Source organism: Pseudoalteromonas sp. SR45-1 (assembly GCF_014163655.1).
Classification (GTDB): domain Bacteria; phylum Pseudomonadota; class Gammaproteobacteria; order Enterobacterales; family Alteromonadaceae; genus Pseudoalteromonas; species Pseudoalteromonas distincta.
This window is the reverse complement of the sequence record NZ_JACJDR010000008.1, coordinates 26,753-142,095: the sequence shown is the minus strand read 5'-3', so window position 1 is coordinate 142,095 and position 115,343 is coordinate 26,753. Positions and strand designations below refer to the sequence as shown.

The 115,343-nt window shown below is 38.1% G+C and carries 93 protein-coding genes, 1 tRNA gene and 1 pseudogene (1 of these 95 cut by a window edge); 78 read left to right on the top strand and 17 right to left on the bottom strand.

What is annotated here, in order from left to right; translation table 11 throughout:
• Window positions 1–513: the 3' end of a bifunctional aspartate kinase/homoserine dehydrogenase II gene (gene metL, locus H5089_RS10185; RefSeq protein ID WP_182712151.1), read on the top strand. 1,833 nt of this gene lie to the left of the window's left edge; 513 of the gene's 2,346 nt are visible here — the last part of the coding sequence; its start codon lies beyond the left edge, outside the window; it ends in the stop codon at window positions 511–513.
• Between the two features lie 63 nt (window positions 514–576).
• Here metL and H5089_RS10180 read toward each other — a convergent pair whose 3' ends face one another.
• The gene (locus H5089_RS10180) at window positions 577–3,069 is read right to left on the bottom strand and encodes a penicillin-binding protein 1A (RefSeq protein WP_182712150.1); all 2,493 of its coding nucleotides are present in this window, start codon (window positions 3,067–3,069) and stop codon (window positions 577–579) included.
• Between the two features lie 130 nt (window positions 3,070–3,199).
• Here H5089_RS10180 and H5089_RS10175 point away from each other — a divergent pair, with 130 nt between their 5' ends.
• The 9 genes from H5089_RS10175 to H5089_RS10135 all read left to right on the top strand — a co-directional run bounded on the left by H5089_RS10175 (window position 3,200) and on the right by H5089_RS10135 (window position 12,127).
• Entirely contained in the window at window positions 3,200–4,279 is a 1,080-nt protein-coding gene (locus tag H5089_RS10175) for a pilus assembly protein PilM (RefSeq protein WP_024596029.1), read from the top strand.
• Entirely contained in the window at window positions 4,267–4,839 is a 573-nt protein-coding gene (locus H5089_RS10170) for a PilN domain-containing protein (protein ID WP_002958376.1), read from the top strand. The genes H5089_RS10175 and H5089_RS10170 overlap by 13 nt, the downstream gene beginning before the upstream one ends.
• Window positions 4,829–5,434, top strand: coding sequence for a type 4a pilus biogenesis protein PilO (locus tag H5089_RS10165; protein WP_024596028.1), 606 nt, complete (start codon window positions 4,829–4,831; stop codon window positions 5,432–5,434). The genes H5089_RS10170 and H5089_RS10165 overlap by 11 nt, the downstream gene beginning before the upstream one ends.
• A complete protein-coding gene (locus tag H5089_RS10160; protein ID WP_002958378.1) occupies window positions 5,431–5,970 on the top strand; it encodes a pilus assembly protein PilP in 540 nt (179 codons plus the stop codon). The genes H5089_RS10165 and H5089_RS10160 overlap by 4 nt, the downstream gene beginning before the upstream one ends.
• Window positions 5,957–8,062, top strand: coding sequence for a type IV pilus secretin PilQ (locus H5089_RS10155; RefSeq protein ID WP_024596027.1), 2,106 nt, complete (start codon window positions 5,957–5,959; stop codon window positions 8,060–8,062). The genes H5089_RS10160 and H5089_RS10155 overlap by 14 nt, the downstream gene beginning before the upstream one ends.
• Before the next feature lie 184 nt (window positions 8,063–8,246).
• Entirely contained in the window at window positions 8,247–8,765 is a 519-nt protein-coding gene (gene aroK / locus H5089_RS10150) for a shikimate kinase AroK (protein ID WP_004589350.1), read from the top strand.
• A 27-nt stretch (window positions 8,766–8,792) separates the two neighbouring features.
• Window positions 8,793–9,863 carry a 3-dehydroquinate synthase gene (aroB, locus tag H5089_RS10145; protein WP_182696189.1) on the top strand — a complete coding sequence of 357 codons (1,071 nt, stop codon included), beginning with the start codon at window positions 8,793–8,795 and terminating at the stop codon, window positions 9,861–9,863.
• Window positions 9,864–11,216 (top strand): SPOR domain-containing protein, encoded by a 1,353-nt coding sequence (locus H5089_RS10140; RefSeq protein ID WP_182712149.1) that lies wholly within the window; start codon window positions 9,864–9,866, stop codon window positions 11,214–11,216. It begins immediately after the preceding gene.
• A gap of 53 nt (window positions 11,217–11,269) precedes the next feature.
• Entirely contained in the window at window positions 11,270–12,127 is an 858-nt protein-coding gene (locus H5089_RS10135) for a Dam family site-specific DNA-(adenine-N6)-methyltransferase (protein ID WP_002958383.1), read from the top strand.
• On the opposite strand, the gene H5089_RS10130 is transcribed toward H5089_RS10135, so the two are convergent.
• Window positions 12,084–12,269, bottom strand: a complete 186-nt coding sequence (locus tag H5089_RS10130) for a DUF2970 domain-containing protein (RefSeq protein WP_002958384.1) — start codon at window positions 12,267–12,269, stop codon at window positions 12,084–12,086. The genes H5089_RS10135 and H5089_RS10130 overlap by 44 nt on opposite strands.
• 3 nt (window positions 12,270–12,272) lie before the next feature.
• Entirely contained in the window at window positions 12,273–12,569 is a 297-nt protein-coding gene (locus H5089_RS10125; RefSeq protein WP_024596024.1) for a hypothetical protein, read from the bottom strand.
• Between the two features lie 161 nt (window positions 12,570–12,730).
• On the opposite strand from H5089_RS10125, the gene rpe reads away from it, so the two are divergent.
• From rpe to trpS, 3 genes are read left to right on the top strand one after another with little or no spacing between them, the layout of a single operon-like run.
• Window positions 12,731–13,414, top strand: coding sequence for a ribulose-phosphate 3-epimerase (gene rpe / locus H5089_RS10120; protein WP_002958386.1), 684 nt, complete (start codon window positions 12,731–12,733; stop codon window positions 13,412–13,414).
• Window positions 13,414–14,079, top strand: coding sequence for a phosphoglycolate phosphatase (locus H5089_RS10115; RefSeq protein WP_182712148.1), 666 nt, complete (start codon window positions 13,414–13,416; stop codon window positions 14,077–14,079). The genes rpe and H5089_RS10115 overlap by 1 nt, the downstream gene beginning before the upstream one ends.
• 32 nt (window positions 14,080–14,111) lie before the next feature.
• On the top strand, window positions 14,112–15,116 hold the full coding sequence (gene trpS, locus H5089_RS10110) for a tryptophan--tRNA ligase (RefSeq protein ID WP_182712147.1): 1,005 nt from the start codon (window positions 14,112–14,114) through the stop codon (window positions 15,114–15,116).
• A 114-nt stretch (window positions 15,117–15,230) separates the two neighbouring features.
• Here trpS and H5089_RS10105 read toward each other — a convergent pair whose 3' ends face one another.
• Window positions 15,231–16,151, bottom strand: a complete 921-nt coding sequence (locus H5089_RS10105) for a TraB/GumN family protein (RefSeq protein ID WP_182712146.1) — start codon at window positions 16,149–16,151, stop codon at window positions 15,231–15,233.
• A 36-nt stretch (window positions 16,152–16,187) separates the two neighbouring features.
• Entirely contained in the window at window positions 16,188–16,553 is a 366-nt protein-coding gene (locus tag H5089_RS10100) for a hypothetical protein (protein ID WP_182692805.1), read from the bottom strand.
• 282 nt (window positions 16,554–16,835) lie between these two features.
• On the opposite strand from H5089_RS10100, the gene H5089_RS10095 reads away from it, so the two are divergent.
• Window positions 16,836–18,977 (top strand): winged helix-turn-helix domain-containing protein, encoded by a 2,142-nt coding sequence (locus H5089_RS10095; RefSeq protein ID WP_182712145.1) that lies wholly within the window; start codon window positions 16,836–16,838, stop codon window positions 18,975–18,977.
• A gap of 195 nt (window positions 18,978–19,172) precedes the next feature.
• Here the strand turns inward: H5089_RS10095 and uvrA are convergent, their stop codons facing one another.
• Window positions 19,173–21,998, bottom strand: coding sequence for an excinuclease ABC subunit UvrA (gene uvrA, locus H5089_RS10090; protein ID WP_182712144.1), 2,826 nt, complete (start codon window positions 21,996–21,998; stop codon window positions 19,173–19,175).
• A gap of 162 nt (window positions 21,999–22,160) precedes the next feature.
• Between uvrA and H5089_RS10085 the strand changes: the two genes are divergently transcribed.
• The 6 genes and pseudogenes from H5089_RS10085 to H5089_RS10060 all read left to right on the top strand — a co-directional run bounded on the left by H5089_RS10085 (window position 22,161) and on the right by H5089_RS10060 (window position 31,095).
• Window positions 22,161–23,528, top strand: coding sequence for an MFS transporter (locus H5089_RS10085; protein WP_182712143.1), 1,368 nt, complete (start codon window positions 22,161–22,163; stop codon window positions 23,526–23,528).
• A 20-nt stretch (window positions 23,529–23,548) separates the two neighbouring features.
• Window positions 23,549–24,262 carry a single-stranded DNA-binding protein gene (gene ssb, locus H5089_RS10080; protein ID WP_182712142.1) on the top strand — a complete coding sequence of 238 codons (714 nt, stop codon included), beginning with the start codon at window positions 23,549–23,551 and terminating at the stop codon, window positions 24,260–24,262.
• Window positions 24,263–24,524: 262 nt separating this feature from the next.
• Window positions 24,525–27,254, top strand: coding sequence for a response regulator (locus H5089_RS10075; protein WP_182712141.1), 2,730 nt, complete (start codon window positions 24,525–24,527; stop codon window positions 27,252–27,254).
• Window positions 27,255–27,438: 184 nt separating this feature from the next.
• Window positions 27,439–28,155, top strand: a complete 717-nt coding sequence (arsH, locus tag H5089_RS10070) for an arsenical resistance protein ArsH (protein WP_182712140.1) — start codon at window positions 27,439–27,441, stop codon at window positions 28,153–28,155.
• A 9-nt stretch (window positions 28,156–28,164) separates the two neighbouring features.
• A pseudogene (gene arsB / locus H5089_RS10065) lies at window positions 28,165–29,180 on the top strand (ACR3 family arsenite efflux transporter).
• A 226-nt stretch (window positions 29,181–29,406) separates the two neighbouring features.
• Window positions 29,407–31,095: an EAL domain-containing protein gene (locus H5089_RS10060; protein WP_182712139.1), complete on the top strand. Its 1,689-nt coding sequence runs from the start codon at window positions 29,407–29,409 to the stop codon at window positions 31,093–31,095.
• Window positions 31,096–31,098: 3 nt separating this feature from the next.
• Here the strand turns inward: H5089_RS10060 and H5089_RS10055 are convergent, their stop codons facing one another.
• Entirely contained in the window at window positions 31,099–32,007 is a 909-nt protein-coding gene (locus H5089_RS10055) for a 1-aminocyclopropane-1-carboxylate deaminase/D-cysteine desulfhydrase (RefSeq protein WP_182712138.1), read from the bottom strand.
• A 76-nt stretch (window positions 32,008–32,083) separates the two neighbouring features.
• Between H5089_RS10055 and H5089_RS10050 the strand changes: the two genes are divergently transcribed.
• The 25 genes from H5089_RS10050 (at window position 32,084) to tldD (ending at window position 61,268) form a co-directional block, all read left to right on the top strand.
• Window positions 32,084–33,007, top strand: coding sequence for a hypothetical protein (locus H5089_RS10050; RefSeq protein WP_024598058.1), 924 nt, complete (start codon window positions 32,084–32,086; stop codon window positions 33,005–33,007).
• A complete protein-coding gene (locus H5089_RS10045) occupies window positions 33,004–33,603 on the top strand; it encodes a PilN domain-containing protein (protein WP_024594795.1) in 600 nt (199 codons plus the stop codon). Before H5089_RS10050 ends, H5089_RS10045 begins: the two co-directional genes overlap by 4 nt.
• Entirely contained in the window at window positions 33,600–34,277 is a 678-nt protein-coding gene (locus H5089_RS10040; protein WP_024598056.1) for a hypothetical protein, read from the top strand. The genes H5089_RS10045 and H5089_RS10040 overlap by 4 nt, the downstream gene beginning before the upstream one ends.
• Window positions 34,255–34,581 carry an agglutinin biogenesis protein MshK gene (locus H5089_RS10035; protein ID WP_024594540.1) on the top strand — a complete coding sequence of 109 codons (327 nt, stop codon included), beginning with the start codon at window positions 34,255–34,257 and terminating at the stop codon, window positions 34,579–34,581. Before H5089_RS10040 ends, H5089_RS10035 begins: the two co-directional genes overlap by 23 nt.
• The gene (gene mshL, locus H5089_RS10030; protein WP_182712176.1) at window positions 34,565–36,223 is read left to right on the top strand and encodes a pilus (MSHA type) biogenesis protein MshL; all 1,659 of its coding nucleotides are present in this window, start codon (window positions 34,565–34,567) and stop codon (window positions 36,221–36,223) included. The genes H5089_RS10035 and mshL overlap by 17 nt, the downstream gene beginning before the upstream one ends.
• Before the next feature lie 2 nt (window positions 36,224–36,225).
• A complete protein-coding gene (locus H5089_RS10025) occupies window positions 36,226–37,128 on the top strand; it encodes an ExeA family protein (RefSeq protein ID WP_024598054.1) in 903 nt (300 codons plus the stop codon).
• Window positions 37,125–38,267, top strand: coding sequence for a tetratricopeptide repeat protein (locus H5089_RS10020; RefSeq protein WP_182712137.1), 1,143 nt, complete (start codon window positions 37,125–37,127; stop codon window positions 38,265–38,267). Before H5089_RS10025 ends, H5089_RS10020 begins: the two co-directional genes overlap by 4 nt.
• Window positions 38,264–39,991 carry a GspE/PulE family protein gene (locus H5089_RS10015; RefSeq protein WP_182712136.1) on the top strand — a complete coding sequence of 576 codons (1,728 nt, stop codon included), beginning with the start codon at window positions 38,264–38,266 and terminating at the stop codon, window positions 39,989–39,991. The genes H5089_RS10020 and H5089_RS10015 overlap by 4 nt, the downstream gene beginning before the upstream one ends.
• Window positions 39,978–41,198, top strand: coding sequence for a type II secretion system F family protein (locus H5089_RS10010; RefSeq protein WP_024594535.1), 1,221 nt, complete (start codon window positions 39,978–39,980; stop codon window positions 41,196–41,198). Before H5089_RS10015 ends, H5089_RS10010 begins: the two co-directional genes overlap by 14 nt.
• Before the next feature lie 4 nt (window positions 41,199–41,202).
• A complete protein-coding gene (locus tag H5089_RS10005; protein WP_182712135.1) occupies window positions 41,203–41,787 on the top strand; it encodes a prepilin-type N-terminal cleavage/methylation domain-containing protein in 585 nt (194 codons plus the stop codon).
• Between the two features lie 22 nt (window positions 41,788–41,809).
• Entirely contained in the window at window positions 41,810–42,352 is a 543-nt protein-coding gene (locus tag H5089_RS10000; RefSeq protein WP_024594534.1) for a prepilin-type N-terminal cleavage/methylation domain-containing protein, read from the top strand.
• A gap of 8 nt (window positions 42,353–42,360) precedes the next feature.
• The gene (locus tag H5089_RS09995; RefSeq protein ID WP_182712134.1) at window positions 42,361–42,852 is read left to right on the top strand and encodes a type II secretion system protein; all 492 of its coding nucleotides are present in this window, start codon (window positions 42,361–42,363) and stop codon (window positions 42,850–42,852) included.
• The gene (locus tag H5089_RS09990) at window positions 42,839–43,378 is read left to right on the top strand and encodes a prepilin-type N-terminal cleavage/methylation domain-containing protein (RefSeq protein ID WP_182712133.1); all 540 of its coding nucleotides are present in this window, start codon (window positions 42,839–42,841) and stop codon (window positions 43,376–43,378) included. The genes H5089_RS09995 and H5089_RS09990 overlap by 14 nt, the downstream gene beginning before the upstream one ends.
• The gene (locus tag H5089_RS09985) at window positions 43,378–44,217 is read left to right on the top strand and encodes a type II secretion system protein J (RefSeq protein WP_182712132.1); all 840 of its coding nucleotides are present in this window, start codon (window positions 43,378–43,380) and stop codon (window positions 44,215–44,217) included. Before H5089_RS09990 ends, H5089_RS09985 begins: the two co-directional genes overlap by 1 nt.
• Complete coding sequence (locus H5089_RS09980) at window positions 44,207–44,698, top strand: agglutinin biogenesis protein MshP (protein ID WP_182712131.1); 492 nt, start codon at window positions 44,207–44,209, stop codon at window positions 44,696–44,698. Before H5089_RS09985 ends, H5089_RS09980 begins: the two co-directional genes overlap by 11 nt.
• Complete coding sequence (locus H5089_RS09975) at window positions 44,695–48,435, top strand: H-type lectin domain-containing protein (protein WP_182712130.1); 3,741 nt, start codon at window positions 44,695–44,697, stop codon at window positions 48,433–48,435. Before H5089_RS09980 ends, H5089_RS09975 begins: the two co-directional genes overlap by 4 nt.
• 121 nt (window positions 48,436–48,556) lie before the next feature.
• Window positions 48,557–50,605, top strand: a complete 2,049-nt coding sequence (locus tag H5089_RS09970; protein ID WP_182671030.1) for a formylglycine-generating enzyme family protein — start codon at window positions 48,557–48,559, stop codon at window positions 50,603–50,605.
• A gap of 133 nt (window positions 50,606–50,738) precedes the next feature.
• Window positions 50,739–51,782 carry a rod shape-determining protein gene (locus tag H5089_RS09965; RefSeq protein ID WP_002958401.1) on the top strand — a complete coding sequence of 348 codons (1,044 nt, stop codon included), beginning with the start codon at window positions 50,739–50,741 and terminating at the stop codon, window positions 51,780–51,782.
• Window positions 51,782–52,624: a rod shape-determining protein MreC gene (gene mreC, locus H5089_RS09960; RefSeq protein ID WP_173400216.1), complete on the top strand. Its 843-nt coding sequence runs from the start codon at window positions 51,782–51,784 to the stop codon at window positions 52,622–52,624. Before H5089_RS09965 ends, mreC begins: the two co-directional genes overlap by 1 nt.
• Entirely contained in the window at window positions 52,617–53,096 is a 480-nt protein-coding gene (mreD, locus tag H5089_RS09955) for a rod shape-determining protein MreD (RefSeq protein ID WP_002958403.1), read from the top strand. Before mreC ends, mreD begins: the two co-directional genes overlap by 8 nt.
• Complete coding sequence (locus H5089_RS09950) at window positions 53,096–53,665, top strand: nucleoside triphosphate pyrophosphatase (RefSeq protein WP_182712129.1); 570 nt, start codon at window positions 53,096–53,098, stop codon at window positions 53,663–53,665. The genes mreD and H5089_RS09950 overlap by 1 nt, the downstream gene beginning before the upstream one ends.
• A gap of 1 nt (window position 53,666) precedes the next feature.
• Window positions 53,667–55,139, top strand: coding sequence for a ribonuclease G (rng, locus tag H5089_RS09945; protein WP_002958405.1), 1,473 nt, complete (start codon window positions 53,667–53,669; stop codon window positions 55,137–55,139).
• Window positions 55,139–58,996 (top strand): YhdP family protein, encoded by a 3,858-nt coding sequence (locus H5089_RS09940; RefSeq protein WP_182712128.1) that lies wholly within the window; start codon window positions 55,139–55,141, stop codon window positions 58,994–58,996. The genes rng and H5089_RS09940 overlap by 1 nt, the downstream gene beginning before the upstream one ends.
• The gene (locus H5089_RS09935; RefSeq protein WP_165723728.1) at window positions 58,993–59,832 is read left to right on the top strand and encodes a carbon-nitrogen hydrolase family protein; all 840 of its coding nucleotides are present in this window, start codon (window positions 58,993–58,995) and stop codon (window positions 59,830–59,832) included. The genes H5089_RS09940 and H5089_RS09935 overlap by 4 nt, the downstream gene beginning before the upstream one ends.
• Window positions 59,829–61,268, top strand: coding sequence for a metalloprotease TldD (gene tldD, locus H5089_RS09930; RefSeq protein ID WP_039485728.1), 1,440 nt, complete (start codon window positions 59,829–59,831; stop codon window positions 61,266–61,268). Before H5089_RS09935 ends, tldD begins: the two co-directional genes overlap by 4 nt.
• Before the next feature lie 153 nt (window positions 61,269–61,421).
• Here tldD and H5089_RS09925 read toward each other — a convergent pair whose 3' ends face one another.
• The 3 genes from H5089_RS09925 to gorA form a co-directional block, all read right to left on the bottom strand.
• Entirely contained in the window at window positions 61,422–62,258 is an 837-nt protein-coding gene (locus H5089_RS09925; protein ID WP_182712127.1) for a mechanosensitive ion channel family protein, read from the bottom strand.
• A 108-nt stretch (window positions 62,259–62,366) separates the two neighbouring features.
• Complete coding sequence (locus H5089_RS09920; protein ID WP_182712126.1) at window positions 62,367–62,999, bottom strand: hypothetical protein; 633 nt, start codon at window positions 62,997–62,999, stop codon at window positions 62,367–62,369.
• Window positions 63,000–63,263: 264 nt separating this feature from the next.
• Window positions 63,264–64,625, bottom strand: a complete 1,362-nt coding sequence (gene gorA / locus H5089_RS09915) for a glutathione-disulfide reductase (RefSeq protein WP_182712125.1) — start codon at window positions 64,623–64,625, stop codon at window positions 63,264–63,266.
• A 78-nt stretch (window positions 64,626–64,703) separates the two neighbouring features.
• On the opposite strand from gorA, the gene H5089_RS09910 reads away from it, so the two are divergent.
• From H5089_RS09910 to H5089_RS09850, 13 genes are all read left to right on the top strand, one after another.
• Window positions 64,704–65,378: a DUF2461 domain-containing protein gene (locus tag H5089_RS09910; protein WP_138488457.1), complete on the top strand. Its 675-nt coding sequence runs from the start codon at window positions 64,704–64,706 to the stop codon at window positions 65,376–65,378.
• 86 nt (window positions 65,379–65,464) lie between these two features.
• On the top strand, window positions 65,465–67,504 hold the full coding sequence (prlC, locus tag H5089_RS09905; protein ID WP_149602058.1) for an oligopeptidase A: 2,040 nt from the start codon (window positions 65,465–65,467) through the stop codon (window positions 67,502–67,504).
• 139 nt (window positions 67,505–67,643) lie between these two features.
• The gene (locus tag H5089_RS09900; protein WP_002958415.1) at window positions 67,644–68,822 is read left to right on the top strand and encodes a response regulator transcription factor; all 1,179 of its coding nucleotides are present in this window, start codon (window positions 67,644–67,646) and stop codon (window positions 68,820–68,822) included.
• A gap of 57 nt (window positions 68,823–68,879) precedes the next feature.
• The gene (locus H5089_RS09895) at window positions 68,880–69,635 is read left to right on the top strand and encodes a class I SAM-dependent methyltransferase (RefSeq protein ID WP_182694804.1); all 756 of its coding nucleotides are present in this window, start codon (window positions 68,880–68,882) and stop codon (window positions 69,633–69,635) included.
• Between the two features lie 157 nt (window positions 69,636–69,792).
• Window positions 69,793–70,518 (top strand): tRNA (cytosine(32)/uridine(32)-2'-O)-methyltransferase TrmJ, encoded by a 726-nt coding sequence (gene trmJ, locus H5089_RS09890; protein ID WP_002958423.1) that lies wholly within the window; start codon window positions 69,793–69,795, stop codon window positions 70,516–70,518.
• 237 nt (window positions 70,519–70,755) lie between these two features.
• Window positions 70,756–71,247 (top strand): Fe-S cluster assembly transcriptional regulator IscR, encoded by a 492-nt coding sequence (gene iscR / locus H5089_RS09885; RefSeq protein WP_002958424.1) that lies wholly within the window; start codon window positions 70,756–70,758, stop codon window positions 71,245–71,247.
• A 24-nt stretch (window positions 71,248–71,271) separates the two neighbouring features.
• On the top strand, window positions 71,272–72,489 hold the full coding sequence (locus H5089_RS09880; RefSeq protein ID WP_002958425.1) for an IscS subfamily cysteine desulfurase: 1,218 nt from the start codon (window positions 71,272–71,274) through the stop codon (window positions 72,487–72,489).
• A gap of 41 nt (window positions 72,490–72,530) precedes the next feature.
• Window positions 72,531–72,914 (top strand): Fe-S cluster assembly scaffold IscU, encoded by a 384-nt coding sequence (gene iscU / locus H5089_RS09875; RefSeq protein ID WP_002958426.1) that lies wholly within the window; start codon window positions 72,531–72,533, stop codon window positions 72,912–72,914.
• Between the two features lie 12 nt (window positions 72,915–72,926).
• Entirely contained in the window at window positions 72,927–73,250 is a 324-nt protein-coding gene (gene iscA, locus H5089_RS09870) for an iron-sulfur cluster assembly protein IscA (protein ID WP_002958427.1), read from the top strand.
• An 82-nt stretch (window positions 73,251–73,332) separates the two neighbouring features.
• Window positions 73,333–73,860, top strand: a complete 528-nt coding sequence (gene hscB / locus H5089_RS09865; RefSeq protein ID WP_002958428.1) for a co-chaperone HscB — start codon at window positions 73,333–73,335, stop codon at window positions 73,858–73,860.
• Window positions 73,861–73,901: 41 nt separating this feature from the next.
• Window positions 73,902–75,764: a Fe-S protein assembly chaperone HscA gene (gene hscA / locus H5089_RS09860; RefSeq protein WP_182712124.1), complete on the top strand. Its 1,863-nt coding sequence runs from the start codon at window positions 73,902–73,904 to the stop codon at window positions 75,762–75,764.
• Between the two features lie 11 nt (window positions 75,765–75,775).
• Window positions 75,776–76,114: an ISC system 2Fe-2S type ferredoxin gene (gene fdx / locus H5089_RS09855; RefSeq protein WP_002958430.1), complete on the top strand. Its 339-nt coding sequence runs from the start codon at window positions 75,776–75,778 to the stop codon at window positions 76,112–76,114.
• Window positions 76,115–76,368: 254 nt separating this feature from the next.
• Complete coding sequence (locus tag H5089_RS09850; protein ID WP_182712123.1) at window positions 76,369–77,796, top strand: NAD-dependent succinate-semialdehyde dehydrogenase; 1,428 nt, start codon at window positions 76,369–76,371, stop codon at window positions 77,794–77,796.
• A 288-nt stretch (window positions 77,797–78,084) separates the two neighbouring features.
• Here the strand turns inward: H5089_RS09850 and H5089_RS09845 are convergent, their stop codons facing one another.
• The 7 genes from H5089_RS09845 to H5089_RS09815 all read right to left on the bottom strand — a co-directional run bounded on the left by H5089_RS09845 (window position 78,085) and on the right by H5089_RS09815 (window position 92,073).
• Window positions 78,085–79,746: an HD family phosphohydrolase gene (locus tag H5089_RS09845; RefSeq protein ID WP_182692623.1), complete on the bottom strand. Its 1,662-nt coding sequence runs from the start codon at window positions 79,744–79,746 to the stop codon at window positions 78,085–78,087.
• On the bottom strand, window positions 79,718–81,937 hold the full coding sequence (locus tag H5089_RS20435; RefSeq protein WP_310735806.1) for an adenylate/guanylate cyclase domain-containing protein: 2,220 nt from the start codon (window positions 81,935–81,937) through the stop codon (window positions 79,718–79,720). Before H5089_RS20435 ends, H5089_RS09845 begins: the two co-directional genes overlap by 29 nt.
• Before the next feature lie 20 nt (window positions 81,938–81,957).
• The gene (locus H5089_RS09835) at window positions 81,958–82,791 is read right to left on the bottom strand and encodes an MBL fold metallo-hydrolase (protein ID WP_182692622.1); all 834 of its coding nucleotides are present in this window, start codon (window positions 82,789–82,791) and stop codon (window positions 81,958–81,960) included.
• 9 nt (window positions 82,792–82,800) lie between these two features.
• Entirely contained in the window at window positions 82,801–88,929 is a 6,129-nt protein-coding gene (locus H5089_RS09830; RefSeq protein WP_182712122.1) for an Ig-like domain-containing protein, read from the bottom strand.
• A gap of 39 nt (window positions 88,930–88,968) precedes the next feature.
• Window positions 88,969–90,090, bottom strand: coding sequence for a FecR domain-containing protein (locus tag H5089_RS09825; protein ID WP_182712121.1), 1,122 nt, complete (start codon window positions 90,088–90,090; stop codon window positions 88,969–88,971).
• A gap of 12 nt (window positions 90,091–90,102) precedes the next feature.
• Window positions 90,103–91,428, bottom strand: coding sequence for a surface lipoprotein assembly modifier (locus H5089_RS09820; RefSeq protein ID WP_182712120.1), 1,326 nt, complete (start codon window positions 91,426–91,428; stop codon window positions 90,103–90,105).
• 569 nt (window positions 91,429–91,997) lie between these two features.
• Window positions 91,998–92,073 (bottom strand) — tRNA-His (locus H5089_RS09815).
• Window positions 92,074–92,357: 284 nt separating this feature from the next.
• On the opposite strand from H5089_RS09815, the gene H5089_RS09810 reads away from it, so the two are divergent.
• The 20 genes from H5089_RS09810 (at window position 92,358) to H5089_RS09715 (ending at window position 115,196) form a co-directional block, all read left to right on the top strand.
• Window positions 92,358–93,176, top strand: a complete 819-nt coding sequence (locus H5089_RS09810; protein ID WP_002958438.1) for a mechanosensitive ion channel family protein — start codon at window positions 92,358–92,360, stop codon at window positions 93,174–93,176.
• A gap of 186 nt (window positions 93,177–93,362) precedes the next feature.
• The gene (locus tag H5089_RS09805) at window positions 93,363–94,145 is read left to right on the top strand and encodes a YdiY family protein (RefSeq protein ID WP_024596589.1); all 783 of its coding nucleotides are present in this window, start codon (window positions 93,363–93,365) and stop codon (window positions 94,143–94,145) included.
• A 122-nt stretch (window positions 94,146–94,267) separates the two neighbouring features.
• Window positions 94,268–96,946 carry an SLBB domain-containing protein gene (locus H5089_RS09800; protein ID WP_182712119.1) on the top strand — a complete coding sequence of 893 codons (2,679 nt, stop codon included), beginning with the start codon at window positions 94,268–94,270 and terminating at the stop codon, window positions 96,944–96,946.
• A gap of 82 nt (window positions 96,947–97,028) precedes the next feature.
• On the top strand, window positions 97,029–97,985 hold the full coding sequence (locus tag H5089_RS09795; RefSeq protein WP_182694792.1) for a Wzz/FepE/Etk N-terminal domain-containing protein: 957 nt from the start codon (window positions 97,029–97,031) through the stop codon (window positions 97,983–97,985).
• Between the two features lie 147 nt (window positions 97,986–98,132).
• On the top strand, window positions 98,133–99,323 hold the full coding sequence (locus H5089_RS09790; protein WP_182712118.1) for a UDP-N-acetylglucosamine 4,6-dehydratase: 1,191 nt from the start codon (window positions 98,133–98,135) through the stop codon (window positions 99,321–99,323).
• 15 nt (window positions 99,324–99,338) lie between these two features.
• The gene (locus tag H5089_RS09785) at window positions 99,339–100,493 is read left to right on the top strand and encodes a LegC family aminotransferase (RefSeq protein ID WP_182694790.1); all 1,155 of its coding nucleotides are present in this window, start codon (window positions 99,339–99,341) and stop codon (window positions 100,491–100,493) included.
• On the top strand, window positions 100,493–101,647 hold the full coding sequence (gene neuC / locus H5089_RS09780; protein WP_182712117.1) for a UDP-N-acetylglucosamine 2-epimerase: 1,155 nt from the start codon (window positions 100,493–100,495) through the stop codon (window positions 101,645–101,647). Before H5089_RS09785 ends, neuC begins: the two co-directional genes overlap by 1 nt.
• An 8-nt stretch (window positions 101,648–101,655) precedes the next feature.
• Window positions 101,656–102,729, top strand: a complete 1,074-nt coding sequence (gene neuB / locus H5089_RS09775; RefSeq protein ID WP_182694788.1) for an N-acetylneuraminate synthase — start codon at window positions 101,656–101,658, stop codon at window positions 102,727–102,729.
• Window positions 102,719–103,378, top strand: coding sequence for a NeuD/PglB/VioB family sugar acetyltransferase (locus H5089_RS09770; protein ID WP_182694787.1), 660 nt, complete (start codon window positions 102,719–102,721; stop codon window positions 103,376–103,378). The genes neuB and H5089_RS09770 overlap by 11 nt, the downstream gene beginning before the upstream one ends.
• Window positions 103,368–104,429, top strand: coding sequence for a nucleotidyltransferase family protein (locus H5089_RS09765; RefSeq protein WP_182712116.1), 1,062 nt, complete (start codon window positions 103,368–103,370; stop codon window positions 104,427–104,429). The genes H5089_RS09770 and H5089_RS09765 overlap by 11 nt, the downstream gene beginning before the upstream one ends.
• Window positions 104,422–105,126: a cytidylyltransferase domain-containing protein gene (locus H5089_RS09760; protein ID WP_182712115.1), complete on the top strand. Its 705-nt coding sequence runs from the start codon at window positions 104,422–104,424 to the stop codon at window positions 105,124–105,126. The genes H5089_RS09765 and H5089_RS09760 overlap by 8 nt, the downstream gene beginning before the upstream one ends.
• A 102-nt stretch (window positions 105,127–105,228) precedes the next feature.
• Entirely contained in the window at window positions 105,229–106,500 is a 1,272-nt protein-coding gene (locus H5089_RS09755) for a lipopolysaccharide biosynthesis protein (protein ID WP_182712114.1), read from the top strand.
• Between the two features lie 28 nt (window positions 106,501–106,528).
• Window positions 106,529–107,512 (top strand): glycosyltransferase family 52, encoded by a 984-nt coding sequence (locus H5089_RS09750; protein WP_182694783.1) that lies wholly within the window; start codon window positions 106,529–106,531, stop codon window positions 107,510–107,512.
• A gap of 16 nt (window positions 107,513–107,528) precedes the next feature.
• Window positions 107,529–108,569, top strand: a complete 1,041-nt coding sequence (locus H5089_RS09745; protein ID WP_182712113.1) for a hypothetical protein — start codon at window positions 107,529–107,531, stop codon at window positions 108,567–108,569.
• Between the two features lies 1 nt (window position 108,570).
• The gene (locus H5089_RS09740; RefSeq protein WP_182712112.1) at window positions 108,571–109,410 is read left to right on the top strand and encodes a hypothetical protein; all 840 of its coding nucleotides are present in this window, start codon (window positions 108,571–108,573) and stop codon (window positions 109,408–109,410) included.
• Between the two features lie 25 nt (window positions 109,411–109,435).
• Window positions 109,436–110,662: a glycosyltransferase family 4 protein gene (locus H5089_RS09735; RefSeq protein WP_182712111.1), complete on the top strand. Its 1,227-nt coding sequence runs from the start codon at window positions 109,436–109,438 to the stop codon at window positions 110,660–110,662.
• The gene (locus tag H5089_RS09730; protein ID WP_310735805.1) at window positions 110,655–111,254 is read left to right on the top strand and encodes a sugar transferase; all 600 of its coding nucleotides are present in this window, start codon (window positions 110,655–110,657) and stop codon (window positions 111,252–111,254) included. The genes H5089_RS09735 and H5089_RS09730 overlap by 8 nt, the downstream gene beginning before the upstream one ends.
• Window positions 111,247–111,888: an acetyltransferase gene (locus H5089_RS09725; RefSeq protein WP_182712109.1), complete on the top strand. Its 642-nt coding sequence runs from the start codon at window positions 111,247–111,249 to the stop codon at window positions 111,886–111,888. Before H5089_RS09730 ends, H5089_RS09725 begins: the two co-directional genes overlap by 8 nt.
• Before the next feature lie 24 nt (window positions 111,889–111,912).
• On the top strand, window positions 111,913–113,091 hold the full coding sequence (locus H5089_RS09720) for a DegT/DnrJ/EryC1/StrS aminotransferase family protein (RefSeq protein WP_024596605.1): 1,179 nt from the start codon (window positions 111,913–111,915) through the stop codon (window positions 113,089–113,091).
• A gap of 170 nt (window positions 113,092–113,261) precedes the next feature.
• Window positions 113,262–115,196, top strand: a complete 1,935-nt coding sequence (locus H5089_RS09715) for a nucleoside-diphosphate sugar epimerase/dehydratase (protein WP_182712108.1) — start codon at window positions 113,262–113,264, stop codon at window positions 115,194–115,196.
• The last annotated feature ends 147 nt before the right edge of the window (window positions 115,197–115,343 follow it).

The following is a 115,343-nucleotide window of genomic DNA, read 5'->3' as shown; positions in this document are numbered from 1 at the left end:
ACTGCTTTTTCTGAGTTGGTATTAGAAGCTCAGAAAATGGGGTTCACAGAGCCTGACCCTCGCGAGGATTTATCTGGACGAGATATGCAGCGTAAGTTACTTATTTTAGCCCGAGAGTTAGGTATAGAGCTTGAGCTTGATGATATTAGCTTATCGGCATTAATGCCCGGCGATCTTGTGCTAGGAAGCTGGGAAGACTTTCTAAACAATAAAGCCCAGCTAGATGCGTTCATTGAAGAGCATGCTGATACAGCAAAAGCTAATAACTCAGTACTGAGATACACAGGCCTATTAGATATAACAAAAACTGAAGTTATCGCTAAAGTAGGAGTTACGTATGTGCCCAATGGGAATGCGTTAGCAAACCTTACACCTGGCGATAATATTTTTGTAATTAATAGCAAATGGTATAGTGATAACGCGCTTGTGATTCAGGGGCCTGGGGCTGGGAAAGAAGTAACCGCTGCGGGTGTACACTCTGACTTATATTGGCTTGTTCAAAACTTAAAATAAGCGATTATTTAAATTAAAACGGCAGCTTAAATAAGCTGCCGTTTTTGTATTACAGAGATATTATTAAAATAGCTCTTCTTCGGTTTTTGTGTCTTCTTCAAATATATCGTTTGGCTGAGATAGCACATACTTTGTCGGTGCAGTGCCTTTTTCGAAGTATTCAAAGCGGCTGGTGTAGTCATTTTTGTGGCTTAGCAAACCAGTGGCTAAATCAATACGAATCGAAACAAGCCCCTCAGGTGGCTCAATTGGCGCTTCAGGTGTTCCCTCAAGTGCGGCTTTCATAAATTCAATCCATGCAGGCTGCGCTGTTTTAGCCCCCGATTCAGCACCAGATATTTGGCTGCTATCTAAGTTGTTATTGTACGTAGAACGACCAAGAGCGTTACCTGGGTTATCAAAGCCCACCCACACAGAAGTCATTACTTTACTGTTAAAACCACTAAACCAGGTGTCTACAGAATCGTTAGTTGTGCCTGTTTTACCCGAAAGATCACGACGTTCTAAAGCTTGTGCGCGCCAACCTGTACCACTCCAACCCGTTTTATGGGCCCAACTACCGCCGCCCCAAATACCACTGTGCATTGCATCAGCAATTAAAAAAGCATTCTGCTTAGAAATAATTCTCGGTGCACATTTTTTTGTTGGCTCCACTTCATCACTACTATTATGAAGTGAGAATTCATTATGTGTTGGTAAAGACTCTTCGTCACAGGCAAGGGCAGGGTTTGCTTTGAACAATACATTACCGTAAGCATCTTGAATTTCTGAAATAAAGTAAGGTTCAATTAAGTGGCCACCATTGGCAAATGCACTCATGCCACGGGCAAGTTCAAGTGGAGTAATGGAAGCACTACCCAGTGCTAGTGATTCACTGCGATTAATGTCTGAATCTTTAAAGCCAAACTTTAATAAATGATCAGCTGTACGTTGTAATCCAACGCCGCGTAGTAAGCGCACCGAAATAACGTTTTTAGACTGTGCTAAGGCACGGCGAATTCTTATCGGACCATTATATACAGCAGGGCTGTTTTTAGGACGCCATGCTACGCCTTGGCTTTTATCCCATTGGTTTATAGGAGCATCGTTTAATATAGACGCAAGCGTGTAACCTTTTTCAAGTGCTGCTGAATATATAAAAGGTTTTATATTAGAACCTACTTGACGCTTTGCTTGTACCGCTCGGTTATATTGACTTTGTTCAAAGCTGTAACCACCTACAATAGCTTTAATTCTTCCATCTTGTGGGTCGAGTGACACAATAGCACTTGATGCTTCTGGTATTTGGCTTAGTAAGTAGCTGTCATCTTCATTTTTACGCACCCATATTTGCATTCCTGGCGTTAAAATATCTGTAGCTGCTTTTGGAGCAAAACTTTGGCGGTAACGAGTAATATATTTACGCGCCCATTTTAAGTTATCCCAAGTAAGAGTTGTGCGCTCGCCACTTTTAAGTAATACCGACGCTGTTTTATCATTAACACTAAGCACGGCTGCTGCTTTCAAAGTACCCAACTCATTTACGCTTTGTAATTTATTGAGTATTTGTTGCTCAGTTAAAGCAGGTTGTGTTTCAGGGTCCCATAAAACATCTGTTGGTCCTCTAAAACCATGGCGCATATCGTAATTATGTAAGTTATTTACAAGTGCGTTTTGCGCTGCTTTTTGAACTTTAGACTCTACCGAGGTGAAAATTTTAAAACCTGAGTTGTAAGCTTTATCTATTCCATAACGCGAGACCATTTCAGCGCGCACCATTTCAGAAATATACGGGGCGTATAAATTTATTTCAGCACCATGAAAATAAGCGGTGATAGGTTGGCTCGTTGCTTCGTTATATTCTTCTTGAGTAATATAATTTTCAGTTAATAAACGCCCTAAAACAACATTTCGGCGTGCTTTTGCACGCGTTGGGTTACGAATTGGGTTTAAAGCTGAAGGGGCCTTCGGTAAACCTGCAATCATCGCCATTTGTGCAAGTGTTAAATCTTTTAACTCCTTACCGTAATAAACTTGTGCTGCAGCACCAATACCAAAAGCGCGATTACCTAATTCTATTTTATTAAGGTAAAGCTCTAAAATTTCGTCTTTTGTTAATACACCTTCAATATGTAGCGCTATAAATATTTCTTTAACTTTACGAATATATGCTTTTTCGCGAGTTAAAAAGAAATTACGAGCAAGCTGCATAGTAATAGTACTTGCGCCTTGTTTTTTCTCGCCGGTAGATATAAGAACAATAGCCGAACGCACAATACCTATAGGATCTATGCCTATATGATCGTAAAATCGATTATCTTCTGTCGCTAAAAATGCATTAATGAGTGTTTGAGGAATTTCATCAATAGTCACTGGAATACGACGCTTTTCACCAAATTGATTGATTAAAAGCCCATCTTTTGTGAATACTTGCATAGGAGTTTGTAATTGCACGTCTTTTAAAACTTGCACACTGGGGATATCAGGTTTAACGTAGTAATAAAGACTGACCAAAGTGATCAGACCAATTAACACACAAATGATAAAAAATTGTAAAGTTCGTTTTAATAAAATCACTTATATTTCCCTAAATGGACTCCCAATTGCGAGTTTTGACTGCTAGTATATATTGATTAAAAAATGAATAATATTTTTTCAGATAAAAATTATAACTTGTTTATTATTAAAACAAAGGCCAAGTTGAAACATGCTAAGTCAACTATTTCAAAAACCGTCCCCGATGATGGTAGGAATTGATATTGGATCGCACTCTATCAAAGCGGTGCTTTTACGTGAAATTGAAACTGGATTTCGACTAGAAGCACTTGCAATTGAGCCGATGCCAAAAGGTGCGATGAGTGAGCGCACAATCCAAGATATTGAAGCGATTGGTAACGTTATTACAAAATTAAGAAAAAAATTACCGAAGTCGTTAAAATCTGCTGCAGTGGCTGTTTCTGGCCAAACAGTTATTACAAAAGTGATCTTCATGGATGTATCGTTAACAGATGCTGAACTTGAATCGCAAATTGAAATTGAAGCTGATAGTTTAATCCCTTACCCACTTGATGAAGTGAGCCTCGATTTTGAGAAGCTTTCGACGAATGAGGCCGATCCTAGCAAAATGAATGTTTTGCTTTCGGCTGCTCGTACTGAGAGTGTTGAAGCACGGGTGGGCGCTTTAGAAGCCGCAAATTTAGAGGCCAAAATAGTAGATGTAGAAAGCTACGCATTGAGCCGTGCTATGGACGTTTACTATCAACAATTACCTAGCGATGCATTTAATAAGTGTGTGGCTGTGGTCGATATTGGCGCAGTTTTAATGCTTGTGAGTGTTGTGCAAGCTGGGGAAACCATTTATACCCGTGACCAAGTTTTTGGTGGCGATCAATATACAAATAGTATTGTTGCTTATTATAATAAAGGCTTTGATGAAGCCGAAATAGGCAAAACATCAGGTGATTTACCGCCAAACTATACCTTTGAAGTATTAGCCCCTTTTCAAACTTCGTTACTTCAACAAGTTCGCAGAGCTGTGCAAATGTTTTTAACAACCAGCGGTAAAGAGCAAATAGATTATATTGTATTAACGGGCGGTACATCGATGATAAAAGGTATCGACCGATTGCTTATTGAAGAACTCGGTATCCACTCAGTTGTTGCAGAGCCTTTTGTAAATATGGAAATTTCCCCAAAGGTAGACCGTAATATAATGCAGCGTCACAAAACGCAGTTTGCAATTGCAACAGGGTTGGCATTAAGGAGTTTTTCAACATGCCACATATAAATCTACTGCCTTGGCGTGAATCACAACGCGAAGAATCGAAAAAGAAATTTGTAACTATACTTGTTGGTGTCGTTATACTTTGTTTTGCAAGTATGTATTTATTAAGCTCTTTTTATAGTGCCTTAAAAGACGGTCAAAACTTAAAGAATAATTATTTAAGCTCAGAAATTAGCATGCTAGATAAAAAAATAAGTGAAATACGAAGCTTAGATAAAAGAAAGGAAAATTTACAACAGCGTATGAGGCTCATTGAAGAATTGCAAAGCAGCCGTAACTTGGGTACGCAAATAATGGATGAAGTTGCCAAAATAGTGCCAGGTGGTGTTTATTTAACAAAACTGGAGCGCAAAGGCAGCCAAATACATGTTTTAGGACGTAGTGAATCTAATAATCGTCTATCAACAATGCTCCGCCAAGTACAAAGCTCATATTTACTAGAGAATCCTTCAATGCAGGGCATTGTTGCAGGCGATCAATCTTCGCGTTTACTTAGTGATTTTAATATGGAATTTTATGTAAAACCATTTGATAAAATTGGTGAGGTTAGCGATGAACCTTGATTTTAAAGCACTGAGTGAAATTGATTGGAATGAAATAGAGCTTGATAACATTGGTGATTGGCCAATTGCTGTTAAAGCAATTTGCTGCACATTTGTTGCGGGCCTTGTATTGTTTTTTAGTTATAGCCTATTAGTTTCTGATGAAATTGACAGCTACCATAGTGCCGTGGCAAAAGAAGTTGAACTACGAACAACTTATCGAACTAAGTATGCAGTAGCGAGCAAGCTTGAAATATATCGTCAACAAATGATTGAAATGGAAGATAAGTTTTCTCAGCTATTAAAGCGTCTACCCACTTCGAATGAAACTCCTGGTTTACTTGATGATTTATCATATGTTGGGACAACGAGTGGTCTGACTTTTTTAAAAATAGGTTGGCTGCCAGAAGTTGAAAAAGAATTTTATACCGAGCTGCCTATTAAAATCGAAGTAATAGGTAGCTACCATGAGTTTGGTGAGTTTGTAGGTAAAGTGGCCCAGTTACCCCGAATTGTAAGCTTACATGACTTTTCTATTTTATCATCGGGCGATAAACAGTTAACATTCAGTGTTGTTGCAAAAACATATCGTTATGAAGAAGGGGTTAAAAAATGAAACTCCTTCGCGTAGTACCTTTAGCTATAGCATTTGTTTTAGCTGGTTGTAATGATGACACTTCTGAGCAAAAAGAATTTATTGATCAGGTAAAAGCAAGCACCACACCAAAGGTTGAGACGATTCCTGAACTGACAAAGTTTGAAATATTTGAGTACAGTGCTGGTCAGCTACGTAGCCCGTTTGTAGCGCCTCAGCCTGAGATTATTCAAAATAAACTAACGCAGGTAAAAAACTGTTTGCACCCAGATCAAGAGCGTCGCCGCGAACCGTTAGAGAAATACCCGCTAGATAATTTAGCAATGAAAGGCACAATTGGCTCTAGTGGACAAATATGGGCATTAATTACAGCAACAGATGACACTTTGCACCGCGTAACGGTAGGGAATTATCTTGGAAGTTATGATGGCAAAGTAAAAAGAGTAAGCAACGACTATATAGAATTAGTGGAATTAATCCCTGATGGGTCTGGCTGTTGGAAAGAGCGCCTGACGAAATTAGAAATGTTAGAGGCGGCAACAGATGGCGCAAATTAATAATAAAAAAGGTAAAAATAGGATGCATAAGGATGTACTTTGGCTTCATCGTATTTCACGGACATTACTGGCTGCTGTTGCTTTAGTCACTGTAAACTCAGCCATAGCTGGGCCATTGCTTTATGATGTTCGTTATAATCCATTACTTAAAGGCGAAACTGAATTACAGCTTGTTTTTGATGAAGAGTTAACCTTTGAACCAAAAGTTCAAGTGTTTAATAGCCCAGCCCGAATCGAAATGTTTTTTGATTCTGCAGAGTTAGAAGTTGGTTTAAATGATGTTGAAGTTAATCAAGCTGGAATTAGCAGTGTTACTAATGTTTTAACTAACAGTGGTTTAAAGGTAACGGTAAACTTAGATAGATTAAAAATTTATGAGACTGAAGTTCATAACAATTTAGTATCGATACGTGTCTCTGATAACCCTCTTACAGAACCTGAAAATGAAGATGTAGTGATGGACTCAGGTGATGAAAGTGGAAATTACATTAACCGTATCCAGTCAATTGATTTTAGACGTGGTGAGAAGGGTGAAGCAAAAGTACTTGTATTTTTACAAGACACTCAAGCTGCAATTGAAGTCCATGAAAGTGGCGGGAAAATTTACGCTGACTTTCATCACACCGATATTTTAGACGATCTACTTTATGAATTAGATGTATTAGATTTTGGAACTGTTGTAAGTAATATCGAGACTTTTAAAGAAGATGGTTTAAGTCGTGTTGTTATCGAACCTAATGCTCAGTTCACGTTTACGTATCAGCAAATAGATAATATTTTAACGTTGACAGTAGAAAAAGATGAAACGCAAAATGCGTACTTAGATGGTGGTGTTGAGTATCAAGGTCGCCCTATGACCTTAAATTTTCAAGATATCTCTGTGCGTGCAGCACTGCAAATTATCGCGGGTTACAACGACTTTAACTTAGTAACCAGTGATTCAGTAACGGGCAATATAACGCTGCGCCTAGATGGTGTACCGTGGGATCAAGCGCTTGACGTAGTACTACGTATTAAAGGGCTAGATAAGCGCATGGATGGCTCTATATTAATGGTAGCGCCTGCAGAAGAACTTGCAGCACGTGAAGCCAAAGATTTAAAAGCTAAGCAGCAAGTTGAAGACTTAGAGCCTCTATATAGTGAATACATCCGATTAAACTATGCTAAAGCCGAAAATTTTGCTGATCTATTAAAAACAGATACAAACAGTATTATAACTGCCCGTGGTAGTGTATCTGTTGATCAACGTACAAATACTTTGTTAGTAAAAGATACTGTTAAGAGTATAGAAAACATTCGCCGCATGATTGAAACGCTTGATATTCCAGTGCAGCAGGTTGTAATAGAATCTCGAATGGTAACTGTGCGCGATAACGTTACTGAAGACTTAGGCGTACGTTGGGGCTTTAGTGACCAAGGCAGTAGTGTTGGTATTTCAGGCTCTCTTGAAGGCGCAGAAGGTATTTATAATGCGACATCTACTTCAGATGCACCAAGTATTTCAGACCGATTAAATGTAAATTTACCTATCACTAACCCTGCGGCTAGCATTGGCTTACACATAGCAAAACTGGCTAACGGCACGCTGATTGATTTAGAGCTAAGTGCGCTTGAGGAAGAGAATAAAGGCGAGATTATTGCTAGTCCACGTATAATAGCGGCTAATCAGCAAAAAGCCCGAATAGAGCAAGGTACTGAAATTCCTTATACTGAGTCAGCTTCAAGCGGTGCTACTACCGTAAGCTTTAAAAAAGCGGTACTGAGCTTAGAAGTTACACCTCATATCACACCTGATAATAAAGTAATTCTAGATTTAATTATTACTCAAGATACACGTGGTGATACTGTACAAACAGGTACTGGTGAAGCGGTGTCTATTGATACTCAAGAAATTCAAACACAAGTGTTAGTCGAGAATGGCCAAACCGTAGTACTCGGTGGTATTTTCCAACAGCAAATCATTAATACTACGAGTAAAGTGCCAATTTTAGGTGACATTCCTTACGTAGGAAGACTATTTAAAACCACAAGTGAGTTTAATGAAAAGCGTGAATTACTTATTTTCGTGACACCGAAAATACAAATTGATTAAAATACAGTGGTTTTATGTTAACCAACGGGTGATTATTTAGATTAATTGCTCGTTATATGGCTTTTTATTCTAATTGACTTGAAATACCCCTGCAATTACTGAGATAATCCCCTCCTTAATTTTGGGGCCAGGTCGTTAGGCGGGGTTTTATTTCAAATTTTAGAGTTTGTTTGTACTAAAAGATATGGCTGAGAAACGTAATATATTTCTAGTTGGCCCCATGGGGGCTGGCAAAAGCACGATTGGTCGTCACATCGCTGACCAATTACACCTTGAATTTGTTGATTCTGATCAAGAAATCGAACGCCGCACAGGTGCAGATATTGCATGGGTATTCGATCTTGAAGGTGAAGAAGGCTTTAGACTTCGAGAAGAGTCTGTTATTGGCGATTTAACCGAGATGCAAGGTATTGTACTTGCTACCGGTGGTGGTTCAGTAATGAGCAAAGAAGTTCGAAACAAGCTTTCGGCTCGAGGTATAGTTGTATACCTAGAGACACCTATAGAAAAGCAAGTTGCACGCACGCAACGCGACAAGCGTCGCCCATTACTGCAAACTGAAGAAGCACCTCGTAACGTACTAGAGCGCTTAGCAGAAGAACGCGAGCCCCTATACAAAGAAGTTGCCGATTTTGTTGTACGTACCGATGAGCAAAGCGCTAAAGTTGTTGCTAACCAAATCATCGAGAAATTAGATTTTTAAAAACCAATAATAAGGAAATAACTAAGCATGCTTAAATTAACAGTTAATTTGGACGAGCGAAGTTATCCTATTTATATTGGGCAATCTGCACTTCAAGATAATGGCCGCCTGGTTCACCACATTGGTGATTGTCGGCCTATCATCATTACTAATGACACAATAGCGCCTTTATATTTACAAGCGTTACTTGACTCATTAGCAGATCAAAATCCGCTATCTTTTATTATTCCTGACGGTGAACAATATAAATCACTTGAATGGTTTGAAAAAATATCAGCATTTTTACTACAAAATAACTGTGGCCGAGATACGTGTTTAATCGCGTTAGGTGGCGGTGTTATAGGTGATCTAACTGGTTTTGTAGCAGCGTGTTATCAGCGCGGCGTACCGTTTATTCAAATACCAACGACAGTGCTTTCACAGGTTGATTCATCGGTAGGTGGTAAAACGGCAGTAAATCATCCTTTAGGTAAAAATATGATAGGGGCATTTTATCAGCCTCAAGCGGTTTTTATTGATACACAAACATTACACACCCTACCAGCAAGAGAGTTTGCAGCAGGTATGGCTGAAGTAATTAAGTATGGTCTGATTTACGATACCGAATTATTTGTATACTTAGAGCGAAACGTAGCTAATTTGCAGCAACTAGATGAAACGTGCTTACAGCATATTATTTTTAGATGTTGTGAAATAAAAGCGCTTATAGTTGCGCAAGATGAAAAAGAGCATGGTTTACGTGCTTTATTAAACTTAGGTCATACATTTGCCCATGCAATTGAGGCAGAAATGGGCTACGGCGTTTGGTTACATGGCGAAGCTGTTGCAACAGGCATGGTATTAGCAGCTAAACTTGCCAAGACACGCCAAGATTTAAGCGCAAGTGAAGTTGATCGAATTATTAAGCTGCTTGAACTATATAATTTACCAACAGAAATTCCAAAGCAAATGACTAGCGAGCAGTTCCTAACGCATATGCGTAAAGACAAAAAGAATAAAAGAGGCACTATACGCTTTATTCTACCTACCCAATTTGGCCAGTGTGCATTAGTTGATGATGTCTCTGATGACCAAGTTAGAGACTTAATCGAGCAGTAAATGCAGTCACAAATTTTACCAAGCCGTGCGGCTTTGGTGGATAGAATCGCACTGCAATTTGAGTACGGACAAAATTTAATAGTTTTACTTGGCACATCGGGGCTAGGTAAAAGTTATATGCTCGAAACCTTCATTACAGATAAATACAATGACTTTAATAAAGCGTTTGTGCAAGTAAGTGCACAAATGACTGACGCTCAGCTAATGAGCGATTTATTAGAGCAAAGCTTTAATTCCCCTTTAGTTGATCATAATTTAAGTTTACCTGAAAACTATTACCAGCTGCTTGAGCAACAGCAGTGCGGACCTTGTTTATGGGTGCTTGATGGCGGTAGGCAATTATCTGAAGAGATACTAATTGAGCTTGAGCTGCTTTCTAAAAATAGCCCTAATACGTTGTATATCATAATTGCATCACAGTCTAAAATTGCTTTAAATGACGCTGTCGAAATTTACTTGGAGCCACTGACGCTTCGAGAAAGCAAGATGTTATTGCAGTGGTACTTTACTGATTTACCTTATGATGAAGACCCTGTTTTTAGTACTTTTTTAGCCGAGGCTCATGGTAACCCCAGTTTATTGCTTGCTTGGCAACCTAGTGAGCACATAGCCGATATTATCGTTAAAGATAAAGTATCTTGGCGATTGCACTTATTGATTTTGATGTTGTTAATTATGCTTTTAATTATTGGTCTGCTTTATAAGTCTGATATGACGCAGTGGTGGCAACAATATTATCAGCAGGAAGAAGCGCAAGTCCTAAATACAGCAATATCTGTAGAGCAAGTAAGTGAGCCGGTTATAAAGCAAAATGAGTCAGTAGTTACTTTAAATGACCCTGAAGTAGTTGAGCCAGATATTGAGCCAGAGAGCGTACACATTAATGATGTGCCTGCTATCATGCAAAGTCTTACCGAACCTGCAAATACCGTCAAGGTATTAGACAATGCTATTGATAATAGCGTTAAAAACAAAAGCAGTGAAGCAGGTGAAGTTGTATCTAAAGCTCTAAAAGTAGAGAAAGTAAATACAGCAGAGCAAACTCAGATCAGCCAAGATAATATTTGGTACATGCAGCAAGCAGATACAAATAGTGTTATTCAATTATTAGCGGTAACTCAGCAGGAAGTTCGCGATAATTTCATTGCTCAATTCAATCTACAGCAGCAAGCACATTCTTACCAAACGAAGCGAAATAATCAAATATGGTGGGTTGTTACATTTGGCAGCTTTGAGAGTATAAACGAGGCAAAATCAGCAATGGATACTTTACCCCCTGGGGTTAGAAAAAATAAACCTTTCTATAAAAAAATTAGTAAAATAAAGCAAGAAATAGCAGTCGTTGATCAGTAAAACACACTGCTTTAGTGTAAAATCGCGCAACACCAGATTGAAGTAAAGAGCCAATGCAGCAAAAAAGTAGAGCCTTCCTTAAATGGGCCGGCGGAAAATACAGCCTAGTTGAAAACATTAATGCGCGATTAAACCAAGCTAGCAAGCATGCTGATACTTTGGTTGAACCTTTTGTTGGTGCAGGCTCTGTGTTTTTAAATAGTGACTTTAAGCACTATATCCTCAATGATATCAATGCAGACTTAATTAACTTATATAAAGAGCTTAAAAGCTCTCCAGATGAGCTTATTAGTGACGCTAAAAAGCTATTTGTTGATTTGAATAATCACGCAGATGCGTATTACGAATATCGTGTGCAGTTTAATCAAAGCCGTGATGTATACGAACGTTCAATCTTGTTTTTATACATGAACCGCCATGGTTACAACGGACTGTGTAGGTATAATTTAAAAGGCATTTTTAATGTGCCTTTTGGTAAGTATAAAAAGCCTTACTTTCCTGAAAAAGAAATGTATTTTTTTGCTGAAAAAGCACAAAAAGCAACGTTCACTTGTTTAGATTACGATGACGTTTTTAAGTTAGTGCCTAACAATGCTGTTATTTATTGCGACCCACCTTATGTACCATTAAGTAAAACGGCTTCTTTTACGTCTTACGCAAAAGGGGGGTTTAATTTAGATGATCAGGCTAACTTAGCTAATTTGGCAGAACAAGCCGCATTTGAAAATAACACACCTGTGCTTATTTCAAACCACGATACCGTGTGGACGCGTAAAATTTATAGCCAAGCATCGCTTGAACAAATTCAAGTAAAGCGCACTATTAGCCCCAAAGGTGGCTCTAGAAATAAAGTTGACGAGTTGATGGCTATGTATTTAGCACCCAAGCAACCACTGCGTAAATTGCGATAACAAAAGCAACAAATAGTACAATCGCAATTAAAATGATGGATAAAGGGGAATGTTGTTTAAAATCGACTTGGCGTTTATTTTCAGACTGAACACCAAAAAATGCAGCTAGCACACTTTGCAACGCGCTAAAAAATTGTAGCATTATTTAAAATAAAGGTTTTAAAGAAGGAGTGTTTTTAGAATCTTCAGAACTAGTAAGTAGTTCCAGTAAATCAAGGTAATGAAACTGAGCACTACGGCTATCGCCAGTTAACCACGAAAACCATGATGACTCTTCTTCAGCTTTAATACACGCAGTTAAAGTGTTTTGAGCACTTACCACTTGTGTATTATGACAATTACTCACTGAGCTTAATTCTTGCTCAGAGCTTGAACCAAAGCTAAACGCCCCGATAAGCAGTAATGCCGACGCAATTAATATCCCAATTTTAAAAGCACGCATGATGAAATCCAATAATTTGTTACTTTTTTAATCATAGCAAATACTGGTTAAATATCAAACTTAAAGTTACCTAAAATGGGGGCTATTACGCCATATTACTTGGGTAACATCTTCAATTAAGTTACATTAACGCAATACACTATTTATTGATGGAGTTAATCATGTTTAACCCAGAGCAAAAATATTTAATAGCCCCTTCTATTTTGTCTGCTGATTTTGCAAAGCTAGGCGAAGATGTTGATAAAGTTCTCGAAGCGGGTGCTGATGTGGTTCACTTTGATGTAATGGATAATCACTATGTACCTAATCTCACAATTGGTCCTATGGTGTGTAAAGCACTAAGAGATTACGGTATTACAGCACCTATCGACGTACATTTAATGGTTAAGCCTGTAGATAGCATAATACCTTTATTTGCTGAGGCTGGTGCTTCTATTATTACTTTTCATCCTGAAGCCAGTGAGCACGTCGATCGTACAATACAGTTAATTAAAGATCACGGCTGTAAAGCAGGCTTAGTGTTTAACCCAGCAACAAGCCTAAGTTATTTAGATCATGTTATTGATAAGCTAGATACCATTTTACTAATGTCGGTAAATCCTGGGTTTGGCGGGCAAAGCTTTATCCCTCATACGCTTGAAAAATTACGCCAAGCCAAACAGCGTATTATTGAATCAGGCCGAGATATTCGCTTAGAGGTTGATGGTGGTATTAAGGTCGATAATATTGCAGCAGCGGCTCGAGCGGGTGCTGATATGTTTGTTGCAGGCTCAGCTATTTTTAATCAACCTGATTACAAAGTGGTGATTGATCAAATGCGTGAGCAGCTTGGAAGTGTTAAGTAATGAAGTACGATGTCGCCTTATTTGATTTAGATGGTACTTTGGTTGATAGCGTTTACGACTTGTATATCGCTATTAATTTAACCTTGAGCGATTTTGCTTTTCCTATTGTTACTCAACGCTTGGTTGAAAGTTGGATTGGTAATGGGGTTGAAGTCCTTGTTAAACGCGCTTTGAGTGGCGATATGCAAGTGAGTGAAAATCTAGATGAGTCACTTAGTGGCAAAGCAATATTACAGTTCTATAAGTATTATGAACAGCAAGTTGGTGAGTATAGTGTTTTGTACCAACATGTAGAAACAGGGCTTGCAGCACTTCGCGGTATGCCTAAAGCATTGATCACTAATAAGTCTCGAATTTTTACAGAGAAACTACTCGAAAAATTGGCACTAACGAGTCATTTTGATGTGGTTGTATGCGGTGACGACATGGCAAAAAAACCATCGCCAGAACCATTGCTATTTGCCTGCAAAAAACTAAATGCGGAGCCTAATAAAGCAATAATGATAGGTGATTCTAAAAGCGATATACTTGCAGCTAAAGCCGCTAATATAGACGTAATTGCACTTAGTTATGGCTATAACCAAGGTGAAAATCTTGAGGATTATAATCCGCAGTACCTATGCGATAACTTCTTAGATATAATACCTGTTCTAACGCAGCGTTAAATATTATTCATTAAGCAAAATAAAGGAAAATCATGAGTAAACCAGTAGTTTTAAGCGGCATTCAGCCAACCGGTGGTATGACAATAGGCAACTATGTTGGCGCTATTAACCAGTGGCTAAAGTTACAGGAAGACCACGAAAGTTTCTTTATGTTAGTAGACTTACACGCTATTACGGTTCGCCAAGAGCCTGAATTACTGCGCTCTCGAGTGTTAGATGGTATTGCTCTTTACGCGGCATGTGGCATTGATCCTGAAAAATCTGCGTTATTTGTACAATCGCAAGTACCTGAGCATGCACAATTAGCGTGGGTATTAAATTGTTACGCGCAAATGGGTGAGCTTAATCGAATGACTCAGTTTAAAGACAAGTCATCTAAGCATGCAAATAACGTAAACGTGGGCTTATTTTCATATCCAGTATTGCAAGCTGCGGATATTTTATTATACCAAGCTGATCAAGTACCAGTAGGGGATGATCAAAAGCAACACTTAGAGCTGACTCGCGATATAGCCACACGCTTTAATAATTTATATGGCGACGTATTTAAATTACCAGAGCCGTACATCCCTGAGTTTGGTGCACGCGTAATGAGCTTGCAAGATCCACTTAAAAAAATGTCTAAGTCTGACGAAAACCCAAATGGTTACATCATGTTATTAGATGAGCCTAAGCAAATTGTGAAAAAGCTTAAAAAAGCAGTAACTGATTCAGATGAACAAGCACGTATATATTTTGATCGCACAGAAAAGCCTGGCGTATCAAACTTGCTTACTTTATTGAGTGTTGCAACTAAGCGCTCAATTGAAGACCTAGTTCCTGAGTATGAAGATAAAATGTATGGCCATTTAAAGAAAGATACAGCAGATGCAGTTGTAAATATGATTGAGCCAATTCAAGCACGCTTTAAAGAGATCAGAGAAGAGCAAAACCTACTTGATGGCATAATGAAGTCAGGTGCTGAAAAAGCAAGTGTACGTGCTGAGAAAACATTGAAATCGGTATACGATGCGCTTGGTTTTATTCCTCGCGGGTAAGTTTATTAAAATAAAAAATGCCGCTTGTTAGCGGCATTTTTTATATAGCACATATCAACATGATGGACCCAAATAGAAACAGTAGCGATATAGCTAGTTTGTCTGTTTTATCCATTATTCAGCCCCTCTTACTGTTATATCTGCCGTGCTATCAATATCAACTAGAGAAACTTTATAGCCCTTATTTTCAAGTAAGGTAAGTAAACTATCTTGTCCTGCAAGATGGGCAACTCCAACAAGTACAAACTCATTTTTATCGTTGTTAAACATGGCTTCTACTTTTGGTAACCAATCATTATTTCTATCTGTAATGAGTTGTTTATAACTATTCGGATCATTTTTCTGCATATCTTCAAGTGCCACTTTATTCAGTGTGTCTGTATCACCTTTGCGCCAGGCAGCTAAAAGTCCTTTAAACATATCGCCATAGTTGTGCAGCTCGGCTAAGTTATGTTTAATGAAGTCGTTTTCGTTGCCTTGACCCATTTTTTTAAAAAGCTCTAACTGAAATTCCATTGTTTCTAAGTAATTTTTTGTTTTGTTATCTTCAGTCGCTTTTTTAGTAAAATAAGCATCAACACCTTCACCCATTAAATTTTGCTTTTGAAGCTCCATCGACATTAAAACAATACCAACCATAGCAGGGCGAAAGCCATCTAACTTAGCGAGATTAGCGCCAAACTCGTTAAGCTTATTTTCAAGTGATGCCTTAATCTCGGGTTCTAGTTTTTGACTTAACGTTTCGTTATTTGTATACGATAGTGCGCCTAACATTTGCATTTGCGCATTAGTGTCGGCTGGGTCAGTTATCGGTGCTTCTAAAATAATTGTATCCGCTTGTTCATAAGCATGGTTAAACTCAGCGGGTAGTGGCATTTCAGCTTTAGGTAGTATGTGAACTGTACCGCCAATAAATAGTGAGTCATTACCATTGCTTACTTGCCATACAGAGCTTTGGGCCTGTGCTGTATTTGCTAAAAGACTACAGCTAAGTAATACGCTGGCAGATACTAATTTTTTTGTGAATTTTTTCATGATAATTCCTTTATGTAACTTTTAATTTTATTGTTTTTAGTTCGATAACACAGTGCTGAAATATGCAGTGATTGAGGATGTTAACTTTGAAAGGTTTTTATCAATTTGCGAGTTTATTTTGCTCATTGAAGAGTCAAGCTCAGCTGATATTTTTTCATCTATCGAAGAAAGTAACGTTTGTGTATCAACATTACTTTTTAAAGACTCAGTGGCGTCTATGTTGTTTGTTTCTTGCTGCTTTTTATTAACTGGGTTAATCGCCTCTACGCTTTCACCAATTATGCATTGATTAAAATTACTTTGAACGGTGTGTTGTTTAGCGTCAGCTGCAATAACTGAAGTTGTATTAAAAGCAGTTGCTAGTAGTAAAGCCGGTAGTACTTTTTTCATTGTGCTATTCATAATTAAACCTTTTATATTTTTAATTGCAGCCAATTTAGAATCACAAATGATTTTTTACTAAGCTGCTTGTTGATGACGGTTTAAAGAATATCGCTGAATTTATTGAGAGTCGCTTATCTAGTTATGAGCAATTAATAGATAAGGTTTTTAAATTAAATAATTGTTTTAATTTAGAGGGTTAGCCTTAAACCTTATAATGCTAATATAAGGTTTAAAATGCTTTTTCTATAAAAGAAAGTGTAGATGTGATACGGTTTATAAAAATAAAAATACGTAAAAACTATGAATTATCAAATCGGACCTTGGCAATTTATTAGTAATCGCTGTGTGATTACTTCAAACCATTTAGAAAGGGAATTAGATCCACTTTTAGTAAAGCTATTACTTCACTTTATAGACAAGCCTCAACAAATTGTTTCCCGCCAAGAGCTTATTGAGAGTGTGTGGCAACAGAGCTTTGTTGATGATAATGCGATTAACCGTGCAATCTCAGAGTTAAGAAAGCAGCTTGCCCACCCAATTGAAAAAGCGCCGCTTTTAAAAACGCATTACCGTAAAGGATATAGCCTAACAGTAATACCTGAGCGTTTAACGCAAGCAAACGTTTTGAAAGAGCCTGTAAACATTTTGCCTGACTCACCAGGTATTTCTGCCAAAAATGAAGAGATAGCTACTGCAACTACTTCTCAACCAGTTCAAAAAAAGAATAGTAAAAATTTTTTGATTTATTCTTTACTCGTCATTATTTGCCTGTGCTCTTTAGTATGGTTTGGGTTGTTTTTTATTAATGCACCTTCTAGCGAAAAGATTAAACAGATCACGGTTAATAAGGTAGCAAGCACATGGAATATAGGCAGTGAGGTTCACCCTGAGATGTCCTCAGATAAACAATATTTAGCTTATACAAATGTTGAACCTGAAAATGACGTAATGCATGCATTTGTAAAGCGACTATCTGATCAAAGGGAGGTTGAAATTACCTATCCTGGCTTTCAAGTATCTATTTTATCGTGGCAGTTAAATCAGCACGCAGTGCTTATACAAGCTACAAACTTAAAACAACAGCAGTGCGAAATGGTACTGGTTGATTTAAGCCAGTTTCCTATTGTTGGTGAGGCTACATTAATTAAAAAGTGTGACCTTAGATACACCGGCTACGCACAAGTAGACGAAAATAGTGAATATATTTATTACACTGAATATAAAAATGAGCAAGATGGCTCAGGTTTATATAAATTTGATTTAGAGTTACAAAAAGAGTCCATTGTTATTCCACCACCAGGTGTAATGTATGGCGTAATAATGCCGCGCTTATCTTCTTCAGGTAATAAAATAGCATATATACTTAGTCAAAAGGGTAAGCCTTTTTCTGTATTTAGCTATAACTTTGAGACCCATGAAACCAAGCGATTATTTAAAGCAAAGAAAAGCATAATTAGCTTCGCGTTTGACTGGCTTGCAGACGATAAAGGCGTGATTGTTTTTGAAGACTCTGACCTTTCAACCATTGTGTTTGATGAAAATAATATTATTAAACGCACACTAACGGTTACCCCAGCAATTTCACCTTATTATATTGCAGTTCAATCTGCTAATAGCCTCTTTTACTCAGCAAATAAAACACAAACCTTTTCGTTAATTAAAGCGACTAGTCTTTTTAACGATGTTCCTGAGTATGAAGCACTCTACAAAAGTGATGAAGACGACTACCATATTGTAGAAGTCATTAATGAGAAAGGGCTAGCGCATATTTTTGTATCCGAGCGCTCTGGCAGCAGTCAGTTGTGGTTATCTCAAAATGGACTTACAAAGCAACTTAGTAACTTTACTTATGAAGGGAAATCTACCTTTGCTATTGGCGGGCTAAGAGTATCGAGGAAGCAAGATCGTGTTTTATTAAGAGTTAATAGCGATATTGCATTTTTTGACATTATGTCGAACAAACTCTATACCATAGCTGAGTTTAAAGGGCGAAAAATACTAAACTATGTATGGTCTAAAGATAATGAAAGTATAATTTATTTAGAGCGAAGTGGTTCAGAAAACCTATTTGCTCAGTTTAATTTATTAACGCGAGACACAACTATATTAGAGGATATTAAAGCCAACAAATTAATTTCAGGCGCTGACGGTACTAATTATGCAATTACTAATAATCAGTTAATTAAACTATCAAATAAACAGAGTTGGGAATTACCCAAAGACGCGCGACAAGCACAACTTTTTGCTATTAATGGTAATTACCTTTACTACTCTGATACGATTTCAAGAGTTGCTCGGCTTAATTTAGAAGATAAAACAGTCAAAGATGTGCACGTGGATTTTAAACCCATCGCATTTTTTATTAGTGATAACAATCAAATTTTCTTTACAGAATCAAAATATAAAGACATGCAAATAATACAGATAAGTTGGAATAACTAGGGTCTGTTGATCTTTCAAGGTTAAATTTGCAGCAGTGTGTTGCTTTTCTTTAATAACATTTTCGATTGTTATGTTGATAAAAGAAAAATTAGAGCCAAAAAATAGCGAGAAGTGAATCTTCTCGCCATTTTTAATTAAGTGTAATCTCGACAGTTAAATAACCTCAAAGCCGATTAATTTGTCACAACTGAACCTCTATTTATTTAATAGAGGTTTTAAGTAATGCCCAGTATGTGAACGCTCACATTCGGCCACTTCTTCTGGTGTACCTGCAATGAGTATTTCACCGCCGCCAGCTCCGCCTTCAGGTCCTAAATCAATAACCCAATCTGCTGTTTTAATAACATCGAGGTTGTGCTCAATAACCACAATGGTGTTACCGTGATCGCGCAGGCGATGTAATACAACAAGCAGCTGTTCAATATCAGCAAAGTGTAAGCCTGTTGTAGGCTCATCTAATATGTAGAGTGTTTTACCAGTATCACGCTTTGATAGCTCGCGTGCTAGTTTTACACGTTGCGCCTCACCACCTGAAAGCGTGGTAGCGGCTTGACCTAAGCGGACATACGATAAACCAACGTCCATTAAGGTTTTAAGCTTGCGGGCAATAGCCGGTATTTTGTCAAAATACTCATGCGCGTCTTCAACAGTCATCTCAAGTACTTGGTGTATGTTTTTACCTTTGTATTGGACTTCGAGCGTTTCGCGGTTATAGCGTTTGCTCTTACATACATCACACGGTACATACACATCAGGTAAAAAGTGCATTTCAACTTTAATTAAGCCGTCACCTTGGCACGCTTCACAGCGTCCGCCTTTAACGTTAAAGCTAAAGCGACCTACTTTGTAGCCACGTGAGCGCGCTTCTTGTGTGCCTGCAAATAACTCACGAATACCGGTAAATATACCTGTGTAGGTTGCCGGATTTGAACGAGGAGTACGACCAATTGGGCTTTGATCAATATCGATCACTTTATCAAAATGATCTAAACCGCTAATTGATTTATACGGTGCCGCTTCGGCAGTGGTTGCGCCATTTAGCTCTGTATGAGCAAGTTTAAATAAAGTATCGTTTATTAGCGTTGATTTACCTGAGCCCGATACACCTGTCACACAGGTCATTAAACCAAATGGGATTTTTAAATCCACATTTTTAAGGTTATTACCCGTTGCGCCAAATAGCTCTAGCCATTTGTCGTTCGTTGGGTGACGCTCTTTTGGTATTTCTATTTTACGTACGCCTGATAAAAATTGGCCCGTAACAGACTCTTTGCTTGCTAAAATATCGTCGCGCGTACCTTGAGCAATAATATGCCCACCATGAACACCCGCACCTGGGCCAATATCAATAATATGATCTGCAGCACGAATAGCATCTTCATCGTGCTCTACCACAATAACGGTGTTACCTAAGTCGCGCAAATGGACCAATGTTTGTAATAAACGGTCGTTATCGCGTTGATGTAATCCAATAGATGGCTCATCTAGTACGTACATTACACCTACAAGACCGGCACCAATTTGACTGGCTAAGCGGATACGTTGAGCCTCACCACCTGATAATGTATCGGCGCTACGTTCAAGTGATAAATAATTTAGGCCAACGTTAATTAAAAACGATAAGCGGTCGCGAATTTCTTTTAATATTTTTTCAGCTATTTGGCCTTTTTGTCCGGTTAACTCTAAACCTTCAAAAAATTCCATGGCTTCACCAATACTCATGCATGTGATTGCAGGTAAGTTGGTTTGTCCAATAAATACATTTCGAGATTCTTCGCGTAAGCGCGAGCCATGACAGCTAGGACACGCTTGGCTTGTTTGGTATTTAGCAAGTTCTTCGCGTACAGAGTTTGACTCGGTCTCGCGGTAGCGGCGATTCATGTTGTTTAAAACGCCTTCAAACTCATGGTTACGCGTAATTAAATCGCCACGGTCGTTACGGTAATTAAACGCAATCTTAGTGCTACCAGAGCCATCTAAAATAATTTTTTTCGAGTCGCTGTCTAAATCTTGATAAGGCACGTCTAAATCAAAATTGTAATGATCTGCAACCGCTTGCAGCATTTGATAGTAATAAAAGCTGCGTTTATCCCAGCCTTTAATTGCACCGCCAGCAAGGCTTAACTCTGGGTTATGCACTACGCGATTAGGATCAAAATATTGGCGTATACCTAAGCCATCACAGGTTTGACAAGCACCAGCTGGGTTATTAAACGAAAACAAACGCGGCTCAAGTTCAGTCATTGCATAGCCACAAGTAGGGCAGGCAAAATTTGCTGAAAATAGAATCTCTTCAGCGCTGCTATCGTCCATGTATGCTACATGTGCAACACCATTAGACATTTCAAGTGCAGTTTCGAACGATTCTGCTAAGCGTTGTTGTAAGCCATTTTTTACTTTAAATCTGTCTACAACAACTTCTATTGTATGTTTTTTATGAAGCTCAAGCGTTGGTGGATCAGACAAGTCACATACTTCACCGTCTATACGGGCGCGAATGTAACCTTGGCTAGATAGCTGTTCTAATAACTTAACATGCTCACCTTTACGCTCTTTTACTATTGGCGCAAGCAGCATTAATTTACTGCCCTCAGGTAGAGCCAAAACAGTATCTACCATTTGGCTAACGGTTTGCGCAGCAAGTGGTAAATCATGTGTAGGACATCGTGGTTCGCCGACGCGGGCAAACATAAGTCGTAAATAATCGTAAATTTCGGTAATAGTACCTACGGTTGAACGCGGGTTATGAGACGTTGACTTTTGCTCAATAGAAATGGCAGGAGAGAGGCCTTCGATGTGATCCACATCAGGCTTTTCCATGAGCGATAAAAATTGTCTTGCGTACGCAGAGAGTGATTCAACATATCGGCGTTGTCCTTCTGCATAAAGCGTATCAAATGCAAGTGATGACTTCCCCGAACCAGATAGACCCGTAATAACTATTAATTTATCACGTGGGATGGTTAGGCTGATGTCTTTTAAATTGTGCGTTCGGGCGCCTCGGACTTCAATGTTTTCCATGCTATCTCGTTTGTTACCAAAATTATTTACTCAGTATCGCATAATACGAAGCAATATTAATCCTTGATCAATGAAAAATCCTTACTTATAGGCGATTAATTATTGCCAAGCTTATGGTAGAATCCCAACCTCAATTTTTCATAGAGTAAGATCACGCAGATAATGACCGCATCTTCACTTAATTCACGAGAAAAACGCGCCGCTGTATCACTGGCGAGTGTGTTTGCATTTAGAATGCTCGGCTTGTTTATGCTGATGCCTGTATTGGCTATTTATGGACAATCGCTTGAAGGTTTTTCGCCTATTTGGATTGGTTTTGCCATTGGTGCGTATGGTTTAACGCAAGCTGTACTACAAATACCTATGGGTCGATTATCCGATAAGATTGGTCGTAAAAAGGTTATTGTTGGTGGCTTAGTTGTATTTGCTATTGGCTCTGTAGTTGCTGCATTAGCTGACTCTATCCAAATGGTTACCGTAGGCCGTGCTTTACAAGGTATGGGCGCAATAGCCAGTGCGCTACTCGCGTTTGCTTCAGATTTAAGCCGCGATGAGCAACGACCAAAAGTAATGGCCGTTATTGGTATGAGCATAGGAATGAGCTTTGCCTTTGCTATGTTACTTGGGCCAATTGTCGCCGCTTCGTGGGGTATTGCTGGTGTATTTTGGTTGACTGCTATTTTAGCAGTCTTAGGTATATTTATAGTGACCATGCTAGTGCCAAAGGCGGTAAATAAAGCGCCCAAAGGCGATACATTAGCAAGCTTCAGCGACATTAAAAAATTAATTAAACACCCTCAGTTAGCACGATTAAATGCAGGTGTATTGTTATTGCATTTAACGCTAACCACAATTTTTGTGGTACTGCCGAGTCAATTAATTAAAGATGGTTTGGTTGCTGACCATCACTGGTATTTATATATTCCAGTGCTATTTTTAGCATTTTTATTAATGGTACCAATAATGATTGTGGCCATTAAAAAAGAGAAAGAAAAACAAGCATTTATTGGTTCAGTAGCCTTGTTAACTATTAGTATGTTAGCAATGTCGGTATGGGTTAATAGTGTAGTAGGCATTGCTGTGTGTATGCTGCTTTATTTTGTGGCGTTTAACTTTTTAGAAGCCACTATGCCTGCGCTCGTATCGCGAATAGCACCTGCAAGCCAAAAAGGTTCAGCAATGGGTGGCTACTCATCTAGTCAGTTTTTAGGGGCCTTTTTAGGCGGTATGTTAGGTGGCTATGTAGCACAAACTACAACGACGCAAGCTGTGTTTGCGGCAGCGGCACTTGTTGGGTTAATATGGCTTATTATTGCGTGGAAAATGCAAGTCCCACCCAAAAGTAAAGTTATTAGTTTAATGACCAAATTAGATTCTGAAGAGCATGCTCAAGTACTTGCTTCTCAGTTAGTTGCTTTACCAGGTGTAATAGAAGCAACTGTAGTTCGCGATGAAAGTCGCAGCTATTTAAAGATTAATGATAAAGAATTTGACCTAGACCAAGCGCGTAAAGTCGCTGGTTTAATCTAACATTTATAGGAGATGGTTCCATGGCACGCGGTGTGAACAAAGTAATTTTGGTTGGTAATTTAGGGCAAGATCCTGAAGTTCGTTATATGCCTAACGGCAACGGTGTAGCAAATATTACCCTAGCAACTTCGGATAGCTATAAAGATAAGAACACTGGCCAAATGGTTGATAAAACTGAGTGGCACCGTGTTGTATTTTTTGGCAAGTTAGCTGAAATTGTTGGTGAATATTGTCGTAAAGGTTCACAAATTTATGTTGAAGGTAAACTTCAAACACGTAAGTGGACCGATCAACAAGGCCAAGAAAAGTACACTACAGAAATAGTTGTAGATGGCTTTACTGGTCAAATGCAAATGTTAGGCGCACGTGGTGGCGATCAACAAAGTGGTGGTTACCAAGGTAATCAATCACAAGGTGGAGGTTACCAAGGTAATCAAGCGCAAAGTGCTCAACAAAGCGGTGGTTACGGTCAAAATAATCAAGGCCAAAATAACCAGCAACAAGGTGGTTATGCTCCACAACAGCAAGCAGCACCTGCAGCGCAGCCAAAACCGGCTCCAGCACCACAGCAGCAAAGTAATCAATACCAGCCGCAAGGCGGCTTTGCACCACAACAAAATAGTGCACCGCAGCAGCAAGGTGGTTTCGCTCCTAAACCACAAAGTGCTCCGCAAGGTGGTGCATCAAACCCAATGGAACCAACCATTGATTTTGATGACGATATCCCGTTCTAAATGATATAAAGTTATTAGTGTAAAGATAATTAGATTCTTTACACTTTTTACTCTAAACCCAGTATTCGTACTGGGTTTTTTATGCGTATTGCGCTGTGATGATAATCCAAAAACTATCAATATAAGACCTCATTAGGCTGTAAAGTGAAATAGTATTGTTGGTAATGTTAAATTACAGTAAATTTTATCTTGTATTTAATTGATATATATATCGTTAACACTTACCATTAAACTACTTTCCTCTGATTACACAATGAGAAACATGAAAACTAATATCTTATTTTTATTTCTTGTTTTTCAATTCTTGAGCCCTAGTTCACACGCTCAAACTCCTTCAAATGTTACTCATATTTTATTTATAAATTCAACAAATCAAGATATGCCTTGGTATAAAAGTGTTGAGCTTGGACTGCGTACAGAGCTTACAAAACGTTCTTTTAGTTATGAACTATTTGTCGAAAATATGGATGTAAATCGCTTTGATGAAGTTAATCAAAAACAGTTAATGAAAGACTACCTCAAACAAAAATATAAAAATAAGCACATCGATATCATCGTTACTCAGTCGCCTTCTGCAGCGACGTTACTATCTCAATTAGATGATTTTTTTATAAATGCTCCACGAATATACTTAGAGCCAGGCGCCCAGTTTAATCTACCAAAAAAGACCAGCGGAGCTGTGATCCAAGCTAAATTAGATTATGCGCAAGCAACAGCAAATGCTGTTAATTTAATGAAGCCTAAAAAATTGATCGTGATTTTAGATACAAAAAACGATATTGGTATGAGCTTTCATCGAGGACTATTTTCGGTTATTAACCGTGATTTTTCGTATTTAAGTGTAGAAAAGTGGTTTGATCTTCCATTACCAGAATTACTCACCAAAGTAAGAAATGCCCCAGCAGATTCAATTATTTTATTTACCCCCATTTTTAGGCGTTACGATAATAAATCACTTAGCCCTTATCAGCTAGTAGAGCGATTAACTGAAGAAAGTCCGGCGCCAGTGTTTAGCTATTGGGAAGTACTATTAGGCTCAGGTGTTGTTGGTGGGTATGTATTGTCGGGTGAAAAAATAGGTAAACGTATTGCCGATTCAATAGTTTTTTATAATGAAAATAAAGCGTTAAATGAAATTAGTGGTGAAGGGCTTAGTACATACTCATATGATTGGCGACAATTAAGTAAGTTTAATATTGCTCCGCAGAGCTTGCCAGAAGAGTCAATTATCTCTTATTACGAGCCAACTTACTTTGAGAAAAATAAAATATTAATTTACAGCGCTACTGTAATTATTTTTATTCTTAGCAGTTTTTTAGTTTTTGTTTTGTTTTTAAACCAACGCCGCATTCAACTTTTAAAAGAGCTTGATGAAGAAAAGCAAAGATTAGAGTCGCGCGTTGAAGAGCGCACTGAAGAGCTTTTGCACGCCAAGGAAGAAGCAGAGCATCTGACATCCGCTAAGTCTGAGTTTTTAGCAAATATGAGTCATGAAATTAGAACCCCTATGAGTGGGATTATTGGTTTGACTAATATTTTGCTCGAAAAAGGTTTACCTGGTGAGTATGAGTATTATTTAGATAAAATTAAATACTCCTCAGATCAACTCCTGGTGGTTATTAACGATATTTTAGACTTTTCAAAAATTGAGTCTGGAAACATTAACCTTGAGGAATTTCCTTTTTCTGTAAATTCGATTGTTGATTATATCAAAGCAACCTTCAATGAATTGGCCCAAAGTAAAGGGGTCACATTTGATATTGTCATTGATGAGGCAGTTAAACTGGACTTAATCGGCGATGTAGTGCGAATAAATCAGGTGCTGTTAAATTTATGCTCTAACGCAATTAAATTCACCCCTCACGGCACTGTATCGGTTTTAATTGAGTCAAGAAAGTTATTAGACGATCCGCAAAGTGTTTGCTTAAATTTTACAGTTAAAGACTCAGGTATTGGCATCGCTGAGGATAATCTTAGTAATTTATTTGAATCATTTACTCAGGCAGATAGTTCTACAACTAGGAAGTTTGGTGGTACAGGGTTAGGTTTAACAATTAGTAAGAGTTTATGCCAATTGATGGGTGGTGATATAACAGTACACAGCACTCAAGGTGTGGGTAGTGAGTTTGTAGCTTCGGTGGAAGTTAAATTGAACAACCAAGCGTTGATTGATGATACGCCTAACCTAATCTTTACTGATCCGTTTGATGTATTAATTATAGATGATAATGAAGAGGACCTTAAAGTAATTGAAAATCAGTTTACAGCTATGGGTTTAGCATGTACTGCGTGCTCGTCTGCTAAGCAAGCTATTGATATTATTGAACAGAATAAAGAAAAATTTAAAGTCATTATTGTCGATTGGATAATGTCAGCGATGAGTAGTGAAACATTTTTAACGCGTATTTATAATATTAATCCCCAGCTTTGCAGTAATATAATTGTACTTACAAGGGATCATGAGGTTTTACTTAATGATGTGGCTAACAAAATAAATATAAACACAATTTTGCAAAAACCTGTTTATTCGAGTGTCTTGTATAAGGAGGTGAGCAGTAGAGTGTTAGGTTTTTTTAATGAAGTGCCTAAAGTAAATACTGTGAGTGAACAGTCGCTGGCGGGTATTAAAGTATTAGTTGTGGAAGATAATTCAATCAATCGACTCATAGTTACCAACATACTAGAAAATAGCGGCGCTCAGGTTTACTTAGTTGATAATGGATTAGAGTGCATCCAAACAGTAAAATTAGAGCCGTTTGATATAATTTTAATGGATATTCATATGCCTATCATGGACGGTGTTGAGGCGACTCAAATTATTCGTAATGATAGTGATGAAACTATCGCAAATATTCCAATAATTGCCTTAACAGCTAATGTTATGAAAGATGATATTACACGATACTTATCTATTGGCATGAATGCTCATGTTGCAAAACCCATTAAAACACAAAAACTACGTGAAACTATAATTCGCTGTTTAAATAAATAGTTGCGCTATATAAGTAACTTAATATTTTTATCAAATACCTTCCGCAATCCCTTCCATTGGCTTGAGCCGATTTTTTAATAACTTAAAAAAATTTATAAAATAGAATTTGACTCACGCGTGTTTGTATGTGAAATTCCATATATTCGATTTTTCGTATGTTCACTTGGTAAAGGTTGAGTTATAAATGTCAGAAGTTAATGGGTTACCAAATACAAATAAAATACACAGCGTTGTTCCACATACTAAAAATTTTAATGTTAGTTTTTCTGAGCACAAACCTAAAATTTTATTGTTATATGGATCATTAAGAGCGCGTTCTTATAGTAAGTTGGTAATAGAGGAGAGTGCACGTTTATTAACGTATTTTGGTGCTGAGGTTAAAATTTTTAATCCTGAAGGTTTACCTCAAACCGATAGTGAAGATGAATCACACCCTAAAGTACAAGAGTTACGAGATTTAATGCTTTGGTCAGAAGGGCAAGTATGGTGCTCTCCAGAACGTCATGGGTCAATGACGAGCATATTCAAAAACCAAATTGATTGGATACCACTCAATTTAGGTGGTGTAAGGCCAACGCAAGGTAAAACACTCGCAGTGCTGCAAGTTTGTGGTGGATCGCAATCATTTAATGTAGTGAATCAACTACGAGTATTAGGGCGTTGGATGCGTATGGTAACAATACCAAATCAGTCCTCAGTGCCACAAGCTCATTTAGAATTTGAAGAAAATGGGCGCATGAAACCCTCTCCACTTTATAATCGGGTTGTTGATGTTATGGAGGAGTTGATAAAATTTACTTTGTTATTACGAGATCAAAAAGATTACTTTGTAGATCGTTATTCTGAACGTGTGGAATCTGCAGAAGAACTTAGCCAACGCGTTAATCAAAGCTCTATTTAGGACAGAACAATGGGATTATTTGAACGTTATCTTTCTGTGTGGGTAGCCTTAGCTATTACTTTTGGTATTGTAGCTGGTTCTATAATGCCAAGTGCATTTAGCTTAATTGCTGGTTTTGAATATGCCCATGTAAATATTGTAATCGCAGTACTTATTTGGTTGATGATTTACCCAATGATGGTGCAAATTGATTTTTCATCAATTAAAGATGTAGGTAAAAAACCAAAAGGGTTAGTGCTCACTATCGTTATTAATTGGCTTATAAAGCCCTTTACTATGGCGCTACTAGGCTGGTTATTTTTTAAGGGTATTTTTGCCGATTTTGTTGACCCACAAACAGCTACAGAATATATAGCTGGTATGATTTTGTTGGGTGTTGCGCCTTGTACCGCTATGGTGTTTGTGTGGAGTCAATTGACAAAAGGCGATGCTAATTACACCTTAGTGCAGGTATCAATAAATGACATAATTATGATTTTTGCCTTCGCACCTATTGCAGGGCTATTACTTGGTGTGACTGATATTACTGTACCTTGGGATACACTGCTATTATCGGTGGTATTGTATGTACTTATCCCGCTGGTGGCCGGTGCTGTTACCCGTAAAAAGCTTGATAAAGAAGATGACCATACGTGTTTAAATAACTTTTTAAAGGTAATGAAACCTTATTCTATTATTGGCTTACTCGCGACAGTAGCGCTATTGTTTGGTTTCCAATCGCAGATATTAATAGAAAAACCAGAGGCAATAGTTCTTATTGCAATCCCGCTTTTAATTCAAACTTACGGTATTTTTGCGATTGCTTATATTGCAGCTAAAAAATGGGGCTTGCACATAACATAGCGGCGCCTGCATGTATGATTGCCACTTCAAACTTTTTTGAGCTAGCTGTTGCGGTTGCTATTTCATTATTTGGTTTACATTCTGGGGCTGCACTTGCCACTGTGGTGGGGGTGTTGGTAGAAGTCCCCGTAATGCTAAGCTTGGTATACTTTGCAAATAAAACACGCCATTGGTTTAATTAAGGCGGTATGCAGCATAATCTCTGCTGGCATACTTTTTAAAATGATCTGTCGATGGCTTTCATCTATTTACAGAATAAAGGGCATAGCTGTTTATTTTTGTAAGTTCTCGTTTATCTGAGTGTTTTTTGTTTAGTACTATTAATAAACGTTTAAACTTAGTTTGCAGCCTTGTGCTTCTATAGATATTGAACAACACTTTAGTTATCAATATAACGAGTGGCAGGCTATGCAAAAGAGTAAACTCTGGCTTTTAAAGTACTTCAAAGGTATCTCTTTTGTTTTGTTTTTGATGATACTTATTAGTTTTAATTTCATTTTAAATGATGCATTACATCAAAAAGCACATGTTTCTGGGCAGCAGTTTGTTAAACGCGTTTATGAATTAAATTTATCTCCCTCTATAAATAATGAAGTGTTGGTCGCATTAGCTAAAAATGAAGGCTTTAAGTTAGAGCTGCAAAATTCTTCTGATCACTTTAGGAACTTAGTAAATTTAGAACGCGAAGTTTTTACTTTTAAAACGTTAAGTTTGAGCCTTTATCACTATCCAGTGTGGGTAACACAAAGCTACTTATTTATATTTTTGAATCTGATTATATTAGGCGCTGCTAATTGGTCTTATCGCTGGTGGAGCCTGTTAAAAGTAAACCGTAAAGTAATGCTTAAAAATACAGTTATACAGACGACTAAAATTATTCAACAAAGGTATAAAAATACTCAACTAATCGAACAGGCAAAAAAATGTGATTTAAGTTCTTTGTATGGAGTTAATACTGCATCACATAACTTATTTTTACTTATTGAGTGTGATTGTAGCTATGATAAAAAAACGGATATAGAAGCCAATTTTAAAGTCTTAATTACTAAAAAATTAGCCGAACTTAAAGGTGTGTCGGTAAAAATACTAAACTCTAATTACTTAGCGGTTACCTTACCAAACATTTCTATTAGCGAGTTGAATAGCTACGTTGAAAAGCTTCATAAAAATGTGTTTTTAATATGTCAAAATCATCAAAAAAATATTACTCATAAAAATATTAAAATAGGTGCGTGTGATTATCAATTAGGCGCTGATCAAGTGGCGGTTTATAAGCTAGCAAAATCAGCACTCGCGCTTTCACAAAGCAGCCTATTGCAGCATTGCCACCGTTTAACGTTAAATCACTGCCAAGAAAAACACCTCTCTAGCAAACAGGTTATAGAAAACATTAAAAAGAATAAATTTATATTATTCTTTCAGCCTGTATTTGAACTCTCTAGTGGAGATATCCTGCAGCATGAAGCTCTTATTCGGGTTAGGCATAGCCAACTTGGTTTACTGGCCGCTCGTTATTTTATTAAGCAGGTTTATAGTGATCAAGACGCTTTAATATTAGATAAAGCTGTAATAACACAAGTCAAAAAGCTAATGCTCAGTGAGTCTTCGGCTTTAACAGTTAGTGTAAATCTACACCCTAAAAATTGGTTTAATACTGTATTTTGGGAGTGGTTAGCCAATCAAATGGCAGAGCTTAAGTTAAATACTAAATTACAATTTGAAATAAGTGAGGCAGAATTTTTTACTCATAGAGAGTCGATAACTAATGCACTCAATGTTATTAAAAAAGGGCATTCACATATTGTGATTGATAATGTAAAAAGCAGTGAGAAAGTAGCCATGCTAGTTGATTATAACCAAGTATGTGGGCTTAAGTTATCTTACGAACTGGTTCATTTATTAGATGAAAAAACTCAAAGTCAAAAGAAAATAAAAAGGATAGTCGAAGCCGCTAGTCTTTTAAATCTACCCGTATACGCGGTGGGCGTAGAGACTCAAAAAGAGCTACTTACGCTTACCAAATTGGGAGTGGTAGGAGCTCAAGGTTTTTACTTTTCAGAGCCACTTCAAGAGTTTACGCAAGCGGTATTTAATTAAGGTCTAGATTAACCCTCTATATTTAAGCCCATTTAAGCCTTGAAGCCCGCCAGTATGAACAGCAATAATTTTACTCCCAGATGGGAAATAATCTTGCTCAATAAGCTGCCACAATGCATACATCATTTTTCCGCTATAAATAGGCTCAAGCGGTAGGTTGTGTGTGCGGCCTATATCTTGGCAAAACTGCCATAACTCAGGTGAAAACTTACCATAGCCACCATCATGAAACTCTGTGAGTAACTGCCAGTTAGTTTGATTATTAGCTTTAGCGCTCAGCTTTTTTATTTCTTCATTTAAATAATCAGCTTGTTTTAATACCGCTATACCAATAACTTGTGTTGTTGAAGCACTGCCTTCTATTAGTCCAGCAAGTGTGCCACCACTACCTGTAGGACAAACTAAGTAGCTATGTTCGGGTAAGCTTTGTACTAATTCTTTACACCCTAATAAAGCATGTTCATTTGTACCACCTTCAGGGATGATATAAGCGTTTGGAAAGCGCTCTTGCAAAGCATTAAGGTAATCGATGTTGTGGCGTTTTCGATACTCTATACGATTAACAACATGTAGGTTCATACCACAATGTTTTGCAAACTGAATTGTCGGACTGTTGTTATCAAGTTCTGGTCCGCGGATAATCGCGTGAGTTTTTATATTAAATTCTTTTCCCGCAGCTGCGCAGGCGTGAATATGGTTTGAAAATGCACCACCAAAAGTCAGAAGCTCTGTTTTATTTATCTTTTGCATATACGCTAAATTGTATTTTAATTTACGCCATTTATTGCCACTTATTAGCGGATGGAGTAAATCATCACGTTTTATACCTAAACAAATATTTCTCTTTTTTAGAAACGAGCTATCTAATTGTTGAATATAGTTATTTTCATCTATTTTGAATTTTTCACGCATTTTATTGGTTTTCAATTTGGCAAAGTAGTTAAAATGTACGACACTTATTTCATACTCAATTAACAATAGTAGCTATATGAAAGAAAAGCTGTTTTCATGGTTAAATCGTAGTTTAGATCCAAATACAGCTATTGGTGTTGCAACTTACGCAGATACTGTTAACGCGGTATGTTTAAAAAAACAACGCGACCAATGGATGGTTCACAGTTCTCACAGTGTAAATGTGTCTGAGCAAACCGATTATACCGCTGCAATTGTTGCTTGTACAAATGAGGTGTCTACTGATATTTGTGCAGTTAATTTAGTCATACCGCACTACTTTTATCAAATAGTGCAAATGGATAAACCAAACCTTAGTGATGAAGAAATCATTCAGTCGCTGCCTTGGACTACAAAAGATTTAGTTGATATAGCTTCTGAAAACATTGTAGCTGACTTTATCGATTATCCAATAACGTTACCAATGCAAAGCAGCAAAATGAATGTATTTATTACCAATAAGCTGCAGCTACTTCCGTTTATAGACAGTTTTGAACAAACTAAACCAGTTTTGCGTGCAATGACCTCTGAAGAAATGGTTTTAGTAACTTTATTTGGCTCATACAAAGAGGCGCATATGCTGATTGTGCAGCATGCTAATCATGAACCTCGAATCTTAATTATTCGTGATGGACAATTAGTATTAGCTAGGCGATTAAATGGTTTTTTAGGTATTTCAGACAAGGATCAAAACCAAGAACTAGTAGAGGCGTTAGGGTTAGAAATTCAGCGTTCGATGGACTTTTTTGAAAGCCAGCTCAAGCAACCGCCAATTCGCAGCATACAGCTACAGTGCGATGATTTATCTTCATTAACTCTTAGAGCCGGTCTTGCAGAGTTTTTACAAGTAAAAGTTGTAGATTTTGCGCCTAACTTAGAATTAGCGCAGCAATTAGAGCCAAACTTTTATTATGCGCTCGGAGCAGCCTATCAATTAACAGATCCGGAGTCTGTGCTATGAAAACCCGGATTAATTTTTATCAAAAAACCTTACGAGTACGGCGAGACCCAGTCCCTTTATCGGGAATGATTACACTGTGGTTAGGTGCGCTATTAATTATTGCAATCACGTGGGCTTTTTACAGTTATAAAACTTATTCAAGTGAGCTTGATTTAGAACAAAAAAAGAAATATCTCAAACAAGGAAAAGCTCAGTTAGAAGTTGTAAAACAGCAGCTAGCAGAGAAGCAAAATAAAACAATTTTTATTAATGAGCTAAAAACACTTCAGCAAGAGGTTTTGCATAAGCAGCAAATATTTAGTTATTTAGAGCAAAGCTCAGATCAATCCGCAACCGACTATGCGCAGGTTATGCAAGATTTAGCCAAGTATCACGAGCCTAATATCTGGCTTACCCATATTAAATTTGTAGGGCAAAGTGTCACGTTTCAAGGGCAAGTATCGCAGTCAAAATTTTTACCTATGTGGTTTAATAATTTAAAGCAGTCACCTTTTTTTATTGATAAAGAATTTTCAGTTTTAGAACTGTCAACAAAAGATGGTCTGAGTGAATTTAATGTGGCGACCGACCTTGCTGATAAAGGCGCTAAACCATGAACAACAAGAAAGACAAAGGTTGGCCTATTTGGGCAAAGTATCGAGCTCAATTTGCATCGCTGCAAAAGCGTGAGAAGTATTCCACTGTATTTGTAGGCTTATTCATGGTGATTTACCTCGGCCTGTGGTTTGTTATTTTTCCACAGCAAGATGAAGTTGCTCATATTCGCTCTGAACAAAATGCAGCATTGCAGGAGTTACAGCAGATAAATGCGCAACTCTCCATGTTAAATCAAGCACTAAACTACGACTACACTAAGGTTTTACGCAGTCAAATTGCACAAACCAGAGATGAGTTAGCAGAAATAAATAATCAACTTAATAGTTTTAGCCAAGGCTTTGTAGCGGCTAAAAATGTACCTGCCGTTTTAAAAGATTTGCTCGTAGATAGTAGCGACGTAAAAGTGAGTAGCTTTAATGTCAAACCAGCACAGGCTATCGATGTAGAAAAACTAGGTGAACATGATACGCAAACATTATTTTTTGAGCATCAGATGGTCGTTACTTTAGAAGGTAGCTACTTTAGCTTACAAAAATATTTAGCCGCATTAAAAAATAATCAAGATAAGTTATTAATACAGGAGTTTAGTTATCAGGTACTAGAGTACCCTCAAGCTGAATTAACTTTACAAATTGCTACAGTGAGCGCTAATGAAAAATTTATCGCATTATAATTTATGTTTTTTATTACTTCTGTTCACTTTCGCACCCAGTGCATTAGCGCAATTACGCGATCCTACTCAACCAAATATGTATGTAAATAACAACAAGAGTGTAACTCAAAATACAGAACTTAAATTGCAATCTATTATTAAAAACAGTACAGCATTTAAGGCCATTATTTCAGGCCATATTTATCGAGTCGGTGATGCTGTAGACGATTTTCGGGTGCTAAGCATTAACTCAAAACAGGTTGTGTTAGCAAATGATGATAAACAAATAAAATTAGAATTATATGACTATGAAATTAAAAAATAATTTATCTCATCCGTGGCTTGTTCTTCTATTGTTACCTACATTTTTAACTGCGTGCCATAGCTTTAAACCAGGTAAAGAGATTAAAACGCATATAGAGCAAGAGCTAGCAGAAAAACCAACAAAGCCTAAAGTAATTGCGCCTTTACAAATGCCAAGCGAACTCACACAAAGCTTGTTGTCATCAATAAATAATGAGCAAACTATAAGTGATGATTTATCTATAAAGCGTTTTGATGTAGCCGCTAATGACGTTGAAATAGGCGCCTTTTTTGCAGGCTTAACAGACGATACGCCTTTTAGTGTTGCTGTGCATCCTGAGGTAAATGGCACAATTAGTTTAAATCTTAAAAGCGTTACTTTTAATGAAGTCATTGCTGTTATTAAGCGTATGTATCCTTTAGATATTGTTAATGAAGGACGAATAGTACAAGTACTGCCAGCCAAAATGCGCACAGAAACAATACCTGTAAATTATTTAATGATGCAGCGCCATGGTCAGTCTACAGTGAGTGTGGTTGCTGGTGGGGTTAGTCAATTTGCACAAAGTGGCAGTAGTTCGAATGGTTCAAGTTCAGGTAGTAGTAACCAGCAAAATAATGAGTTTGGCGGCGATAATCAAAGCTTAGATTTAAACGGTTCTCGAATCCAAACAATTAATAAAAATGACTTTTGGAAAGAATTAGAAGTCGCCCTTAAGTCTTTAATTGGCGCAAGCGATGGGCGCTATGTTGTTGCAAGCCCACAAGCTAGTTTGGTAACCGTAAATGCATTACCAAGCGAAATTAGTCAGCTAAAAGAGTTTTTGCGTCAAAGCCAAGAAAACCTGCAACGCCAAGTTATTCTAGAAGCAAAAATAATAGAAGTAACTTTAAAAGATGAGTACCAACAGGGAGTTAACTGGGAGCGTATAGCGAGTGGTTTAGAAGGCGGTATTTCGTTTGCTACAACAGCGGGTTCTACTATTAGTAATAGTATTTCAGCCGCAATTGGTGGAGCGTCATCGCTAACCATTCAAAAAGGAGACTTTAACGGGGTTATTAATTTGCTTGAAACGCAAGGTGATGTGCAAATGCTATCTAACCCTCGAGTTACCGCTACAAACAATCAAAAAGCAGTTATAAAAGTAGGGCAAGACGAATATTTTGTTACTAATGTATCAAGTACGACGGTAACGGGTACTGCTACAACGACCTCGCCTGAAATTGATTTAACGCCGTTCTTTTCTGGTATTGCCCTTGATGTAACGCCGCAAATTGACAAGTACGGCTCAGTTATTTTGCATGTTCACCCTTCAGTAACTGAAACAGAAGAGCAGCTAAAAGTAATTACATTAGACGATCAACGTTTTGAGTTGCCTCTAGCACAAAGTAACATTCGAGAATCAGATACTGTTATTCGCGCTCAAAGTGGCGAAATAGTGGTTATTGGTGGTTTGATGCAAACATCAACTCAGGATGAAGAATCAAAAACCCCCGTGTTGGGTGATATCCCACTATTTGGCAATTTATTTAAAAGTATTCGTAAACGCCAAGAGAAAAAAGAACTGATTATTTTAATCAAACCAACGGTTGTTATGCCAGATACTTGGAAAAAACAACAAGGTGAAAGCCGTCAGCTTTTAAAAACATGGTATGAAAACTAACTATGTATTTAAGCTTTTTTAATTTAAGTGAAATGCCTTTCACGTTAACCCCTAACACAGAGTTTTTTTGTGCACTTGAACCGCACCATGAAGCGATGCAAGTGTTAACAACAGCTATTGAAATGGGTGAAGGGTTTATTAAAGTCACTGGTGAAGTTGGGACTGGTAAAACGCTACTTTGTAGAAAGCTATTAAACCAACTTGAGCCAGATTACATTGTGGCTTATTTACCTAACTCTTATTTAAGCCCAGAAGAGCTTAGATGGGCGATTGCCATTGAGCTGGGTATGGATGTAGATAAAGCATTAGATCAGCAAGCACTAGGGCAGCTTATAAATCATCACTTACTCGACTTACAAGAAGATAATGAGCGTGTAGTGCTCTTGATAGATGAGGCGCAATGCTTGAGTTGGGAGACTCTAGAGGCGCTGAGATTATTTACAAACTTAGAAACAGAAAGTGAAAAACTAATTCAAGTTGTGTTATTTGGGCAACCTGAACTTGATGAAAAGCTGGCAAACAACAAAGTAAGGCAATTACGCCAACGTATCAGTTTTTCGTATAAATTACGGGCGATGACTGGCGCTGAGGTTGTTTATTATATTAATCACCGCTTACAAGTTGCAGGGTTTAATAGGCCTCCTTTATTTAATAATAGTATGGGGCTCAAAATTGCTAGAGCTAGCCGTGGAATTCCTAGGTTAGTTAATATTTTATGCCACAAAGCACTATTACAAGCTTACGGTGAAGGGTTAAATATAATAACAAATCGCCATATTCAACTTGCCATAAAAGATACCGAAGACTGCGCAAAGTATCGAACCGGACAATATTGGAGCTACAGTGCTTTAATGTTTAGTGTTTTAGCTATTGCTGCCATATGGGTATGGAGGCAGTTGTTATGAGCGTTATAAATAATATGCTTAAAAATATTGAGCAACGAGAAGCTAAACAAGTAAGTATTCAAGAAGGTATAAGTTTAAAGCCGATATATGATGTAAAAAATATTGCATTTAAAGCCGTAATTTTACTTATTATGCTAAGTGTCATTTTTTTAGCATACCTATATTTACCGACCGCCGACAAAAAAGAGACTCAACGTGAGTCTGTGTTACCACAGCAAAAAATGGTCGCGGTTATAACCTCTAATTTATCTGACTCCCAAGATGAAAAAAGCACTGCAGAACCTATGGTTGAGCAAGAAGCTGTGAAGGCAGTTATACCAATTGAGCAGATAAAACCAAAAGTGGATGATTTAGCTGAACCCAAGTCGAGTGAAGCTACATTATTGGTTTCTCAGCCAGTAGTTGGGCCGGTTGTAATTGCCGATGTTAAACAAAGCTCTGCACTAGCTAATAATAAAGAGTTAACCGCAAGCGAAGTTACTGTGAGTAAGCCAAAAATTACGCCAATGACTAAAGCTAAGCCTCAAAATACTATGATTAAAAGCGTGGCAGAAGCTAAGTCGCCACAGGCTTTATTGATTGAGCAATTAGCCGCTGCTAAACAAGCAATACAGTTTGGCTTATACAATGAAGCCATTAGTGATTTAAATATTATTTTAGCGCAATTGCCTTTGCACGTTGAAGCTCGAAATTTACTCGCTGCAACTTACTTTAAACAACAAGATATAAATTCTGCGCAACAGGTTTTGCAAGCAGGTATTCGCCAAAACCCTAACGTACTTGAATGGCGTGTAATGCTAAGCAAAATACTCATTATGCAACAACAGTATGAAGGAGTATTGCTGCTTTTAAGTGATGAATTTGAGGCTCAAGCGAATCTTGATTTTTGGGTGCTACAAGGTACTGCTGCGCAAAGTGCGAGTAAGCACCATAAAGCACTTGAAAGCTTTAAACATCTTACACAACTACAGCCTAGTCAAGCTAAGTGGTGGCTGGCACTTGCAACCTCAAAAGATGCATTAGGAGAGTACCTCGATGCTAAACAGCTTTACAAAGTGGCTCTAGATTTAGGTGGATTAAATACAGCTATGACGCAGCATGCATTACAGCGTTTAGTTGCGCTAAAGGAGGCCGTATGAGACCTAGTTTAAAAATGCGCTTAGGGGACTTACTTGTTCATGAGCACATGATCACCGAAGCGCAACTAAGCGAAGCGCTAAACGTTCAAGCTGCGACGGGTCGTAAATTAGGTTCGACGCTTATTACACTTGAGTTTATTAGTGAACCACAACTATTACGTTTTTTAGCGCAGCAATTACAAGTACCTTTTTTAGATATATCACAGCGAAAAATATCAGCTGATGTATCTAAGCTTTTATCTGAGGTTTATGCACGTCGCTACAGAGCATTAGTAATTGAAGACAATGGTGACTCTGTTTTAGTCGGGATGAGCGATCCTGCTGATCTAAGGGGGCTTGATCAACTTGCAACTATGCTTGCTCCTAAACGAATAGATTTAGCTGTTGTACAAGAAAGTCAAATAATGGCTGCGTTTGACAACGTATATCGTCGTACAGATGAAATTACTAACTTTGCAGCACAACTCCATGAAGAATATCAAGACGTAGAAGAGTTTGATTTAAACTCTTTAGGTGATGAAACATCTGATGCAACCGTTGTAAAGCTACTGCAATCAATATTTGAAGATGCTGTGCAAGTTCGCGCATCTGATATTCACATTGAGCCTGATGAAGGTTTGCTTCGCATTCGTCAACGTGTAGATGGCATATTACAAGAGCACACTCTTAACCAAGTAAAAATAGCATCGGCACTCGTGCTACGTTTAAAGCTTATGTCGGGATTAGATATATCTGAAAAACGCCTCCCTCAGGATGGTCGCTTTAATATAAAAGTGCGCAGCCATAGTATTGATGTGCGCCTATCTACTATGCCCGTTCAGCATGGCGAATCAGTTGTAATGCGTTTGCTTGATCAATCAGCCGGATTATTATCGTTAGATGAGACAGGCATGCCAGTACACATATTAAAACGTGTACGCAGCATTATAAAACGTCCGCATGGCATGGTTTTAGTTACTGGGCCAACAGGCTCGGGTAAAACAACCACACTATACGGTGCATTAAGTGAGTTAAACCAACAAGAAAGTAAAATTATTACAGTAGAGGATCCCGTTGAGTATCGTATTGGCCGTATTAACCAGGTACAAATAAATAATAAAATAGGGCTGAGCTTTGCAAGTATTTTACGGACCGCTCTAAGGCAAGATCCTGACATTATAATGGTTGGCGAAATGCGTGACCAAGAAACCGTAGATATTGGATTAAGGGCCGCTTTAACAGGCCACCTCGTACTATCAACGTTACATACCAATGATGCAATTACCAGTGCTATGCGTTTAATCGACATGGGGGCACCGGCTTACTTAGTGGCAAGTTCACTGCGCGCGATTATTGCTCAGCGATTAGTAAGACGAGTATGTAATGACTGCAGAGTAACGTACTTGCCAGATCGCCAAGAATTAAGTTGGTTAAAATATTTAGGCGAAGAGATTACAGATGCTCAATTTTCTAAAGGGCAAGGTTGCACCGCATGTAATCACAGTGGCTATAAAGGGCGTGTAGGTATTTTTGAGTTACTCGAAATGGATGATGCAATGATGGATGCATTACGAGTTAACGACACGCAAGGTTTTGCAAAAGCCGCTAAAAATAGCGCGAATTTTTCGCCGCTCTCAACAATGGCATTAAACTATGCTAAGCAAGGTGTTACCTCTTTAGATGAAGTATTTAAAGTGGCTGAATATATCCCAGAAATAGTAGGGGATATTGATGCAACTATATAGCTACAAAGCTAAAGACAGCAAAGGTATGTTGGTTAAAGGGCAATTAGAAGCGAGTAACCAAGCTGGCGTAGCTGATAGTTTAATGAAGCGTCAATTTATACCAATATCAATCTCTTTAGTTGAAACAAAAAATAACATCAAAATTTTTGATAATTTATTTGTCGAAAAAATAACGCTAGACGACATGATTATGTTTTCTAGGCAAATGTATTCGCTATTAAAAGCAGGTATACCAATTATACGAGCAATGGTTGGGTTGGCAGAAACAACACAAAATAAAAAATTTAAAAATGTACTAATAGAAGTTACCAAGCAGCTCGAACAAGGCCGCGACTTATCCAGTGCAATGGCGATACATAACGAGGTATTTAGCCGTTTAACAGTATCCATGGTAATGGTTGGTGAAGGCTCTGGACGATTAGAAGATGCGTTTTATCAACTCGCTATTTATTTTGAGAAAGAACAAGAAACCCGAAAGCGTATAAAAGCAGCTATGCGCTACCCTACTTTTGTTATTTTGGCTCTAGTAGCGGCTATGATTATTTTGAATATTTTTGTTATTCCTACCTTTGCCAGTATGTTCGAAAAATTTGATGCCGAATTGCCATTAATGACTCAAATATTAATTGGCACTAGCAGCTTTTTTGTTAACTACTGGTGGTTATTATTGGTGATGGTTATTGGTTCTGTTTTTGCTTGGAGGCGTTATTTAAATACAGAGCCTGGACGCTTTAAGTGGGATCAATATAAATTAAAAATTCCATTTATTGGGGATATTTTAAAACGGACATTGCTTGCGCGCTACAGTCAAAGTTTAGCTATGGTATTGCGCTCCGGTGTGCCTATGACCACTGGTTTATCACTAACAGCGCATGCCGTAGATAACAGCTATATGGAAAAAGCGATTATTACTATGCGCCAAGATATAGAAAAGGGCGATAGTTTACTCAGAGCCTCAAAAAGTTCTCAGCTGTTTTCTCAGCTTGTATTACAGATGGTGGCGGTAGGTGAAGAAACGGGCCGGGTTGATGAGCTCTTACAAGAGGCTGCTGATTATTATGAGCGTGAAGTTGATTACGACTTACGGAGCTTAACTGCAAAAATAGAACCTATTTTAACTGTGTTTGTTGCCATTATGGTGCTGATTTTAGCGTTGGGTATTTTTATGCCGATGTGGAACATGATGTCCGCGATTAAAGGTAATTAACCAAGTGATTGCATCAAAGGCTTACTCAAAAGGTTTCTCATTATTTGAGTTAGTTATTGTTGTGATTTTACTGGCAGTAATTTTGAGCTTTGCTATACCTCAATATATAGGTATTAAAAATCAAGCGCATAATGCAAGCGTTGACGCTATAGCAGGTAGTTTCTCATCGGCCGTTGGCATGGTTAGGGGTCAATGGGAATTAGAAGGAAGACCAAGCAGTAGGTCAAACAAAACATTTGTTAATTATGGAGGTGTAATAGTTGGTATTGATGGATCGTTAGGTACACCAACAAGTGATGAAACAGAAAAAAAAGATACTCGTGCAGAAGCTATAAATGCGAATAAATGCCGCCAAGTTTTAAATATAATTTTACAAGATGCACCCAGTAGTACGTTAAGTAATGAAATATCAAGAATAAAAAGTGTAAGTTTTTTAGTTATGTACAATGCAGAAAGTACGCAATGCGACTACTATTTAACTCATACCATTGATATTAAAAGTATACCTACCAATACGGGTGAAATATCAGGTTTAACAGGTTTTTCATACTTTGCTAAAACAGGCAAAGTAAAAATATTTAAAAATTAAGTAATTAAAAAGAGGCTTACTTATGAAAACGCAATCGTTAAAAAGTTTACCAATGAATAAACAAGCAGGTTTTACACTTGTTGAATTGATCATCGTAATTGTTATTTTAGGCATTTTAGCTGTTACCGCAGCACCTCGCTTTTTAAACTTGCAAGGTGATGCCAATGCTTCAACACTTGAAGGCTTACAAGGGTCGATTCGCAGTGGTATGAATATTGTGAATGGCAAATCTATTATTGCTAGTGATCACAAAAAGGATGAGGCTACAGTTACAGTAGATACTGGTGTAGCAGTACCTACTGTTTATGGTTATCCAGCAGCAACAGAAGAAGCCTTTGAAGCATTTTTAGATGTCAACTTTGCAGATGGAACACCAAATGCAATTGATTCAGCTGATTTCAATTTATTTGTAAACGATACAACAGTAACTATTTTTCCTAATAGTTACACTGTGGATGCAACTACTGTTGATGATTGTCGAATTGAATACACGCAAGCTACTGCGACGACAGGCCCTGTAGTTGTAACTCCTCCAGTGATTACACTTGTTACTACGGGTTGTTAATTACATAAATGATAAGCAGTAGTAAGCAACGATTGCGTGGCTTCACACTCATTGAGTTAATTATTACTCTAGTGATATTGGGAATACTGTCGGTAACGGCAGTTCCCAAATTTCTGGGCAGCTCAACAGAAGACGCCTATTCGTATCGAGATCGTACTTTAAATGCACTGAGAACAGTGCAGCTACGTGCAATGCAAAATACAGCCATTTCAAGTTGTCATACCCTTTATATTACCTCCACACTTATTGCTCCCTCCACACCCGATACATGTACCGGTGGAGCAGATACCAATAACACCGATCATTTAGTGGTACAAATAAACACGCAAAGAAGTGATATAACATTTAGTGCTTTAGATAGTAACGAGAATATATTCACCCAAATTAGTTTTGATCCTTTAGGCAAATCAAATCAAACCTGCACTACGCAGTGTCGAATAGATGTTGGATTAGCTGGTGTATGCATAAGTGGAGAAGGGCTAATATATGCGTGCCCCTAAAGTAAAAGGTTTTACTTTAATTGAGCTTATTATTGGCATAGTTATGTTTGCTATTGCATTGAGCATTATTACAGCTTTAATTGCCCCACAAGCCAAAAAAAGTGCAGAGCCGATTGTGGCTTTAAGAGCCTCTGAATTTGGCCAATCACTAATGAACGAAATTCAAAGTAAATCATTTGATGAACACAGCGACAGAAGCTCTCCTTTTAAGCGGTGTGGCGAAATATCTATAGGTGCTGAGGCTTGTACCGCACCTGCTGACTTCGGAGTAGATAACTCAGAAACCAGAACCAGTTATAACGATGTAGATGACTATATTGCACTGTCTAACCAGCCTATTACTAATAGCTTAGGTGAGGTGTTAAGCGAGTACAGCGACTTTAATTTAGTTGTTACTGTTGAGTACGATAGCGACTTTAACGAATCGACCACCAACGATGGCACAACCTTTAAGCGTATTACTATTGAAGTAACATCACCCTTAGGCGAAGTTTACGGATTTAGTGCATATAAAGGGAATTACTAATGCAAAGAGCTAAATACCAAAATGCATTTACCCTTATAGAACTATTACTTGTCATGGTTATTATTGGTATTTTAGCCGTAAGTGCATTTTCATTTATTGGTGCTGGGGTCAGTATTTACTCACAAGGTGTTGAACGCCAAGAAGCAGTAGCCCAGGCCCGCTTTTTAATAACGCGACTTAGTAAAGAACTTCGCCACGCTACACCAAATTCGTTAAGGCTTTCTTGCGATAACAGCACTAGCGGAGCGTGCATTGCTCAGCAGTGCTTAGAATTTACGCCGTTTTTATCGGCGACTCACTATACAAATTACCTACCTACCGTAGCGCCTTTTAATGTTAGCGCTGTTGATTTTGAACTTAATAATTTAACGCAGCCGCAAGCTGGAGATTGGGCAACTATTTACCCATTAAGCAGTGCTGATATATATGATGAAAATAATAGTAAGCGCTTGCAAGTATCAGCATTTAATAGTTCAGCGAGCGAAATTGATGAGTGGCAATTTAGTAAAGCATTTGCCCAAGAGTCGCCGAGTAAACGCCTTTATTTACTCTCTCAACCGGTAAGTTTTTGCGTTGAAGGGCAGTATTTATATAGATATACCAATTACGGTTTTATTGTTAATCAATTAGATGCCGTGAGCTTACAAATAAGCAGTGGTGTTAAACGTGATTTATTAGGTATTTACATTGCCAATAATTTAGCGAGCGATTTATTTTTTACTCTTGATGCGCTCTCCCTACAAAGAAACGCTGTGCTTAATGTGAATGCGCAAATGCAATTTAACAATACTGAAGTAATGAATTTTAACCATGAGGTGCATATTCCTAATGTACCTTAAAAAAAATCATCACGGAAAAGCCTTACCCAGTAAACAAAAAGGGAACTTAATAATTGTTTCTTTGGTAATTATTGTTGCTTTATTAGCACTAGGGTTAGCATTAGTTAAAGTGCTTTCTGGTGCATCACAACAAAATACGATTGAGTATTATGGGGCTCGCGCTTTTATGGCAGCACAAAGTGGATTAGAAAGTGGTTTAACGCAACTCTTTCCAATAAATAGCTCAGTGCAAAGCTGTGCATCAGTTACAACTAATTTAACCTTTCAAACTGCATATTTAGCTAACTGTAAAGTAGTGGTAAGTTGCAATGAATATATAGACCTACCAGATAGCAGTACAACAAACGGGCTTGTAAATATATATTACTTACAAAGCAGTGCAACGTGCGCCGCAATTGATTGCCCTGCAGGAAATGATTGCAGAAAGGATTATTGGCAAACACAAAGAACGCTCAGTGTGGAGGCTAAAACCTTACCATGATAAAAAATGTATTGGTCACTATATTTTTTAGCTGCGTGTTACTTTGTAATCACGCAAATGCAGTGCCTCCAAAAATCGAGGGCCGTTATATAGAGCTGCAAGATACATACACATCGCCTGTTTGGACAAAAGTAAATTTTCAACAGCAATATATAACGCCTCCTGCTGTCTTTATGCTCTCAACAAACCAAGGTGGAAACCCTGCAATAATAAGAATACGTAATATAACCACAACTAGCTTTGAGGCCTTACCGCTTGAACCTTCAGGAGAAGATGGTGGACATATTAGTATGGGGGCGCACTATTTAGCTGTTGAGTATGGTGTGCATCAATTTCCAGACGGCACAATTATGGAAGTGGGCAGTACAGACTTATTACTCGAATTACAGTATGGCTCTAAGTCTGGCTTTGCTCCACTGACACCTAAAGGCTATAAGTCTTTAACATTTGCTGAACCGTTTACTCAAAGGCCAAACTTTTTCCATTCGTTACAAACACTCAATAGCATAGACAGCAATCCACCTTCTGAGGCATTAATTCCGTTTTTAACAGTTGCAGTAGAAAGTAATTCTCTATCTGCCAGCGGCGTTAATATTGCTTTAGAGGCATCTGAAACAGCACTTGGGATCATAAAAAACGAAACTGTTGCTTACATGGCAGTGGAGCCAGGAAGTAACCGCACATTTACTGACGATAATGGCGTTGAGGTATCGTGGGAAACTTTTTTCACAGGCTTTGAAATTGACGGTTGGAGCGATGGCTGTAATTACTTTAGTTTTACTAATAACTTTAGTGTGGCTCCTTTGGTGGTTGCAAGTAAAAACTCACGCCAAGAAGATGATGGCGGGTGGCTACGCAGCTGTAACCTAAGGACTGACAGGCTAGGACTTGTTGTTGACGAAGATCGTGATGGCGATAACGAGCGCCGTCACGTAAACGAGGAAGCATCAATACTCGCCATGACCAGTACCTTTGTGTTTAACGGTGATATTTTAGATTGTGATACCTTGTTCCCTGGCGCTATTTCTACTTATAACAATGGTGAAGTACAGCTGGTGCAGGGGGTAGAAATAACCGATGGTAATGCGCAGTTTGTCACCACCACAAATTTAATTTCTACAGCGCTGACGAGCCCTCCTTTGTGTAATGGTCAGGCGTGTGTTGCTGGTGGTTATAACTCTTTAGAACCGAATCAAGCGGCGCAGGTGCCAACGGTTACAAATGATGGTAGCTCAACAGGGCCCGTACCTACTTCTTTAGCTGGCGACTATTATTACGATGAGTTGCAATTAAGTATGCTGGAAACAGAGTACAGAGTAACAGCGCCTACACGTATATTTTTAAAAGACACAACCTCACTATTATCAACTTCATTTTTGAATATAGGTAAAACAAGTATAGTGGTCGAAACCGGCGCGTATTTAGCTATTTATGTTGATGGTGCGGTTGCTATTGCAGCCGATGCAAATATTGCGGGCTATATTGTTGCCACTGGTGAGGTAAGAATCGCTCAAAATGTGACGTATCAGGGATCAATTACATCGGCTACTCAAATTATTACCGAAGGGAGCTCAACGTTTGACGCTCTACCAGTACCCGAAAGTATCCCTGGTTTTTGTGGTATTTATACACCAGAAACACTGGATCATTATCGTTTAACAATAAGCGATAACAATGCTCTAACGTGTGAAGCTAAAGAAATGACACTAACAGCCTGCGCTAATGATGCCTGCGACTTATTATTTGCGGAACCCTCTAGTTTAAACCTTTCTCCAGATAATAGTGGTCAGCAAAGTTGGGTTACAGGGGAGAATATTAATTTTACAGGCTCAACAACTGTTGAGTTTGCTAAACGTACAACTGGTAGCGTTACATTTGGATATAACACTGCTGATCCTTCTGCACCTCTTCGTTGTTATATCGGTGGTAATAATGTTGGTTTGAGTGGCTGTAAAGTTACGTTTTCTGATGCTGGATTTATTTTTAATAATGATACAGATGGAAATACTACAATTCCTACTCAGTTATCAGCAAAGCCTTCAAATACTGGATTTAATGCAAAAGCGCTATCTATTCAAGCGGTAAAAACAAATACCACTACGGGCGTATGCGAAGCTGCATTTCCCGCTGGTGGTGATGTAAGCTTAGATTTATCGTATACATGCAGTGCTGGTGCAAGTTGTTCTGATACGGTTTCACTTAGTAACAACAATAATACCTTTGCGGTCGAGCAAGCAGCTAAATCGTTCACGCTAAACTTTGATAGTGAGTCTAAAGCACCGATTGTTATAAATTATCCCGATGCAGGAAAGTTGAGTTTAAATGTAAACACCAATTTAATTTTAGACCCAGTCACTAATTTATCAGTAAATTTAACGGGTAGTTCAAATGAGTATGTTGTAAAGCCATTCGGATTAGCGATGGAAATTGCAAGTGATGGTTATGCAGCAGACGCTGATGGAAGTTTATTTAGATTAACTGGCGAAGCATTTGATTTAAAGATGAATGCGGTGCAATGGCAAACAGGGCAAGACACTAACAACGATGGTTACCCAGATAACTACAGCAATATAATAAATAATACCATTGCCAAGCACTTTATTACAGAGCAACCACTTGTAGAGGCATTACTTAAAGCGCCTACGCCAGGCGTTCAAGGTACGCTTGAAGCGATGAGCACTGTTGCCTTTAGTGACACAGGCAGTTTGAGTGAATCTATATCGCAGTATAATTACGACCAAGTTGGCATCATTGATTTAACAGCAGGTCTGCAAGATGCCGATTACTTTGGCGCGGGAGATGTAAAAGGTGAATTATATAATATTGGTCGTTTTGCACCTTCGCAGTTTCAGGTAGTGGGGGTTCAAGCTGCCGCACAATGCACGCAATACGGCAGTAATTTAACTTACCTTGATCAACCTTTTGAACTTGGCTTTACAGTACAAGCGCTAAATCAAAATGGTGAGCTAATGGCTAATTATAAAGAGGGCTTTGATAAGTCCAGTGTAGAGGTTAATGCCGAAAATAATGAAGTAGCTAACTATGTACCCGCAACTAATTTTGCTAGCCGATTAGTAAACCTAGGAAATAATAACTGGGGAGATATAAGTGACGGCCAGTGGCAAATGAGCCAACTTAACACGACACTCGAAAGATTAGGTGTAGGGCAAGCAGATGGACCGTTTGCTATGGTGAGTTTAATGGTAACGCTTTCTAACATAGAAGGAGCAACGCTCATTGATGCAAATGATAAACCTAATACACAAGCAGCATGCTCGGGTGGCTGTAATAGCGTAAGACTAAATACATTACCAATAGAGTTTAAATTTGGACGCTTAGTCCTTGGTAATAACGCAGGCTCCGATCTCGACCCTTTACTTATTCCTATGCAGGCTCAGTATTACAACGGCAGTGGATTTGTAAATAACGCAGAAGATAACTGTAGTGTATTTGATCATACCCAAATCACTCAAATATCACCTAACAGCCCGCAATTAGCCTACGAATATGGAACGGGTGTATCTGGCCAGTTAGAGGCGGGAGTGTATCCGGCAAACAATGGTATTTATGCGCAGCCAAATGGTTTGGGTGAATTTACCTTAGAATATAATACTTATGATTGGTTAAAGTGGGATTGGCAGGGGGATGAAACACAGCTTGATCCTCGTACTATTTTACAATTTGGACGCTTTCGAGGAAATGATCGGGTTATTTACTGGCGTGAAACACGCGAATAGTTGTAAACTAAGATAATAATTGAACAAAGCTTGTGTTTTGTGCTGCAAGTACATAGCATAAGGCTTTAATTATAAAAAATAATAACGACCAAATAATTGCCGCTTTTTGGGACTGGAATATATGCGAATTACTCCTTTATCTCTGTTAATTTCAGCTAGTTTGTTAGCTAGTAGTGCATTTGCACAAGACACAGCTACAGTAACTGGAATTGAGTCAGAGATTAGTGTTAAACAGACAGAATACGATAACTCGACAAGAATACTTGAAAAACATCTTAAAGAAGAAAGTCAGTTACAAAATCAACTAGAGCTACTTCGTTCTCGTTCTACAGAGCTAGATAAAGAAAAAAACCAAGCGCTCGATGCGATGAACGAAATGTACCGTCGTTTAATTGACGATCCCACTATTAATATTAGTGCGGCTCAATCACGCTATCAAAAAGCGGTGATTGATCATAAGCAAAACAAAGATGATATTTCTATGCAGTTGGCGGCAATTGCATCCCACCGTAAAGATATAGAGCAAATTCGTGTTGCTAAGCATACGCTTTTAAATACTTTAGAAAGTTTAAAAGAGCAGTTAACTACAGCCAGAGTAGAGCGTTTACGTAACGAGTTTACACGTGAAGGCACGCTTGAAGTTAACCATACGATTAACTGTAAGCGAACAGAAACGCTAGCGGCGTGTGAGCAACGCGGTCAGCAAATGGGGTTACAAAAAGCAACTAAACGCTTTGTAGATCAAATATTTGCAAACTTAACAGAAGAGCGCATTGTTGAGCCAAAACGTAATTTGGCGGGCGCTCAAGTACAAATATTAAGTAGCCATGTAGTTAACAGTGCATTTAGCGGCCAAGGTAACTACAACGTTAACTTAAGCGTAACCATGCGCGGCGAAGTAAACAGTAGCCGTTTATGTAGCTTATTAAGCATTGATAACCGTTATTGTTCTGAGTACGGCACGCCACTTACTGCTGCTTATCAACCCGCGTATAACAATACATTTACTGATAGTCAGTTAACATTCAGTAATAGCGCGGATAATAGTAACACGGTGTCGGTTTCTCGTTTAGAAAAGCAGCCAGTACGTGATTATTCAGTTAAACCTGCATCGGCGAAAAAAGATTACCCTTCTATCCTTAATAAGAAGAAGGATCAATCAATAGAGCTGACATTACGATCAAACGTATACGACGATGAAGTGTTTATCGATGGTGTAAGCTTTGGCTCAACACGCTTGATCACACGTTTACCGCCGGGTATTCACAACATTGAAATACGTAAACTTGGCTATAAGCCTTATCAAGTTCGTGTTGATTTGAATAAAGCACAAACAATTAATGCAAATTTGGTAAAAAAGCCTAAGTCGATTGCTGCACCGACCTATACTCGAGAGCAACCAGAAGTAACAACACGCCAGGTTAGTGAAAACGTTAATGTATTAAATGCAAACGTTGAAACGCCGGTTGTCGTTATTCCTGCAGGCAAATTTAAAATGGGCGATATCAATGGCAATGGTTTAGCTAATGAACGTCCAGTAATTGAAAAAGTAATAGCAAACTCTTTCGCTATGCAAAGTAAAGAAGTAACCGTAGGTGCCTACGAAAAATTTGTAGCAAATACAGGTTATAAAACTCAAGCGGAAAAAAATAAAGGGTGTGCGTATTATTTAAATGGCGAACCAGTATGGGAAGCAAATTTAAATTGGCGTAATCCTGGTTTTGAGCAAGGCAGTGACTTTCCTGCTGTATGTTTAACTTATAACGATGCAAAAGCTTACGCTGAGTGGTTATCGGGTCAAACAGGACAGCAATTTCGTTTACCTAACGAAGTTGAGTGGGAATACGCAGCACGTGCAGGAACCGAAACAGAATACCCTTGGGGTAACGAAATTGGTAAAAACCTAGCTAACTGTGGTTGGTGTGGTAGTGAATGGTCAAACAGACGTGCATCACCAGTAGGTTCTTTTTCTCCAAATGCATTTGGATTATACGATACCGTAGGCAATGTATGGGAATGGACCGATAAAGAATCAGGTGAGTCTGATGTAGCAGTAAGAGGCGGAGCGTGGAATTTTGCACCAAGCCTTGCTCGTGCATCTACGCGTTTAATTTTAGCGCCTGATTTTAGATCTAACTACATTGGTTTTCGCTTAGTTCGCGAACGATAAACTCAATTAAGGAAGCTTTGCTTCCTTTTTTCACAAATTCACAAAGGCGCTGCGCTTTATATTGCTCATATAGTTGAGCATGTTAAAGTGAGGCAGCTAATATAAGAACGTATTTCAAAGGTCATCCAGCCTCATGTTTAAAAAACTCCGTGGTATTTTTTCTAACGATCTATCGATCGACTTGGGTACAGCCAATACCCTAATTTATGTAAAAGAAGAAGGTATTGTATTAAACGAACCTTCTGTTGTTGCTATTCGCCAAGAACGCGCTGGTGGACCTAAAAGTGTTGCATCTGTAGGTACAGAAGCAAAACAAATGCTAGGCCGTACACCGGGAAATATTAAAGCAATCCGTCCAATGAAAGACGGTGTAATCGCTGATTTTTATGTAACTGAAAAAATGTTACAACACTTCATTAAGCAAGTGCATAACAATAACTTTATGCGCCCAAGTCCGCGTGTACTAATCTGTGTACCGTGTGGTGCTACTCAAGTAGAAAAACGTGCAATACGTGAATCTGCAATGGGTGCGGGTGCTCGTGAAGTTTACTTAATTGAAGAACCAATGGCAGCAGCTATTGGCGCAGGTTTACCAGTATCAGAAGCAACAGGTTCTATGGTTGTTGATATTGGTGGTGGTACAACTGAAGTGGCTATTATTTCACTTAACGGTGTTGTTTACTCATCATCTGTTCGTATTGGTGGTGATAAGTTTGACGAAGCTATTATTAATTATGTACGTCGTAACTTTGGTAGCTTAATTGGTGAAGCGACAGCTGAAAATATTAAGCATCAAATTGGCTCTGCGTTCAAAACTGATGAGCCAATCGAAATTGAAGTGCGCGGTCGTAACCTTGCCGAAGGTGTTCCGCGTTCATTCACGCTTAACTCACACGAAATCCTAGAAGCTCTACAAGAGCCGTTAATGGGTATTGTGAGTGCAGTAATGGTTGCGCTTGAGCAATCACCACCTGAGCTGGCATCAGATATCTCTGCGCACGGCATGGTACTTACTGGCGGTGGTGCATTGTTAAAAGATTTAGACCGTTTATTAATGGAAGAAACGGGTATTCCGGTTGTTGTAGCTGATGATCCACTTACGTGTGTTGCGCGTGGTGGAGGTAAAGCATTAGAAATGATCGATGTTCATGGTGGTGACGTTTTTAGTTACGACTAATGAAATTAATGTTTGGACGCACAGTCTCTTTGCAACTGCGACTTTTTGTCGCAGTGCTTTTGAGTATCGTACTCATAGTTGGAGACAGATATACGCAAGGTGGTACCGTTGTTCGTACCAGCCTTAATACTCTAGTTAGCCCACTAATCTATGTTGCTAATTTACCCTACGAATTATTTAGCTTAAGTGCTAAAAGCCTGCATACGCGGGATCAACTTCTTACTGAAAACGAAGCGCTGAAAAAAAAGCAAATGCTACAAAGCGAGCAACTTCAGCAGTATCAATTTCTAGCCAGAGAAAATCAAAAACTGCGTGCCTTATTAGGCTCATCTGCAAAGCAATCAAATCGTAAAATAATTGCTCAAGTACTTTCTGTACATTCAAACCCGTATAGTCATCAGGTTGTTATTAACCGTGGTACAACTGACGGGCTTAGTGAAGGCCAAGCTGTAATTGATGAAATGGGTGTAGTAGGGCAGCTTACAAAGGTTGGTTCAACAACTTCACGCGTGCTACTAATGACCGACACCACACATGCCACACCTGTGCGTATACTTCGTAACGATGTACGAACGGTTGTAGAAGGCATAGGTAAAATTAACGTCGTTAAGCTCTCTCACGTTCCACACAGTTTAGATGTGCGAATTGGCGATGTACTTGTTACATCGGGTTTAGGGGGCACATTCCCTGAAGGATACCCGGTGGCAGTAGTAACTGAAATAAATCGTGATGAAGGGCGACCGTTTGCACAAGTTTTTGCAGAACCTATTGCGCAACTAGATCGCATTCGCTTGCTGGTTATTTTATGGCGTAATCAACAGGAGCAAATCAGCGATGATTAACCGTTATTCATTGTTAATTGCGCTAAGCATCTTTTTTGCGTTAATAATGGCACTAATGCCACTTCCATTTTCGTTTGAGCCATTTAGACCTGACTGGGTTTTACTTGTACTTATGTATTGGTCGCTAGCAGTACCGCATCGTTTAAATATTGGTACTGCTTGGGTTGTTGGTTTATTAATAGATTTAGCGTCTGGCTCACCGCTGGGCGTGAACTCGCTTACATTCTCGGTATGTATTTTTGTAACCGCGAGCAACTTTCAAAAAATTCGTAACTTTTCGCTTTGGCAACAAAGCCTACTAATTGGTTTATTTTTAACGCTGTATCACTTAATGCAGTTTTGGCTAAATCACTTTTTGTTAGGGGTTTATTTTAATCCACAGTACTTATGGCCAGTAGCAACCGGAATGGTTAGCTGGTTTTGGGTCTTTTTACTACTTCGTAAATATCGCAGACATTTTAGGATCAGGTAATGACTACCGCAGTATATTTGGCATCAGCCTCTCCCCGTCGTAAAGAGTTATTAAGCCAATTAGGTGTCGAATTTACACAATTTAGTGTTGATGCAGATGAAAGCCCACTTCCAAACGAGCAACCTATAGCACTTGTTGAGCGTTTAGCGCGCTTGAAAGCCCAAAGCGGTGTAGAGCTTGGATATACCGATCGCCCTGTACTTGGTAGTGATACCGTGGTTGTTATAGACAACGAGTCATTGGGTAAACCTCGCGATAAAAACGATTTTACACACACGTTAAAACGCCTATCGGGTAACACGCATCAAGTTCTTACCGCAGTTGCATTTGCGACGCAAAATGATGTGCTTAGCTGTGTTGTAAGCACAGATGTTACTTTTAAAACCTTAACAGATGAAGAAATTAATGCTTATTGGGAGTCAGGTGAGCCACAAGATAAAGCCGGTGGCTACGGTATCCAAGGTTTAGGCGGCCGCTTTGTAACTCACATTGCGGGTAGCTATTTTTCTGTTGTAGGCTTACCTTTATATGAAACCGAACAATTACTAAAAACATTCTTAAGAAGGTAACATGAGTACAGAATTACTGATCAATGTCACACCGAGCGAAAGCCGTGTTGCCCTAATAGAAAACGGTGTACTGCAAGAAATACAGCTAGAGCGAATCGGTAATCTAGGTATTGTAGGCAATATTTACTTAGGAAAAATAAGCCGTGTACTTCCGGGTATGCAGGCTGCTTTTGTTGATATCGGCCTTGAAAAAGCTGCATTTTTGCATGCATCCGATATTGTAAATAGTGCCTCTATTGTTGAAGGCGTAGACGACGTACCAATAAAAAAAGTACAAGATATTAGAGAGTTAGTTCGTCAAGGCCAATACATTATGGTGCAAGTGGTAAAAGATCCGCTAGGCACTAAAGGCGCAAGACTCACCACTGATATAACTATCCCTTCTCGCTATTTAGTGTTTATGCCTGATGCGACCCATGTAGGGGTTAGTCAGCGTATAGAAACTGAAGAAGAGCGCTCACGTCTTAAAAAAATAGTCGCAGAATATGGCGATGAAAATGGCAGCTTTATCGTACGTACAGCAGCTGAAGGTGCTAGCGAAGCTGAATTACGACACGATGCCGGCTTTTTAAGAAAATTATGGGAAAAAATAACATCACGTCGTAGAAAAACGAGTAAAGCCAGTATCCTACACGAAGATTTAACGCTTGCCTTTAGAACCCTGCGTGACTACGTAGGCGAAGATATGGAGCGCATTCGCGTTGACTCTAAACTCAGCTATGAAGAACTAAAGTTATTTACTGAAGAGTTTGTTCCACAGCTTTCTCAAGTGCTTGAATACTACCCAGGCGAGCGACCTATATTTGATTTGTTTGATGTTGAAAACGAAATTCAAAAAGCACTACATCGTAAAGTTACGCTAAAATCGGGTGGTTATATAATTATTGACCAAACAGAAGCAATGACGACTGTTGATGTTAATACTGGCGCATTTGTAGGGCATCGTAATTTAGAAGAAACCATTTTTAATACCAACGTAGAAGCAACCTCTGCAATTGCTCGCCAGCTTAGGCTGCGTAACTTAGGCGGTATTATCATTATCGACTTTATCGATATGGTAAGTGAGGATCATAAAAGGCGGGTGCTTCATTCACTTGAATCAGCCCTTGCAAAAGATCGCACTAAAACGAATATTAATGGGCTTTCAGCGCTTGGCCTTGTTGAAATGACGCGTAAACGTACACGCGAAAGTTTAGAGCATATTTTATGTGATGTATGCCCTGCATGCTCCGGTCGTGGTTCACAAAAAACAGTTGAAACGGTTTGCTACGAAATACTACGTGAAATAGTGCGTGTTAACCGAGCATACGCAGCAGACAAGTTTATGGTGTATGCAGCGCCGGCTGTAAGTGAGGCCCTACTAAACGATGAGTATCATAACCTTGCTGAGCTTGAACTATTTATTGGTAAGCAAGTCAATATTCAAACCGAGAGCTTATACAGCCAAGAACAGTTTGATGTGGTAATGATGTAATGAAAGCAAAAGCGGTCTGTTTTTTTTGTTTTAGAAAGTTATGGCAGACCTGCGCCATAATTTTGGTATTACTGGCCGTTATTGTTTCAATTTTAAAATATACCCTCCCGTATGCAAACGAGTACAAAAGTGACATAGAAAGCTATTTACACGAAAAGTTTGAAATAAGCTTATCTATTGGCGAAATATCAGCTAGTTGGCAGGGCAGTGGTCCTGCATTAGTGCTAGAAAATTTATCGTTTAAAGATAACGAAACCGCGCCAATATCACTCACCATTGCTAAAACCAGCTTAGAGCTAAATCTATGGGAAAGCTTAAAAGCACTACAACTTAGATCTAATTATTTTGTTATTAATGGTTTTCATACCAGTGTAAATATCACCAACTTATTTAAAACCGGTGATAACGACGAAGTTTCTTTTGAGCAAAAAGAGCTAATTGAAGAACTGTTTTTGGGTAAAACGGGTCATTTTGCAATAGAAAATTCCAGTATTAACTTTATTTTAGAAGATGGTAAAGAACGTAAATTACTTCTTCAAAACATTGTTTGGCAAAATGAAGATGAGCAGCACCTTGGTAGTGGAAGCCTAGCACTGCCGGGTATTTCGGTCGGAGACTTTGACGCGCGCATAGCACTTACCGGAGATACTCTAGAGCAGGTTGCGGGCGACATCTATGTGCAGGCTAATAAGGTCGATGTATCTAACTGGTTAGCGCAATATATAAATACGCAAAAGCAGCAACTGCATAGCGATATTAATTTACAAGCATGGCTAAAACTAGATAAAGGTTTTGTAAGCGATGTGAAAATGCAGTGGTTACCAAGCTTTGTACGCTGGCAGCGAGAAGAGCAAAGCCACCAAGTTAGTTTGAGTGAAGGTGGATTCCATCTATATCCAGAACAAAATAGCTGGCACTTAAAAAGCACCGGTTTAACATTTAATAGTAACGATAAAGCATGGCCAAGTTTAGAGTTTGAAGCCCAACTAGGGCTGCAAAATAAAGTGTGGCTGCATCAAGTTGATTTTGAATTACTGAGTAATCTAGCCGGGCTAAGTAATTTTAATGCACTTGAACCATTTTTAGAACGCCAACCTAGTGGGCAAATAGATCAAGCTTATTTAAGTTTTTCTAATGCACAGCAATGGCAATTATGGTTTGAGGCTAACAATATTGGCTGGCAAGAATTAAGATCGGTACCAGCAGCGCAAGGGCTTAGAGTAAATGGTTTACTTACCCAAAGTACTGGTCGAATAAATTTATTTGGCGAAAGTGGCACATTAGTCACAGGCGAAAGCTTTAGTAACGACATAAATTATAATCAGCTAAATGTTGAGCTAGATTTAGCTAAGCGAGATGATGGCTGGCATATAAGTAGTGACAATATCTGGTTTGATAATGATGAAGTTACTCTTGCTGCAGAATTACAAATTAGCCTAACAGATGATCCTCGATTAGATCTTTACGCAGAAGCGTTCGCTCCAGATGCCAATATTGCAGATCATTACTTCCCATTAAAAGCGATGAGCCCTGAACTTGTTAGCTATTTAAATGGTGCAATTAAAGGCGGAGAAGTATCTAAAGCACAGGTCTTATTTGCAGGGCCTTTGTCTGGTTTTCCATTTACTGATGGTAGTGGTCAGTTTGATGTATTAGCACAAATAGACAATGCAACCTATGAGTTTGACTCTGATTGGCCAGCGGTCACTAATGCTAATGTACAGCTACATTTTGCTAATGAGCGGATGGACATATATAGCCAGCAAGGCAAGTTGGTTAATTTAGATATTGGTAATAGTGTACAGGTGAGCATTGCAGATTTAATGAATGCTGATGAACTTATTGTGCAAATTGATAAAAAAGCAGAGATGGAAAAGTTACATGACTTTTTTGCAGCGACACCTATTGCCAAACCTCTTGCTGAAATTTTTAAAGTTGTACAGGGCAAAGGCGAAGCCGATGCCAGTATTGAGCTTTTAGTAGGCTCTAAGTTTAAAGGCGGAGCCAGTGTTAGCGGCAAAGTTAATTTAAATGACTTGCCAGTATTTATAGCAACGCCAGGCATTGAGCTTAAAAACTTAACTGGCGAGCTTAATTTTAAAAACGACAATATTACACTTAAAAATGCGACTGCGAAGTGGTTGGGTATGCCGCTAAATATTAATTACAGCAGTAAAAGTGATGCTAAAAATTACCAAGCAAACATAGATATAAACGCCAAAATTGACGCCGATACACTAATTGACAGTGGACAAGGTATATTAAAAAATTATTTAAGCGGGCAGAGCGATGTTGATATTGGCTTAGTACTTAATTTTGAAGAACAAGGTTTTAATTACCGCGCCCAAGTTACTTCGGAGCTATTTGGTTTAACAAGTAATCTACCTGCACCTTATAATAAAAATAGCGAACAAGCGTGGGCACTTGATGCAGTAGTTCAAGGTGATGATATTTCTAATCTCATTACAGCAAACGCTAATCAACAGTTTTACTTTAATGCTATTTTAGAAAATGGAAAATCACAGTTTAGTAATGTCCATTTTGTGCTCGGAAAACAGGATTTAGGATTAAACCAAAAAGACTTAAGCGTAAATATAAATCTTGAGCAGAGTGAATTAGTACCTTGGTTTGATCTGATTGATCAAATAATTAAAGCAGGTAAAGCAAACCCAGATAAAAAATCAAAAGGGATTATGCCACCGCTTAATGAGGTGGTCGCAAATATAGGTATGCTTGATGCGAGTAACATCATCTTTAATGATTTTGAAATGCGTTTAGCACCATCAAAAGACGATTTATACCTAAAGCTAAATGCTAAAGAACTTAGAGCTGGGGTTTTTATTCCTACATCACAACCTAGCCAGCCTATACGAATTAATGCCGATTACTTAAGGCTTAATTTTGCACAGCCTAGCGAGCAATTAATTGAAATAACAGATGTACTTCCTGAGGAAGACTTGAGCTGGCTTACTAAAATACCTGCCATTGAGTTTGAATGTAGTGACTGCAAAATTGATCGCTATCAGCTTGATAAAGTGAGTGCGTCATTATTAGGTGATGGCGAGCGCTTATCGATATCAGAACTTGTAATCGATAAAGGAGATCATGTACTGCGCACTAAAGGGCAGTGGCAAAATGGTTTAACAACGCTAAGTGGTGAGCTTAAAAGTGATGATATAGGCGCATTGTTTGGCGAGTTTGATATTACCTCTGCAATTAAGGACTCTAAAGCTGATCTAAATTATGATCTTACTTGGCAAGCAGCACCTTATGATTTTGATGTGAAAACTTTAAGTGGTGAGGTTACTTGGGATTTAGGGGAAGGTCACTTAACTGAAATAAGTGATGGTGGTGCACGCGTATTTTCGCTGTTGAGCCTTGATTCACTCGTACGCAAACTGAAACTTGATTTTAGAGATGTATTTTCAAAGGGCTTTTTTTATAACAGCATGCAAGGCTCTATGCAGTTAGAAAACGGTATCGCTTACACTAAAGATACTAAAATGGATGGTGTGCCTGCCGATTTAACTATTAAAGGCTACGCAAACTTAAATACGCTAGATATAGATTACGACCTTGCTGTAGCGCCACAAGTAACCTCAAGCATTCCGGTTATAGTTGCGTGGATGGTTAATCCAGTAACAGGGCTTGCTGCTTTAGCACTTGATAAAGTTATTCATTCTGCGCGCGTCATCTCAGAGATCAATTTTAAAGTAACGGGTAAAATGAACGATCCTATTGTTCAAGAACTCGACAGAAAAAGTCGTGAAGTTACACTACCTCAAGCTGCGCAAAATCAGCCACAAGCATCAGTCGATTTAAAACTTAAAGATGCACAAGTAACAGTAACGCAATGAACAAAACAGCAAGCATAAGCACACCCACAATAGTTGCCCTACAAATGTGTTCAGGGCTAAGCCCTGATGACAACATAACAAGCTTAAAGCGCGCACTTAAAACCCTGCCAGCAACAAGACCATTACTTGTTTGCTTGCCTGAGGCTTTTTTAGTGTTTAGTAAAACTGGTAACGATACGTTACGTGTTGCTAAGCAAGTTGAGCAATACAAATTACAACTTAGTGAATTGTGCCAACACCATAATATTTGGTTAAATGCAGGCACAATGCCTGAGCCATTTAACGAACATAAGTATTACGCAGCATCGCACTTATATAATAATCAAGGCGAGCTGGTTGCAACGTATAACAAAATACATTTATTTGATGTAACCGTTGATGATAAAACAGGTAGCTATCGAGAGTCAGATTTTACCCAAGCTGGAAGCGATGTAGTGGTTGTTGATTCTCCCTTTGGTAAAATTGGCTTAACAGTATGTTATGATCTGCGCTTTAGTGGCTTATTTAACGAACTAGTACGCCAAGGCGCCAATATTATTTTAGTACCCAGTGCATTTACAGTCCCTACAGGGCAAGCGCATTGGCAACCGCTATTAGCAGCTCGCGCAATAGAAACACAATGTTATGTAGTTGCAGCAGCTCAGTACGGTACACATGAAAATGGCCGACAAACATATGGCCACAGTATTATTATTTCGCCTTGGGGCAATACCCTGAGTGAATTGCCAACAGGCACCGGTTTTATAAGCTGCAACGCAGATTTAGACCAGTTACAAAAAATTAGACGAGATATGCCCGTGCAGTCTCATCAACGATTTAGAGAGCATTTATTATGAATTCGGTTGAACAGCATTTACTACAAGACAGCCAGCTAAATAGAGAAGAGCTCGAAAAAACGCTCGCTTACATACATCAGCATAAAGTGGATTACGCCGATTTATATTTTCAATCAAGCCACCACGAATCATGGGTGCTTGAAGACGGCTTAGTTAAAGAAGGCTCTTATAACGTTGAACGTGGCGTTGGTGTACGTGCTGTAAGCGGCGAAAAAACAGGTTTTTCTTACTCTGATGCAATAAATCTTGAAGCACTTAATAAGGCGGCTACAGCGGCTCGTAGCATCGCAGATGCTGGCGAAGATAGAGCGATTAAAGTATTTAGTGATGTTAAAGCTAAAGAGCAGTTTGCACCGCATCAGCCAATTTCGAGTATGAGCGATACCGACAAGGTGAGTTTATTACGCGAACTTGAAAACTATATTCGTGAACTAGCACCCGATGCAGAGCAAGTAATTAGCTCAATGTCAGCGGTATACGAAGAAGTATTAATCGCAGCAAGTGATGGTACGTTTGCCACCGATATTCGCCCGCTTATTCGCTTAAACTGCTCAGTACTGCTTGAAAAAAATGGTCGCCGTGAACGCGGTGGCGCAGGTGGTGGTGCACGTTTAGATTATGGTTACTTTAAAGAGCTTGTTGATGGTAAACCACGTTGGATGGAATTTGCTGAAGAAGCTGTACGCCAAGCTAAAGTAAACCTTGAAGCTATTGATGCACCTGCAGGCACGATGGAAGTTGTACTTGGTAATGGTTGGCCTGGCGTGCTTTTACACGAAGCAGTAGGGCATGGACTTGAAGGCGACTTTAACCGCAAAGGCGCGTCTGCGTTTAGTGGTAAAGTAGGCCAAAAAGTAGCATCTGAGCTGTGTACTGTTGTTGATGATGGCACCATGGCCGATCGCCGTGGGTCACTTAATGTTGATGATGAAGGCACACCAGCCGCTTACAACGTACTTATCGAAAACGGTATTTTAAAAGGCTATATGCAAGATAAGCTAAACGCGCGTTTAATGGGTGTAAATCCTACCGGTAACGCACGTCGTGAGTCTTATGCGCATTTACCAATGCCTCGCATGACTAACACCTACATGTTAGGTGGTGAGCACAGCCAAGCCGATATTATCAGCTCAGTTAAAAAAGGGGTATTCGCGCCTAACTTTGGCGGCGGACAAGTTGATATAACCTCAGGTAAGTTTGTATTTAGTGCATCAGAAGCGTATTTAATCGAAAATGGTAAAATTACCCAACCAATTAAAGGCGCAACGCTTATTGGTAATGGACCAGAAGTAATGCAGCAAATATCTATGGTTGGTAACGACTTAGCACTTGATAAAGGTGTTGGTGTTTGTGGTAAAGATGGTCAAAGCGTACCGGTAGGCGTAGGCCAACCAAGCCTTAAGATTGATCAGTTAACGGTCGGTGGTACAGCTTAAATATTACTCAAGCGCGAAGTGAATTCGTACCTACATGCTTGATGTTTATTGTAGGTGAGGTTTTATACCTCGCTTTTTAAATACAGACTTAGAAATAGAGCGCGAAATAAATTCGCACCTACGATTTGTATTTTTACTTTGTGTAGGCGAGGTTTATGCCTCTCCTTCACCTTCTTTATTTTTTTCAGCCTCTTTGTACCATAACGCAAAAAAGCACTCTGTTAATTTGTGCTCTATCTCAAGCGCTTTTTCTGTCGGGCAAAACAAGGTAAAGCTTGCTTTAAATTCACCTAAATCGGTTGTACCAAAGTGAATTACCGGCTCTGGGCCAGATATTTTTGCATCAAGTTTACGCTCAATCATCGAATTATAACGGCTTGCTACTTCTTGAAACTCTTCGCAGTACAGTTTAGCTTGCTCAGTGAGTGTGTCGTGAATAGGGTACGGGTTAAAGCTCTCTCTTCGGACAATAATAAAATGATGTGTAACAAAGCGTTTTACAAAGTTTAAGTTTTTAATAGAGCTGGTAATCAGCTTATTATTAGGTATGTATATGGTTTTTCTAGAAAATTGATAAGTATATATATCAATTTCATGCATGGTTGTTTTTATCCAATCCGTTTCAGCTACTTCACCAAAGTAATCACCAACTTGTATCCAATCACCCACTCTAAACGGGCGAGTTGTTACGAGGTAAAAAAAGCCTATTACACACTGAATAAACTCACGCGTTGCAAGTACAATCGCCACGGCAAAAGCAGCAATAGAAAGTGCAAAGTTTTGAATTTCAGTAGACCACACAAATAGCAGCGATATCATCATTACAAAATTAATAAAGTGCTTAATATTGTGTGCGATGTAACGGATGTCTTTTTCTTTTTTTTCTGCGCGACTTTTAGCAAGCTTATCAACAAGCACTTTTAGTACAAATGCAATTGTGATCATTACAATTGAAAGAAGAAACGGATGCAGCAATATATCTTTAGTCATGGTATCCAATTAAATGTGAGTTGATAAAAACAGGCTCAGTATATTGATTTATTAAACCAATTAGCAAATTTAGTGTAAAAAAAGTAACCAATAAAAAATGTAGCTATGTTATTGAGTTACTTGATCAGTGCAATGCTTGTGATTTTTAGCCATTCTTTTTCGGCATATGAGTACAAGCTCAATGGCTGAAATAAAAATCAAAGTATAGCCAAGCGTTTCTATACCTTCTTCAACAATGTTTTTTACCGCACGTACATAGTCATCACCCATTACTGAATGCCAAAATGCGCCTTTGCCCATCATTCGCGAAAATGCGAGTAAAGTAACCATGCCTGATAAGCAAATTCCATAACTAGGAGTGAGGCTATAGGCTTTTAAAGCGTTAAAAATACTTCCTCTGTTTGTTATTAAATAAACAAACACGCCAGCTAAAATTGAATAGACGATACTTTGCCAAGCGCCATCAAAAAAGTATAAGTCGAGGTAGGTATCAAACTCTCTCACAAACATCATTGCCGATAACGCAGCTAGTAATACAGCCGGTATTTTGAGTTGAAAGTTAATTTGCGAAGCATAAAAAAATAAAATACAACTTAAAAAAGTTAAAACATCTTGCATATGTTCGGTAAGAGTTTCTTCACTGTAAAGTGCATCCTGTTTTAATTCAAACCCTTCAATTTGAATTAAATGAGCAACACCCGCTAGGCATAATAAATAAATAAAAGATCGCAGTAAAAACATAAATAACCAAGAGAAACTATAAATGCGCGGGATTCTAATCGTTAAAATGCTTTAAAGCCAAAACAAAATTTAAACTTTTAATCTTTTTATGGGTCTAAAATTTTTGCTGTTAAAATAATGGCTTAGTTGTTTTTTTAATGTTGAATGGATGTTTGTAATGTGACGTTTTAAGTGGTTTATTGTGCAAAATATAACAAGCATTAAAAAGCCCTTACTAATTACTTAACAAGGGCTTTTTATAATTGAGCGCTTAGAGTTTAGCGCCTAGCGCATAGTAACAAACTCTTCAGAACCTGTTGGGTGAATCGCAACAACGGCATCAAAATCAGCTTTAGTAGCGCCCATTTTCATGGCAACTGCAAAACCTTGAATCATTTCATCAACCGCAAAACCAATACCATGTAGGCCAACTACTTTTTCGTCTGGGCCGGCACATACAAGCTTCATTTTACAAGGTTGGCGATGTTTAGTTACCGCTGTGTACATAGCTGTAAAACCAGATTGGTAAATCTTAACGTTTTCTTCGCCGTATTGAGAAATAGCTTCTTGTTCAGTAAGGCCAATAGTACCAATTGGTGGGTGACTAAATACAACAGTAGGAACTAGGCTGTAATCCATTTTTAAATCATCAGGTAGTTCTTTATTAAATAAGCGTTCTGATAAAGTACGCCCTGCTTTAACTGCTACAGGCGTAAGTTCAATACCGTTTTCGATAATATCACCAACAGCATAAACGTTTTTAGCTGTGGTATTTTGAAACTCATCAACTTTAACAAAACCATCGCTGTTAACTTCTACGCCGGCAGCAGCTACATTAATTGCATCTGTTGTTGGCTGGCGGCCAATGGCCCAAATTACTTGGTCAACGTTATGAGTTTTGCCATTATCTAAATGTAGCGTTACAGAGCCATCATTTTCTTTAACTAATTTATGAGGTACAGATTCTGTATGAAGAGTAGGGCCTTCAGCAGCCATAACATCAACAAGTGTTTCAACTATGTATGGGTCAAAGTTACGAAGTGGAGAATGCTTACGAACAAATAAATGTGTTTCAGTACCTAAACCATGTAATACACCAGCAAGCTCGACGGCTATGTAGCCTGCGCCAATAACTGCAACGCGCTTAGGTTGCTCTTTTAGTTCAAAAAAGCCATTTGAATCGATACCGTGTTCAGCACCTTCAATATGCGGAATACTTGGGCGGCCGCCTACTGCAATTAATATATGATCGGCTGTGTAGTGCTCGCCGTTTACTTCAACTGTTTTATTATCTACAAATTTAGCAAAGCCTTTGATTACGGTAACGCCATTGCTAGCAAGGCCACTGTCATAACCTTTATGAATTCGGCCTATATAGGCTTCACGGCTTTCTACTAACTTGCTCCAATCAAAGCCTTTAACTTCAACATTAAAGCCGTAATCAGGGGCATATAAATTAATTGCTTCAGCAACCTGAGCACCGTGCCACATTACTTTTTTAGGTACACAGCCCACGTTTACACACGTGCCGCCCATGTGTTTTGCTTCTATAAGTGCTACTTTAGCGCCGCGCATTGCCGCTCTATTTGCAGAGGCAATACCACCACTGCCACCACCGATTGCAATATAATCAAAGTGTTGTGTCATTTTATGTCCTTAGGCGTTGAGTTTTATGCGCATTAGCATAACATTAAGTTTTAAAAATAAAGAGTGTTTAGGTGACCTATGTTTAGTAAAAAAACATTCGAATTTCTTGCTCAGCTTGATCAAAACAATAATAGAGACTGGTTTAATGACCATAAATCACAGTATGAGGAATACGTAAGAGAGCCCGCTTTAGATTTCATTAGGCAAATGCAAGCACCACTTGCTGAGGTTTCTAGCCATTTTGTCGCATCAGATAAAAAAGTCGGCGGTAGTTTAATGAGAATCCATAAAGACGCGCGTTTTAGTAAAGATAAAACCCCATATAAAATTAATGTAGGAATTCAATTTCGCCATTTTATGGGAAAAGACGTACACGCCCCTGGTTTTTATTTTCACTTAGCAAATGACGAATGTTTTGTAGGTGCTGGTATTTGGCGACCAGAATCAAAGGCGCTTAATGCCATTAGAACCTGCATAGATGAAAACCCAAATAGCTATAAAAAAGCAATTTATGATGAGCAATTTAAATCTATATTTGAAATGTCAGGAGAGTCGCTAAAACGCCCACCAAGAGGTTTTGAAAAAGATCATCCCTTAATAGATGAGCTCAAACGAAAAGACTTTATAGCCATTAGCCCACTTACTCAAAAGCAAATATGCAGTAATAACCTAGTTGATACGGTACTAGAACGTTATAAAGTGGCCGACTCATTAATGGGTTATTTGTGTTTTGCTTTAGAGCAACCTTATTAAAATTAAACAACTTAAAAGCGGCTGAGTTGTTTTTTTACTTTTAGACCCAATTTAAAACGTAATGCATTAACGCAAAGAGAGTATTTATGAGCAACCCACTAATTGGCCTTGAAGGCTTACCACCATTTTCAAAAATAAAGCCTGAGTACGTAGTACCAGCACTAAAAGACGGTATTGAGCTTTGTCGTAAAGCCATTGATGACGTGCTAGCGAAAGGTTCGTACACGTGGGATGACTTAGTATTACCCCTTGAAGAAGCCGACGATAAATTATCGCGCATGTTCTCCCCTGTATCGCATTTAAATTCAGTAATGAATAACGACGAATTACGTGAAGCTTACGAGCAGTGCTTACCGTTAATATCTGAATATTCAACATTTGTAGGTCAGCATCAAGGATTATACAACGCGTATAATACGCTTTATAACAGCGACGAATTTAAAACGCTGACTACAGCACAGCAAAAAACAATTACTAATGCGCTTCGTGACTTTAAATTATCGGGTATTGCATTAGCGCCAAAGCAGCAAAAACGCTACGGCGAAATTAGCGCGCGTTTATCAGAACTTGCCTCAAAATTTGGCAACAACGTAATGGATGCCACACTTGCTTGGCACAAACATATTACTGATGAAAGCGACTTAGCTGGCTTGCCAGAATCTGCTTTAGCGCTTGCAGCTGATACTGCAAAAAGTAAAGAGTTAGACGGTTGGGTATTTACCCTTGATTTCCCGTCGTATTTACCAATTATGACCTATGCAGATAACCGCGAACTTCGCAGAGAAACTTACACCGCGTTTTCTACGCGCGCATCAGATCAAGGCCCTAACGCTGGTGAATTTGATAACTCCGAGATCATGAGTGAGGAGCTTGCGCTTCGCCATGAACTTGCACAGTTACTAGGATTTAACAGCTACGCTGAAAAGTCATTGGCAACTAAAATGGCCGAAACACCGGCGCAAGTATTCTCGTTTTTAGAAGACCTAGCGGCTAAATCAAAACCACAAGCAGAACAAGAAGTGGCAGAGTTAAAAGCCTATGCTGAGCAAAAACATGGTATTTCTGAATTACAGGCATGGGATTTTGGTTACTACAGCGAAAAACTTAAGCAAGAAAAATACGCTATTTCAGATGAAGTACTACGTCCTTACTTCCCTGCAAATAAAGTATTAAGTGGCTTATTCGAAACCGTTAACCGCTTATTTGGTATTAGCGTAAAAGAAGTTACTGATTTTGATACTTATCACAAAGATGTACGCTTTTTTGAAATTGTAGATAGCAGCAACACCCTACGCGGACGTTTTTATCTCGATTTATATGCACGCGACCGTAAACGCGGTGGGGCGTGGATGGACGACTGTATGGGCCGTAAAGTACGTGCTAACGGCGAACTACAAACTCCAGTGGCTTATTTAGTGTGTAATTTTAATAAAGCGGTTGGCGATAAACCTGCATTGTTTACTCATGACGAAGTGACAACCTTATTCCACGAGTTTGGTCATGGTATTCACCATATGCTTACACAAGTTGATGCAGCCCCTGTTGCGGGTATTAATGGCGTGGCGTGGGATGCGGTAGAGCTTCCTAGTCAGTTTTTAGAAAACTGGTGTTATGAAGAAGAAGCACTGAGCTTTATTTCAGGTCATTATGAAACGGGCGAGCCGTTACCTAAAGAGCTACTTGATAAGCTACTAGCGGCTAAAAACTACAACTCAGGCATGCAAATGCTGCGTCAAATTGAGTTCTCGTTATTCGACTTTAAAATCCACAATGATTATAAAGCGGGTGAAGAGTGTCAAATTCAAGCAGTACTTGATGACGTACGCAGCCGTACCTCGGTCGTTAAGCCTCCTGAGTTTAACCGTTTTCAGCATGGCTTTAGCCACATTTTTGCAGGCGGTTACAGCGCTGGTTATTACTCGTATAAATGGGCTGAAGTACTCTCTGCTGATGCTTATTCTAAATTTGAAGAAGAAGGTATTTTTAACCCGCAAACCGGTCAAGCCTTCATGCAAAATATTTTAGAAAAAGGCGGCAGTGAAGAGCCAATGGAATTATTTAAAAAGTTCCGTGGTCGTGAGCCTAATGTTGACGCGTTACTACGCCACAGCGGTATTGCAGCTTAAAAACTAATATTTAGCACAAACTAAATTAAAGCGCCTAAATGGCGCTTTTTTATTATTTGTAAATTATTATCTAATAATTTTTAGTAATTTCATCCTGTCGTACTATGCTTTTAGCACACCTATTAAAATGGATTAAGGCATGGCAAAGTTGGTATTAGCAATTGATGACGACAAATATGTTCATCATATAATTGAAGAGTCTTTAGCAGGGTTTTGTAAAATAATTCATGCAAAAGATGGCGATGAAGGATTAAGGCTAACCAATAAATATAACCCTGATATTATTTTACTCGATATTGAAATGCCAGGTATGTCAGGCTATGACGTATGTAAAGCGATAAAGCACAGTGAAAGCACTCAAGATATTCCCGTTATGTTTCTCTCATCTAAAATAGAGTTAAGCGATCGGGTAAAAGGTTATAGTGTTGGCGCATCTGATTACATCACTAAGCCCTTTAACGCAGAAGAGTTAATAGCGCGTATAAAAGTGCTTTACGAATATCGACAGCAATGTGCAAAGCTAAAATTGGATATAGCAAAAGCGAATAAAACAGCGGAAATAGCGATGACAGAGTCGGGCGATATGGGCCGTATAATGCGCTACGTTGGACAAAGCTATCACGCTAATAACTTTCAATCGTTGAGTGAACACTTTTTTGCCTTTTTTGCTCCTTTAAATTTAGATGTTGTGGTTGTGTTTTGGTATCAAGGAACAGGTGTTTTTTACAGCCAGCAAAGTGGTGTTTGCCCGTTAGAGCAAGAGCTGCTGGAGCAACACAGACAAGCTCAACGATTTGTTGATATTGGTAGTAGTACTATAATTAATTACCCCAAAGTATCCCTTTTAATAAAAAATATGCCAGTTGATAACGATGCTTTGTACGGGCGCTATAAAGATCTGTTCCCGCATATATTAGAAGTAACCAACGAGAAGGTTATTACCATGGAAAGAAGCGAAAGCAGTTATGAGCAGGCAGCTCAAATAAGTACAGCCCTTCAAGATATTGTTAAGCAGTTAACTACACAAAATATAGAGCAAAACAAAAGTACTAAAGTGTTTATAGAGCAGCTACATGAGCTTGACTGCGCCATTAAGCTACAACAAACACAAGCAAATCCTGCCGATCTCACTTTATATATATCTCAATTAGATCAAACAATGCAGTTATTTGTATCGGCTAATAGCGATTTAGCCTTTATCAAATATCAGCTTAAACAAGTTGCCGAAAGCCGCAATGAACTTATATCTAATTTACGCACTAAAGCGGAAGCCGCAAAGGTCAATACGAATCATCACAGTGATATAGAGCTATTTTAGTGCTTTAAAGTAAAGCGGTTGATATACTACAGGCGTATTTTATCGTCGGAGTTTATTGTGGTTATTCAGTGTGCTTTTAAAGAGTTACGTCCTTATTTAAATGAATTAGAAACACGCTTTGGTTTAGCCCAATGGGCGCAAAATTGCTGTGGCTTTAGCTTACATTACGATGATAAAGGATTAAGCCTATTTAAAACCGATGAGCCTAAACTAGGTGCAATTAACGTTGATTTTGTAACCGGTGCTGCCGCCCATAGGCGCAAGTTTGGCGGTGGTAAAGGGCAAGCTATTGCCAAAGCAGTTGGCTTAAATAAAGGTGCAACGCCTGTTGTACTTGATGCTACCGCAGGCCTTGGGCGAGACGGCTTTGTACTTGCCTCGCTAGGGTGCAAAGTTATATTACATGAACGTCATCCGGTTGTTGCAGCCCTTTTATACGATGGGTTAAAGCGAGCTTATAGCGATATTGAAATTGGTGTGTGGATGAAAGAAAACATGAGCCTAATATTTGGCTCAAGCCATACCTTGCTCTCTCAGTGCGAAAGCATGCCCGATGTTGTTTATTTAGATCCCATGTTTCCGCATCGCGAAAAATCAGCATTAGTTAAAAAAGAAATGCGCGTATTTCAAGAGCTAGTTGGTGCAGACAACGACGCTGACGACCTACTTGATTTTGCCTATCCACTTGCCAGTAAGCGTGTCGTTGTAAAACGCCCCGATTACGCCCCATTCTTAAACGAAAAAACCCCAAGTATGCAAATTAAAACTAAAAAGAACCGTTTTGATGTTTATGTAAAGGCGGCAATGGTTTAAACATCAAAACAAATTGGTGGTATATCCCTAGAATTTACCCATGTAAGAGTCGTTATATTGGCTTGGATCTTAGGATCTAGCCTTTTGAATCTAGGATCTTATTACATTTTCATGTTAGAATTTGCGCAATTTTTTGGCATAGCAAAGTAGCACAGTAATGATCTTAGACGATATTCGCATTGTTTTAGTTAACACGTCACATTCGGGCAATATTGGTTCGGCGGCTCGCGCCATGAAAACCATGGGTTTATCAAAACTTTATTTAGTTGATCCTGCTTGTGAAATAGACAGCCAAGCAAGTGCTTTAGCTGCAGGCGCAACTGATGTTTTAGGTAATGCAGTTATTGTAGGTACTGTTGAAGAAGCTATCGCTGACTGTACATTAACAATTGGCACAAGTGCGCGTTCTCGTACGCTTTCGTGGCCAATGGTTGAACCACGTGAATGTGGTGAAAAACTCGTTGCTGAAGCTGTAAATGGTCCTGTAGCGCTAGTATTTGGTCGTGAAAACAGCGGCTTAACTAATGAAGAATTACAGCTTTGTAATTATCACGTATGTATTCCTGCTAATCCAGAGTACAGCTCGCTTAATTTAGCTATGGCCGTACAAACACTTAGTTACGAAACACGTATGGCGTTTTTAAATCAACAACCTAAAAAGGTTGAAGAAGACGATGCTGTTTACCCAAGCTCAAAACAAACAGAGCTGTTTTATGAGCACCTTGAAGAGACGCTTTTCAAAACAGGCTTTATTATCAAACAGCACCCTGGTTTAGTTATGACTAAATTACGTCGTTTATTTAACCGAGCTCACCCTGAAGATGCCGAAATGAATATTTTACGCGGTATTCTCACCTCAATTAATAAGTCTATCCCTAAGTAACTTAGGTATAGCTATTAGTTATAAAAACCAATGGGTAAATAACTAGCTAATACTTGACTAAAATACTCAGGTAATTACAATGGCTGTAATACTTGACCAAAGAGGTCAAGTATTGAAAGTTTGTTAACTCTACAATTTAAAAAGTAAGAGTTTATAAATCAAATTTTTATCAAGTGATAATACTTGACTAATTTACTCTGGTAATTAAAATTTGCACTCTTTTGTGCAGGGGGCGTTATGAAGTTAACATCAAAAGGCAGATATGCCGTTACAGCTATGCTGGATGTTGCACTACACACAGGTGTAGGTCCTGTAGCCCTTGCTGATATTTCACAAAGACAAGAAATTTCTTTGTCTTACCTTGAACAATTATTTGCTCGTTTACGTAAAAATGGCCTAGTAAGTTCTGTTCGTGGACCTGGTGGTGGTTATTTACTAGGGCGTGAAGCGGGCGTTATCTCTGTTGGCGATATTATTAGCGCCGTAGACGAATCGGTCGATGCAACACGTTGCCAAGGTGCCGATACCGGCTGTCAGAGTGGTATGCGTTGTTTAACACATAATTTGTGGTCAGACTTAAGCGCACGCATAGAAGAATTTTTGAATAATATTACCCTTGCTGAATTGGTGGAAAAATCAGATGTGAAAGAAATAGCATCGCGCCAAGATAACAGTATCAATAATGCAATTAAGCAGTTGGAAAACATTCAAGTAAGCTGTCAACTTTAAGGTTGACCTGCAGCGGAGAGAGAAATGAAGTTACCGATTTATTTAGATTACGCAGCGACCACGCCTGTTGATGAACGTGTTGCTAAAGAAATGATGCAGTGCCTGACAATGGACGGTAAGTTTGGTAATCCTGCGTCACGCTCACACCGTTTTGGTTGGCAAGCAGAAGAAGCTGTTGACCAAGCGCGTACAGATATTGCTGATTTAATTAATGCAGACCCACGTGAAATTGTTTTCACATCGGGTGCAACAGAATCAAATAACCTTGCTATTAAAGGTGCAGCACAGTTTTACAAGAAAAAAGGTAAGCACGTTATTACCGCTAAAACTGAGCATAAAGCTGTAATCGACACATGTCGTGAGCTTGAGCGCCAAGGTTTTGAAGTAACTTACATGGACGTTGAAGAAAACGGCCTACTTGATTTACAAAAACTTGCCGACACAATGCGTGACGACACAGTACTTGTAAGCATCATGCACGTTAATAACGAGCTAGGTGTGATTCAAGATATCGCGACTATTGGCGAAATGTGTCGCGAACGTAAAATTATGTTCCACGTAGATGCAGCGCAAAGCGCGGGCAAAGTATTAATCGACGTGCAACAGCTTAAAGTTGATTTTATGTCGTTCTCTGCACATAAAGTGTATGGCCCTAAAGGTGTTGGTGCACTTTACGTTCGTCGTAAACCACGTGCTCGCCTTGAAGCGCAAATGCACGGTGGCGGACATGAACGCGGTATGCGCTCTGGTACACTAGCAACTCACCAATTAGTGGGTATGGGTACTGCGTTTAAAATTGCTAAGCAAGATTTCGAAAAAGATCACGCACACATCAGCGCCTTACGTAATCGTTTAATCGACGGCATTATGGCTGATATGGACGAAGTATACTTTAACGGCACACAAGACCAATCAGTACCGGGTATTGTAAACATCAGCTTTAACTTTGTTGAAGGTGAGTCGTTACTTATGGCAGTAAAAGACATTGCAGTATCGTCAGGTTCAGCCTGTACATCTGCAAGCTTAGAGCCTTCTTATGTATTACGTGCACTTGGCCGTAACGACGAATTAGCACATAGCTCAATTCGTTTTAGTATTGGTCGCTTTACTACCGAAGAAGAGATTGATTACACCGTCGAATTAATGAAAAACTCTATCGGTCGCCTACGTGAGATGTCTCCACTTTGGGAGATGCATCAAGAAGGTATTGATTTAGATTCAGTTGAATGGGCTCACCACTAATAGTGTGAGCACATACCCTAGCAGGTAATGAGGATAGAATAATGGCTTATAGTGATAAAGTAATCGACCACGTAGAAAACCCACGTAACGTAGGTACTCTAGATAAGAACGATCCGTCAGTGGCAACGGGTATGGTAGGCGCACCAGCATGTGGTGACGTAATGAAACTGCAAATTAAAGTATCTGCCACTGGCGTTATTGAAGATGCAAAATTCAAAACCTACGGTTGTGGTAGCGCAATTGCTTCATCTTCACTTGTAACAGAGTGGGTTAAAGGCAAAACGCTAGACGAAGCAGCGACAATTAAAAACACTGATATCAGTGCAGAGCTTGAGTTGCCACCAGTGAAAATTCACTGTTCAATTTTAGCCGAAGACGCAATTCAAGCAGCAATTGCAGACTACAAAAGCAAACAAGCGAAGTAAGAAGAGAAGCTCATGGCAGTGACATTGACAGATGCGGCAGCAAACCGCGTACAATCATTTTTAGCAAACCGCGGTAAAGGTTTAGGCCTGCGCGTTGGCATTAAAACGACGGGCTGTTCAGGTCTTGCTTATGTACTTGAGTTTGTTGACGATTTAAACGAAGACGATGAAACTTTTGCGGCTAAAGGTGTCACATTAATTGTTGACGCTAAAAGCTTAGTTTACATCGATGGCACAGAGCTCGACTACACTAAAGAAGGCTTAAATGAAGGGTTTAAATTTAATAACCCGAATCAAGCAGATGAGTGTGGTTGTGGCGAAAGCTTTACCGTTTAAGCTTTAAATATCTTTGTAGTATAAATAAGCCCTGCCAGTTAATGTAGGGCTTTGTTATTTCTGAATATTATTGGTTGAAGTTATGCGTTACTTTGAATTATTTGCAGTCCCCGTTGATTACAATATTGATTTAGCAACGGTTAACAAGCACTACTTGGAATTACAGCGTACTGTACATCCCGATCGCCACGCGAATGCGAGCAGCCGCGATAAGTTAATGGCTGTGCAAAGCACTGCCGAAATTAACGATGCGCTACAAACATTAAAGCACCCAGTAAAACGTGCTGAATATATGTTGAGCGAGCTAGGCGTTGATATTCGTGCAGAGCAGCAAACCTTGCAAGATCCAATGTTTTTAATGCAGCAAATGGAACTTCGCGAAGAACTTGAAGAGCTAACATCAGCTAGCGATCCTGATACCGCCATTGCAAATTTTGAAAAACAAATTAAGCAATTAAACGCGCAATACAGTGCACAACTTGCTGAGCAATTAGCAAGTAATGATGAGCAGCAATATCAACTTGCCGCAGATAATATTCGTAAACTGAAGTTTGTTTATAAGTTACGTGAAGAACTAGAGCGTATCGAAGACAGTTTATTTGACGATTAATTACTTGCTGCAAAGCGAGCAACACGAGTTTAAAGAGCATTATGGCATTATTGCAAATTGCTGAGCCGGGGCAAAGCGCGGCACCACACGAACATAAACTAGCAATTGGTATTGACCTTGGTACAACTAATTCATTAGTTGCAACAGTGCAAAGCGGCGAAGCCCGCACGTTAACTGATGATCTTGGCGCGGCTATGTTACCGTCGGTTGTTCGTTATCAAGCAGGCGGTATTACTGTTGGCGCAGAAGCTGCACAAGCAGCAACGCAAGACCCTGCTAACACACTTATTTCGGTTAAGCGTTTTTTAGGTAAAACTCAGGCTGAAATAGAGCAAAGTTATGGCCAACTACCGTATGAATTTTGTGAGCACAATGGTGCGCTAGCAATAGAAACTGCGGCAGGTAAAATTAGTCCAATTAAAGCATCAAGCCATATTTTAGCCGCATTAAAAGCACGAGCTGAGCAAAGTTTTGGCAACCAAGAAATTTTAGGGGCTGTAATTACAGTACCAGCGTACTTTGATGACGCGCAGCGCCAAAGTACTAAAGATGCCGCAGAGCTTGCTGGTATTAACGTACTACGTTTATTAAATGAGCCAACAGCAGCAGCGGTTGCTTATGGTTTAGATTCAGGTCAAGAAGGTATTATTGCAGTTTACGATTTAGGTGGTGGTACGTTTGATATATCAGTACTTAGATTACACCAAGGTGTGTTTGAAGTAATGGCAACCGGTGGCGACTCTAGCCTCGGCGGCGATGACTTTGATTCGCTCCTTGTTGATTACTTTAAGCAGCAAACAGGTGTGTCAGCATTATCACCTTCAGTTTTACGTTTATTTATCAATAAAGCAAAAGCGTGTAAAGAAGCATTAAGCCAATACGCTAAAGTAAACGTGGGCCTTGAGTTTGACGATCAAAAATACACCGTTGAAGTAACGCGCGAAACGTTTGATGAAATGGCTATGCCACTAATTAAAAAAACGCTGCGCTCGTGTCGTCGTGCTGTAAAAGATGCTGGCATTGAAAATGAAGAAGTGCTGCAAGTTATTATGGTAGGCGGTTCAACCCGTATGCCATTGGTACGTAGCCAAGTACAAAGCTTTTTTGATAAAGAGCCGCTAACTTCAATCGATCCTGATCGTGTTGTAGCCTTAGGTGCGGCGCTTCAAGCCGACGTGTTAATTGGCAATAAGCCCGATTCTGACATGTTATTGCTTGATATATTACCATTATCGCTTGGGCTTGAAACTATGGGTGGTTTGGTTGAAAAAATCATTCCGCGTAATACAACGATTCCGGTAGCACGCGCACAAGAATTTACAACGTTTAAAGACGGTCAAACAGCCATGTCATTACATGTGCTGCAAGGTGAGCGTGAGCTTGTTGATGATTGTCGATCGCTTGCTAAGTTTAGCTTAAAAGGTATTCCACCAATGGCGGCAGGCGCTGCGCATATTCGTGTAACCTTTAAAGTTGATGCTGATGGCTTATTAAGTGTTTCAGCTATGGAAAAATCAACAGGTGTACAAGCTGAGATTCAAGTTAAGCCTTCGTTTGGTTTATCTGATGACCAAGTAGCTAACATGCTAAAAGAATCAATGAGCAACGCTAAAGGCGACATGCAAGCGCGTATGCTTAAAGAGCAACAAGTAGAAGCGTTGCGTGTTATAGAAGCGCTTAATGCATCACTTGAAGCCGATGGTGCATTACTTGACGATACGCAACTAGCTAACTTACGCGCTGAAATTGCAGAACTGGTAAAAGTGCGCGAAAATGCACAAGAGCCTGGCGAAATTAAATCAGCTATCGAAAAAGTCGATAATGCGAGTAGCGACTTTGCATCGCGTAGAATGGATGCATCAATTAAAAAGGCCCTTACAGGGCAGTCAGTAGACAACATTTAAGAGAGATTAGAATGCCACAAATTGTTTTTCTTCCACATCCTGAATTATGTCCTGACGGCGCTGCAATTGAAGCTCCTACAGGTCAAACGGTACTCGACGCTGCGCTTAAAAATGGTATTAGCATTGCGCATGCTTGTGAAAAATCGTGTGCATGTACTACGTGTCACTTAGTGATTCGTGAAGGATTTGACTCACTTGAAGAAAGTGATGAGCTAGAAGACGACATGCTAGATAAAGCATGGGGCTTAGAGCCTGAGTCACGCCTTGGTTGCCAAGCAATTATAAGAGATGAAGACCTAGTGGTTGAAATACCTAAGTACAATCTCAATATCGTTAATGAAGAGCACTAGTTTTTAACGATGTATATATTAAAAGCCGCTGTTTGATACAGCGGCTTTTTTGTTTGTGAATTGTAGGCGTGACGAGCAAAGCTCGTAAGTTATTTTGTAGGCAAGCAAAGCTTGCTGGCGTTATGTGTTTTAACTCTAGGTTATAAATATAGAAGCTGCGCTTCTCACGTGAGCAAAGATCCTAAAATGTTAGCCTTGGCTCTATGTCACGCATTAAAAGCTAACACCTTAAAACGTAATTTTGGAGGTTTATTTTGAGTAATCTTATTTTCTCAGACTCATTTATTAACGGCGAATTTTATAAAACTGATACGCGCTTTAGCGTTAACGATCCCGCTACCGAAAAAAGTATTGTTGAAGTAAGTGATATTGACGAGCAGGGTGTAAATAGCGCAATAAACGCAGCTCAAGGGGCTTTTGTTAAGTTAAAAACGACAAATGCCACTGAGCGAAGCGAAACCTTGATGCGCTGGTATGAGCTAGTAATAAAACACAAGCAAACACTTGCAGAGCTAATGACCAAAGAGCAAGGCAAGCCACTCAAAGAATCTCTTGGTGAGATTGATTACGGTGCAGGTTTTATCAAATGGTTTGCAGAAGAAGCCAAACGTAGTTACGGAGATGTAATTCCGCCAACAGATGACTCGCATCGTTTAACTAGCTTTAAGCAGCCTGTCGGTGTTGTAGCTGGTATAACGCCGTGGAACTTTCCTATTGCTATGGTTACTCGTAAAGTAGCGCCAGCCTACGCTGCGGGCTGTAGCTTTATACTTAAACCTTCTGAACATACGCCACTATGCGCTATCGCACTTGCTTATTTGGCCGATCAAGCTGGTTTTGTTAAAGGTGCATTTAATGTACTGGTTTCTCAAGATGCCAAAATAGTAGGTAAAATGCTGACTGACTCAGAAATCGTGCGTAAGTTTACATTTACCGGCTCTACTGGTGTAGGTAAGCAGTTGCTATCGCAATGTGCAGACACAATTAAACGCACCTCGATGGAGCTTGGCGGTAATGCACCTTTTATTATTTTTGATAATGCCGACTTAGATGAAGCTGTTGAAGGGCTAATGGCGGCTAAATTTAGAAATAGTGGGCAGGCATGTGTTGCTGCAAACCGTATTTTTATACAACGTAATATTCTCGACAAAGTACTTTCAAAAATCACGCCTAAGGTTGCAGCGTTAAAAGTGGCAAATGGTTTTGAAGACGATGTTGATATTGGTCCACTCATTTACCCTAAAGCCAAAGAGAAAGTGCAACAGTTAGTACAAGACGCACTCGATAAGGGCGCGACGCTGATTGGCGATAACAGTGACTTAGGTGGCAGCTTTCAAAATCCATTAATAGTAAACAATGTCACCACAAAAATGGATATTTACCACGAAGAGGTATTTGGTCCAGTATTGACGGTTATTCCTTTTGATGAAGAAAGTGAAGTGCTTGCACTTGCTAACGATGTACCATTTGGCCTAGCAGCCTACTTTTACAGTCAAAACATTAAGCAAGTCTACCGAATTAGTGAAGGGCTTGAATTTGGTATGGTAGGTGTAAACGAAGGTGTTATATCAAACCCAGTAGCGCCATTTGGTGGTGTTAAGCAATCTGGTTTAGGCCGAGAAGGCGGTCATCAAGGGCTTGATGAGTACTTAGAAGAAAAGTACGTGTGTATTAAAATATAACGCCCGTTAAGTTTATGAGCGCGAATTTACTTCGCGCTTTTTTATGACGTTAATATGGCAGATATATGAACTTTATCTTTTACTGTTGCTACACAGAGCACTAAATGCTACCTTTGGAGCCATATTTTTTGTTAATAAAACAACATAAAAAAACAAATAAAAAGTAAAAGGATTTCTATAAGTAGAAATAACCCCGTGTGTAAATGCCACCGTATGGTGGCATTTTTTTGTTTCAATAGTTATAGACTGTAATAAGCGCATTTTGAATAAATGCATGGCTTATAGGTGCTAACTTATAGGTGTGTAACCGGGTAAATTATCAAAATCTATCTCATCTAACTGCTCTGGATCTGCATACTCGTTGATATAATTTTTATAAACCTCTGACTCAATAAAAATAGCAAAAATATCACCATCAAGATGGTTTTTAGCAACCATTGACCCTAAAATAAATAAACACTCACTGACCGGTTTTGCTTTTTTGTAGGGTCTGTCTACTGCAGATAGCGCTTCAAAAATATCCGTAATAGCCATTAACCTTGCAGGCACCGACATTTGCTCTTTGGTTAAACCTCTTGGGTAACCAGTACCATCAAGTTTTTCATGATGACCTAAAGCATATTCAGTAACATTGCTTAAGTGTTTAGGAAACGGCAGGGCATCTAAAATATTTTTAGTTACATCCATATGACGCTTCATTACTTCACGTTCGGCTTCGGTTAGCGTGCCTCTTCGTATTGTTAAGTTTTCAACTTCATCAGCTGAGAGCAATGGTGTATTAATATCATTAATAACGAGTTGGTATTTGTTTGCAATGCGTTCAATGTGCTCAAGTTCTGCATCACCTAAAAACTCGCCCCCTACATTAACACGCTGTAATAATGCACGGTCTAATGCCAACTGTTTAAGCTCGGTATCAAGTAGGCGTTCAAATTGTTGAACTTCGATAGGTTTTTGCAGCTTCATCGCACAGATGATCTTTTGCTGATACGCTATTTTTAAATCTCGGCTAATTATTTCAAATTTAGCATCTACATATTTTATTCGATCAAAAATAGTTTCTAGTTTTGTCGACTTTTCCATGATGTGATCGGGGGTCGCTATTTTCCCACAGTCATGTAACCAGCCAGCTATATCAAGCTCATGTCGGTCAGCTTCAGTCATCGAAAATGAAGCCAAAGGACCTTTATTTATATCATTAACGGCATCAGCTAGCATTAACGTGAGTGCTGGCACTCGTTTACAATGGCCACCGGTATGAGGAGACTTTTCATCTATTGCCATCGCAATTGTTTCAGCAAAGGTCGAAAAGAGATCTTCCATTCCCTTAATTAGTGTTGAGTTAGTTAGCGAAATAGCGCCTAAAGAGGCAAAAGATCGAATTAGAGTGACGAGCTCTTCACTAAAAGGAATGTTTTTATTTTGCGCATCTTTTACATTTATAAGCTGGATTACGCCAATAATGTCATCTTCATGATCTTTTAAAGGAATTGTTAGCATGGACTCAGAACGATAACCCGTGCGTGCATCCATTTTGCGTGCAGCGCTCATATCAAAAGGCAAGGCATCATACACGTCAGGAATGTTAATCACTTCCCCTGTATTAACAGAATGCGCAACAATAGCAGTGTCATTTGGTTTGCCATCAATAAAAAGATCTATATTAGGAAAATCAACAGGACCACCTAACGTGCCACCTAAATAAAGATTTAATGACTTGTTTATTACCGTTTCAAACTTGAGTTGTTTGTTTGGGGTAATAGAGTAAATGCTGCCAGCATCAGAATGTGCTATCGACATTACAACTTGCAGTATTTCATCAAGTAACTTAGACGAGTTTTTTTCGGTTGTTAGTCTAATGCTAATATCGATAAAGTGCTGAAGATTTGTTTTGTCTTTAATGTGCTGTCGCATATGTTTACTACTTTTGAGTATGTTTGAAGGCACCATTCCAATCCTTAGCTAGTGTTTGCAAATCAGTGCCCTTAATACGTTCAATAAAAATGGCATAAATGTTGGGGCTAAATACGGTTGTACTGCGTAGTTCTTTAAATAAGCTAAGTGCTTGTGGCCAGTTTTTATTATAAAAAAGCGTCATGGCCTGCTGCGACTTTTTAACTTCATTTAACTGCTCTTCATCGAGCTTATCTGTAAAGTTTATAGGTTCAAACAACTGTACAGCGGCTGTTTTACCAACAACTTGCACTTTATCTATTAAACGAAATGAAATATGAGGGCATTTTTTCATTGTCTCTTCTGTAACAAGAATAGCTACGCCATAAAATTTGGTCAAGCTTTCTACTCTAGCACCTAAATTAACAGTATCACCAAGAACTGTATAGGCTTTACGGTAAACCGAACCCATATCACCTACATTCATGTCGCCAGTACTTAAACCGATACCTATTTTTATTGCAGGCTGGTTGTTTTCTGCAAATAACTGATTTATTTTCGTTAACCCGTTGATCATAGACATTGCGGCTTCAACACCATGGCGAGCGTGGTTTTCATCTTTCAGTGGGGCATTCCAAAATGCCATCACCATATCGCCTACGTACTTATCAATAGTTCCGTGATGATCAAATATGATTTTGGTAATAGCTGTAAGATATTCGTTTAAATATTCACTTAACTGATGAGGCGACATACTTTCTGATAGTGAAGTGAAACTACGAATGTCGGCAAACAACACCGTCATATTTTTTCGCTCACTTTTTTGAGATAAACTTTTACCTTGAAGTATCATTTGGTTTATTCGCTCAGGAGGAACATATTGGTCAAACATAGATTTTATTTTTCGGCTGTGTTTCATTTCAGCGATAGAGCCTACAATGATGTAATAACCGGCTAATATAATGATAAGTAAAAGAGGCATTAATAAAGGTAAACTAATTTTTTGTACTGACCATAAATAAACGTTTAAAAATATAACGACACTTGTGACTGTAAGAGACAAAACAATAATAAAACGTGCGCTCTTAGCGTGGCTAAAAAACGACAGTACGCAACCCGTCAATGCAATGATGAGTAAGCTTGCTCCCTGTGACCAATTAGGTTTAGATGGCAGTAGCTCTGGGTGCATTAACCCTTCAAATATATTGGCATGAACCTCCACACCCGGGTATTGCAAACCAACAGGTGTTGATCTTAAATCAGCAAGCCCTACGGCGGAAGTACCAATAAAGGCTACTGTGCCTTCTAATTCATCTAAACCAATTTTTTTGGTCAAAATATCGGTAGCCGAATAATAGGGGAAGCTATGCGCACGCCCTTTGTAAGGAATTAATATTTGCCCATACTCATCAGTTTGAATCCACTTATCTTGAAACTTTATACCTTCGAATAAGGTTATACCATCTAACCTATTGGAACGGGTTTCTATGTTTTCAGCAAGGGTATAAAGTCGAGCAACTTCAAGTGCTAAAGAAGGATAAAGCTTATCGCCAACTCGATTTATAAGAGCTGCTTTACGTATAAAGCCATCTTCGTCAATATGTGCATTAATAAAGCCGGTGCCCGTTGCAGCATTTTGTAACTGTGGAATATTTACAATAGCACCAGGAAACTGGTTTATTTGTGAATTAGTGTGCTCTTCGCTTGCCCATACAACACTGTTTTTAGCTGGCAAGTTTTGATTAGTCAGTTGTTCATCAATTAGTAAAAAACCAAGAACAGTATCATTTTTAGATAATGCGCTTGCTAGTTTTGTGTCTGCATCGACTTGTTTAGTAATTTCAGCAAAGGGGATGGTGTACTTTTTTGATAAATCAGGAATTTCAGACATAATTTTTGTAACAGGGTTTTCTTCCTGTTCAGAAAAAAATATATCGAATGCAATAACAATAACACCTGCATCACTAAGCTTTGTAACAAGGTCTGCTAATTTTGAGCGACTCCAAGGAAAGCGTCCTTGTTCTTGCATGCTCTTTTCATCGATATCAATTATTACAACGGTTTCATCTATGCGCCTAGGCGTCTCTGAAAGCGTCAGTAATAATCGAGAGTCGTATATTATACCTTCTACACGGTTAACTAACTTTGCAAGCGACCCAGTTGAAAATAACTCTATTGATGCAATTATTAACGTAATAACAGCGCCAATAAAAAAGTGCTTTGAGGTAATGGGTTTTAAGAAGCTAATGAGTAACGCTCCTTGATAGACTAAAAATCAAAAACTCGTCCTTCTCGGCCGCATTCTATTTTTACCTGTTGAGCGTACTGCGTGTGTAAATATTTTTCTATAGCCAACAACTGTTCATCGGTTCTTGATGGATCGTGGCTAATAATAATCACATTTTTAATACTCGCTTTTATAGCAAGCTCAGCAACCTGATCTATGGTGCTATGACCCCAACCATGCTTAAGAGGCAAGTCTGCATCTATAAATTGAGCATCGTGAATTAGTAAATCAGCGCCTTCAATAAAATTACTCCATTCGCAAATACTTGTGTTTAGCTTGTCTGGTGGGTTTAGCTCATTGTCGGTAACGTAAGCTATCTTTTTTTCATCTGCTTTAATGCAATAAGCAGTACCGCCACCAGGGTGATTCAGTGGAGCAGTCGAAACCAAAAAACCGTTAAGTGTAAATTGCTTTTGAGACGATAAATCAGTATTAAGCGTAATATTGGCAGGTAAATCCTGATAACACACAGGAAAGTACGAACCACTCATTTGCTTTAATATGGCATCTTGGCTTTTTTTATCATCAACGTTGCCAGCTACAATGGTTATATTGCGGTTGGGCTGGTAGATAGGTTTAAAAAAAGGAAACCCTTGAATATGATCCCAATGATTGTGCGTTAGCAAAATATTGATAGGACTTTGTGTTTCTAGTAAACGTGTACCGAGTTCTACAATACCGGTACCAGAGTCTAAAATAAGATCTTTACCGTTGTTTTGTTCAATGTACACACATGAGGTATTTCCCCCAAAAATGTGTGTATTACTTCCAGCTGAAGGCATCGAGCCTCTAACACCAAAAAATTCAACTTTCATAATTTAAGGCTAAGCTCCATCTGCTTCAAAATTGAATTTAGAAATACTAACATTGTTAGAGTTAGTGTCATTACAGGTGGTACTTACAACAACTTGGGTATCATTTTGCAGAATGATTGAAGTAAACACATGCGTACTGACACATTGGCTGGCTTCATAAAATCCGGCACCACTGGCTCCAAACGTATTATCTAAAGTACCGTCAGTTAAAATGCGCGCTAACATTCCTTTATTGTTGCTCATACCAACTAAAACAATATTGTTGTTGGTATCAAAAACGGCATTTTTTACTTCGGTATCTCCCGTTGAAGCTAATATATATTGGCCTAAAGGGTAGCTGTCATCAATTACTCCGGATGCGAGTAATCGCGTAATACTGGCTTTATTAGGCGTATCTACAACGTTTGCAATTAAATATAATTTATTTGATTCGTCGACTAAAACTTTTACCATTTTATTCTCGGTATCAGTGGTTGTTTCACCTATGTATTTGTAGGCTTGCTCACCGTCAGAGTCGAGCTTTAATGCGATTAATTCTGAACTGGCACCTGATACAGATTTACCACCAATAAAAATACTATCATCACTGATAAAAACACTTTCATAATATTCAAAAGGTGTTCCTATAACTTTTCCATTGCTACCAAAGTCATCGTCAAGTGTACCGTCAGAATCTAGCATCATGATAAACGAACTAGGAGTATCGGCTATAACTACAGAGCCAACTGCTACAACGTTGCCATCATGTAGTGCTAAATCAGTTAAGTTAAGCTTTTCAGCACCTGAAATAGAAGTAGAGTAAATACCATCACTGGCGAATGAGGTATCTAAATCACCATTTTGATCAACTTTAGCTATAAAGCCCTCTTCACCGTCAGTTTTGCTTTTAGATCCCGCAATTAATAAGCTGCCGCTATTGTGTTCAACCAACGCTATATTAGGTACGCTCAAATCTATGGCAATTTCTTTATGACCACTTTCGCTAAAGCTAGTATCTATAGCACCCGTACTCGTAAAGCGTGTTAATACTAACTTAGTAATTGAGTTCGATTTAGCCGTTGATGCAAGAATATACTTACCGGCATGAGGGCCATTGCTCAGTTGTAAAACGTGCATTGATTGATCGTCAGATTCTGCGCTTATAGTATCAAAAGCAAGATAACCAACGTCTGCAAAGTTACTGAATAATGTGGCTTGCTCGTCAATTGCTGCAACAAATGGTTTAGTGGTTGAGTCGTCAATAACACCCGATACCCATACTGTATCATTCGCATCTATAGTTGCTGCTTTTGCAAATTGTTTGCCATTAATACCCGAAATAATATTAATTCCAGATGTGCCATAAGCACTATCAAGTGAACCATCAGCAGTTAGAATTCGAGCAGAAAATAACTTTTCAGTAGCTGAAATCCCAGTTGTGCCTGACAAAATAATTTCATTTTTTATAGGTTCGTATTTTATGCCGGTTATATCCGCCCCACCATTTCCACTTCCGCCATTACCATCAATATCGTAAATAGCAGTACCTGCATCACCAAAACTCGTTATAAGAGTACCCGTTTTATCAATAGCCAAAACCACGGCTTCTTTTTCACCACTATTACGAGTTATGTAACCACCTACAAAAGCTGTAAAGTCGGTGTTTTTAGCGCCGCCAATTGCAAATAGTTCGTCATCTTTATTATTCTTGGACAAGTCGAGCGATAATGCTGCGCTACCATTAAAACTTCCATTGTTTTCACCATCAGAAATTAAATAACGTATAAGTATGTCTTTATCGCCAGTTGCACTTGTGACACTGCCAACAACCATAAGATCAGAGCTATTAAAGTTTTTAATAGCAAACGCTTCGTCATCTCTACTAGCGCCGCTCACATCGACAATTTTAGGGCTTCCGGCTTCATAAGCGAGCGTAGATATATCGTATTTTATCCATAAGCTATCGCTGTCGTTACCATTAAATGACTTACCAACAGCCTGAATTTTATTGTCGCTAAATTCAAGGTCATTAATCACGAGGGTGCTTGCTAATGCGGTACAGTGAATACCTGAATTATTATCTCCAGAGTTATTACTTAATACGCCAGCGGTATTCATTTTCAACAAACATGCTTCGGTATTTGTGCCATCAAAACTAGTGTAAGCAACAAAGAGGCTTGTACCATCAGAGATGATAGCTGTTGCTTGTTCATCATTTTCTAAATCTAATACTTTAACGCCATCACCATTAAATGCTGTATTTATCACACCACTCGTTGTATACGATGCAATAACAATATCTTTGTCGCTGTTATTACTAAAACCTACAAAGTAAAGGTTATTATTTAGCTCAATACTGTCATTAAATTCACCGCTTGAAAAAACTCCAGAAAGCTCAAGTTCACCTGTTATAGGGCGACCAAATGTTTCATCTTCAACAGGAACTAGAGGCTCCGCATCATCAGTGACATCAATTATTATATTAATAGGAGTTGTTTCGTTAGGCGTACCGTCGTCAGTAATAGCTAGGCTCAATATGTACTGAGGAGTTGTTTCAAAATCAAACGGGCTTTCACCTTTTACAGTTAATAAGCCAGAATCATTATTTATTTCGAATATGGGGGCACCACTGAGTATGGTGTAACTTAAATTTTGGTTCTCAATGTCTGAGGCACTAACAGTCCCAATAGTGTCGCCATCGGTTGCGTTTTCGCTAATATTAAAACCTTGGTTTGACGCAACTGGAGCATCGTTAATAGGAGCAATCGTAATTGACAAACTACCAGTATCTGTAGCGTTATTCCCATCATCAACAGTATAACTGACAACAACAATACCGTTGGTATTTACAGCCGGTGTGTACTGTAGTTTGTTATCAATAACGGATACTGAACCGCTATCGGCTGACGCTGCTGTTATGCTTAGGCTATCACTATCAGCGTCTAAATCATTAATCAACACATCAATGAGTAGCGGTGCTGCATCTTCATCCATCGTTGCCGTGTCAGCATTTGCTATTGGAGCATCATTTACAGGTATAATAGTGATAGTTAACGTTGTTGTACTGGCACCGCCGTTGCTATCACTTACAGTATAAGTAACTGTTGCTAAGCCGTTGTCGTCGGCTTCCGGTGTGTATTGAATTTGATTGCTAAGCACTGATACAGAGCCAATATTAGCTGATGCTGCGCTTATGGTAAGGCTGTTGCCATCCGCGTCAGAGTCATTTACCAATACGTTTATTAGTATTGGCGCTGCATCTTCATCTATTGTAGCTGAGTCTGCGTTTACAATTGGAGCATCGTTTACGGGAGTAATAGTGATAGTTAACGTTGCTGTACTGGCGCCGCCGTTGCTATCGCTTACAGTATAAGTAACTGTTGCTAAGCCGTTGTCGTCGGCTGCCGGTGTATATTGAATTTGATTGCCAACCACTGATACAGAGCCAATATCAGCTGATGCTGCGCTTATGGCAAGGCTGTCGCCATCCACGTCTGAGTCATTTGCTAATACATTTATTAGTATTGGCGCTGCATCTTCATCTATTGTAGCTGAGTCTGCGTTTGCTATTGGAGCATCGTTTACGGGAGTAATAGTAATTGTTAAGTTAGTAGTTGCAGTACCGCCGTTCCCATCATTTATTGTGTAGTTAATAATTGCTGTTCCATTTGTATTAGCAGTAGGCGTATATTGGATTTTATTATCAACAACAGATGCAGAACCTATATCTGCAGTAGCAGCTGTTATCACAAGAGTATCGCCATCAATGTCGGAGTCGTTAGCTAATACGTTAACTAATAACGCAGGAGCATCTTCGTTCATCGTTACTGAATCAGCATTTGCAGTAGGGGCATCATTAACAGGTGTAATGGTAATCGTCACACTTGCTGTTCTGTCGTTTATACCTTCATTACCAGTGCTATAACCATCAGTAATGGTGTAAGTTAGTACTATCTCACCTGAAAAATTTGCTGGTGGAGTAAACTGTATTTTTCCGGCGACAATAGTCGCTTCACCAGCAGTATTTTCTATATTAGAAATAGTAATTGTATCGCCATCTGCATCAGTGTCGTTAGCTAGCACATCTAATAAAGATGCAGAGCTGTCTTCGTCTAACGTATATTGATCGTCATTGGCTTCTGGAAAAGTATTAACGCCGCTTTCACTTAAGGTTACTTGAGCTGTTGCAGTTAAACCTTGCTCATTTGAAATTGAATAGGTAAAGCTATCTACACCAATAAAACCTAAGTCTGGCTGATAGGTAAACGAGCCATCAGCATTTAATGTAAGTTCCCCATTTTTAGTTGTATTAATTGCCGTGGTATTAACTGATAAATCGCCAGCCTCAATATTAAAGTCGTTAATTAACAAGCCATTTTGTACTGTTACTTCAAATAGTTTATTTTTGCTAAATTGATAGGCATCATTTTGTGCAACAGGGTTATCGGGTTCGCTGTTTATTACTAAAGTTACTGTGGCTGAAGAGGTTGCACCTAATGAGTCTATAGCTTGGTATTGAAATTGATCAACACCATTAAAATTAGCATCCGGCACATAACTAAAGCTGCCATCAGTTGCTAATAATAGTTGGCCATGTGTGGGTGCCACCATAAACGTTTCATCAACTGAAAAACTGTCATTATTTGGGTCAGTATCGTTACTAAGCACACCATTGGCAGCTGTAACCACAAGTGTTTCATCTTCGCTTAAACTATAGCTATCTTTTTTTGTTACAGGGGCTACGTTAGTGTTTGAACTTACAATTGTTACATTTGCAATAGCCTGAGCACCTTGTGCATCAACAACTCTATACTGAAAGCTGTCTTGGCCTTGCATATTTTGCTCGCCTTGGTATTCAAAGCCACCATTATCAAAAAGGGTTAATTGTCCTCTTGTTGGTTCGCTAACCGGCGTTGTATCAACAGTTAAGTCATCTAAGTCTATATCGCTATCGTTTATGAGTAAGCCTGGCGATAGGACAACTAAGGTTCCATTGTTTGTAATGCTGTAAGTATTATCAAGCGCAATAGGAGCGTCGTTAACAGCTAAAATGGTTATCTCTACAACTGCGGTATCTGTCATACCTAGCTCGTTAGCAACTTGATAGCTAAAGGCATCTTCACCATTAAAGTTTGCAATAGGGATATAAGTAAAATCCCCTTTTTCATTTATATTAAGAGTGCCATGCTGCGGTAGAATTAATGCATCTGCATTTACACGTAAATCACCACTGTATTGATTCGTATCATTCGTTAGAACGTTACCTTGCAGAGTTTGATCTTCATTTATCTGAAACTGATCGACATTTGCCTCTGGTGCAAATGCAAGCTCTCCACCCACTGGTGCTATGTTTATTATATTAGCAAAACCACTTTCACCACTGCCATCAACACCGGTAATAAGTACTTGGTAACTTTTATCTGTAAGTGACTCGGTAATGCTTAATGCAGTATCTTGAATACTTAAAAATTGTTGCCCATTCTCTAATTCATTAATATTAGTAGATGAGACTCCAGCTTGAGTTGCAACATAAACGTTGTAACGATTAAGTTCGGGGTTGGCTTGCCACGAAAGATTAATATTATCTTCGTCTCGTTGTGCTGTAACACCTTCAATTTGATATGGTTGCCAGTTAAAAGTGATTGCATCAGCAAGTGCTTGATTATTTAAAGTGTCAGTTATCCATATTTCAAGACGTATTTCCCCTGGAGTTACGCCATAAAGCGCAGGGCTGAGGCCTATAATTGACTTTTCGTAGCCAACACCACAATCAGAAGAACACAGTGATATGCTTTTATTAACACTAGGGAGCACTAAATTAACTTCAGCAATGCCATCAGTATCCGAAGCTTCAAGTAAAAAAGAAACATTACCTTGTACGGTGTCGTTTGTTTGTGGAAAAACAATATTAGCGCGAGTATTTGCTAAACTTGCTCCAACAACTCCTCTACTTGAAGTGACAGCACCTAAAACTTTTGTACTCTTGGTTTGATTACTCGCTATAACACCAGCCAAATTTATATAGCTAGTCACCGTTGGCGGTATTACTTCAGCCGTAGGTGATTGTATTGCCTCTTGAGTGGGGCTTTCTTCTGAGCCTCCACAGGCACTTAACAAAAACACCATAGAACCAAGCAAAAATATATTTTTTGCTGTCATTTTAAATACTCCACAATAAAAGCTTTGTATCCAATGTGTTTATGGTTCTAATTTAAAAGAACCGCTAGCATTTACATCAGGATTATTTATTTCGTTAAGATTAAAGTTGCCAGTAATGTTGTCTAAGTCATTCAAAAATATTGCATCAACATCGCCCTCGGCTTTATTGTTACCATGGGATGCAAATGTAACGGCCAGCTCAAGTTCGCTTAAATTTATTAAGCCGCTGTAAGCTGCATACCAATTTCCACCGGCGTCATTAAAACTAATTTCGCCATCAGGCACGGTGCCATTATCAAAATCAACTGCCATAGTCATAGCAAAGTCAGTAACAGCACCCACACTCGAATTTACATTAAAGCTTGATGCCTCATAGTTAAATACACCTTGGCGCTGAGCTATTTGATCGACTAAAGATGCGCTGCTAACAGTTTGAAATTGTTGTTCAGAATATATATCCATAACACCTGTATCTGCTTCAAAAGTATTTACTTCAACTTCAGTTACCGATGCTTGTTCAGTTTCTTCTTCGTTGTCGCCTTTAGGATCAATTGCTACTATATTTTGATCAAACACACGTGCCGCACGTGTTGTTTTAAAGACTTCACCAGTGGCTGTAATTTGTGCAAACGAAAATGCTTCGTTATCACCCAAAGAAACCACGTTATTATTTTCTAACGTTAAATCTATTGCGCCATCCCATACCGCTAAAAATACATCGCCTTTAACCAGTTGAACTTCAAAATGCGTTCCGCGTATACCAATAGAGCCTACGGGAGTTTTTACACTATAAGAGCCGCCATTTTTTTTAATTACGCCGGAAATAGAGCGCAAACCGCCTTTAAGTAACTCAATAGAAGCAGAGCCTTGTTGGGTATTGTCATTAAATTCGTAGTTAGCAATATTTAATACTGAGTTTTCTTTTAAGGCTATTAAGCCACCATCCAACATCGAAAATTGCGCTTTGCTTTTCTCTCCAGTCGTAATGCGATCTACGCCAAAAACAGTATCTCTGCGCTGCAACTGTCGTTGTTGTTCATTGCTTCCATCAACCGCGAGTACAGAGCCTCGTGCTAAAATAGTTTTACCAGCAGGGTCGTTTGCTTGTGTATAAAAACTTACACAAAGTAAAGTGGTAATTACAGGGAGTAAATGTTTCATAAATACCTTAAATTAAAATGAGTAAGAAGCGCTTAAATTTATATCTAAACGGTCATATTCGAATAAAGAAATATTACTGGATTTATCTTGATAGTTGGCAGCCAACTGTATGGCTAAATCGCGATTAACTAAGTAGCGAACAGAAGTTGAGAACATAAAGAGGTTATCGGCACGTTCTTGTAAAAATAAAGGGTGATCATCTTTATAATTAATCCATTGGTATCCAGCAAGAGATAACAACTGCCAATGTTGAGCCAACTGAGTATTCACTTGGTAGTACAAGCTCGTAATATTACGGCTATTAAATTCACCTTCAGTAATGTCCGCTTCCTCGCTTTTAGCGTTAATGCTTAAGCTTTGAAACCAATTCTTAGCTGCATAGCTAGCACCTGCATTCATCGCATAAAATGAGTTATCGAGCTTTTCATCAAATCTATTGTTTAAAACACCCGCAGTCAAAGAGCTAAATAAATTAACTTGTTTATTTAGCGTAAAATTAGCTCCGGCCGTTAAAGCTGATTCAGTACGATAAAGTTCGCCATTAAGCATCAACGGAGTGGTAGCAACTCGTGCAAACCAACTTATGTCATTTTGTTTATATTGATAGGCGGCATTAATGTGCGCATTTATACGATCGTATTGACTGAGTTCTTCAAACTTGTACCACCCGGTATCAATACTTAAAGTGATTAAGCTTTTTTGATCAATAGGGTGAGAGTACTTTCCTCTGTAATTAAGTCGTGCATAGTTGTCCTGCGTACTTTTACTTTCTGGCGATAACAAAAACTCACCAATATTAGGAATTATAATCGTATTTTCTGCAGTACCTGCGTTTACGTTGCCATCTACGCCAAGGGCAAGCTCAATATTTTGTTTATAAGAGCGTCCAGCCTCTTGTTGCTTAAGTGCAGCAGTTTCTAGCAATGACTGTGCAGAAGACTTTATATTATTAGGTGTGTCAGGTGAGTTAATTAGTATTAAAGCTTGAGTATCGGCAGCAGGTAAATTATTAACTGTTAAATAAGCACGAACTAAGTACAAGCGAGCTTCATACCATCTAGGATTATTTTCAACCACGCGCTCAAAGGCAAATACAGCTGGCGCCGCATGCCCTGTTTTAAGTGCACTGACCCCTAATAAAAAGTCGTATACGGGTTCGCCTAGGTACTGATATTCACTATTACTTTTTTGATAAGCCTGAGTGTATTTTTTTTCAGAAACTAATTTTTGAAGCTCAATCAATAGCTTATTGTATTCATCATTGCTTTGAGCCAATGAGTTAAAGCTCATTACAGCTAAACAACTACACAGTAAATTTCCTAAAACCTGTTTAATCATGCTTAATTTTATATCCCAGTAGAAGTTTGATGTTTAGTAAAAAGTGATGCCAACATTAGAAACCTACCACTTTTTGTAGCTAAGTATAGTTAATACAGTCACATTGGTTAATTAATTGTAGATAAGTAACGAGTTATACCAATCCGCGATAATACTTAATCATTTTGCGGGGCTAAACGTGCCGCTACCTGTGTTAAAAAATTCTCATTTACGACTGCATGGATGCAGAAGGTAGAGCAATGCAGGAGCAATTGCCGAGAACAACTAAATAGCGAATTTTTTGCCAAGCTATCAACATGTTTTTCCATCCTCAAAATAGATCACTTAATTAAGCGAATTGGTATTAAATACTTGTTTATTAAATATTATTACTAATTAGGGCGTGTTGATCTTTGTGGATTGAAATTTTTTATCTAGGGATGATTTAATCGCAGCGCGAGATTTGTAAATTAGTGGGTTTAACTAGAGTATTAATAATTGTGTTGCAAGGTTAATATATTAGGAGGTATTAGAGTTTATATTACAGAGTAAAGATAGGGTATAAATATGAAGGCTTACTAGGAAAAAAGTGGGGCGATTGACGGGGCTTGAACCCGCGACAACCGGAATCACAATCCGGGGCTCTACCAACTGAGCTACAACCGCCACTAGACACACCTTGTTTGGTGTGGCGCGCATAATACATAAAATAATAATTGTTGTGAAGCCCAAAAGTGAAATAAATTAAAATAATTTAAATCAGGCAAATATAATTAGTATTTAGTCGTTAATATTTTTTCAAAGTAGGCTATGTTTTATCGCATAAATGCCTCTAAAAAATAGAATATACTTGCATTTAATAGTATTAATTCATTATTTCATGAGAATAAATTGTAAATTAATGTATAATAATGCCCGAAAACGCTTAATAAAAAACATTTGGAGTAAATATGGATTCAGTACTTAATTGGCTTAACGATAACTCAGGCCTAATTTTACACTACGGTATACAAGCTGTTGTTGCGCTTGTTATCTTTTTACTTGGTAGTCGTGTTGCTAAGTTTTGTTCTAACTTAACTGAAAAAGGTTTTGCTAAAAAGAAAGTAGATAAAGCTGTCGGTTCATTTGTTTCAAGTATTGTGTACACACTTGTATTTGCTGTAACTATTTTAATGGCACTTTCGCAAATTGGCATTGAAACAACTTCGTTCATTGCTATTTTAGGTGCTGCCGGCTTAGCTGTTGGTTTAGCATTGCAAGGTTCATTATCTAACTTCGCATCAGGCGTACTTATTATTTTACTTCGTCCATTTAAGTCTGGTGACTTTGTTGAAGCAGGTAATAAAATGGGTACGGTTAAAAAAATCGAAATATTCTCAACTGAACTACGTACTCCAGATAATAAAGTAATTATCGTACCAAACTCTCAAATAATGTCTGGTGCTATTACTAACTTCTCACGAGAGTCTACTCGTCGTATCGATTTAGTTATTGGTGTTGGCTACGATGCTGATTTACGTCACGCAAAAGAAGTATTAAAATCTGTATTAGATGCAGAAACACGCATACTTAAAGATCCAGCTTACAATGTATCTGTAAATGAGTTAGGCGATTCAAGTGTTAACTTTATTGTTCGTCCTTGGGTTAACGCTGCTGATTATTGGCCTACTTACTGGTCATTAATGGAAAATATTAAAATCGCATTAGATGATGCAGATATTACTATCCCATTTCCACAAATGGATGTTCACTTTCACAAGCAAGACTAATTTTAAATAGTTATTTAATTAAAGTTATCTTTAATTGTTATAGTGCTAAAGAGCTATTAAACATAAAATTTTCATGCGGTATTTGCTGCATGAAAATTTTTTACATTATTACTTAGCTGTTTAGCTTGCTCTAACAAGTAATGCTTTAATAAAATAGATGTACATTTATACAAAGGTTATTTTTTAATGAAATTAAAGCTTTTATCAGTTTTAGTTGCGGCTTCTGCTGCAACAAACGCATTTGCTGCAGACGCAGAACAAAGAACATGGGAAGTTACCAGTGAATTAGGTGCTATTGTCACAAGTGGTAATACAGAAACGACCACGCTTAAAGGTGGCATTAAAGTTCAGCACAACCTTGAACACTGGAACAACGAATACAAGCTAGACGGCATCTACAAAGAAGATGAAGTTGAAGATGCTAATGGTGACAAAAACAAGCAGCGCACTAACGAGAAGTATTCAATTTCTGCACAAGGTAATTACAAATTAAATGAAGATCATTCTCATTTATTCATTTATGGTTCACACGTTTCAGATTATTTTGGAGCGTATAGAAGTGAGTCAGTAATTTCTGCAGGTTACGGTTTACGTTTATTAAACGAAAAAACTATGTGGCTAAGTGCTGAAATTGGTCCTGGTTATAAATACTTTGAATACCCAGATGACAGCACTGAAGTTGATGACAACGGTAACTCTCTTGCTGGTGAATTTGAAGGCGAAGTAATTGCCTTGGGTAAGTTAGATTACAACTGGCAAATTTCTGAGAATGCACGTTTTACTCAATTAGTTGCTGTTGAGTACGGTGATACAAACACTAAAACTCGTTCTGAAACTGCATTACTTGCAAAAATAAACGGCTCGTTACAAATGAAAGTCGCTTTTAATGTCACTAACAACTCAGATGTTGCTGACGATAAAGAAAGCACTGACACTGAAACGTCATTCACGTTGGTTTACAGTTTTTAACCAATGTAGTTAAGTTAATGACACTAAAGTGACAAAAGGGACGAAAGTCCCTTTTTTATTTTCTTAAAATTAAGGTATTATAGCGGCCAATTTTGGTTGTAGACCTAGGGATATACCTACTCGTGAAAGTTTTTACACAATTTATTAGTGCTTTTATTCTACTTTGTAGTTTTAGTACTTTGGCTTTTACGCCAACAGCGTCTCAAATTGAGCAATTTAAAAAGTTACCTAAAGCTCAACAAGAAGCCCTCGCAAAACAATACGGTGTTGATATAGCAACGATCACTGGTACAAACCAATCTAATAATCAAAATAATACACAGCAGCAAAATAGTATTGGTGAGCGCGCAGAACCCGAAAAAGAAAAGCTTACAGATGAAGAGCGCTTTAAACCAAAAACAGACGAATTAAAGCCGTACGGTTACGAATTGTTTGCAGGTGAACCAACTACATTTATGCCAAGCGAAAATGCCGCAGTACCAGATACATATATTGTGGGCCCTGGCGATCAATTAAAAATAAACTTTTATGGTAAAGAAAGTGACAGTTTTGAAGTTATAGTTGACCGTGAAGGACGTATTAGTATTCCAGATTTAAGCCCTGTAGAAGTGGCCGGTTTGACCTTTGCTGAAATTAAAGAATTAGTAAAAGTAAAAGTAGAGCAAGAGGTAATTGGTGTAAAAGCGTTTGTATCGCTTGGTCAGCTTCGTAGCATGCGTATTTTAGTGCTAGGAGAGGCTTACAAGCCTGGTAGCTACAGTGTTTCATCATTAACAACCGTTTCGCACGCATTATTTGTAAGCGGTGGCGTGTCTGATATTGCTTCTCTTCGTAATATTCAAGTTAAACGCGCAGGCAAGGTTGTAGCAAATTTTGACCTTTACGATTTACTTATTAATGGCGATAGCAGCAACGACATCGTATTAAAACCGGGCGATGCAGTATTTATACCGTCAGTTGGCGCTCAAGTAACAGTTGAAGGTGCAGTTAAACGTCCCGCTATTTTTGAACTTAAAAAAGGCGAGTCTGCTAAGCAGTTATTAGCGATGGCCGGAGGCCTTAAACCCAATGCATACGCTAAAAGCGCAATTGTAGAGCGCTTTAATTTCGATCGTAAAGAAGTACTCTCGGTCGATTTTTCAAAACCACAAATTAACTATATCCCACAAGATGGCGACCGTATTCGCTTTAATTCAGTTAGCTCGCAATATCAAAATTCAATTAGCTTAATTGGTGCAGTAGCACGCCCAGGTAATTATCAATGGTACCAAGGCAAGCGTATTTCAGATGTACTTAAATCTATACGCGGTGACCTACTACCGCAAGCTGATTTAAGCTACGGCCTCGTAATCCGCGAAATAAATGTAAACGGCGATATAGAAGCACATCAGTTCGACGTTGCTCAAGCGATTATTAAAAATCCTGAAAACAACTTACAACTTAAAGCTAATGACAAGATAGTTGTATTTAGTCGTTTTGAAGAAAAAGAAGCAGAGCAATCAGCTCTAGCAAATATGGCTCTTAGCCAAGAGCAACAAGAGCAGCAACAAAAAGCAGAGCAATGGCACAAGTTTGAGCAAAAAGAGTTCGAAAAATATATTGGTGTTAATCAAGAAGACGAAGAGCTTGTTCTTGAAGACAATAAAATACTAACAATTGCTGAAATTTCTAAACGCAAAGCAAAAGAAGAAGAAGAGCAAGAACTCAAACCTGAGGATTATGCATTATTTAGTCGCCATAACTTGTTAGCGCCAATTATTGCTAAATTTAAACAGCAAGCATCAGTGCAACAAGCAATGCAATTAGTTGAAATCAGCGGGAATGTAACTTTCCCCGGTATTTATCCACTAATGATTGGTGGTGAGGTAAGTGATTTAATAACAGCAGCCGGTGGCCTGTTAGAGTCTGCCTACGTAAAACAAGCTGAAATTACACGTATTGTAGCCAGCGATGGTTCTAAAATAGAACACTTACGATTTGACCTTGAAAGCGCCATGAAAGGCGACCTTCAAAGTAATATTACATTACAAAGTAAAGACAGCATCAACGTTTTTGCAATTCCAAATTGGCAAGAAAATGTAAAAGTAGAATTAAAAGGTGAGCTTAAATTTCCAGGCACTTACACTATACGCCGCGGTGAAACGCTAACTGAATTACTTGATCGCGCGGGTGGTTTTTCACAATTTGCAGAACAAAAAGCAGCTGTATTTACCCGTACATCAATTAAAGAACAAGAGGAAAAGCAGTTAGCGCGTTTATCTACAGAGCTTCGCCGCGACATCGCCTCTAAGAGCTTCCAAAACTCTGTAAGCAGTAACACACTTTCTTATGAAGAAATGAACAAGCTGTTAAACGACCTCGCAAGTGTAGAAGCCGTAGGACGTTTAGTAATTGATTTACCTTTAATTGTAAATAATCAACAAAACTTAGTATTACAAGATGGTGATACACTTTATGTACCAAGTAAGCGCGATTCAATCAGCGTAATTGGTGAAGTTAATTACTCAACATCACATCTTTATAAATCAGGTGTTAGTGTTGATGATTATATAGCGCTAAGTGGTGGCCTTAAAGAGCGTGCGGCTGAAGATCGAATTTACATTATTAAAGCTAATGGTTCAGTGAAAATACCAAACACAGGTGGCTGGTTTGCAGCAAATAATGCTGATCAGTTAGAACCAGGCGATACAATAGTAATACCAATGGACGCAGGACATATGGACAAGCTAACGCTTTGGAGCACAGCAACGCAGATTCTTTATCAGCTTGGTGTGGCAGTTGCAGCGATTGGTAGTCTTTGATTTTTAATGTACTGATTTTTTATATGTTAGGTAATTTAAGCACTGTTATTTGCAGCCAATGCTTTTAGGATATTAAAGTTTTATGTCAAAAAATATACAATCATATAATCAAGATAATAACTTCTTTCAAGCTAACTCAATTGACAATGAGGTACGCTTGAGAGAACTGTTTTCTATCGTATGGAAAGGGAAGTGGACTGTTATTTTTGTTACATTTCTTTTCGGGGTTGCTTCAATTGTATATGCTTTACACAAACCTAACATATACACATCTGAAGTATTGTTAGCTCCTACAGAGTCTGAGCAAAGTGGTGGACTATCAGCACTAGCAGGGCAATTTGGTGGTTTAGCGAGTTTAGCCGGTGTAAATTTAGCATCTCAAAATACAAATAAAAGCCAGCTTGCACTTGAGGTCTTGGTTTCGAGGCGATTTACAAGTGACTTCATACAAAAGCATAATATTTTACCTGAGTTGATGGCAATTAAATCCTGGGACTTGATGAATAATAAAGTTGTCTATGATGAAGAAATTTACAACTTTGAATCAAGAAAGTGGCTCCGAGAAGTCGAAGCTCCTTACAAAGCAAAACCTTCAATGCAAGAAGCATATAAAGAGTTTAGTAAAATTTTTTCTGCAACCTTAAACTCAGAAACAGGAATGGTAACTCTGTCTATTGAACATATATCACCTTATATAGCTCAACAGTGGGCTAAATGGTTAGTTGAAGATATTAACCAAGAAATGAAAGAAAGAGATGTTTTAGAGGCTAATAGAAGCACTGATTTTTTGACTAAACAAATAGAAAAAACTCACATTGCAGATATACGAACCATCTTATATAAACTAATTGAAGAGCAAGCTAAAACAATTATGTTAGCAAATGTGCGAGATGAATATGTATTTAAGACCATAGATCCAGCTCTAGTATCTGAAGAAAAAAGTAAACCAAAGAGGGCGTTAATTGTTATTTTGGGTGTTTTTCTAGGTGGAATGCTTAGCGTTTTATTTTTATTATTAAAACATGCTTTAAGAAAATAATATGTATTATCGAAGCTCTAGGTGGCTAAGTCGCTAGTGGCTTTTTAATATTCACATTTTTAATCAAACATATTCTCCATTAATAAGTAACTTTAATATATTAATTTATAGTTTTTGAAACAATATGTATAAATCAAAGGATTCAGAGTGAGCAATTTACTTTCCCTAATAGGCCGCACAGAAGAGTTGTTTTCCCATGATATTGAAGACTCAAATGAAAAGCTTAAAAAAGCTGTATCAAGCTCAACTTTCCTAGTTTTGGGGGGGGCAGGTTCAATAGGACAGGCTGTCACGAAAGAAATATTTAAACGCAATCCTAGAAAACTTCATGTTGTTGATATTAGTGAAAATAACATGGTTGAGTTGGTGCGTGATATTCGTAGTTCGTTTGGTTATATAGAGGGCGAGTTTCAAACGTTCGCGCTTGATATTGGCTCAGTTGAGTATGATGCATTTATAAAAGCTGACGGAAAATATGACTATGTATTGAATTTGTCCGCGCTTAAGCATGTTCGTAGTGAAAAAGACCCATTTACCTTAATGCGTATGATTGACGTAAATGTTTTTAATACCGATAAAACGATTCAGCAATCGATTGATTGTGGTGCTAAAAAATACTTTTGTGTATCTACAGATAAAGCAGCAAATCCAGTTAATATGATGGGGGCTTCAAAGCGTATAATGGAAATGTTCTTAATGCGTAAAAGTGAAGACATTGCTATTTCTACCGCTCGATTTGCAAACGTGGCTTTTTCAGATGGCTCATTGTTACATGGTTTTAATCAGCGCATACAAAAACAACAACCAATAGTCGCACCTAGTGATATCAAGCGCTACTTTGTTACACCTCAAGAATCTGGTGAGCTATGTTTAATGTCATGTATTTTTGGTGAAAATAGAGATATTTTTTTTCCAAAGTTAAGTGAAGCTTTGCATCTAATCACCTTTGCAGACATTGCTGTTAAATACCTTCAAGATCGTGGTTATGAACCTTTCTTATGCAAAACTGAAGACGAAGCACGCGAGCTAGTAAAAACATTACCTACTCAAGGTAAGTGGCCTTGTTTATTTACTGAAAGTGACACCACTGGTGAAAAAGACTTTGAAGAATTTTTTACTGACAGTGAAACATTGGATATGGATCGCTTTGAAAATTTAGGCATTATCAAAAATGATGCTATTTTCGACCAAGCATTACTTGCTGAGTTTGAAGAAAAAATTACTCAAATGAAAGCTGATAAGTCTTGGACAAAAGACGAAATTGTCTCACTTTTCTTTAAAATGATTCCTGATTTTGGGCATAAAGAAACCGGCAAATACCTTGATGGTAAAATGTAATTAGGTAGATATATTATGACTAAACAGCTTGTTTCATTTGTAAAAGATCTTTACCAAACGAATGAGTTTATTCCTCTACACGCGCCAACTTTCTCAGGGAATGAACAAGAGTATGTATCAGAAACAATTAGTAGTACGTTTGTTTCAAGTGTTGGTAAGTTTGTAGATGACTTTGAAAAACATATTGAAATTTACACCGGAACTCCAAAAGCAGTTGCTACTGTAAATGGCACCGCAGCATTACATGTAGCATTGTATATGGCAGATGTTAAAAGTAACGATATCGTTATTACTCAAGCTCTAACTTTTGTAGCAACCTGTAATGCAGTGCATCACATGGGGGCAGAGCCCGCCTTTGTTGATGTGTCACCTTTGAACCTGGGATTATGCCCTAAAGCACTGTCTGCATTTTTAGAGCAGCATGCAGTGCTAACCGAGTCAGGACCTATACATAAAAAAACAAAGCAACGTTTTCAAGCTGTTGTACCAATGCATACATTTGGGCACCCTGTTGAGCTTGATGAACTAATCAATGTGTGTAATGAGTGGCGTATTGCTTTAGTAGAAGATGCTGCAGAAAGTCTAGGTTCTTTTTATAAAGGTAAGCATACTGGTACGTTAGGTGATTTTGGTGCTATTAGCTTTAATGGAAATAAGATTATTACCACAGGTGGTGGTGGTATGGTTTTATGTAAAAGTTTAGAGTCAGGGCAGCATACAAAACATATAACAACTACTGCTAAGGCTCCTCATCCGTATGAGTTTTTTCATGATGAAGCGGGTTTTAACTATCGCATGCCTAACTTAAACGCGGCACTTGGATGTGCGCAAATGGAAAATCTTAAAGTATTTGTCGATAATAAACGACACCTTGCGAACTTATATTTAGACTTTTTTAAAGGATCTGATTTTCAATTTGTAACAGAGCCTAGCTATGCAAAATCAAATTATTGGTTAAATGCAATTATTTGCCCAAATCATTCTGAGCGAGAAAAGCTCCTAAAGCAAACTAATGCTGAAGGTGTAATGACTCGACCAATATGGCAATTAATGCATAGATTACCTATGTTTAAAAATGCGCTACGTGGTGATTTAACTCACTCAGAGTTTATTGAAGCTCATTTAGTTAATATACCAAGCTCTCCACTTGAAAGTTTAGGTGAGTTATAATGACAAAAAAAATAGCTGTTTTTACAGGTACGCGTGCTGAATATGGGCTCCTATATTGGCTTATAAAAGACATTTATAATGATCCAGAGCTTACGTTACAGCTATTAGTTTCAGGTATGCATCTGTCATCAGAGTTTGGTGAAACTTATAAACAAATAGAGCAAGATGGCTTTACAATAGATGAGAAAATAGAAATTCTATTATCATCAGATACCGCAGTCGGCATAGCTAAAAGTATGGGGTTAGGTGTGCTAGGTTTTGCTGACGCTTTAAGTCGATTAAAGCCAGATGCGCTTGTTATTTTAGGTGATCGCTTCGAAGCTCTCGCCGCTGCTCAAACTGCGATGATATTACGTATACCTATTTTACACCTGCACGGTGGAGAAATAACTGAAGGCGCATATGATGATGCGATTCGCCATGCTATTACCAAGCTTAGCTATTTACATGGAACGTCTACTGAGGAGTATCGCCAACGTGTTATACAGCTAGGTGAAGTACCTGCCCGTGTTAAAAATGTTGGTGCAATTGGTCTTGATCATTTAGCACGAAGTGACTTTATGAGTGTCAATGAAATTGGCAACTCATTAAACTTTAATTTGAAGCAGCCTTACTTTCTTGTTACTTATCACCCCGTAACTTTAGGTGCAGAGCCTCCAGAGCAAAGCTTTGTTGCATTACTTGAATCATTAGATAATTTTAAAGATCATCAAGTTATTCTAACATATCCCAATGCCGATGATGGCGGTCGTCGTATAATTCCAATACTTGAAGACTACGCTAAACAATATCCAACTAGAGTTTGTGCAATACCTTCATTGGGACAAAAGCGCTACCTCAGCACTGTAAAAAATGCTGCGGCTGTTATAGGCAACTCATCAAGCGGAATTATTGAAGTTCCTGCGTTCAATGTGCCTACAGTTAATATAGGTATAAGACAAAAAGGTCGTTTAGCGGCTAAAAGTGTTCTTAACTGCACTGCGACAAGAGAATCTATTTCAGCAGCGATAAAATCGGCTATTACAGGAAGCTATAAAACTCCTGGCGAAACAATAACAAATCCATATGGCGCTGGTAATGCAAGCGCTCAAGTAATTCAAATGCTTAAATCTTTAGAATTTGAGCCGAGCAAATCTTTTTACGACTTAAAATGAGAAATCCTATGACATTAATTATTGCTGAAGCGGGTGTTAATCATAATGGCAGTGACGATTTAGCGTTTTCTCTTGTTGATGCAGCGCATCAAGCTGGGGCTGATATAGTCAAATTTCAGACTTTTAAAGCTAAAAATTTGGTTACTGAAGATGCACAACAGGCTGAGTATCAGATCACGAATAGTGGCCAAAAAGAGTCTCAGTACTCAATGCTAAAGCGATTAGAATTAAGCTACGAAACGCATCATAAGTTAGTTAAATATTGTAATGATTTAGGCATTGAGTTTTTATCTACAGCATTTGATTCAGAGAGCCTATCGTTTTTAGTTGATGATTTAGGAATAACACGTTTAAAGTTACCATCTGGTGAGATAACAAATGCGCCATTGGTACTTGAGCACGCAAGAACAGGTTGTGATCTAATTGTATCAACAGGTATGGCGACACTTTCTGAAATCGAGCAAGTATTATCGGTAATTGCTTTTGGTTATTTAAATCCCAAAGGTAACCCAACAGATGAAGCCTTACAAACAGCTTACTTTTCAGAACAAGGCAAGCAATTATTAAAAGACAAAGTAACGCTTTTACATTGCACAACTGAATACCCTGCTCCATTCAATGATATAAATTTAAATGCTATGAACACAATGAAAGGTGCATTTAAGTTAAAAGTAGGGTACTCAGATCATAGTGCCGGTATAGTGGTACCTATTGCGGCTGTCGCCAAAGGAGCTACTTTAATTGAAAAGCACTTTACTGTTGATAAAGCATTACCGGGCCCAGATCACAAAGCATCTCTTGATCCTATCGAATTAAAAGAAATGGTTGATAGCATTCGCATTGTGGAAAAAATACTAGGTGATGGAATTAAGGGCCCACGCCCTTCTGAAGTAAAAAATAAAGTAGTCGCTCGTAAAAGCTTAGTTGCAGCACAAACAATTAAACAAGGTGAGATTTTGTCTGAACAGCTTATCTCAGTAAAGCGGCCAGGGGATGGTATTGCCCCAATTAATTTTTGGAAACTATTAGGTACTCCAGCTACTAAAGATTATTTAGTTGGTCAATTACTCGATGAAAAATAAACCTCTTTTAATTATTGGTGGCGGAGGCCATGCTGCAGCATTAGCTGAAATTCTTATCAGACAAAAAAAGAAGATCGTTGGTGTAGTTGCTCCACAGATAACTGCAGGGCATATAATTTTCGAAAATATAGAACATTTTTTCAATGATGACGACATCCTTAAATTTAGTCCAAAAGATATATTATTAGTTAACGGTATTGGCTCAATGCCTTACAAGTCATTTAGAGAAACTGTTTATAATCGTTTTCGAAAACTAGGTTATGAGTTTGTAACAGTCATAGCCGATTCTGCTTTAGTATCCGATTATTCTATTTTAGAAAGCGGTGTGCAAATAATGAATAATAGTGTGGTTAATATTGGGAGCCGGATTGGTGAAAATAGCTTAATAAACACTTCAGTTTCTATAGACCACGATTGTAATATTGGTGAAAATTGCCATTTAGCTCCCGGCACTACTTTAAGTGGTCAGGTTATAATTGAAAAAAATGTGCACGTAGCTACGGGCGTTAATATCATTAATAATATCACTATAGGTCACAGTACTATAGTTGGAGTCGGGGCTAATATAACTAAATCAATCCCATCAAACTCCGTTGTGTATGGTGCGCGTTCAGTAATTAAAGGATTAGGTATAACAGATGACAGTTAACTGGCAAAAAGTAGTGATTGAATCTTCAGTTTCAATTAAAGAAGCGTTAAGAGTTATTGATAAAGAGGCCTTAAGGGTTGCTTTGGTCGTTGATAACAATAAATTAATTGGCATGGTAACTGATGGTGATGTTCGCAGGGGGATATTACAAGGCATAGAGCTTTCTGCACCAGTAAGCGAAATAATGAATACTAATCCAGTCAGCGCTAACGTTTCATTAAATAGTCATGATTTAAAAGCTCTAATGCAGTCGCGCAAGATATTATCACTACCCATAGTAAATGATGAGGGGCAGCTCGTCGGACTAAGAACATTACACGATACTCTTGTAATTGAAAAACGTGAAAACCCTGTTTTTATTATGGCAGGAGGCTTTGGTACTCGTTTAAAGCCATTAACAGATAACTGCCCCAAGCCCATGCTCAAAGTTGGTGATAAACCAATGCTTGAGACATTAATTAATAATTTTAAAAGTCATGGCTTTTACAAGTTCTATATTTCTACACATTATTTACCTGAAGTCATTGTTAACTATTTTGGTGATGGTAGCCAATTTGGCATTGAAATTGAGTACATATATGAAGAAACTCCTTTAGGGACAGGAGGTGCGCTTTCATTATTACCAGATACGTTACCTAAAGAGCCTCTAATTATGATAAATGGGGATATTTTGACTAATGTCGACTTTTCAAAAGTACTTGATTTTCACACAAAGAAAAATAGTGACGCAACTATGTGCGTACGCGACTATGAGATAAAAATTCCTTTTGGTGTTATTGAAGGTGAAGGTCATGAAATTACAGCAATGGTAGAGAAACCGACATATCGTTACTTTGTTAATGCAGGTATTTATGTGATTTCGCATAATATTATTAATTCACTTCCAAAGAATCAGCATTTAGATATGCCAAGCTTGTTTGAGATAAAGCAAAAAGAAGGCTTAAAAACTTTAAAGTTTCCGATACATGAATATTGGCTGGATATTGGCCGCCATGATGACTTTAAAAAAGCTCAAGTTGATATCTACACTTTGGGTATTAATAATGATTGATCAAAAAAAGATCTTAGCTATCATCCCTGCTCGAGGTGGAAGTAAAAGATTACCTCGAAAAAATATATTACCAATCGCAGGAAAACCATTAATTCAATGGACTATAGAGGCTAGCTTAGATTCTAAATATATAGATTCTACATTTGTCTCCACTGATTGCTCTGAAATTGCAGAGACGGCTAAAAGTTGTGGAGCGCAAGTACCTTACTTAAGGCCAGATATACTATCAAGTGATACAGCAACTAGTATGGATGTAGTGCTTGACGCAATAGATAATTATGAAAGAAGTGGACAGGTATTTGATTTTGTACTTTTACTTCAACCCACTTCGCCATTAAGAACAACAGGTGATATTGATGGTGCAATTGAAATGTTTCAGAGTAAATCAGCAGATGCTGTCGTCTCTGTTACTGAGTGTGAGCACTCCCCGTTGTGGTCTAACACACTCCCTTCAGATTTTAGCTTATCTAACTTTATTCCCGACTCAGTTTTAAAGCAACGAAGTCAGGATTTACCTAAGTACTACCGACTTAATGGAGCGATTTACCTCTTTAATGTAAAGCATGTTAAAGAAGGAATTAGTTATTTATCCCTTCCTCGTTCATTTGCTTATGCTATGGATAAGTCCCACTCAATCGATATTGATGATAATTTTGATTTTAGGGTAGCTGAAGCATTCTTGATGAACGCCAAGTAATCATCAAAATTTTATAAATTTGAATTACTTAATAGCAAAAAGGATCGTCATGAAAACCTTTAAAGCCGTATATCAGCTCTTTTTTAATGGTAAATAATATTAATGAGTACATTCTTCCGAAAGACCTCAATATATTTTATCGCGAATATAATTAATGCTGCCATACCATTTTTGTTACTACCTATATTAACTCGTTATTTATCGGTTGAAGAGTATGGTCAAATTGCAATGTTTCAATTATTAATAGCAGGCTTAGCGGGTATAATAGGTTTAAATACAGTTGGAGCAGCAGGCCGTAAATTTTATGATAAAGGTGTCAGCGAAAGTGAGCTAAGAGCCTACAATACATCCTGTCTCTGGGTTCTCTTTTTTTCAACTTTGTTTATTGTACTTCTAACTTTGATATTTGATGAGGAACTAGCATCTATTTTATCAATTTCTAGTGACTGGATTTATTTTGCAATAGTAGTATCTACAGGCTCTTTCATTATTCAGCTACGGTTAAATCAATGGCAAATCAGAGGTGAAGCTAAAAGATACGGAGCTTTACAAGTTGGTAATAGCTTACTTAATTTATGTGCCTCTTTAGCTTTTGTTGTACTGTATTCTATGGGTGCAAGTGGAAGAATTGATGCCTTAGTTACCACAAGTATAATTATTTCGATTGTAGCCCTATACTTTTTGGTTAAAAATAAACTATTAAGATTTAGTCTGCCGAACAAAAAAAATATTATTGAAGCTTTAAGCTTCGGAGTTCCCTTAGTACCGCATGTGTTTGGTGCTTTCTTGTTATCAAGTGCAGATCGTTATGTAATCAATGATAATTTAGGGCTAGCAGCTGCAGGAATATATTTACTAGCATTTCAATTAAGTAGTGCTTTAACAATCGTTTTTGACGCAATAAACAAATCTTATGTACCTTGGCTTTTTAAAAATCTGGCTAAAGAGGATGACACGATAAAGTTAAGTATTGTAAAGAACACATATAGTTACTTTGCTTTGCTTATTTTTGTTGCATTAGCTGGCTTTTTTATTGGTCCTTTAGTAGTTACGTTTGTTGCAGGGAAGCAGTTTGCAGATGCTTCCTATATTATCGGTTGGCTATTATTGGGGCAAGTTTTTGGAGGGATGTACCTCATGGTAACTAATTATATGTTTTACTCAAAACAAACAGCTAAATTATCTTTTGTAACAATTACTTGTGGATTAATAAATGTACTATTAATGTTCATACTTGTTAAAATGCATGGAATATTAGGAGCTGCTATCGCATTTTCTGTTTCTAAAGGGATACAGTTTTTTCTTACATGGGTATATGCATTTAAAGCAGTAAAAATGCCTTGGCTGTATTTTTATAACACTGAAAGTAAATAGTAGTTATTATCTTTTAATAAGAGTTTTTATGAAAAAAAAATATAAAGAAAAATCTAATGTTTGTGTAGTCAATAATGTCCATGGGTTACTCTTATACATTCTTCAATATCCAGCTAAACTTAATGATACTATTTATGTTATTGGCGATGAGCTAGATAAAATTATAAATTTAAGCATAAATACTAAAATTGTAATAAATACTCCCAAAAAATTGGATAGTAATATTGCAAAGATTATAAAGTATTTTAAGTATTATTATATTACTCAACCTATATTGAGAAATAAATTTAAAGGGATGCTTTTTTTCGGGCAAGATCATCATTTTTTTTCAAACGTAATGGATAAGCATGCGATTGTTATTGAAGATGGTGAAAGAACATATTTCGAGCATCCAGGTAAGGCGACTCGACTGCATAAACTATTATTCCCGATTCGCTTTGAGATCTTTCATGGGCGGGAGGTTTTTACCAAAAAAGTATTACTAACTAATGATAAAAATATCCCCGAGGCATTAAAAAATAAATATGAATATATAGATTTGAAGTCTAAGTGGAAACAACTTTCAGAAATAGAAAAGGAAATAATCTTTTCTATCTTTAAAGTTGATGAAGCTATTCTTTCTGATTATCGATTTTCCACTTCTATAATTTTTACACAACCCTTCTCTGAAGAGGGCTTTATGTCAGAACTTGAGAAGATAAATATGTATAAAAAATTATTAGAAAAATATAAAGTAAAAAATATAATTATTAAACCTCATCCAAGAGAAACGACGAAATATGACTTCGAAGGATTGAGCTTTTTTCAGCTACCATCGCATTTTCCTTCTCAGTTTTTATCCTTCTTTGATTTTCATTTTGAAAAAGCAATAACGGTTAACTCCACTGCTATATACGGTATATCGGCAAATGAAATTATCGTTGAAGGTGTATGTGAGCCAAAGCTTTTATCAAAGCTTTTGGGTAGTTTCACTTTAAGTGATCTTTCAAAAGACAATAAAGCTTCTAGGTAGTGGTGTTGATAACTATATGATCCAACGACTATTAAAAATTATTTCATTGTTTTCAAGCAGCCTTTATATTTTATTACTTTTTGCTTTCGCTTTGTCAGGAAATAAATACTTTTTAATTGCAGCTTCAGTGATTTGTATTGTTTATGTTTTTCTAATTCGCTGGCGATTTGAATATTTTGTTTTTATTGTGTTTTTTTCAGTCTCTATTTTAATCACGAGCTCGTTTTGGAATTATCTTTTTTACCAACCCCTATACTTCTTTTTTATCTCTTGTGTTGTAGGAATATTTATTTATCAAAATCCTCCATCTAAATTTTGGTGCGGGTTGGTTTTTATTTTAGTAGCATCATATTTTTCTTTTCATATATTGAGCTTTTCTGATCTAAACGAAGATGTTTTCTTTGGGAATAGTAGGAATTTTATTTCAATTTGGATGATTGTTGTTTCTATTTTTTGTTACGCATCTCCATTGAGCCGGAATGTAAAAATTATTATTTTTTCAGTTAGCTTTATAATTAGTAGTGTAACACTAGGACGAAGCGGCATAATTTCAACATTATTTATTTTATTAAGTTACATTTTTTTATCGGAAAGCAAAAGCAAGACTAAAGAATTTTTATTTATTATCTCAGTTATGCTAGTTTTTTTAGTTAGTTTTTTTGATGAAATTTATTTTTTAATTGAAACTATTGTCCAGCGGTTTGAAGGGGCTAGAGCTGTAGATCCTAGAGCTTTAGTACTTGATTGTTATATAGATAATATTGATTTATTTAGGTTTTCTTTTGGGGTGAATGCATTTGATGGTGAATACTGTGGAACGTTAGCTATAGGTGAGTACGCACCACATAACTCATTAATTTCCTTGTATGCTAATTTAGGCGTCATGTCGATTATATATTTAATTATAGCCTTAATTATGCGCGCCCCTTTGGAACTTAAATGCATATTTTTTGGCCTTCTGCTGAGGGCGTCTACAGATTCTGTTTTATTTTTCACATATTTTGATTTTATTTATATTTATCTTTTATTAAAAATTTATCACGCAAAGAGGTATTAGCTTGAGAATAAAAAAATTAATATTGTCATTAACTAAAAATATATATTATTTTTTAGTTAATCGTTTATCGAATGTAGTTAGAAGACAGCCTGATAACAACTCCAAATTCTTAGTGTCTCTTACTACATATAATAGAAGAATAAATCGAGTTTATTTAACCATCGAAAGTTTATTTAATCAAGATGAGCCTGCTTCTAAAGTTGTTCTTTTTTTATGCGAAGAGGACATCCCAACTAAGGGAATGCCAAGGAGCTTAATTCGTTTAGAAGCGCGTGGACTTGAGATAAAAGTTGTAGAAAAAAATATTCGCTCATATAAAAAACTATCTTGTATCAATATGATTGAAGATTACGAGGATTATAATTTTGTAGTAACAGTTGACGATGATATTTTCTACCCTAAAAACTTCTTATCTGGCTTCTCAAATAATATTAAAGAGAGGAATGATGAGGTTTTATGTTACCGAGGCAAGACTATATCGTTTGATTCAGATAATAAAATACTAGATTATTCAAAATGGCCATTGTCGAATAACCTGTCAGATTGGATATTACCCACAGGTGTTTCAGGTGTTTGCTATCCGATCAAAATATTAAATGAACATTTTTTTGATCAAGAAGCTTTTCTGACTTATTGCCCTACAGCCGACGATATCTGGTACAAGTTATGCTGTTTAGAGCAAGGAGTTGCATCAAGGTTAGTATCTGAAGAAAGCATTCATTTTGTTCCTGTATTTTATTTCAATGCAGACAGCCTTGAAAGTATTAATGTGGGTGATAATAAAAATACAATACAAATAGAAAAAGGTTTAAAATATTTTAATATACCTTTTGAACGTTAAAATGAAATTATAAATTGAGGTTTTTTTGAAAATATTATATCTACATCAATACTTTGCTACGCCTGAGTCAAATGCTGGAACACGATCTTATGAAATGGCCAAGCGACTAGTTAAAAGTGGTCATGATGTTACATTTATTACTAGCTCGGCTTATTTTTCAGAAAACTATAATCTAAACCATGGTTGGAACCTTATAGATATTGAAGGTATAAAACTACACGTTCTACATCTAGCATATTCAAATAAAGATAGTTTTTTTAAGCGAATTTTAAAATTTATTAGATTTTCAGTAAGCTCAACAGTTAAATCTTTTTCTATCAAAGCCGATGTGGTTTTTGCTACAAGTACACCCTTAACTATTGCAATACCCGGTGTGATTTACTCTAAGTGCAAAAAAAGGCCTCTAGTATTTGAGGTGCGTGATCTTTGGCCTGAATTGCCTGTGGCTGCTGGCGTGATAAAAAATAAATTAATAATAAAATTTGCAACATGGTTAGAAAAATATACCTATAAAAATTCAACTAGATTGATTGGTCTTTCACCAGGCATGTGTGATGGAATAATAAAGCATGGAATTTCACCTGACAAAGTAACCCTTGCTACAAATAGTTGTGATACGAGTTTGTTTGATGTTAGTGAAGATGTTGGCATCGATTATTTAAAATCTAAGTTAGGTTTTGTTAATGGTAGAAAACTTATTGTATATACGGGTACATTCGGTTTAATTAATAATGTGAGCTATATTGTGGGCTTGGCAAAAGCTGCGCAGAACTCAAATTCAAATTTATGTTTTGTTGCAATTGGAGACGGGATGGAAAAAGAGAAGATAATAAGCGAAGCAAGAGCGCTAGGTGTTTACAATAAAAACCTATACTTTCTTAACCCAGTACCAAAAACGGAAATAGTTCGTTTATTATCTGCCGCAGACTTATCTTTGTCATTATTCGGTCCAGTAAAAGAGATGTGGCATAATTCTGCAAATAAGCTGTTTGATGCACTAGCTTCAAAAACGCCCATCGCAATTAATTACGGTGGTTGGCAAAAAGACTTCATTAAAGAACACAAATGTGGCTTAGTTTTAGAGGCGGATGATTACAAGGCATCTAGTATGCTTATTAGTGACTTTCTTGACAGTAAATCTGATTACGAAGCAGCCGTGAATAGCTGTAAAACACTAGCTTATGAACATTTTTCTAGAGACATGATGGCTACAAGAGTCGAAAAAACGCTACAGGATGCTATTAATGATTAAGTATCTTTTTGACTTAACGGTTTCAATAATTGTATTTTTGATTTTACTTCCAGTAATACTTGTGGTTGCTATATTTATTCGTTTTAAATTGGGCTCACCTATTTTGTTTACGCAAGACCGCCCTGGCTTAAACGGTAAAGTGTTTAAAATGATGAAGTTTAGAAGCATGCTCGATGCTAAAGATAAGCACGGTAACCTGCTTCCAGATAACGAGAGAATGACTAAATTTGGTGCTTTTTTACGTTCTACCAGTTTAGACGAGCTACCAGGCTTGTTTAATGTTATTAAAGGCGACATGAGCTTAGTTGGGCCAAGGCCACTACTAGTGCAGTACTTACCGCTGTATAGCTCAGAACAAGCTAAACGCCATAATGTAAGACCTGGTATAACAGGTTGGGCACAAGTAAATGGTCGTAATGCAATTGGCTGGGATGAAAAGTTTAAGCTTGATGTATGGTATGTAGAAAATCAAAGCTTCCTCCTCGATATAAAAATATTACTGTTAACAGTAAAAAAAGTTTTTGTAAGAGAGGGCATCAGTGCTGATGGGCATGTAACTATTGAGCCTTTTAAAGGTTCTAATAATGACTAAGCCAGCTTTAAAAACGCTGGCTATTTTAGGATCTAGCGGCCACGGTAAAATAATAGCTGATATTGCGGAGCAGCTAGGCTTTAGTGTTAGCTTTTATGATGATGCTTATCCTAATAAAAAAAATATAGAGCATTGGTCTGTTGTAGGTACATTTTCAGATTTGCTGAATGTACCTAGTAACAACATGAATGTTGCTGTTGCTATAGGTCACAATAATACTCGAGAAGAAAAAATAAAAACGTTAGCCAAAAATGGCTACACACTTCCTATCCTAATACACCCAAGTGCAATTATAAGTAAATATGCTCAAATAGATTCTGGATCTGTTATAGCTGCCAACGCTGTTATTAACGCTTTCGCAGTAATAGGCCGTGGCTGTATAATTAATACCTCAGCTATAATTGAGCATGATTGTAAAATAGGTGACTTTACCCATATTTGTCCTGGTACTTCGTTAGCTGGCGGAGTTTACGTCGGGCGTAGTAGTTGGGTAGGTATTGGAAGTAAAGTAAAACAACTTATTAATATTGGCGATAATACATTAATTGGTGCAGGTAGTTTGGTTGTTAAAGATATACCATCAGGTGTAATTGCTTATGGCTCTCCCTGCATTAAAGTTTCAGAAAATAGTTAAGCTTTTAAATCTTATAGGAATTTCATGTTAAATACCCCATTCTCTCCATGGCCTAGCTTTACACAAGAAGAAGCCGATGCAGTTAGCCGTGTTATTTTATCTAATAAAGTAAATTATTGGACGGGTACTGAAGGCCGTGAATTTGAAAAAGAATTTGCAAGCTGGGCTGACAGCAAATACGCAATAGCGTTAGGTAATGGCACATTAGCACTTGATCTTGCACTCAAGGCATTAAACATCGGCGCTGGTGATGAAGTAATAACTACACCACGCACCTTTTTAGCATCTGCTTCAAGTATTGTTACATCAGGAGCAGCACCTGTATTTGCAGATGTCGATCTGAATAGCCAAGCTATTACCGCCGAATCTATAAAAGCAGTACTTACATCAAAAACTAAAGCAGTTATTGTTGTTCATTTAGCAGGTATGCCAGCGGAAATGGATGAAATAATGGCGCTCAGCAAAGAACATGGTTTTTATGTAATTGAAGACTGTGCACAAGCGCATGGTGCTAAATATAAAGGTCGTTCTGTTGGAAGCATTGGTCACATAGGTGCATGGAGTTTCTGCCAAGATAAAATAATGACCACAGGTGGCGAGGGCGGCATGGTAACGACTAACTCAAAAGAGTTATGGTCAAGCATGTGGAGCTATAAAGACCACGGGAAAAGCTTTGATGCTATTTATAATAGAGAGCATCCACCAGGTTTTAGATGGCTACATGAGAGCTTTGGCACTAATTGGCGTATGACCGAAATGCAAGCTACTATAGGTCGTATTCAGCTAAAGCGTATGGCTGATTGGACCGCAAAACGCCAAGCATATAGTACATTGCTCGATAGTGCAGCAGAGAATTTCGAGTGTATAAGATTAGTTAATGTACCAGAACATATCGAACATGCTCAATATAAGCACTATATGTTTATAAAACCAGAATGTTTGGCTCATGATTGGGATCGCGACCGTATAGTAAACGAAATTACGGAACGTGGTGTACCGTGTCTCCAAGGTAGTTGTGCAGAGGTTTATCTTGAAAAAGCATTTGATGATACCCCTTGGAGACCTAAAAAACGTTTACCTAATGCAGTACTATTAGGAGAAACGTCAATTATGTTTTTGGTCCATCCAACTTTGACTGAAAGCGAAATAGGTAAAACAGCTCAAATAATCAACGAAGTGCTTGTTTTAGCTTCTTTAAAATAAAAACATATACCTAACGATAACGTTTACTAACAAAAAATAACCAAATACATAAAGACTATATAAATATTTACATATAGTCTTTATTTATTAAGTGCAATAGTTGTTCATCTTGTAGTAAAATTGTAATCAATAGAATAGTAGTCTTACTGCTAGCTTCAGGGAAATGTATTGTGTCTTTAAAATTTTTAGTTAATTTACCTCGTCCTCAAAAAAGAATTATTTCTCTCCTCATCGATAGCGTATTTATAATTGTTGCTTTTTGGCTGGCTTTTTTATTAAGGCTAGACAGCACCGTCGTTTTAAAAAATACACATACTTGGATTTTATTATCAGCATTATTGCCGCTTAGCTTATTAAGCTTTGTAAAGCTTGGGCTCTACAGAGCTGTGCTGCGCTATATGAACACACAGGCTATGTGGGCCATTATTGCCGGTGTTGTACTTTCGACTGTTTATTTAACTATTTTATCTTTTTTTCTTAGTGCGCCAGTACCACGCACCGTTCCTTTTATTTATGCCAGCTTTTGTATTTTATTTGTTGGTGGTGCAAGGCTAACCGTGCGAGCTGTAGTTGGCCAAATAACTATGCGCCGCAAAGAAGGCGTAATTATTTATGGAGCAGGTTCTGCTGGCCGCCAATTAGCAACTGCCTTAGCAAATGGCCCTGAATACTCACCAGTCGCATTTATAGACGACGACCCTAAAAAGCATTTATCGTTAATTCAAGGTATTTGTGTGCATGCACCGTCGCAAATTGCTGAAATTGCAAAGCAAAAGTGTGCAAATAAAATATTATTGGCACTACCAAGTACATCTCGCAGTCGTCGAAAAGAAGTGCTTAATGCAATAGAAAAATTTAAATTACAAGTTATGACTATACCCGGTATGGCAGATATTGTTGCAGGAACAACTAATCTTGACGAAGTAAAAGATGTTGAAATTGACGACCTGCTAGGCCGTGACTCAGTGCAACCTCGTCAAGATTTAATGTCGGCAAATATAGCCAATAAAGTTGTAATGGTTACAGGTGCTGGCGGTTCTATAGGCTCTGAGCTTTGTAGGCAAATAGTAAAAAATAGTCCGGCTAAATTAGTGCTATTTGAGCTTTCTGAGTTCGCGCTTTACGCAATTGAAAAAGAGTTATCAGAGTTTTGTGCCAAAAATGACTTAAATATTGAAATACTGCCAATACTGGGCTCTATTCAAAATAAAAAATTAGTTGAGTCAACATTTTCTACTTTTAGTGTTCAAACTGTTTACCATGCCGCAGCGTATAAGCATGTACCCTTAGTTGAACACAATGTTGTAGAAGGCGTACGTAATAATGTTTACGGCACCTATAACTTAGCAACTGCGGCCATATATACAAAGGTAGAAACTTTCGTTCTTATATCAACAGATAAAGCAGTACGCCCAACAAATATAATGGGTACTACTAAGCGCATGGCTGAATTAGTATTGCAAGGGCTATCTGAAATCCAAGACACAACACGTTTTACCATGGTTCGATTTGGTAATGTTTTAGGATCGTCAGGATCTGTTGTCCCCTTGTTTAGAAAGCAAATTAAAGCGGGTGGTCCAATAACACTAACCCACCAAGACATAACCCGTTACTTTATGACAATTCCAGAAGCAGCTCAGCTAGTTATTCAAGCCGGCGCAATGGGTGTGGGAAGTGACGTATTTGTACTCGATATGGGAGAGCCTGTTAAAATTAAAGATTTAGCTATTAAAATGGTTCACTTGTCAGGGCTTGAAGTTAAACACGCAAAACGACCAAATGGCGATATAGAAATACAATGCACAGGTTTACGCCCGGGTGAAAAGCTTTTTGAAGAGCTCCTTATAGGAGACAACGTTATTGGCACCGACCATCCAAGAATCCTAAGTGCACAAGAAATTAAAATGCCATGGAGTGAACTGTCTCCATTTTTAGATAAGCTTAAATTAGCCTGTGACGAAACCGATCACCAAGAAATACGTAGATTACTTTTAACCGCACCTACTGCTTTTTCACCAACTGACGGTATTTGTGATTTAAACTGGAAACAAAAATTTAATAATCAAACGAATGTTACAGTTTTACCAAACGTAAGTGGCTCCTAAAGCGAATAGATTTCAATAGTTTGATGTTTTTAGGGAATGAAATGCCTACGTGGATTACCCCTCGGTGTATGGTGAGCATGTAGGCGCCTTGCTTGCTGGCGCATTACAAAGCGCAGCTTTTACGTATTTATTAACTTGCGTGAGCAA

Coding starts and splice junctions, on each gene's coding strand:
- H5089_RS10175 (WP_024596029.1), top strand. CDS start 3,200: ATGCTAAGTCAACTATTTCAAAAACCGTCCCCGATGATGGTAGGAATT.
- H5089_RS10170 (WP_002958376.1), top strand. CDS start 4,267: ATGCCACATATAAATCTACTGCCTTGGCGTGAATCACAACGCGAAGAA.
- H5089_RS10165 (WP_024596028.1), top strand. CDS start 4,829: ATGAACCTTGATTTTAAAGCACTGAGTGAAATTGATTGGAATGAAATA.
- H5089_RS10160 (WP_002958378.1), top strand. CDS start 5,431: ATGAAACTCCTTCGCGTAGTACCTTTAGCTATAGCATTTGTTTTAGCT.
- H5089_RS10155 (WP_024596027.1), top strand. CDS start 5,957: ATGGCGCAAATTAATAATAAAAAAGGTAAAAATAGGATGCATAAGGAT.
- aroK (WP_004589350.1), top strand. CDS start 8,247: ATGGCTGAGAAACGTAATATATTTCTAGTTGGCCCCATGGGGGCTGGC.
- aroB (WP_182696189.1), top strand. CDS start 8,793: ATGCTTAAATTAACAGTTAATTTGGACGAGCGAAGTTATCCTATTTAT.
- H5089_RS10140 (WP_182712149.1), top strand. CDS start 9,864: ATGCAGTCACAAATTTTACCAAGCCGTGCGGCTTTGGTGGATAGAATC.
- H5089_RS10135 (WP_002958383.1), top strand. CDS start 11,270: ATGCAGCAAAAAAGTAGAGCCTTCCTTAAATGGGCCGGCGGAAAATAC.
- H5089_RS10130 (WP_002958384.1), bottom strand. CDS start 12,269: ATGCTACAATTTTTTAGCGCGTTGCAAAGTGTGCTAGCTGCATTTTTT.
- H5089_RS10125 (WP_024596024.1), bottom strand. CDS start 12,569: ATGCGTGCTTTTAAAATTGGGATATTAATTGCGTCGGCATTACTGCTT.
- rpe (WP_002958386.1), top strand. CDS start 12,731: ATGTTTAACCCAGAGCAAAAATATTTAATAGCCCCTTCTATTTTGTCT.
- H5089_RS10115 (WP_182712148.1), top strand. CDS start 13,414: ATGAAGTACGATGTCGCCTTATTTGATTTAGATGGTACTTTGGTTGAT.
- trpS (WP_182712147.1), top strand. CDS start 14,112: ATGAGTAAACCAGTAGTTTTAAGCGGCATTCAGCCAACCGGTGGTATG.
- H5089_RS10105 (WP_182712146.1), bottom strand. CDS start 16,151: ATGAAAAAATTCACAAAAAAATTAGTATCTGCCAGCGTATTACTTAGC.
- H5089_RS10100 (WP_182692805.1), bottom strand. CDS start 16,553: ATGAATAGCACAATGAAAAAAGTACTACCGGCTTTACTACTAGCAACT.
- H5089_RS10095 (WP_182712145.1), top strand. CDS start 16,836: ATGAATTATCAAATCGGACCTTGGCAATTTATTAGTAATCGCTGTGTG.
- uvrA (WP_182712144.1), bottom strand. CDS start 21,998: ATGGAAAACATTGAAGTCCGAGGCGCCCGAACGCACAATTTAAAAGAC.
- H5089_RS10085 (WP_182712143.1), top strand. CDS start 22,161: ATGACCGCATCTTCACTTAATTCACGAGAAAAACGCGCCGCTGTATCA.
- ssb (WP_182712142.1), top strand. CDS start 23,549: ATGGCACGCGGTGTGAACAAAGTAATTTTGGTTGGTAATTTAGGGCAA.
- H5089_RS10075 (WP_182712141.1), top strand. CDS start 24,525: ATGAAAACTAATATCTTATTTTTATTTCTTGTTTTTCAATTCTTGAGC.
- arsH (WP_182712140.1), top strand. CDS start 27,439: ATGTCAGAAGTTAATGGGTTACCAAATACAAATAAAATACACAGCGTT.
- H5089_RS10060 (WP_182712139.1), top strand. CDS start 29,407: ATGCAAAAGAGTAAACTCTGGCTTTTAAAGTACTTCAAAGGTATCTCT.
- H5089_RS10055 (WP_182712138.1), bottom strand. CDS start 32,007: ATGCGTGAAAAATTCAAAATAGATGAAAATAACTATATTCAACAATTA.
- H5089_RS10050 (WP_024598058.1), top strand. CDS start 32,084: ATGAAAGAAAAGCTGTTTTCATGGTTAAATCGTAGTTTAGATCCAAAT.
- H5089_RS10045 (WP_024594795.1), top strand. CDS start 33,004: ATGAAAACCCGGATTAATTTTTATCAAAAAACCTTACGAGTACGGCGA.
- H5089_RS10040 (WP_024598056.1), top strand. CDS start 33,600: ATGAACAACAAGAAAGACAAAGGTTGGCCTATTTGGGCAAAGTATCGA.
- H5089_RS10035 (WP_024594540.1), top strand. CDS start 34,255: ATGAAAAATTTATCGCATTATAATTTATGTTTTTTATTACTTCTGTTC.
- mshL (WP_182712176.1), top strand. CDS start 34,565: ATGAAATTAAAAAATAATTTATCTCATCCGTGGCTTGTTCTTCTATTG.
- H5089_RS10025 (WP_024598054.1), top strand. CDS start 36,226: ATGTATTTAAGCTTTTTTAATTTAAGTGAAATGCCTTTCACGTTAACC.
- H5089_RS10020 (WP_182712137.1), top strand. CDS start 37,125: ATGAGCGTTATAAATAATATGCTTAAAAATATTGAGCAACGAGAAGCT.
- H5089_RS10015 (WP_182712136.1), top strand. CDS start 38,264: ATGAGACCTAGTTTAAAAATGCGCTTAGGGGACTTACTTGTTCATGAG.
- H5089_RS10010 (WP_024594535.1), top strand. CDS start 39,978: ATGCAACTATATAGCTACAAAGCTAAAGACAGCAAAGGTATGTTGGTT.
- H5089_RS10000 (WP_024594534.1), top strand. CDS start 41,810: ATGAAAACGCAATCGTTAAAAAGTTTACCAATGAATAAACAAGCAGGT.
- H5089_RS09995 (WP_182712134.1), top strand. CDS start 42,361: ATGATAAGCAGTAGTAAGCAACGATTGCGTGGCTTCACACTCATTGAG.
- H5089_RS09990 (WP_182712133.1), top strand. CDS start 42,839: ATGCGTGCCCCTAAAGTAAAAGGTTTTACTTTAATTGAGCTTATTATT.
- H5089_RS09985 (WP_182712132.1), top strand. CDS start 43,378: ATGCAAAGAGCTAAATACCAAAATGCATTTACCCTTATAGAACTATTA.
- H5089_RS09980 (WP_182712131.1), top strand. CDS start 44,207: ATGTACCTTAAAAAAAATCATCACGGAAAAGCCTTACCCAGTAAACAA.
- H5089_RS09975 (WP_182712130.1), top strand. CDS start 44,695: ATGATAAAAAATGTATTGGTCACTATATTTTTTAGCTGCGTGTTACTT.
- H5089_RS09970 (WP_182671030.1), top strand. CDS start 48,557: ATGCGAATTACTCCTTTATCTCTGTTAATTTCAGCTAGTTTGTTAGCT.
- H5089_RS09965 (WP_002958401.1), top strand. CDS start 50,739: ATGTTTAAAAAACTCCGTGGTATTTTTTCTAACGATCTATCGATCGAC.
- mreC (WP_173400216.1), top strand. CDS start 51,782: ATGAAATTAATGTTTGGACGCACAGTCTCTTTGCAACTGCGACTTTTT.
- mreD (WP_002958403.1), top strand. CDS start 52,617: ATGATTAACCGTTATTCATTGTTAATTGCGCTAAGCATCTTTTTTGCG.
- H5089_RS09950 (WP_182712129.1), top strand. CDS start 53,096: ATGACTACCGCAGTATATTTGGCATCAGCCTCTCCCCGTCGTAAAGAG.
- rng (WP_002958405.1), top strand. CDS start 53,667: ATGAGTACAGAATTACTGATCAATGTCACACCGAGCGAAAGCCGTGTT.
- H5089_RS09940 (WP_182712128.1), top strand. CDS start 55,139: ATGAAAGCAAAAGCGGTCTGTTTTTTTTGTTTTAGAAAGTTATGGCAG.
- H5089_RS09935 (WP_165723728.1), top strand. CDS start 58,993: ATGAACAAAACAGCAAGCATAAGCACACCCACAATAGTTGCCCTACAA.
- tldD (WP_039485728.1), top strand. CDS start 59,829: ATGAATTCGGTTGAACAGCATTTACTACAAGACAGCCAGCTAAATAGA.
- H5089_RS09925 (WP_182712127.1), bottom strand. CDS start 62,258: ATGACTAAAGATATATTGCTGCATCCGTTTCTTCTTTCAATTGTAATG.
- H5089_RS09920 (WP_182712126.1), bottom strand. CDS start 62,999: ATGTTTTTACTGCGATCTTTTATTTATTTATTATGCCTAGCGGGTGTT.
- gorA (WP_182712125.1), bottom strand. CDS start 64,625: ATGACACAACACTTTGATTATATTGCAATCGGTGGTGGCAGTGGTGGT.
- H5089_RS09910 (WP_138488457.1), top strand. CDS start 64,704: ATGTTTAGTAAAAAAACATTCGAATTTCTTGCTCAGCTTGATCAAAAC.
- prlC (WP_149602058.1), top strand. CDS start 65,465: ATGAGCAACCCACTAATTGGCCTTGAAGGCTTACCACCATTTTCAAAA.
- H5089_RS09900 (WP_002958415.1), top strand. CDS start 67,644: ATGGCAAAGTTGGTATTAGCAATTGATGACGACAAATATGTTCATCAT.
- trmJ (WP_002958423.1), top strand. CDS start 69,793: ATGATCTTAGACGATATTCGCATTGTTTTAGTTAACACGTCACATTCG.
- iscR (WP_002958424.1), top strand. CDS start 70,756: ATGAAGTTAACATCAAAAGGCAGATATGCCGTTACAGCTATGCTGGAT.
- H5089_RS09880 (WP_002958425.1), top strand. CDS start 71,272: ATGAAGTTACCGATTTATTTAGATTACGCAGCGACCACGCCTGTTGAT.
- iscU (WP_002958426.1), top strand. CDS start 72,531: ATGGCTTATAGTGATAAAGTAATCGACCACGTAGAAAACCCACGTAAC.
- iscA (WP_002958427.1), top strand. CDS start 72,927: ATGGCAGTGACATTGACAGATGCGGCAGCAAACCGCGTACAATCATTT.
- hscB (WP_002958428.1), top strand. CDS start 73,333: ATGCGTTACTTTGAATTATTTGCAGTCCCCGTTGATTACAATATTGAT.
- hscA (WP_182712124.1), top strand. CDS start 73,902: ATGGCATTATTGCAAATTGCTGAGCCGGGGCAAAGCGCGGCACCACAC.
- fdx (WP_002958430.1), top strand. CDS start 75,776: ATGCCACAAATTGTTTTTCTTCCACATCCTGAATTATGTCCTGACGGC.
- H5089_RS09845 (WP_182692623.1), bottom strand. CDS start 79,746: ATGGTGCCTTCAAACATACTCAAAAGTAGTAAACATATGCGACAGCAC.
- H5089_RS09835 (WP_182692622.1), bottom strand. CDS start 82,791: ATGAAAGTTGAATTTTTTGGTGTTAGAGGCTCGATGCCTTCAGCTGGA.
- H5089_RS09830 (WP_182712122.1), bottom strand. CDS start 88,929: ATGACAGCAAAAAATATATTTTTGCTTGGTTCTATGGTGTTTTTGTTA.
- H5089_RS09825 (WP_182712121.1), bottom strand. CDS start 90,090: ATGAAACATTTACTCCCTGTAATTACCACTTTACTTTGTGTAAGTTTT.
- H5089_RS09820 (WP_182712120.1), bottom strand. CDS start 91,428: ATGATTAAACAGGTTTTAGGAAATTTACTGTGTAGTTGTTTAGCTGTA.
- H5089_RS09810 (WP_002958438.1), top strand. CDS start 92,358: ATGGATTCAGTACTTAATTGGCTTAACGATAACTCAGGCCTAATTTTA.
- H5089_RS09805 (WP_024596589.1), top strand. CDS start 93,363: ATGAAATTAAAGCTTTTATCAGTTTTAGTTGCGGCTTCTGCTGCAACA.
- H5089_RS09795 (WP_182694792.1), top strand. CDS start 97,029: ATGTCAAAAAATATACAATCATATAATCAAGATAATAACTTCTTTCAA.
- H5089_RS09785 (WP_182694790.1), top strand. CDS start 99,339: ATGACTAAACAGCTTGTTTCATTTGTAAAAGATCTTTACCAAACGAAT.
- neuC (WP_182712117.1), top strand. CDS start 100,493: ATGACAAAAAAAATAGCTGTTTTTACAGGTACGCGTGCTGAATATGGG.
- neuB (WP_182694788.1), top strand. CDS start 101,656: ATGACATTAATTATTGCTGAAGCGGGTGTTAATCATAATGGCAGTGAC.
- H5089_RS09770 (WP_182694787.1), top strand. CDS start 102,719: ATGAAAAATAAACCTCTTTTAATTATTGGTGGCGGAGGCCATGCTGCA.
- H5089_RS09765 (WP_182712116.1), top strand. CDS start 103,368: ATGACAGTTAACTGGCAAAAAGTAGTGATTGAATCTTCAGTTTCAATT.
- H5089_RS09760 (WP_182712115.1), top strand. CDS start 104,422: ATGATTGATCAAAAAAAGATCTTAGCTATCATCCCTGCTCGAGGTGGA.
- H5089_RS09755 (WP_182712114.1), top strand. CDS start 105,229: ATGAGTACATTCTTCCGAAAGACCTCAATATATTTTATCGCGAATATA.
- H5089_RS09750 (WP_182694783.1), top strand. CDS start 106,529: ATGAAAAAAAAATATAAAGAAAAATCTAATGTTTGTGTAGTCAATAAT.
- H5089_RS09745 (WP_182712113.1), top strand. CDS start 107,529: ATGATCCAACGACTATTAAAAATTATTTCATTGTTTTCAAGCAGCCTT.
- H5089_RS09730 (WP_310735805.1), top strand. CDS start 110,655: ATGATTAAGTATCTTTTTGACTTAACGGTTTCAATAATTGTATTTTTG.
- H5089_RS09725 (WP_182712109.1), top strand. CDS start 111,247: ATGACTAAGCCAGCTTTAAAAACGCTGGCTATTTTAGGATCTAGCGGC.
- H5089_RS09720 (WP_024596605.1), top strand. CDS start 111,913: ATGTTAAATACCCCATTCTCTCCATGGCCTAGCTTTACACAAGAAGAA.